The following is a 101,401-nucleotide window of genomic DNA, read 5'->3' on the forward strand; positions in this document are numbered from 1 at the left end:
CATCAAACCCCCGGCACTCGCATCACCAGCTAATCACATCACCATCCAGAAGCATCTTCACCCGGTCGCGTCGTCGGCCGGACCTGACGCCGCCCGGCACCCGAGGTATCGACGGGAAATAGAAGGCCCCGTTTTTCTCAGAAACGGCGGACCGCCCACGATTTCTGAGAAAACCCGGTCCTTCGCTTGCTCGGAGATACCTCGCGTGCCGGGCGGCGGCAGGTCCGGCCGACGATGCGGCTGGCTGATGATGTGTTTGGCTGATGATGTGTTTGGCTGATGATGCGATCGACGGCGATGTGATTGGACGACGATCGAAGCGGGGATCGCCGCGCGGTCCATGGCGAGCGTCACAATGAAGGAGCAACCAAACGGGAGCTCGACAGGGCTGAGAGGAAGCTACGGCTTCGACCGTGAACTTGATGCGGGTAATGCCGCCGAAAGGAAGCGGGTTGCGGACGGCTTATCGTCATGGACCGTCCGATCTCTTGAACTTCAAGGTTCCGTAGTCGCAACCAATAATCGAACATTGCACTACACCAAGGGTCAATGAAGGGGCGCACCACCTTACAGGGTACGGTTCCTTCGGCGACCCTTTTCCGTATTCCATCGGGCGCCCGTGCGGGCGTCCGGCACATGAGGGAGGGGACATCATGATCGTCAACGGCGAGAGCGAATCGCTCGCGGAGCCCATGACCGTGGCCGCGTTCGTCGCCGCGCGCGGGCTGAATCCGGGGCGCGTGGCCGTGGAGGTCAACGGGCGCATCGTGCCGCGCGACGCCCGCGAATCCGTGACGCTCGCCGATACCGACACCGTGGAGATTGTGTCGTTCGTGCAGGGCGGCTGAGCGCCGCGCGTCACATCGCGCTGCGACACGTGTCACGCGCCGCGCCACAGCCTCAGGCAGCCAGCATCATTCGTCAGTCAGCATCATCAGCACCGAAGGAGATCACGATGAGCACTGAATCCACCGCAACGTCATTCGCCGAAGCCGCCGAGCCCACGCTCGACGAACTGGTCGGCACCGCCGTCAACACCGCCATCCTGCCCGAGCCGGACGCATCCGCCTACGACGACATCGCCACCGGTGACGCCGATCCGCTCATCCTCGGCGGCCACACGTTCCACTCGCGCTTCATTCTGGGATCGGGCCGCTACGATCTCAACCTCATCAAGGCGACCATCGAGAACGCCGGCACCGAAATCGTCACCATGGCGCTGCGTCGCTGCCGCACCACCGAAAACAACCTGCTCGACTACATTCCCCAGGGCATCACCATGCTGCCCAACACGTCCGGCGCGCGCAACGCCGAGGAAGCCGTGCGCATCGCCCGGCTCGCGCGCGAAGTCTGCGGCACCGACTTCGTCAAGATCGAAATCGAACACGAGACGAAGTACCTGCTGCCGGACAACGCCGAGACGATCAAGGCCACCGAGATCCTCGCCAACGAAGGATTCGTGGCCATGCCGTACATGTTCCCCGATCCGATCGCCGCGCGCCAGCTCGAAGAGGCCGGCGCGGCCTGCGTGATGCCGCTCGGCTCGCTCATCGGCTCCAACAAGGGCCTGCGCATGCGCGACTTCATCGAAGTGATCATCGCCAACGCGCACGTGCCGGTGATCATCGACGCCGGCATCGGACGGCCCAGCCAAGCCGCCGAAGCCATGGAAATGGGCGCCGACGCGGTGATGGCGTACACGGCCATCGCATCCGCCGGCAACATTCCGCTCATGGCGCGCGCGTTCAAGCACGCCATCGAAGCCGGACGCCTCGCCTACCTGTCCGGTCTGGGCACGGTGACCGAAGGGCACGCCGTGCCGTCCAGCCCGCAGATCGTCGAAGATCAGGTGCACTGAGCGTGGCGGGGGAATCCAAGCCTGAGGAGGCTGCGTCTGCGGCGGCTGCATCGGCACCGACCATCGCGCTCGCCGGCAGGCGCGTGCCGCGCATCGGCACTGGCACCATGGCGCTGGCCATCGAAGGCAGGCCGACTCTTGGAGGCGCCGCCGTGCCCGACCGGGCTGTCGCCATCGCCGCGCTGCACGCCGCGCTCGACGCCGGCGTGCGCTACCTCGACACCGCATGGTCGTACTACCTGCCCACGCGGGCCCCGTTCGGTGCGCCTGAGGACTTCGGCTACGGCGAGCGGCTCACCGCCGAGGCGCTTGCCACCTGGGACGGGCCGCGCGACGAGGTGCTCGTGGCCACCAAGACCGGATTCCTGCGCACGCTCGACGTGAGCGGCACGGTGACACTGTCGGCGTACGGCGACGGGCCCGCGGCCGCGGAGACGCTGCGCCGCCCGGTGTATCAGGCCCCCGGCAGCCGCTACGGATGGGCTCCGGACGGCCGTCCCGCCACCATCGCCCGTGACGCCCGCGAGTCGGCGACGCGGCTCGGGCTCGGCGACGAGCCGATCGACCTGCTGTATTCGCACGGCCCTGATCCGGCCGTGCCGTACGAGGATCAGATGGGCGCGTTCCGTGCGCTCGTCGATCAGGGCATCGTGCGCTCTGTGGGCGTCTCTCGAGTGAACGTGGCCCAGATCGATGTGGCGCGCAGCATTCTGGGCGATGCGCTGGTGGCGGTGCAGAACCAGTTCTCGCCGTCGCATCCGGACACGGACGGTACGCTGGATCGGTGCCGCGAGCTGGGGCTGGCGTTCGTAGCGTTCAGCCCGCTCGGCGGATTCCTCGACCCCGTGGACGCCAAGGCCTATGACCGGTTCCGCGCGATCGGCGCGCAGCTCGGCTGCTCGTACCAGCGCGCGGTGCTGACGTGGGAGCTGGCGCAGTACGATCGGCTGATCGCCATCCCGAGCGCCCGCAACCCGTACGAGGCTCGCGATTCGTTCGCCGCTACGACGCTCATGCTGCCGGACACCGCCGTCCGCTGAAGGCCGGTACATTGTGCTGCGGCGGCCGGCCGGTGCATCCGGCTCGGCTCGTCGGATTCGCCATGGCGGCGAAACAGGTGGCGAAGAGGTGGCGAGAGGCAGCGAAGAGGCGGCAGGGGAGGATATCTGCGGAGTCAGGGGTACTTTTCGCGTTCCGCCGGCAGATATCTGCATAGTGAGGGTGCCTCGACGCGATACGAAGCGCTTCGGCGACACCGGAAACCGCGGAATTCCGCCAACGTCATCACGGGCGCGGGCGGGTACGGGCGGGTATTGCGCCCTGCACCCACCCTGACTCTGCAGATATCTGCCCGCAACCGGCGAAAAGTACCCCTGACTCCGCAGATACCCTCGCATATCGCGCCGTGCCGGTGCCGACGGCGTGACCGGCAGGAGCGGTCAGTGTAGGAACAGCGTGCCGGGGAAGCCGGCGGACGCGCGGGCGGTGCGGTCGGCGCCGAGCAGCGCGCAGTCATAGGGGAAAGCCGCACGCAGCGCCGCCGGATCCGCCACGAACAGCGCGGTGGCCAAGCCGTCCGCCACGGCGGTGGGGAAGCGGCGCACGGGATCCGCGGCGTCCGACGACTCCGCAGCGGCCGCATCCGCGTTCGGATGAGGATGCGACGCGTCGGTCCCGGCCGGCCCGCCCGCGGCTTCATTCGCCGGGAATGCAGCCTCATGTCGCACGAACGCCCATGAGGCCGCCACGTCGTCCACCGGCCGCCCGTCCAGCGCGTTGATGAGGTGATGCGCGCCAGCCCAATGCCGCCGGCTCGGCGACGAGGCGCACAGCGACCCGGCACCCACCTCGGCCACGCCCACCGCGCGCGCGGCGTCGGCCGGATCCTCCAGCCCGATGCGCAGTGGCGCGTCCCGCAGTCCCTCGACGCGCAGATCGCCGCCGGCGTCGATGACCAGCGGACCACGCAATCCCGCCGAGCGCATCATGCCGGCCAGCAGATCGACCAGATACCCCTTGCCGCACGCGCCGAAGTCCAGCAATACCGGCCTGCGCGCGGTCAGCGTGACGGCCGTCGCACGGTCCTCGCCGCCGCAGTCCCCGGCGCTCCTGAAGGACCACCGCACGTCCCGGTCCCACTGCGGCCGTGCGGCGGACTCGGCGTCCAGCTCGTCCCACGATCGCGGACCCGGAAACGTGCCGGCTCCGTCGATCGTCTCGGTCTCGCCGGCATTCTCGCCGGTATTCCCGCCGCGGAAGGTTCGCCCCAGCTCGACGCCGTAGCCGAGCCAGACCAGCGTCTCGCCCACGCAGGGGTCGATGGCCCCGCCCGTGGCCCGGACCAACCGGTCGGTCAACGCGAACAGGCCCGCGGTCCATCGCGGGAACGCGGCCGTGACGCCGGCGTCCGCTTCGGCCGCGCCGGTTGCATCGGCCGCGCCGTCTGCGCCTGCGCCGTCCGATCCTCGTCCGCCCGCCGCCAGCCGCGCGACCGTCGAATCGCCGCGGAATCGCGACAGCGTCCGTTCGTACTCGCGGACGAACGTCTCAAGCCGCCCGCGCAGTCCGTCGTCGATCCGCTCCGCAGACCGCACGATGATTCCGCAGCCCAGCGCGTGCGGGAACGCGGCGACGAACGGCAGCAGACGGGCGAGATCGGTCATGTGGCCCATTGTAGGGAGGCGGTCCGTGCGGTTAGACTCGTCCATAGGTCGATGTCGCGCACAAGGAGGTCGTGATGGTCGCTCGCACAGGGCAAACCGCCGGAGCCGGCGCCGGAGCCGGAACCGCAGCCACAGCAACAGCCGCCGCAGTCAAGGATCTGCCCGCCGCCAAGGTGTGGGCCTTCGCCGTGGGCCAGTTCGGCTGGGCGCTGCTGTCCGGCATCATCTCCAACTGGCTCGTGTACTTCTACCAGCCGGACGCCGAGACGATCGCGCAGGGCCAGACCGTCTTCGTGCCGCAGGGGCTCGTGATCCTGGGCATCGTGACCGTGGTGGGCGGCATCACCGCGTTCGCGCGCTTCTTCGACGCCTTCGTGGACCCGGCCGTGGCGAGCCTCTCCGACCGCAGCACGTCCCCGCGCGGCCGCCGCATCCCGTTCCTCAAGTTCGCGGCGCTGCCGCTCGCCGCCGTGACGGTGCTGGTGTTCTGGAGCCCGGTGAACGGCACGAGCTGGGTCAACGCCGCGTTCCTGTTCGTCACGGTGATCGGCTACTACATCGCGCTCACGTTCTACTGCACGCCGTACAACGCGCTGATCGCCGAACTGGGGCACGATTCGCGCCAGCAGCTCAACATCTCCACCGCCATCTCGTTCACGTGGGTGGTGGGCACGGCCGTGGCGTACGTGGCGCCGGTGGTCTGGGGCGCGTTCGTGCCGGCGCTCGGACGCGTGAACGCCATCCGTCTCACCTTCACGATCATGGCGGTGGCGGCGTTCGCGTGCATGCTCGTGCCGGTGCTGGCCATCGACGAGCGCGAGTACGTAGAGTCGAAGCCCACCAGCGAGTCCACGGCCGAGTCGCTCAGGCAGACGTTCCGCGACGGCGAATTCCGCAAGTTCGTGTGCTCCGACGTGGTCTACTGGGTGGCGGTGACCACGTTCCAGACGGGTCTGCCGTTCTTCGTGACGAGCCTGCTCAAGCTGCCGGAGGCCACCACCACCGTGTACTTCGTGCTCATGACCGGCATCTCGGTGCTGTTCTACGTGCCGGTGAACGTGCTGGCGGTGCGCGTGGGCAAGAAGCGGCTGCTGCTGTCGGCGTTCGTGATCTTCACGTGCGCGTTCGCGTACGCGGCGGCGCTGGGGTCCGGCGTGCTCGGCGCCGTGCCCGCGATGGCGCAGGGCGTGGTGCTGTCCGTGGCCGCCGCGGTGCCGATGGCCGCGTTCGGCATCCTGCCGCAGGCGATCGTGGCGAACATCGCCGACGCGAGCTCCAAGGTGACCGGACAGGACCGGCAGGGCATGTTCTATGCGGCGCGCACGTTCGCGATGAAGATGGGGCAGTCGGTGGCGATGCTGCTGTTCACCGGCGTCTCGACGATCGGCGCGGCGTCCGGCTCCGGCGCGGGCTACCGCGTGGCGGCCGTGTGCGCGGCGGTGCTGTGCGGCATCGGCGGCGTGGTGTTCGCGTTCTACGACGAGCGCAAGGTCACCGCCGTGCTGGAGCGCTGAGGCAAGGCCGCGTTTCCGATCGTTCCGCGGCGTGGTCTGCCTTCTTGGTCATCCTGAGCGGAGGCCGTAGGCCGGAGTCGAAGGATCTTTGGCTGTGCCGTGGTGTCAGGGATCCTTCGACTCCGCTGCGCTTCGCTCAGGATGACGGAAAAGGGACTGCTTCGCTCAGGATGACGGGAAGGGACTGCTTCGCTCGGGGCGACGGTGCGCGGGCGGGGGGGTGTTTTTCCGGTTATCCGAGTCGGTGTCTGGCTTCCTGGTCATCCTGCAACGGTGTTTGCTTTTCTGGTCATCCTGAGTGGAGGCCGTAGGCCGGAGTCGAAGGATCTTTGGTTGTGCCGTGGTGTCAAGGATCCTTCGACTCCGCTGCGCTTCGCTCAGGATGACGGAAAAGGGACTGCTTCGCTTGGGCTGACAGAAGAAGGAACTGCTCCGCTCGGGAGGACGGAGAGTCCTGCCCGGAAGGCGCGGGCATTATACGCCGGAAAAAAATAAAAACAAGACTGTTCTTCCCTCCCCTTTTCTTTTATGTTTGGTCGGTGGCAGCGCTGGATCATCCGCCGCTCGCCATGGACGAGGAGAGGAAGCGCTGGTATGTCGTCGTGTGTCATCAAGCCGATCGTTCGGTCCGGGCGTCGTCCGAGCCTGCCGAAAGGCGTGGCGTCCGTGCTGGCCGCTCTGGCCGCCGTGCTCACGATGGTCGCGTCGATGGCCCTCCCGCTGGCCTCCGCGCAGGCCGACGACGCCTCCGAATTCGCCACGTGGTCGGACATCGCGACGAAGATCAACCAGCAGCTCGAACAGGGCGTCAAGGACTACGCCGCCGGCGACCAGGCCACCGCCCGCTCCGACTTCAACTCCGCGTACAGCGCCACCTATGTGTCCACCTACTTCGTGACCGTGGTGCGCGACACCATCGGCGCCGACAAGCAGCAGAGCCAGGCGAACCAGTTCCAGACGCTCATGCAGCTCGCCTTCCAGCAGGGCAAGCAGGCCGACGTCGAATCCGGCGTCAAGGCGCTCTCCGAGGACATCACCGCGTCCGCCGCCACGCTGGACGCCAAGGCGGACCTCGCCAAGCCCGCCGACTACGCCAAGGCGTACGAGGCCAAGCGCGCGCAGGAGCGCGAGCAGCTCGACGCCGCCAAGGTGCACAAGAACGCCGGCAAGGGCGACCGCACGTGGACCGACGTGGCCAACGAGATGATCCCGATCCTCGACCAGGCGCTCGCCGACTCCAAGACCGACGGCAAGAAGGGCTCCGACGGCGTCAACAACGCCTACTACCAGTACTACGAGAAGCTTGGCTTCGAGAAGAACGTGATGAACGCGATCGGCGGCGACCGCGTCTCCAAGGTGGAGTCCACGTTCAAGGAGGCGCGCAAGGCGATGGTGGCCGGCGAGGACGCCACGCAGTACGTCACCGAGCTCAAGGCCATGCTTGCCGAGGACGCCACCAAGCTGGACGGCGGCGCCGGCGCCAACGTGAACGGCTTCACGAAGTTCATCACCAGCTCGGTCGGCCAGTCGTTCATCATCCTGATCCGCGAGGGTCTCGAGGCGCTGCTCGTGGTGGCCGCGATCATCGCGTACCTCGTGAAGTCCGGCAACCGCAGGCTCGTCAAGTGGATCTATCTGGGCGTGCTGGCCGGCCTGGCCGGCGCCGGCGTGGTGGCCGTGATCTTCGTGCTCGCGTTCGGCGGCTCCGGCCCGCTGCAGGAGAACATGGAGGGCGTGTGCGCGCTCGTGGCCATGCTCATGCTGCTGTGGACCAGCAACTGGATGCTCAACAAGCGTTCGGTGGCCTCGTGGAACGCGTACATCCGCAGGAAGACCGAGGCTGCCGTGGGCAAGGCCGGCGACGCGCTGTCCGCGGGTGAGCAGGTGACGTTCGGCATGGCCGTCTCGCTGGCGATGCTGAGCTTCCTCGCGGTGTTCCGCGAGGGCGCCGAGACCGTGATCTTCTATCAGTCGATCTACACGATGAGCCAGGATTCGCGCGGCATGTGGATCGGCGGCATCGCGGCGGCCGTGGTGCTGGTGGTCATCTTCCTGATCATCCGCTTCACGTCCGTGAAGATCCCGATCGGCCCGTTCTTCCTGGTCACGTCGATCCTCATGGCGGTGCTCGTGGTCGTCTTCGCCGGCGGCGGCGTGCACGCGCTGATCGAGGGCGATCTGGTGCCCGGCGTCTATCTGGCGGGCATGCCCACGAACGACTGGCTCGGCTTCTACCCGTATGTGGAGACGATCGTGGCACAGGCCGTCGCCGCCGTGGCGGTGATCGCGCTGTTCGTGGTCGGGTTCGTGCGCGACCGTCGTCGCCGCGCCGAACTGGCCTCCTCCGGCACCGAGGCCGCGACCGCAGCCGCAGCCGCGGCCAAGTGACCCGTCGGCCGGCGACGGCCGGCCCCATGCAGGATTTGTTTCTGTAGACAACCAACAGAAAGCAGAGAAAGAAAATGAAGAACAAGAAGATGAGCAGCCTGCTGGCCCTGATCGCGGCCGGCGCCATGGCCTTCTCGCTGTCCGCCTGCGGCAATTCCAACACCGCGTCCAACGGCAACAGCTCCTCCGACGCCGCCCCGGCCGCCTCCGCCTCCACCACGACCGCCGAGGCCGCGGACGGCGGCACCGGCTTCGAGGAGATCCCGATCGGCACCGATCAGGAGATCTTCCCGCTGAACATCGCCGCCGTGTACTTCCAGCCCGTGGACATGGAGCCCGCCGGCGTGGGCCTGTCCGCCGCCGAGGCCAACCTGCACCTCGAGGCCGACATCCACGCCCTCAAGGACAACAAGCTCGGCTACGGCGAGGGCGACTTCATCCCGAAGCTGACCGTCAAGTACAAGATCCAGGACAAGTCCGACGCCTCCAACGTCCAGGAGGGCACGTTCATGGAGATGAACGCGGACGACGGCCCGCATTACGGCGCCAACCTGAAGCTGGACAAGGACGGCGAGTACGCGCTGACCTTCACCATCTACAGCCCGGAGACCAACGGCTGGACCCTGCACGTGGACAAGGAGACCGGCGTCGAGGGCCGCTTCTGGACCGAGCCGATCACCGCCACCTTCGACTGGGACTACACCGTTCACCAGTGGTGACGCCCGCGGTGACCGTCGCGTCACCGACGATGCTGCCGAGGTCCGGCATGGCCGGGCGGTAGCATGACGACCATGGGAGAGGCCGGATCGCCGCGCCTCTCCCTTTCATGCGTTTGGGGACGTGCGTGCGCGCGCGGCCGGGGATGCGGGGGCGGCGACGTGCCGGCCCCGACGAAGGAGGACCGATGCTGGGCCAATACGTGCAGGCGCTGCCGGGCATGCTTGCCCCGTGCCTGCTGGTGATGTCGATGAGCGTGCTGCTCACCGTGGGCGAGGGGCGCGACAAGCCCGTCAGCGTGCGCTGGCGGCTGTACGGGCTGCTGGTCGGACTGGCCGGCGCCTGCGTGTTCGCGGGACTCAGGGGCACGGCCGTCATCACGCGCCGATCCAACGTGAACCTGCCGGCGCTCATCGGCTGCGTGGCGTTCGACGTGGCGATGATCGCCGTGGTGCTCCTCGCGCGGCGCGCCACACGCGACTGGCACGCGCGTCCGGCGCGGCTGCACGTCGCCAACGCCCTGTCCGCGCTGGGCATCGCGTTCACCGTGTTCTACGCCACCCCGGACGTGATCCTGCAGCTGACGAACTTCGTGGAGACCGGCGACTCGCCGTTCACGTCGGCCATGCTGCTGCGCGCGCTCGGCTTCGCGCTGGGCATCGGCACCGCGGTGGTGGTGGCCGCGATCTTCCGCACGCTGCGCACCACGGCGGTGCGCTGGGCGTTCACGCTGTCCGCGCTGCTCGTGGTGGCGATCGGGCTGGTGCGCCATCTGGCGGACCTGTTCTCGCTCATGATGTCCATGCGCATCCTGGTGCTGCACGGCACCGCGTTCCGCATGATGATCCGCGTGCACAACGCCGACCGCTGGCTGGCGATCGCGCAGATGCTGGTCTTCCTCATCCCCGTGGTCGCCTCGCTGGTGGCGGGCTTCCGCACGAAGACCAAGGGGGCCCCCGAGCTCAACGACGCCACGCTGCGCCTGCGCAAGGCGTTCCGCCGTCGCGCCGTGGCCGCCTCGGTGTGGAGCCTGGTGGCGATGATCGGCGTGACCACGATGCTCACGTGGGGCGTGGCCGAGGTGAACAAGAAGCCGGTGCTCTCCCCGCCCGAGCCGTATTCGCTGGTGGACGGCACCGCCACCATCACGTTCGCGCAGGTGGAGGACGGGCATCTGCACCGCTTCGAGTACACGGCCGCGGACGGCACGGTGATGCGCTTCATCATCATCAAGAAGAACGGCGGCGCGTACGGCATCGGCCTGGACGCGTGCGAGACGTGCGGCGACGCCGGCTACTACGAGAAGGACGGCAAGATCATCTGCAAGCGCTGCGACGTGGCCATCAACCTGGCGACGATCGGCTTCAAGGGCGGCTGCAACCCGGTGCCGTTCAATTACAAGGTCGCCAACGGGCAGATCACCATCCAGACCGCGGATCTGGACGCGCTGTCCGCGCACTTCAAGAAGTAAGGAGGCGGTCCGATGTTCTTTCTGCGTATGATCGCCCGGTCGTTCACCCGGCAGCTCAAGCGCCGCCTGATGATCGCCCTGACGGTGTGCCTGTCCGCCACGGTGAGCGTGGCGATGCTGGGCATCGTGTTCGACGTGGGCGACAAGCTCAACGCCGAGCTGTCCACCTACGGCTCCAACATCACCGTGCAGCCCAAGGCCGACGCGGTGATCTCCGAGCTCTACGCCACCGATTCGACGCTCGGCTCCGGCTCGCAGAACGCCGCCGATCCGACCGCGTTCCTCAGGGAGTCGGACGCGGCCAAGATCAAGACGATCTTCTGGGCGTTCAACATCACCAACTTCGCGCCGCAGCTCAACGTGCACGCGCAGGCCAGCGCCGGCACGTCCCCCTCCGCCGACGCCGTCACCGTGCCGCTGGTGGGCACGTGGTTCCACAAGACGCTGCATCTGGACACCGGCGAATCCACCGTGGCGGGCGTGCAGGGCATGCGCTCGTGGTGGAAGGTCGAGGGCGCGTGGGCCGGCGACGACGCCGACGAGGCCATGGTGGGCCGCACGCTCGCCACGAGGCTCGGGCTCAGGGTGGGCGATTCGCTCACCCTCGCCAAGACCGCCGCGTCCGGCGCCGCGAACACGCGCACGCTGAAGGTGACGGGCATCTACGATTCCGGCGACGACGAGAACGGCTCGGTCTACCTGCCGTCCTCCGTGGCGCAGGATCTGGCCGGTCTGCCCGACTCGGTGGACAAGATCGAGGTCAAGGCCCTGACCACCCCGGAGAACGATCTGGCGCGCAAGGCCGCCAAGAACCCGGCCGCGCTGAGCCAGGAGGAGTGGGAGACGTGGTACTGCACCGCGTACCCCAGCTCCATCGCCTACCAGATCGAGGAGGTCATCCCCGGCGCGGTGGCCAAGCAGGTGCGGCAGGTGGCCGCGCTGCAGGGCGACGTGCTGCGCAAGACGCAGGCCGTGATGATCCTCATGACCGCGCTGAGCCTCATCGCCGCCGCCATCGCCGTGGCGAACCTCATGGCCGCGTCCATCGGTGAGCGGTCGGCCGAGCTGGCGCTGCTCAAGGCCATCGGCGCCACGGACGGCGCGGTGAGCCGCCTCATGCTGGCGGAGACCGCCGCGATCTCGCTCGTGGGCGCGCTCGTGGGCGCGGGCCTCGGCTCCGCGGTGGCGCAGCTCGTGGGACACGTGGTGTTCGGCTCCGGCATCACCATGCGCCCGATGGTGTTCGTGCTGGTGTTCGTGCTGCTGGCGCTGACGATCCTGATGGCCTCGTTCTCGTCCATTCGCTCGATTCTGAGCCTCAAGCCAGCGGAGGTGCTTCATGGCCGGTGATTCGCTGAGCCGTGCGCGCGACGCGCGCGGCATGACCAACCGCAGGATGTTCGTCGCGATGCTGTTCGGCGCGGTGTTCCGCCGCCGGGGGCGCGCGATCATGGCCGTGGTGGCCTCGATGGTGGGCGCCGCCACGCTGTTCTGCCTCGCCGCGGTGTGCCTGGTGGTGCCGCAGCAGATGAACGACGAGATGCGCGCGTACGGCGCGAACCTCATCGTCACGCCGCTCGACTCCTCGGCCGGCTCGCAGGGGCTGACCGACGACGAGGTCGCCGCGGTCAGCGCGGACGTGGACCGCTCCGGGCAGGCCAAGTCCGCCGCCTACCGCTACGAGAACGTGCGCATCAACTCGGCGCCGTACGTGATCGGCGGCATCGATCCGGCGCAGGTGGCCGAGCTCAACCAGCATTGGGTGGTGGACGGCGACTGGCCGTCCGTCGGCAACGTGATGATCGGCCGCGACGTGGCCGACGCGATGGGACTGGAGATCGGCTCCACCATCACCATCGCCTACCGTGCCTCGGACAACGGCGCCGCCTCGTCCGACGCCTCGGCTTCGGCTTCCGCATCGTCGTCCGCGTCCTCGTCGTCGACCGCCGCGCCCACCGCCAACCCCACGCAGGCCGCGGCGTCCGCCGCCAACGGCCAGCAGGTGCGCGACGGGCGCGTCTCCACGGACATCATGGAGGGCGGCGGCACCGAGTTCCGCGTGGCCGGCTTGGTGGACACCGGCGGCAGCGAGGACGAGATCGTCTACGCGCTCGCCTCGGACGTCGCCGCGCTCGCGGGCAACCGCGGCTGGGACGTGGTGGAGTACTCGTCGCCGGCCGAGGGCGACGGCCTGACCGCGCTCACCGACGAGCTCAACCGCGCCGGCAAGGTCAAGGCGCAGCAGGTCACCAAGATCACCGCCTCGAACCAGCGCATCGTCGCCATGCTGCAGACCCTGTTCTGGATCGTCTCGCTCGTGGTGCTGCTGCTCACGCTCGTGGGCGTGTCCACCACCATCAGCTCCATCGTCTCGCAGCGGCGCAACGAGATCGGCCTGAGGAAGGCGCTCGGCGCCTCGTCGCGCGGCATCGGCGCGGAGTTCTACGCGGAGTCCGCCATCTACGGTCTCGTGGGCGGGCTCATCGGCACCGCCATCGGCTACGGGTTCGCCGCCGCGCTCACCGTCACCGTCTTCAGCCGCTCGCTCGGCTTCAACTGGTGGCTGGGCCTCGGCTCGGTCGCCCTGTCCGTGCTCGTCGCCGTCGTCGCATCCGTGCCGCCGGTGCACCGCGCCACCCGCATCGACCCGGCCGTCGTGCTGCGCGAGGAATAAGGAATAGGAGTCTTCCATGACCATGCTGCTTGAACTCGACCACATCTCCAAGATCTACGGCGACCTGAAGGCCGTGGACGACCTGTCCCTGACGGTGCCCGCCGGTGAATGGCTGGCGATCGTCGGCTCGTCCGGCTCCGGCAAGACCACGCTGATGAACATGATCGGATGCATGGACTCGCCGTCCAAGGGCTCGGTGAAGCTCGAGGGCCGCCGCCTCGAGGACCTCAACGCCACGCAGCTGGCGGACGTGCGCAAGAACATGATCGGCCTCGTGTTCCAGAAGTTCTACCTCGTGCCGCATCTGACGGCCGTGGAGAACGTGATGGTGGCGCAGTACTACCACTCCGTGGTGGACGAGAAGGAGGCGCTGGAGGCGCTCGACCGCGTGGGGCTGAAGGACCGCGCGCACCACCTGCCCGGCCAGCTCTCCGGCGGCGAGCAGCAGCGCGTGTGCATCGCCCGCGCGCTGATCAACTGTCCGAAGATCATCCTCGCCGACGAGCCCACCGGCAACCTCGACGAGAAGAACGAGAAGATCGTGCTCGACCTGTTCCGCCAGCTGCATGAGCAGGGCACCACGATCATCGTCGTCACGCACGACGCGCTCGTGGCCAGCTGCGCCCAGCGCGAGATCATGCTCAACCACGGCGTGCTCGTGGGGGAGAAGTGGAACGACGACGCCGCGCGCGCCGCGTACGAGGCCGACGGCGGACGTCCCGCGTCCACCGGGTCCGACGCCGAGGACGCGCAGCGCGGCGAGACCGCCATCGGCTTCGCGGACCCGACCAAGGCCGCCAAAACCGGCGGTGAGGACTGACCGGCGGCGAAGACCGGGCGACTCGGAACCGGGCGACTCGGAACCGGGCAGCTCGGGAACCGCGATCCGCATCCGCGGCGATAATGAATGCTATGCAAAGGACGACCATGACGAACGAGACGAACGACGAACGGAAGACCCCGGCGGCGAGGGGAACCGCGATGAAGGCCGTGGCGCTCACCGCTGCCGGACTGGCGCTGCTCTCCGCCTGCGGCGAGCCCAAGGCCATCCCGATGAACGACGAGTACGCCGGCGACTCGGGCGAATCCAGCGCCGACGCGGGCACGGACACGTCCAACGCCACGAACCCCACCGCGCAGTCCACGCACAGCCAGCCCACGTCCGACAAGCAGGACACCGGCAACTATGCGGACGGCGACTACAAGGTGCAGGGCGTGTACGGCCCGATCGGCGAGGACACCATCGACGTGACCATCACCGTCAAGGACGGCAACGTGGAGCACGTGGACGTCGTGGGTCATCCGTTCACCACCATCTCCAAGGGCCACCAGACCGACTTCGCCAACGCGATCAACGGCGTGGTGGACGGCAAGCCGCTCAAGGACCTCAAGATCGACACGGTCGCCGGCGCCAGCTGGACGTCCGACGCTTTCAATGAGGCGCTCAAGGTGGCGCGCGAGGAGGCTTCGATCCAGTAGCCGGATGATGGCGAGCCGGCAGTTGCTCTGGCCGCGATCTGACGGCGTCTCGGCGGGTCGGCGTCGGTTCCCGGACTGGATCCGCTCATTCTGCGAGGTACCTTGACCAGATTGAGCAGGATGCGTCCCGTGGGGTGTGTTTCGGCCTTGCCCGGGACTGGATCTGCTCATTCCGTGTGGGGATGGGACTGGATCCGCTCATTTTGCGTGGTGCCATGGGCAGATTGAATAGGATGCGTCCCGTGGGATGTATTTCGGCCTTGCCCGGGACTGGATCTGCTCATTCCGTGTGGGGATGGGACTGGATCCGCTCATTCTGCGAGGTACCTTGACCAGATTGAGCAGGATGCGTCCCGTGGGGCGTGTTTCGGCCTTGCCCGGGACTGGATCTGCTCATTCCGTGTGGGGATGGGACTGGATCCGCTCATTTTGCGTGGTGCCATGGGCAGATTGAGCAGGATGCGTCCCGTGGGGCGTGTTTCGGCCTTGCCCGGGACTGGATCTGCTCATTCCGTGTGGACTTGGGACTGGATCCGCTCATTTTGCGTGGTGCCGTGGGCGGATTGAGCGGATCGCGTTCGCGCGGCGAATGCACGGCGGCGTACGGCGGAAGCGCGGCGCGTCGAGGCTTCGCGCGAAACTGATGCCCATGAGAAGGGGCCGCAATGGGCCCGAATCCCCCACAGATCCGCGAAGAAGAAGTAAAGTCATGCCGCGTTCAGTGTCCTCGTCGTCCCCATCCCCGTCGTCCTCGCGCAGGAGCTCCCCGAAAACGGGCGCGCCGAACGCCCGCGTCCGTCATGCGGCGCACGGCATCCACGCGGGCTCGGGATCCTCGTCGCGCAGCACGCGCGGCGGCGCTCGCAAGGGACGCGGGAACGCGCGCGGCAACGGCGGATTCGGCCGCGTGCGGATGCTCAAGGGCGAGACGTACACGCGCCGCCGCATCCTCGTGGCGTGCCTGGGCGTGCTGCTGCTGGTGGAGCTGTTCCAGCTGTTCTGGCCGTCCGACAAGTTCTTCCCCATGGCCACGCTCGACGGCCACGCGGTGGGCGGACAGTCCGCCGCGCAGGTGGCCGAGACGCTGAACGCCGAATCGCTCGCGCGCAACGTGACGCTCACGGACCAGTCCACCGGGCGGCGCATCACCCTCGCGGCCAAGGACGCCGGCATCACCGTCGACTACGCCGGGCGAGCGCAGGCCGCGGCACACCATTCGTTCGCCTCGCGCATCATCCCGTTCTCCTGGCTGTTCGTGCACAACACCACCGCGGACACCCTGCCCGACGCCTTCGGCACCTCCGCCGACCCGGTGAAGTCCGACGTGCGCAACGCGGGGCTCGAGGTCAGGGACGGCGCGCTCGCCACGGTCGCCGCGCAGGACGGCTACTCGTTCAATCCCGCGGACGTGCGCACGGCCGCCGGCAAGGCCTTCGCCGCCACGACCGACGGCGATCTGGCCGCGGCCACGCTGAACCTCAACATCGTGGAACCCACGGTGGCCACCGCCACGGCCGACCAGCTGCGCGCCACGCTCACCACCGCGCTGGGCGGCGGCGTCACGTTCACGTACGGCAGCGGCGCGGACGCCGGCACGTACCAGCTGTCCGCGGTCGACGTGGCCGGCACCATCGCGGTGGCGCAGGACGCGCAGGACCAGTCGAAGCTCGTCGCTTCCGTGGACTCCTCCAGACTCAGCAGCCTGTTCAAGGACAAGGGCGTGGCGATCGACGTGGCCAAGCGCGCCGTGGCCGCCGGCGCCGTGCCCGAGACGTTCGCCACCGACGCTCGCGCCTCGCGCGCCGTGGACGTGGCCAAGACCGCCGACGCGCTGGCGGACATGCTCAACGGCGGCGCGAGCCGACCGGTCGAGATCACGTCGCGCACCATCACCAACGCCGCGCTGTACGAGAACCTGCCCGCCGAGGGCACCATCCAGGACAAGCTCAAGACGCTGTTCGGCAACGCCACGTACTCGGTGGCCGTGTACGACCTGAAGACCGGCGAGGAGAAGCTCACCGTGGACGCCGACCGCGTCACCACGTCCGCCAGCACGTACAAGCTGTTCATCGCGCATTCGATGATCGAAGCCGTGGAATCAGGCAAGCTCACGTGGAACAGCCCGCTCAACGGCATGACGCTCAACGCGTGCCTGACGACGATGATCGTCAACTCGGACAACGCCTGCCCGGAGGCGTGGCTGCGCCAGTACGGCTTCGACACCGTCACGAAGCAGGCGCACGAGATCGGCGCGAACAACACGAACTTCGCGCGCGGCAACATGCGCACCACGGCCAACGACCTGGCCACCATCCTCAAGGGCTACTACAGCAACACCATCGCCACCAAGGCGTCCACGGACCGTCTGTTCCCGCTCATGCAGACGCAGGTGTACCGCGAGGGCATCCCCACGGGCATCGGCTCGGACGGCGTGGTGCAGGACAAGGTCGGCTTCCTCAACGCGCTGCTGCACGACGCGGCGATCGTGCGCTGCGACAAGGGCGACTACGCGATGGTGATCATGACCGAGCATTCCAGCTGGTCGAAGATCGCACAGGCGAGCCTGCTCATCTACGACGAGCTGTGATCGGGCTTCCCATCCTCATGGGCGGCGTGCTTCTCCGTCATCCTGAGCGGAGGCCGTAGGCCGGAGTCGAAGGATCTGTGTCTTGCCTTGTCGGGTTTTTCCGTGAGGTCAAGGGTCCTTCGACTCGCTTCGCTCGCTCAGGATGACCGGGGGAAGGCGGACCGGGCGGCGGGCGGCCCGCTCAGGCGGCGATCGCGGGCCAGATCAGCGCCGCCATGCGCGTCGGCCACGCGTCGTCCACGCCGCCGTCCAGCGCCTCGCACGCCACCATCGACCCGATCGCCGTATCGAACAGGAAACGCGCGTCCACGCCCTCGCGGAACGCGCCGGCGCGCACGCCCTCGCGCATGAACGCCTCGCAGCGCTCCTGCTCCGGGCGGATCGCCTCGTCCACCACGTGCCGGAAGAACTCGTCGTCGGAGGCGAGCACCATCCCCACGGCCTTGACGCCGATGCCGGTGCGGAAGCGTTCCACGATCGCGCGCAGCAGCGCTTCCAGATTCTCGCGCGTGGGGTCCGAGGCTTCGAAGGAGAGCGCCGCGGCGTCGGGCAGGCCCAGCGCGCGCAGTCCGCGCAGCAGGTCGCCGGCGTTGCTGTAGCGGCGGTAGATGGTCGTCTTGGCCACGCCGGACCGGCGCGCCACCTCCTCGATCGTCACCGCGGCGATGCCCCGCTGCAGGGCGATCTCCATCGTGGCGCGCAGGATCTTGCGGTCCGTCGCCTCGCGCGTGCGCATGCCGCGCGAGGGGGAGTGGGCCGCGGGCTGCGCCGTGCGGGCCGTCGTCATCGTGTCCGTCACGTCCGTCGCCTCCCTACAGCAGCTTGGTCGACTCGACCTTGGCCACGTACCACGTGTTGAACCGGATCAGCGGCTTGCGCAGCACCAGTCCGAGCAGCAGCAGCGGCGGGATGAACAGCAGCATCGCGCCGAGCGAACGCCACAGGTCGCCTTCGAAGATGCCGGCCACGGAGGCGCGGAACGCGCTGATCGCGTGCGTGGCGGGCAGGAACGGGCTCACGTAGCGGAACAGGGCGGGCAGCACCTGCAGCGGGTAGGCGCCGTTCGCGCCGGAGACCTGCACGATGAGCACGATCACGCCGATCGCCTTGCCCACGTTGCCGAACGATGCGAGCATCGTGTACACGAAGAACGTGAACACCAGCGACGCCACCCACCCGGAGAGCATGTACGCCCACGGATGCACCGACTGCACGTGCATGAACAGCAGGCTGCCGCCGTTGAGGAACGTGCTCTGCATGAGGCCTATCAGTCCGAAGATGCCGTAGTGCCCCAGGTACATCTGTCCCGCCGTGGGGTTGCCCAGTTCGCGCCGGACGCGGCGGGAGACCGTGGGCTTGAGCGTGACGCAGATGAGCAGCGCGCCCACCCACAGCGAGATCACCGAGTAGAACGGCGCCATGGACGAGCCGAAGTTGGCCACGGGGAACACGGCGTTGCGCTGCAGCGCCACGGGGGTGGCGAGCGTGGCGGCGAGCTCCTCGGGGCTGGAGGCGCTGGCGAGCAGATCCTTGACCTGCGCCATGTCGCCGCCGGCCAGCGCGCCGCCGAGCTTGTCCGAGAAGTCGTGCAGCGCGCCGGATGCCTCGGAGAGCTTGGTCTTCACGTCCGTGAGCGTGGTGCGGATGTCCGTGAGCGTGGCGGAGGCCGATCCGGCCGCGTCCGTCAGGTCGCCGATGGCCTGGTCGAGGTTGCCGGACGTGCCCTGCAGCGCGGTCGCGGCGTCGTTCACCGTGGAGGCGAGCTGGTCGAGCCGCGGCTTGAGCGAGTCCTCGTAGCTCGACTTCAGGTCGGCGACGCTCTGCGAGGCCTGCGTGGCCAGATCCCTGACGTCCTGCCTGCCCTGTTCGGCGGTGGCCTTGCCTTCGGCCACGGCGTCGGCGGCGGCGTTCAGACCGTCGCGCAGGGCCTCCAGGCGTCCGATGGTCAGGTCGATCTTGGCCAGCAGCGGCTGCGCGAGCGGTTGCACGTCCGCGGGGAGCCTGCCGATCGCCGTGTTCAGCGCGTCGCGCAGCGCGCGGTATTCGCCCACCTGCGCGTCCACGTTGCCTGCCTGGTTGCGGATCGCCGCGGCCGTGTCGTCGGCCTGCTTGCCGGCGCTGGCGTACAGCTGGTCGATGCTCGTGCCCACCGCGGCGAAGCTCGACGAGCTGGCGTTCAGCGCGTCCGTGAGCGTGCCGGCGGCGGCCGTGAGCGCGGACGTGATGTCCGACGCGGACGACTTGGCCGTGTCCACGCCGTCCGTCACGCTCGTGGCGGCGTCCGACGCCTGTCCGAGCAGCGTCACGGAGCTGTCCATCAGCGTGCCGGCGGCGGTGAGTAGGCCGTCGTAGGCGTCGATCGTGGCGCCGAGCGAGTCGAGGTCGTCGGCCAGCGAGGCGACGTTGTCGTTGAACGTGGTGAGCCGCTGCTGCGCTTCGGGCTGGCTCATCTGGTTGACGAGCCCCTCCGCCAGGCTCAGCGCCACGTTGCCGATGGTCTGCGCGAACACCTGGTTGACCTGCGCGGACACCTGGTCGGCGCCCTGCCCGGTCACCTTGGGGGCGAGCGCGTTCTTCTTGTCGTTGAAGTAGTAGGAGATCGTGGCGTGTTCGGCGTTGTCGGTGAAGAACGTCATCATGTTGCGGCTGAAGTCCTTCGGGATCACCACGGCCGCGTAGTATTCGCCGGACTTGGTGCCTTCGATGGCCTGGTCGGCGGTGGTGAAGGTCCAGTCGAGCTGGCTGTTGGCGCGCAGCGTGCTCAGCACGGTGTCGCCCACGGTGATCTTCACGGGCATGAGGTCGCTGGAGTAGCCCTCGTCCTCGCTGGCCACGGCGAACTTGAGGTTGCCGGTGTAGGAGAACGGATCCCAGCTGGCCGCCACGTTGAACCACGTGAACACGGCCGGGATGGCGGTCAGGCCGATGACCACGATGACCGAGACGATGTTGGAGAACATGCGGCGCACGTCGCCCACGAACAGGTTGATGATCTTGCTCATGCCGCATGCCTTCCTCGGTTGGCGGGATCGGCGCCCGCTGCCGTGTTTGCCGTTGTAGGTGCCGCGTCCGTCGTCGCCACCGTCGTCGCGTGATCCGACGCCGGCGCGTGATCACGCGCCTCGTCGAACACGGAACGCGTCGCGTCGTCGCCGGGGCGCGCCCGCCAGCCGCGTCCGAAGCGCGACCGGCCGCGGGACCGCGCCTTCCTGGCCGCGTGCCGCTCGTACTGATGCTCGTAGATGAGGTTGCGGATCGCCTCGTCGCTCAGGTTGCCCAGCTGCATCTGACGCTCCAGACGGTCGCGCGTCGTCTCGATCACCAGCAGGAATCCGATGATGAGCAGCAGCCAGATGATCCAGCTGGCCAGCGCCGCCAGCTTGAGGTTCGTGTTGATGCCGAACACCACGCAGAACACCGCGGGCACCAGGATGCCGGCCACCAGCGCGCCCCGCTTGAGCTTGGGGTAGAGCGCCGCGAACCGCGCCACGCGCAGCTCGATCGAACGCCGGTACTCCTCGTGGTCGGAGAGCACCAGGATGGCCTGCGAGAGCTTGGGACCGCGGCTCGGCGTGTGGAACTCCTCGCCGTTGATCATGTCGCTTTCGGCGATCTGGCGCGCGAACATGCTGTTGAGGTTCGCCAGATACGGCCGCACCGCGATGCCCAGCACGAACGAGAGCGCCACGAACACCATCAGGCACGCCGCGTTGCGCAGCCACAGCCCGTCGTAGAAGCCGCCCACGGTCTCGCGCATCGCGTCGATCGAATACGTGAACGGGAACAGCGGGTAGACGCGGCGGAAGAACGCCGGCATCATCTCGATGGGGTACAGGCCGGACGCGCCCGGGATCTGCACGATCACCAGCAGCACGCACAGGCCCTTGCCCACGTGCTGGAACGAGGTGGCCAGCGCGTAGATGATGCTCAGATACGTGAGCGAGGAGAGGATCGCGGTGAGCACGAACATCGGCGCGTTCACCGTCTGCACGCCGAGGACCAGATCGCCCACGGTCACCAGGATCGCCTGCGCCACGGCCAGCGGCGCGAGCAGCAGCCAGCGGCCCATGTAGCGCTGCGTGGCCGTCAGACGCAGGTCCTCGAGCCCCTCGTCGTCCACCTCGAGCTTGACGATCACCACCAGCGCGAACGCGCCCACCCACATCGCCAGATCGGTGAACAGCGGCGCCATGCCGCTGCCGTACGAGTTGAGCGGGAACAGCGTCTGCGTGCTGAGCACCGTGGGCGACATCATGAAGTCCGCGATCCTGGCCACGTCCAGCGAACCGTCCTTGCCGAACAGCTGCTCGAGCATCGCCGAGGCGGACAGCGCGCTCACGTCGGTGGACACGGTCTCCAGCCGCGTCTGCAGCGTGGCGAGGTTCGCGTCGGTCTTCCGCAGCGCGTCGCCGGTGGTGGCGAGCGTGGAGTCGAGCTGGTCGAGCACGGCGTTGGTCTGCGCGATGAGGCTGCGCTGCGCGGCGATCGTGGACGACAGCGATGTGCCGGCGCCGGCCAGCTGCACGATGCCGTTGTTGAGCTGCGGCAGCGTGGTGCCGTTGATCGCGTCGGCCGCGCCGCCCATCGTGGCGAGCGTGTTCTGCGTGGCGGCGTTCAGCGCGTCCGCCGCGTTGCCCACGGCCGTGGTGGTGGCCGTGGCGTCGTCGTTGAGCGTGCCGAGGTCGTTCAGGGTGCCCGCGGTGCGCTCGTTCTGCGCCTTGAGGCGGGCGATCACGTCCGCGAGCTCCGGGCGGTTCAGCGCCTCGAGGGAGGCGATCGCCTCGGCGTTGGCCTGGTTGACGGCCTGCCCCACCTCGATCGCGAACCCGATGTGGTGCCTCGCCTCCACCATGCCCCCGGTCACCGCGGAGATGCCCAGATTCGCGCCACTCGACGCCTGCGAGAGCAGCAGCGCGCCCTGGTCCAGCGTGCCGGACATCGCCGCCGTGAACGTGCCCGCGTCGCGCTGCGCGTTGAGGATCAGGTCGGATCCCTGCCCGAGCGCGCTCGCCGCGTCGCCGGCCACGCGGTCGGCCGTGGCGATGGCGTCGCGCGCCGACTGGATCTTGGCGGGCGTCTGGTCGAGCTCGGTGAGCAGCGTGGCGATCTTGCCGCGCATGTCGTCCACCTTGGCGCGCGCCTCGTCCGTGTCCTGCGCGATCTCCTGCTTGCTCTGGTCCGCGGCGCCGCCCGCCGACTGGATCGCGGTGTTCGCCATCGAGGAGATCACCTGGCTCACGGTGGAGACGAACGTGGAGTTGATGGTCTGGTCCAGCGTGCTGGCGCCCACGTCGGTGATCTTCGGGGCCACGGCGCTGGCCTTCTCGTTGACGTAGTAGTCGATCTGCGGGCGCGTGCCGCCGCCGGTCACCAGTCCGCTCATCGACGAGCTGAAGTCCTTGGGGATCACGATCGCCGCGTACGCCTGCGCGGACTCCACGGCGTGCATCGCCTCGGCCTCGCTCATGAACTGCCAGCCGAGCTGCGTGTTCTGCCGCAGCTGGTCCTCCACCTGGTCGCCCAGATGCATCTCGCCCATGACCGCGTTCGTGGCGCCCTCGTCCTCGTTGGCCACCGCCACGGTGATCGCGCGCGTGTTGTTGTACGGGTTCCAGAAGCCGTAGATGTTCACCCACGCGTACAGCGCCGGGATGCCCACCAGACCGAAGACGATCACCCACGCGGTGGGCACCCGCAGCACGCGCCGCACGTCCCGCCTGACGATCCGCCATACGTTGCGCATGTCACCTCTTCTTCCCGTCGTCCGTCGTTGCTGCTGCCTGCCTTGGCCCTGATTTGGTCCTGTCCGGCCTTGTCTTGTCGGCATTGTCCTGCTTGACCTTGGTTCAGTCCTTGCGGTCTCGGTCGTCGCCTTGGTCGTCTCCCCGGTCTTCGCCTTGGCGCGACTCCGGCGGACCGACGGCGCCGATCGGGCGCTACGTCGCACGTAGCGCTACGCCACGTGTAGCGTAGCATGGGCGCGATCGCCGCATAACCGACAGTCGCGTCGCCGGTGTCCGTTTCCCGTCGCCTCGCGTCGCCGTCCTCGTTCGCCATTCCCGTGTCGTCGTTCCCGCGTCGCCGTTCCCGCGTCGCAATGTTGCGACGAAGGACCATGATGCGTGGCTTGGCATGGTCTCTCGATGGTCCTTTCTCACAACGTTGCGATGATCGGCCATCGGAGGGGCGCGGCGCGGGTGCCAAAGTGGCCGGTTCTTGCAATGTTGCGATGATTGGTCATCGGGGGAGCGTGGTGAGGGTGCCAAAGTGGCCGGTTCTTGCAATGTTGCGACGGAGGGCCATGATGCGTGGCCTGACGTGGTCTCTCGATGGTCCTTTCTCACAATGTTGCGATGATCGGCCATCGGGGGAGCGTGGTGAGGGTGCCAAAGTGGCTGGTTCTCGCAATGTTGCGACAATCGGCCATCGGGGGGCGTGGTGAGGGTGCCAAAGTGGCCGGTTCTTGCAACGTTGCGATGATTGGCCATCGGAGGGGCGCGGTGAGGGTGCCAAAGTGGCTGATTCTCGCAACGTTGCGACGATCGGCCATCGGGGGAGGGCAATCCGATTGCCAAAGTGGTCCTTTCTCACAATGTTGCGACGATCGACCATCGGAGGGACGCGGCGCGGATGCCAGAACGGCCGATCCCCGCAACGCTGCGAAGATCGGCCGTCGGCAATTCGCGGATCGTCGGACCCTACAGCCCGTACACCTCGTGCGCGAACTTCTCGAGCACCGGGATGGAGCGCTTCACCTTCTCGGTGTCGATGCAGTACGCCATGCGGAAGTATCCGGGCACGCCGAAGCTGTCGGACGGCACGAGGATCAGGTCATGCTCCTTGGCCTTGAGGCAGAACGCCACGGCGTCGTCCTCCAGCGCCTTCGGGAAGATGTAGAACGTGCCGCCGGGACGCACCACGTCGAAGCCGATCGACGTGAGCGCGTCGTACAGCAGGTTCATGTTCGTCTCGTAGACGCCCAGATCGGCAGTCTGGCCCAGCACCTTCGACACGCCCAGCTGGATGGAGCTCGGCGGGCAGTTGTGGCCGGTGCCGCGCGAGATCTGGCCCATCATCGGCACCAGCAGGTCGGCGTCGGTGGCTTCGGGGTTCACCGCCACGTAGCCGATGCGCTCGCCCGGCAGGCTCAGCGACTTCGACCACGAGTAGCAGCTCAGCGTGTTCGCGTAGAACTTCGACGGGTACGGCTGCTCGGCGCCGTCGAACACGATCTCGCGGTACGGCTCGTCGCTGATGAGGAAGATGTCGTGCCCGTACTCCGCCTGCCTGGCGGTCAGGATGCCGGCGAGGCGCGTGAGCGTTTCGGCGGAGTAGACCGCGCCGGACGGGTTGTTGGGCGTGTTGATGAGCACGGCCTGCACGTTCGGGTTGAGCGCCTGCTCGAACGCCTCGAAGTTGATCTGGAAGTTCGCGGTGTCGGCGGGGATCACCGTGAGCTTCGCGCCCGTGCCGCTGACGTACGGCTGGTATTCGGGGAAGTACGGCGCGAACGTGATGATCTCGTCGCCGGGCTTGGTGACCGCGCGCATGGCGTGGGCGAGGGCTCCGGCGGCGCCCGTGGTGGGGAAGATGTGGTTGCCGGCGTAGTTCATGCCGAAGCGCTCGTTGAGGTGCGCGGCGATGGCGTCCTTGACCTGCGGGATGCCCAGCGACGGGGAGTAGCCGTGGATGGCCACCGGATCGCCGTGCTCGTACAGGTCCACCATGGCATCGGCGAACGCCTTGGGGGCGGGCACCGACGGATTGCCGAGGCTGTAGTCGAACACGTTGTCGTAGCCGATCTGCGCGCCGCGGGCCGTGGCGTACTCGCTCAGTTCGCGGATGACGGACTTGCCGCCCAGCATCGCCTTGTATTCCTCGTTGATCATGGCTGCTCCTCAGATCTGTGCCGTGTACGTGCCGTCGCCGCCGTCGTGGCGTTGCGACGTCCGTCTTTTACTACTACCACCAGCCGTGGGCGGCGCGCGGCGGCGACGCGGCATGCGGGCCTCACGGGTCGGATTCCTATGGAACGTTCAGGGAAGTCGGACGTTGCTTTACGGTTGGTGCGGTTATATGAAGTCACGGCCGCAAAGGCCCGCATAATTGAATCCCTTCTTCTCCTTTTCCTTCTCCTCAAAGCCCGGTTCTCCGCCGGGCTTTTCCTTTGCCTTTGTGGGCCGCGACGCTGCGCCGCATCACGTCTCGCGATCTTGCGCGTCGCGCCGATCCGGCGGTATCATGAAGTCAACTTCACATGAAGCAAGCTTCATGTTTCCGTCGGTCGAAAGGCGGGTGATGCGGGTCGATGAGGACCAGGATTCGCGAATATCGCAGGGCGGCGGGGCTCACCCAGCAGGAGCTGGCGGACGCGGTGTACGTGTCGTCGCGCACCATCATCTCCATCGAGAAAGGGCAGTACAGCCCCTCGCTCATGCTCGCCTACCGCATGGCGCGGGTGTTCGGCACCACCGTCGAGGACCTGTGCCTGCTCGAGGAGAACAGACGCATCGACGACGAGGAGAACGGCTATGCGTAACCACAACGTCAACAATGATGGCGGCGACTTCGCCGGCCGCGGCAATGGCGCCGCGCACGGCAGCGCGCACGGCAACGCGAGGCCGCTGCGCGATATCGCCAACCCCCACGGCCTGCGCGCGCCCGTCTCGCCGCGCGGCCGGGTGCGCGGCATCCCGTGCGTGACCGGATTCGCGCTGCTCATGGCGGCCGTGCTGATCGGCTGCATCCTCGCGGACCGTCCCTCGGTCTTCCCGTGGGGCGTCGGGCCGACGGTCGCGGCCTGTGCCGTGCTGGCCGTGGCCGGCGTCGCGCTGATCGCCGCCGCGTTCGTCCGGCCGCATCCGCCGACCGACGACGAGCGCCGTGCGATCGCCCGCGCCGCGAGGCGTCCCGCGGAGTCCGTGGCGAAGGAGACGCGCAGGGGACGTCTGCGGTTCCTTGCGGCCGCTGCGCTGATGCTCGTGTGGGGCGTGGCGTGGATCGTGACGGGCGGCGTCCGGTTCGGCTGGGGCGCGCCTGCGTTCCGCGACTGGGCGGCCACCGGCCTGTGGGCCGTCGCAGCGGGCGTGATCCTGATCGTGGCCGGACTGCTGCTGGGCCGCGGCGGGTACGGCGTGCCCGTGCCGCGCGGCGACGAGCGCGACCGGCTGGTCAGGCTCAGGGCCGAGGCGGCGACCGGTCGCATCATGGCCCTCGCGTGCATCCTGCTGGAGGTCGCGCTCATGACGGCCTCGCTGGCCTTCGACTCCGCGCCGCTCATGTACGTGGGGCTCGGACTCCTGATCGCGTTCGTCCTCCATTCCGTGGTCTCCGCGATCGCCGCGGCGTACTACGAGCGCCGGATGTGACGGTTCGCGGCGGCCGTGTTGTCCGCATGTTGTCTCGGAGCGTCGAACCGGCGCGCAGGCGCGCTCATTGCACACGATGGCACACAACATGAGATCCGACGGGTATGGGAAAAGACCTCGGAGCGGCGTCAATCATGGGCGCGGCCTATGCGCGATGATGCCATGCGTTGCTATCAAATGTGCGGAATAAATGCGGAATGACGTCCTATTTATCTCGTTTCCGCGAAAAGGAAAAGGGCTTCGGAACCAAGCAATTGCAACGGTTCTGAAGCCCTTCGTGGTGCCCCCCGTGGGATTCGAACCCACAACCCACGACTTAAAAGGACGCTGCTCTAACCGTTGAGCTAGAGGGGCAACGTTTCTAAGATACACGCGGCCGGCGGACAACGCGCGCGGCGGCGTCGCACAGACGGGTCGGTCCTGTGCGGCGGTCCCTGTGCGGGCAGCGCGGACAAGAGAAAAGCCCGGCGGAGAGGCCGGGCTTTGAGAGAGAAGAGAGAAGAAGGGATTCAGTTATGCGGCCTTGCGGTCGTGATTCACATATAACCGCATGAACCACAGGGGAACGTCGGTGTTGGCTGGGAATTCCATGAGAATCGACGGTTCCGGCGTTCCGCGACCCGATTCCGGGCGGCCGCCGGCGGCGTGATCGCGTCGCACCTAGGGCAATCAACGATGTGCCGGGCGGCGTCGGTCAGACGTCAGTCGTCGCCGGCCGTATCGTCGTGCGATGCCTCGCCGTCCGGCTCCGCCTCGCCGCGTCCTTCGTCCGTCTCCTCGGGAACCCGCGCCTCGTCGCGCCGCGCGTCGGATCCGGCGTCGACGTCGACGTCGTCGGAGTCGGTGTCGACGCCCGCCTTCGCCGCCTCGCGCTCCTCGCGCGCGGCCCGCTTCGCCTCCTCGCGTCGCGCCTTCTCGCTCTCGAAGCGCAGCTCCGGCTTGGGGGACAGGCGGGACAGCCCGTGCCACGCCAGATCCACGATGTACGCGGCGAGCTGCTCCTTGCTCACCTTGCGCCGATCCGCCCAATACTGTCCGGTGAACACGGTCATGCCCACCAGCATCTGCGCGTAGTACGGCACGCCGCGCACGGGCAGCTTCTGGCGCTTGAACGCCGCGGTGAGCAGGTCCTCCACGCGGATGCTCACGTCGCCCAGCAGCGAGGAGAACGATCCGGCCGGGTCGGTGCTCGGGGAGTCGCGCACGAGCACCTGGAAGCCCTCGGTGTGCTCCTCGATGTAGGTGAGCAGCGCCAGCGCGGCGCGTTCCACGATCCGGCGCGGGTGCGCGTCCTGATCCGAGAGCGCGGCGGCGAGCGTGTCCGTGAGGGCGCGCATCTCGCGGTCCACGATGACGGCGTACAGGCCCTCCTTGCCGCCGAAGTGCTCGTAGACGATCGGCTTGGACACCTTGGCGTTGGCGGCGATCTCCTCGACGCTCGCCGCCTCGAACCCCTTGGAAGCGAACAGCGCCCTGCCTACGGCGATGAGCTGCTCGCGGCGCTGGAACGATGTCATCCTCGAAGAATTTGCCATGCGTCCCATTGTTCCACGGTTCCGGGGCGCCGCGGCGCGGGTCTCGCGACGGGTGTTTCCGATGGCGGCTTCGGCGTCGATTCGACGGTCGAACCGGTTCGAAACCGAGGCGTGGACGCAAATGTGAGAAAACGGGTCCGATCGCGACATGAACCGCGGCGGTTGTGATGGGGTGTTGGCACAATATCCGTATGCTCGTGGCGATTCTCATTTGGTTGGCGGTTCTCATCGGTGCCATCCTGTTCGTACTCAGGTTGGCGCGCGGCGAATCGCATGACGGAACGTTCAGCGAGCGCCTGTACGAACGCAGCAATCCGCGTCAGGAGCCGCCGCGCGTGCGCCGCGTGGGCGGCACGATGCCGTCGTTCACGCCCCAGTCCACGGAGGGCCGTCCCAAGCGCCCGCATCACGCCGACGGCGACATCCCCGAGGTGGAGCAGACCATGGAGAATCCGGTGTACGTGATCAACGGCACCGTGGTGGAGGTGCGTTCGCTGCGCACGCCGCAGTCGGGTGCGCCGCAGCAGCGCGCGGGGGAGACCCGGCGTCCCGACGGCGCCGCCGCGTCCGGCACTCCCGCACCCGGCGCCGCCGCGTCCGCCAGCTCGCCCTCCGGCGATCGCCGCTAATCCCCGGTCGCCCCGCTTCTCTTCTGACCCGATCCTGAGTATCTTCCGGCTCCGGTCCGTTCCCGGTCCGTGCGCTGATTGCCCCGGCTGTGTCCCTTGCGGTTTTTAGGCTTGGGGACATGGAACCCAATAGCATTCTGGCGGTCGTAGCCGTCGTCATCGTCGTCGCCGCGCTGATCGTGGGCGGCTATCTCATGGACCGCTCGCGCAAGCGCCGCATCGCGCGCGCCGAGGAGCGCATCAAGGCCGATGCCGCATCGGTCCCGCCCGCCGCGACTCCCGAGCCGACGCCGGCGGAATCCGCGACCGCATCCGAGTCCGAGCCGAAGTCCGAGTCGAAGCATGAACCGGGCGAAGACGCCGGGAGCGCCCCGGCTCCGGCAGCCGAGTCCGCCGCTCCGGCGCCGGCCGAGCCCGCGCCCGCCCCGGCTCCCGCGCCGGCCAAGGCCGAGACCCCGGAATCGGTCGGCTCGCGCCTCACGCGCCTCAAGGCCAAGCTCGCCAAGTCCGCCAACCCGTTCGGCAAGGCGCTGTTCGCCATCCTCACCAAGGACCACCTCACCGAGGCCGATTGGGAGGACGTGGAGGATACGCTGCTGCTGGCGGACGTGGGCGCCGAGGCCGCCGAACAGCTGGTGGACGAGCTGCGCTCCGACGCGCGCGTGACCGGCGAGAAGGATCCCGCCGCCGTGCGCGAGATGCTGCGCGGCAAGCTGCTCGATCTGGTGGGCCGCGACACGGACCGTCGCCTCAACGTGAACAAGCCGGGCGCGGCCAAACCGTCCGTCATCATGATGGTGGGCGTCAACGGCACCGGCAAGACCACCACGGCCGGCAAGCTCGCGCGCCTGTTCGTGGCCGACGGCAAGTCCGTGGTGCTGGGCGCGGCCGACACGTTCCGCGCCGCCGCCGCCGACCAGCTCGAGACGTGGGGCGCGCGCGTGGACGTGCCCGTCGTCCGCTCGGACAAGGACGGCGCCGACCCGGCGTCCGTGGCGTTCGACGCGGCCGCCCGCGCCAAGGAGGCGGACGCCGACGTGCTCATCATCGACACCGCCGGCCGTCTGCAGAACAAGGCCAACCTCATGGACGAGCTCGGCAAGATCCGCCGCGTCACCGAGAAGAACCTGCCGGTGGACGAGGTGCTGCTCGTGCTGGACGCCACCACCGGTCAGAACGGCATGGCGCAGGCCAAGGTGTTCGCCGAGGCGATCGGCATCACCGGCATCGTGCTGTCCAAGCTGGACGGCTCCGCGCGCGGCGGCATCGTGATTTCGGTGCAGAAGGAACTGGGCGTGCCGGTCAAGCTCGTGGGACTGGGCGAAGGCCCCGACGATCTCGCGCCGTTCGACCCGGAGGGCTTCGTGGACGGCATCCTCGCCTGACGGTGGCCGCCGCTGCGCGCGATCAGGCATTGCGCGGACGATGATGGGCAGTTTTCACATGGAAGCTGCCCATCATTGATATTCGGAGGCGGGTTGCGCGGCCGGCCGTCGAGGCATTTTCGATTCGTGTGGTGGAATTCGGCCGTCCGGTCGGGTACCGCCGGCGTCATATCGCCGATATCGCAACGGGGATATCCGGCGGAGCCGGCGGCGACCGCCACACGAATCGAAAATACGTGCGACGCGTGGACTACGTAGCTGTGCCCGCACCCGGCGTTTCCGCATCCGCGCCATCGTGAAACCCCAAGCGCCCCAAGGCCTTTAACCTCCCCGTAACAGGGCGTAACAATCCCGGAAACCAGCCGGTCGTTTCATAACGGTGTTGGCTCCGTGGGGAGCCGCGAGAAGTGAACCGCCGGAATCCTCCGGCACAATACAGAAGAGAGGGAGGTAGCCATGATCCCCGAAGTAGCAGCGACGACCGGCAATGCCGCGTGGATGCTTACGTCCGCTTCCTTGGTTTTCCTCATGACGCCCGGTGTGGCGTTTTTCTATGGCGGCATGGTCCGCGCCAAGGCCATTCTGAACATGCTCATGCTGTCCGCCGCGGCGCTGTCCGTCACCGCCGTCGTGTGGACGCTGTGGGGCTGGTCGATCGCCTACGCCGGTAACAGCATCGGCGGCATCTTCGGCGATCCCGCCACCGGCTTCCTGCTCAAGGACTCCATGGTCGCCACCGACGGCGTGTTCGGCTCCGTGAGCGACCCGTCCACCTACACCGCCGCGGCCGACGACATGCCCTCCTACCCCGGCTCCATCGACGTCGCCTTCCAGGTCACCTTCGCCATGATCACCGTGGCCCTGATCTCCGGCGCCCTGGCCGAGCGCATCAAGTACAGCACCTGGATGATCTTCGTGGCCCTGTGGATCACGTTCGACTACGCCCCGATGGCCCACATGGTGTGGAACCACGGCCTGCTGAGCGGTGACGGCGCGATCTCCACCGCCATCGGCGCCGCCGCCCACGACTTCGCAGGCGGCACCGTCGTGCACATCAACGCCGCAATGGCCGCGCTCGTGATCGTCCTGATCATCGGCAAGCGCAAGGGCTTCGGCGTCTCCCCGATCCGTCCGCACAACGTCCCGTTCGTGATGCTCGGCGCCTTCCTGCTGTGGTTCGGCTGGTTCGGCTTCAACGCCGGCTCCGCCTTCGGCGCCAACGGCACCGCCGGCTACGCCTGGATGTCCACCACCGCCGCCACCGCGGCCGCCATGCTGGCCTGGGGCTTCACCGAGAAGATCCGCACCGGCCACTACACCGCGATGGGTGCCGCGTCCGGCATCGTCGCCGGTCTGGTCGCCATCACCCCGGCCGCCGACGTGGTCTCCCCGCTGTGGGCCATGGTCCTCGGCGCCATCGCCGGCGTGCTCTGCTGCTTCGCCTGCGGCCTCAAGTTCAAGCTCGGCTACGATGACTCGCTCGACGTCGTCGGTGTCCACGGCGTGGGCGGCCTGACCGGCACCGTGCTCATCGGCTTCTTCGGCGAGGGCACCGGCCTGTTCGCGGGCGGCGACTTCAAGCAGCTGCTCGTGCAGATCGTCATCGCCCTGTGCGCCATCCTCTACTCCGGCGTCATCACCGCGATCATCGCCTTCGCGCTGGAGAAGACCATCGGCTGGCGCGTCACCGAGGCCCAGGAGGTCGGCGGCATCGATCTTGCCGACCAGGGCGAGCGTGCCTACGATTTCGCTGGTACTGCCAGCTCCGTTCTCAAGGAGGTGAAGTGAGATGAAGCTCATCACTGCTATCATCCAGCCCCATAAGCTCGACGACGTCAAGGAGGCCCTCGCGGCCGCCGGCGTGCACGGCCTGACGGTTTCCGAAGCGAACGGCTACGGCCGTCAGCGCGGACACACCGAGGTCTACCGCGGCGCCGAATACACCGTCGACCTGATCCCGAAGATCCGCGTGGAGGTGCTGTCCGACGACGCCGACGCGGAGACGCTCGTGGGCGTGATCGCCAAGGCGGCCGGCACCGGCACCATCGGCGACGGCAAGATCTGGGTCGCGCCTCTCGATTCCGTGACCCGCGTGCGCACCGGCGAGACCGGTTCCGCGGCGATCTGATGAAGGACGCCCGCGCCGGCCGGCCGTGAGCCCCGGAACGGGTAATGAGACAGGAATCCCCGCGTGCGTGCTCCGTACGCGGGGATTTCGTCATACATGCATCAATCCATACGCATCACAATCCATACGCAAACATCCATGCGCACATGCGCGTCGCGGAAGGAAACAGACAACGGTGGCCAGCGCAGTCGACGGTCTCAAGCAACGATTCATGGCGATGAGCCAGCCGGACGCGGACGGCATCTACCGCGATGGCGCGGCCAAGCGCAGGGCGCGCACCGAGCTGGCCATGGCATGCCTCACGAAGCTGTGGGGCGAGGCGTGCGAGGCCGTGCCGTTCGACGTGCCGGCGCAGGGCATCGGGTTCGCGGCGGTCGGCTCGCTCGCGCGCGGACAGGTGGGACCCAGCTCCGACCTCGACCTCGTCATCATCTACGACAACCACGCGCTGGGCGACGAGCAGCTCAACCAGCTCGCCAACAAGCTGTGGTACCCGCTGTGGGACTCCGGCCTGGACCTCGACCATTCCGTCCGCACGCGCGCCCAGTGCGAGGCGGTCACCGACTCCGACCTGCCCGCCGCGATGGGCTGGCTGGACGTGAGGCCCATCGCCGGGGACACGGCGCTCATCACGCGCACGTCCACGTCCATCCTCGAACGCTGGCGCAAGGCGGCGCGCAAGCGCCTGCCGGAGCTGCTCGCCTCCGCCAAGTCGCGTCTCGACGAGTTCGGACGGCTCGCGTACATCAACCAGCCGGACGTCAAGGAGGCGCGCGGCGGCCTGCGCGATGCGGTGCTCGTCTCCGCGCTCGCCGCGTCCTGGCTGGCCGATCGCCCCCACGGCCGCTACGACGAGGACGTGGAGCGTCTGCTCGACGTGCGCGACTGCATCCATCTGGTGGCCAACAAGGACACGAACCTGCTGCTCGCGCCCTACCAGCCCAGGGTGGCGGCGATGCTGGGCCTCGCGGATCCCACGTGGCCTCAGGCCGAGCGCGACGCGCGCGCCATCGACGATCTGCAGACGCGTCTGGCCGGGCTCGGCCGCCAGATCTCCTTCGCGCTGGACTCCACGGCGTCGCGCGCCGAGCATTCGCTGGTGCACGAGAAGCCGCGGTTCGCGTTCTTCCAGATCCTGCAGCCGCGCGGCGGCGGCAGGCGCGAGGCGCCGACGTTCGACGTGGTGGCTCCCGGCGTGGCGCGGCATGAGGGCGAGATCGTGCTCGCCCCGAACACCGAGCCGGAGGCCGACGCGAACCTGGCGCTGCGCGTGGGCGCGGCGGCCGGCGAGTACGGGCTGGAGATCAATCCGTCCACGCTGCTCAACCTCCGGCGCTGCCCGATCCGCGACTCGGTGTGGGACGACGAGGCGCGCGCGCTGTTCGTGCGGCTGCTCGCCTGCGGGCCGGCGCTGCTGGACGTGTGGGAGGAGCTCGACTACGTGAACCTCCCCGGCCGCTGGATCCCGGAGTGGTTGGGCATCCGCAACCGTCCGTCCGCCTCGGCCGCGCACCGGTACACCATCGACCGCCACATGGTGGAGGTCACGTCGCGGCTGGGGCGCGAGACGCCGTCCGGCGGCCGCTACGACGACGCGCACTACGCGGCGCTGCTGCTGGCGGGCATCCTGCACGATCTGGGCAAGCGCCCGGGCGTGACCGACCATGCGGCCGAGGGTGCACGCCACGTGCCGTACATCCTGCGGCGCATGGGGTTCGACGCCGAGACCGTGGACCGGGTGACGCTGCTGGTGCGCGAGCATCTGACGCTCTCCGAGTTCGCCAGCGGCAGGGACCCGTCCGATCCGGCCGTGACCGGCGAGCTGGCCGACCGCGTCCGGCACGATCCGCTGCTGCTGGACATGCTGTTCGACCTGACGCGCGCCGACGGCTCGTCGCTGGGCGCCACGGCGGGGGAGTCCATCACCAAGCAGTACGGGTGGAGCAAGTGGCGCGCGGCTGTCGTCGGGCAGATGTACGCCGCGGTGCGCGCGGCGCTGTAGCCCGCGCGTGCGTGCCTACGCGCGCATCCAGCGGTCGCCCCGGGCGCGCAGCCCGTTCGCCACGCCTCGCCCGCCCATGAGCACCACGTTGAACACGGTCCACAGCGCGGCCGTGCGCGCCGCGTCGCCGGGCAGCAGCGGCGCCGCGGCGTCGGCCACGGCGAGCACGAGCGCGATGTAGAGCGCGGCGGTCAGCGTGCAGGTGACGGCCAGATAGCGGTAGTCGCGCGCGCCGATCAGGATGCCGTCGAGCGCCATCATCCACCCCTGCAGCGGGAAGAACAGGCCCATCGTCACCATGCCCACGGCCGTGAGCAGCTGGATGGCCGGGCTGGGGGAGAACACGTGTCCGGCGAACAGGCCCACGCCCGCGAATCCCAGTCCGATCACGGCCCCGGCGGCGAGCCCCGCGCGTCCGGTGGCGCGGGTCAGGGCGCGCGCCCGCGCGATCTCGCCCGCGCCCAGCGCCGTCGCCACGAGCGTCTGCCCCGCGATGCCCACCGAGTCGAGCATGTTCATCGCGAAGTTCCACGAGGAGTTCACCGCCTGGAACCCGGCCAGCACGTCGGTGCCCATGCGCGCCGCGCAGGCCACGGTCGTCACCATCGCCGCGCGGATGGCCAGCGTGCGCACGAACAGCGGCATCCCGTCGCCGCCCGCCGAGGCGATGCCCGCGAGCCTGGGCCGCAGCGTCGCGCCGTCCGCCCGCGCCCACAGCACCGCCGGCACCGCGAGGAACAGGCCCATGTACCACTGCGCGATCAGCGTGGCCGCGCCCGAGCCGGCGATGCCCCAGCGGAACACGATGACGAACAGCACCTCGAGCACGGTGTTGAGCGCCGCGCCGCTCACGGCCGCGACGAGCGTGATGCGCATCTTCTGCAGGCCGCGGAAGATGCCGTTGGCGGCGTAGACGAGCAGCATGCCGGGCGCGCCCGGCACGATCGCGCGCGTGTACGCCACGGCCTGCGGCAGCACGTCGCCGCGGGCGCCCAACGCGAGGCACAGCGGCTCCGCGGCGGCGAACAGCCCGAGCCCGAGCGCCGCGCCGATGCCGAGCGCCAGCCACAGTCCGTCGATGCCCGCCTGCATGCCCTCGCGCCGGCGTCCCGCGCCGAGCAGATGCGCCACCTGCGCGGTGGTGGAGTAGGCGAGGAAGATGCACAGGCCCACGGCGGTGAGGATGATGGTCGATCCGATGGACAGGCCGGCCAGCGCGGCGTCGCCGATGTGCCCGACGATGGCGGTGTCGATAAGGATGAACGTGGGCTCGGCGATGAGCTGTCCGAACGTGGGCAGGGCGATGGCCCAGATGCGGCGGCCGACGGGTTCGATGGGCGGTTCCGGTGCGCCGGACGACGCGGGAGTGCCGGGCGTTGCGGGGGCGGCGCCGCGGATCCCGTTGCGGCCGTCGCCGCGTCCGTCACTGTGTCCGTCACTGTGTCCGTCACTGTGGCTGCCGCCGCCGATGTGCTGATGTCGATCGTCCCGTGCGCTCATGGTTGCCCAACCTAGCCGGACGAACTGACGGCCTGCGGCTCAGGGCCCACCGCCGACCCCGCGCAGGTACGCGGAATCGCGTAGAAAACCCGCGGACGACGTTCCCATAGCACGGTGTTTACCTGACGGCAAATCGCCGTTCCGGATCGAACGCGTTATCCCCAAGTTTTACACAGCATTATCCCCATAAGGTGCATAACTCATGGCGATATCCACCGAGATATCCCCGTATTGTGGATAACTCACTTTTCTATCCACAATCGCGCTCGTGCGTGTCGCCGCACGGCATCGCACACATGGAATGTTCGTTTCCGTGCGCCGCGGTGCGCATCACGGTCGTGCCCCGGCCGCGTCGGACCTGCGCTGCACCCGCGCCGCGGGACGGTTCGCCGCGACTCCTATACTGGGGAACCATGGCTGAAGGAATGGTTGGGGCGACCGCCCCCTCGCGCGACGGGCGCGACGTGATCTTCGACCGCATCCCCCCGCATGACGACGACGCGGAGATGGCGGTCCTGGGCGGCATGCTCATGAGCAAGGACGCGATCGGCGAGGTCTCGCAGATGATCGACGTCACGGACTTCTATCAGCCCAAGCACCAGACCATCTACGAGGCGATCATCAGCCTGTTCTCCCAGAGCCAGCCCGTGGACGCCGTGCTCGTGGCGAACCAGCTGCTCAAGGACGGCGACCTGGAGAAGGTGGGCGGCGCCGACTACCTGCACAGCCTCATCAACGCCGTGCCCACCGCCGCCAACGCCACGTACTACGCGGAGATCGTGCACCAGCGCGCGATCCTGCGCAACGTGATCGCCGCCGGCACCAAGATCGCGCAGCTCGGCTACTCCGCGGAGGGCTCGCAGGCCGAGGACGTGGTCAACCTCGCGCAGTCCGAGGTGTACGAGATGTCCGTGGGCAAGGTGCGTCAGGACTACACCGCCATCGGCCCCGTGGTGCACGACGCGCTCGACCAGCTCGACAAACTGCAGAACGGCGAGGTGGAGCGCGGCGTGCCCACCGGATTCCGCGACATCGACGACCTGACGCAGGGCCTGCAGCCCGGCCAGATGATCGTCGTGGCCGGACGCCCCGCCATGGGCAAGTCCACGCTCGGCATCGACTTCGCGCGCGCCGCCGCCCTGCACCACCACATGACGTCGATCGTGTTCAGCCTGGAGATGAGCAAGGTGGAGCTCGCCCAGCGCATCATCTCCGCCGAAACGAACATCCCGCTCGTCGCGCTGCGCCGCGCCGACGACATCACCCCCGAACGCTGGAACACGCTCAACCAGTTCTGGGGCAAGCTGGAGGACGCGCCGCTGTTCATCGACGACAGCCCGAACATGAGCCTCATGGAGATCCGCGCCAAGTGCCGACGCCTCAAGCAGACCAACGACCTCAAGCTCGTGGTCATCGACTACCTGCAGCTCATGAGCTCCGGCAAGCAGGTCGAATCGCGCCAGCAGGAGGTCTCCGAGTTCTCGCGTGCGCTCAAACTCCTCGCCAAGGAGCTCGAGGTGCCGGTGGTGGCCCTCTCCCAGCTCAACCGAGGCCCGGAGATGCGCAACGACAAGAAGCCGCAGCTCTCCGACCTGCGCGAATCCGGCTCGATCGAGCAGGACGCCGACGTGGTGTTCCTGGTCCACCGACCCGACTTCTACGACAAGGAGGACCGTCCGGGCGAGGCCGACATCATCATGGCCAAGCACCGCAACGGCCCCACCGAGACGTTCCATCTGGCGTTCCTGGGCGCCACGTCCAAGTTCAAGGACATGCCGCAGGACTACAACGCGAATCAGGGGGTGTGAGATGTTCGCAGCCGTGGCCATCGGACGACTCGTCCGCTTCGCCTCGCGCCTGACCCGCCACGGCGGCTCGGCGCTGCCCGGCAAGGTCGTGGAGAGGATCGATCCGGGGTTCCTGGCACGCACGCTCGGCCGGCTGCCGTACGGCGTGGTGCTCGTCTCCGGAACCAACGGCAAGACCACCACCACGCGCATGGTGGCCTCGATGCTCACCGATCTGGGGCTGAAGGTGTTCACCAACCCCACCGGGTCGAACTTCACGCGCGGCGTGGTCTCCGCGCTCCTCACGCAGGTCTCGCTCGGCGGCAGGCTCGACGCGGACATCGCCGTGCTGGAGCTCGACGAGGCGTACGCCGTGCACTTCGTGCGGCAGGTCAGGCCACGCTACGCGCTGCTGCTCAACGTGATGCGCGACCAGCTGGACCGCTTCGGCGAGATCGACAACACCGCGCGCCTGCTGGGCCACGTGGCCGAGGCGACGACCGGCACCGTGGTGCTCAACCGCGAGGACCCGCGCATCGCCGCGCTGGCGAAGCTGGCGCCCGAGGGCACCGAGGTGCGCTACTTCGGGCTCGCCGATGATTTGAAACGCTTCTTCCCCTCCGACGACGACATGGCCACCACCGTGGCGACCGAGGAGCGCGCGGAGGCGCAGGATGCCGGTGCTGCGGCGGGTGCTCCCCTCAGTCCGTCTGTCGACGGACAGCTCCCCTCGGGGAGGGGAGCCGAGACGGCGGGCTTGTCTGTCGACGGACAGCTCCCCTCGGGGAAGGGCGCCGAGGTTGGTGCTGTGGGCTCCCCTCTGGGAGGGGAGCTGTCGGTGCAGCCGACTGAGGGGAGCGCTGAAGGGAGCGGTCGCGACGACTCCGACGCGCCCGTCCTGCCCGCCGACGTGACGCTCGCCGCCGTGGGCGACCACGAGGCCACGTTCCTCATGGACGGCGCGGAGCATCGCGCCAAGGTCCGGCTCGAAGGCGTCTACAACCTGTACAACGCCGCCGCCGCGCTCGCCGTGACGCGCGCCGTCAGACCCGACGCCACGCCCGACGAGCTGGTGCGCGCCGCCGGCAACGTGACGCCCGCGTTCGGCCGCGGCGAGATCATCGACGTCAACGGCTCGCCCGTGGAACTGCTGCTCGTCAAGAACCCGATGGGCTTCCGCCTCGCGCTGGCCAGCTTCGACGCCTCCCAGGCCACCACGATGATCGCCATCAACGACGAGTACGCCGACGGCCGCGACATGAGCTGGCTGTGGGACGTGGACTTCACGTCGCTGCGCGAGGGCGGCGTGGCCATGGTCTCCGGCGTGCGCGCGTGGGACATGGCGCTGCGCCTCGAATACGACCAGGTGCCGGTGGGCGCCGTCGAGACCGACCTGGACAAGGCCGTGGAACGCTTCGTGACCGAACCGGGGCCGCTGGGACGCCCCCGGCACATCTACTGCACCTACACCGCGATGCTCAGGGCGCGCGCGGCGCTGGGGCGCATCACCGACGTAAGCGACGCGGGAGTGGGACGATGAGAACGATCGACGTGGTATCGCTGTACCCCAAGGACATGAACATCTACGGCGACTCGGGCAACGTGCTCACCGTGCGCCGCCGGCTCGAGCTGTACGGCTACGCGCCGCGCGTGCACATGGTGGATCAGGACGACCCGTGGCCGGAGCACGTGGACGTGATCCTCGGCGGCGGCGGACAGGACGCCGGCCAGCGCAAGGTGATCGACGACCTGCACGAGCGCGCCGACGACCTGAGGGCCATGGCCGCGGACGGCGTGCCGATGCTCATGATCTGCGGCATGTACCAGCTGTTCGGCGAATACTTCAAAACCATCGACGGCGACCGCATGGAAGGCATCGGCGTGCTCGGCGCGTACACGATCGGCAAGCCGCAGCGCCTCATCGGCAACCTCGTGGAGCACAGCGACGAGTTCGGCGACATCATCGGCTACGAGAACCACTCCGGGCAGACGTTCCTGCGCGAGGACGCCGAGCCGCTCGGCTACGTCAAGTCGCTCGACGGCGCCGGCAACAACGGCTCCGACGACACCGAAGGCGCCCGCGCGCACAACGTGATCGGCACGTACATGCACGGCTCGCTGCTGCCCAAGAACCCCGCCGTGGCCGACTTCCTCATCCGCAGGGCCGTCGAACGCCGCTACGGCGCGTTCGACACGGATGAGCAGACGCCCGAGCAGCGCCAGACGCTCGAACACCTCGATCGCGTCATCCGCTCGGCGCGGCACGTGGCCGCGTCGCGCCCAAGGTAGGGGAGGATTCCATCGCATGGCCACCGCACGCGCATCGCACCCGCGCCGTCGCCGCATCGACGGACTCGACGGCATCAAGGGACTCGCCATCATCGCCGTGGTGGCCTACCACTGCATGCCGGACCGCCTGACCGGCGGATTCGTGGGCGTGGACGTCTTCTTCGCCGTCTCCGGGTTCCTGGCCGCATGGGGCATCCTCGGCAGGCTCGACGACGGACGCTTCGACCTGGGCGACTACTGGCTCGGACGTCTGCGGCGCCTGTGGCCGGCGATGCTGCTGCTCGTCCCCGTGAGCGTGAGCGCGGCGTGGTACGTGCTGCACGACGCGCTGGTGGGCATCCGCGACCAGGTGGTCGCCACGCTGCTCAGCTGCTACAACTGGTACGCCGTGGCCACCGGCAGCAGCTACTTCGCCGCCAACAACCCGCAGCTGTTCCGCCACCTGTGGTACGTGGGCGTGCTCGCGCAGAGTTATCTGGTGATCCCGTTCCTGCTCGTGGGGCTGTGGACGCTGTGCGGCGAACGAGGGCGCGGTCGCCGGAACGGCAGCGTGCGCGGCGCGGCGGGCGGCGGGATCGTGCGCGGACGCGCGTGGATCGGCTTCGCGGCGCTCGTGGCGCTGGCCGCGGCGAGCGCGCTCGCGATGGGCGCGCTGTACCGCCCCGGCCAGGACCCCACGCGCGTGTACTTCGGCACGGACACCCACGTCTCCGGACTGCTGCTCGGCATGGCGCTGGGGTGGGCGCTCGTGCACGTCGACCGCGCCCGCGCGGCGCGTGCGGACGGCGGCGATGCGTGGGCCGCGGCGCGTGCGGTGCTGCGCCACGCCCTGCCGTGGATCGGCGCGCTGGCGCTCGCGGCGCTGGTCGCGCTCGCGGTGACGATGCGTCAGGACGACGCGGCCTTCCGCGGCGGCATCGCACTGGCCGGCGTGCTGGCCGTGCTGCTCGTGGCCGGCGTGGCGGTGCGCGGATCGTGGCTCGGCCGCGCGCTCGACTGGGGGCCGCTGGGCCTGCTGGGCCGCTACTCGTACGGCATCTACCTGTGGCACTGGCCCATCTGGATCATGGCCAAGCACGCCATGCCGGGATTCCTCACCGGGCAGCTGCCGAACCTCATGCCGCAGGCCGTCGCCGTCTCGCCCGTGCCGCCGCTCGTCGTGACGCTCGTGCTGACCGCCGCGGCCACCGCGCTGTCGTGGACGCTGGTGGAGCGTCCCGCCGCGGCCGGCGGGCTGCTTCGCGTCTTCGTGCCCGCCGCTCCGCGCACCGTGGGCCGATGGGTCGCCGCCGCGCTCGCGATCGTCGTGTTCGCCGTGAGCGGCTACGGATTCGTAGGCGCGCTGCTGCACGCGCCCGCCAAGACGGGCGTGCAGGCGCATCTCGAGCGCGTGGCCGCGCAGGCCGCCGCCCAGCGCGCGGCCGATCTCGCCAGCGGCGACTGGCGCCGCGAACGCATCCCCGACCTGCGCGCGCCGCGCAACCAGATGCCGGACGGATCGCAGATCACCGCCGTGGGCGACTCGGTGATGCAGTCGTCCACCTACGGCTTCAACAAGGTGTTCCCGGGCGTGGAGCTCGACGCGGTCATCAACCGCACCGTGGACAAGGGCATCGAGGCGCTGGAGCAGCACCGGTCCAACGGCACGCTGCGGCGGTGGGTGGTGATCGGGCTCGGCACCAACGCGCCGATGAGCGAGGACCAGCTCGACCGCATCCTCGACATCATCGGCCCCGACCGCATCCTCGTGCTCGTGGGCACCCACTCGCCGGACGAGCCGTGGGCGGTGCAGAGCAACCAGGAGATCCTCGCGTTCGCTCCGCAGCACCAGAACCGCGTGGTGCTGGTGGACTGGGACCGCGTCATCACCGCCGACCCCTCCGAGCTCGACGCCGACGGCATCCACCCCAAGGAGAACAGCACCATCTACGCGCGCGCCGTGCGCGACGCCATCGACCGGTGGATCCGGCAGGGCCACTGACGCTTCAGAGCCGCTGAAGTGCCATGGTCGCTGATGCGCCTATGGCAGCTGATGTCCTAGGGCTGCTGACGTTCTAGTGCCACTGACGTTTTATGGCTGCTGATTTCTAGGGCCACTGACGCGCCGCCGCCAGCGCCGCTGACGGGGACCGCCGTCGTACCGCTGACGACACGCCGCCGTGCCACCCTACGCACCGCCTGCGCCTACGGCCGGTCCGCGTCGCCGTCCTCCTTGACCGTGCGCGCGACTCCAGACCTTCGTCGCAACGTTGCGATGATCGACCACTATGGGGCAGTCGGAGCGGTCTTTCGATGGTCGTCCATAACAACGTTGCGATGATCGACCACCATGGGGCAGTCGGTATGGCTCCTCGGTGGTCTCCTGCGGCAATGTTGTGATGATCGGCCGGTTCGCGGACGTCTGCCGGGTCTTTCGATGGTCGTTCGTCGCAACGTTGTGATGATCGACCACTATGGAACGGTCGATGCGGCTCTTCGATGGTCGTTCGTGACAATGTTGCTGTGATCGACCGGTTTGCGGATGCCTGCCGGGTCTTTCGATGGTCATTCGTGACAATGTTGCTGTGATCGACCATCGCGGAATGGTCGCGGTGGCCCTGCGATGGTTTCTGACGGCAACGTTGCTGTGATTGGCCACTATGGGACGGTCGGAGCGGTCTTCCGATGGTCGTCCATAGCAACGTTGTGACGAGCGGCCACCATGCGGTGGCCAGAGCGGTCCGTCGATGGTCTCCTGCGGCAATGTTGTGATGATCGGCCGGTTTGTGGATGCCTGCCGGGTCTCTCGATGGTCGTTCGTCGCAACGTTGCGACGAACGACGCATGGTCATGTTTGGTGCTTCCGAGAATGGACTTCCGCATGTCCGCGATGCATCGCTGCGACAACGGTCCTTTCGCAAGGCTGCGCATGGCCCCGCGCGCGAACGCATCGACGCCGTCACGGCGCGTGCGGGCCACGCTTTCGGTCTGCCGCCCTGGGGACCCCGGCCATGTCGAGCTTTCGCCGCACCAGCTCCGGTTGACGGACGAGCTGATCGAACGTCCAACGCACGAACACCACCGATCCGTCGAGCGCGAGATTGCTCTCCCGATCCTTCTCCTCGAATACGATGCTTTCGATGTCGCGTCCCGCCGTCATCGCGGGATCCACGTATTTGCCTCGGCCATCCAGCTCACCGATGATGATCTTCCCGTCGTCTCGACGCCACAGGAAGTCGACTCGTCGCCTTGCCCCGGTGATCGGATCGACGCACGGTACCTGCTGCTCCGGCACGGCGTACCCCCAGAGCACGAGATACCCCAGCGTGATGGACTCGCCCCCGTTTTCGCTCAGGCCATTGGCGCAGACGCACGCCTGTCTGGCCTTCTCCACGCCCTTGTACCCTCGTCTTGTCTCGAGAAACGCCTGGAACTGCGCCTTGTCGGTCTTGCCGGAGCGCATCGCGGTCTCCAGAACGGCCAACGCGTCAGGCAGCTGCAGGGAACGCGCGCAGTCGAACAGGGTCTGGTGCAGATCCGTGACGCGCATGCCTTCCACGACGGTGACCGGTCTGATCGGCAGTGCGTGAAACACATAGTGGTTGCGGTCCGTCGAAGCATGCGTCAGGTCGGTCGCCCAGTGCACGTTGCGGTTGAGAAACACGCTGTCCGTGAGCCGCCAGACCGTCGCGGCGCTGACGTGGCCGAGCACCCAGCGCGGATGCGACGCACATTCCGCACGCAGCACATGCATGATGCGCTCATGGTTGCTCAGGGTGCTCCAATATGATGGGCGCGCGTAGAGCCCGGTCATGATGTGCAGCACGTCGTCCGTCTCGCGTCGTTGGGTCAGGGCGCGACGCAGCCCGCGGTCGCCGGGGCGCAGACATTGGCGACGACGTTCGGCTTCACGGAATGCCTGTTCCAGTCGTGCGTTGCTTCTCATATGCGGAACGATATGCGGAGAGAGGCGGCGTTCGGAGGGTTTTCGGGCAATGTGGTCGGATGTGGCTTCTTCGGACGTTCTGGCGGCGTGTCGCAGGTGACATTCGACCACATGATTCTGCGATCCGCGCGATAACGCCGTCCTACCGTCGCAACGTTGCTGTGATCGACCACCATGCGGTGGCCAGAGCGGTCTTTCGGTGGTCTCCTGCGGCAATGTTGTGATGATCGGCCGGTTTGCGGATGCCTGCCGGGTCTTTCGATGGTCATTCGTGACAATGCTGCTGTGATCGACCACTATGGGACGGTCGATGCGGCTCTTCGATGGCCTCTGACAGCAATGTTGTGATGATCGGCTGGTTTGTGGACGTCTGCCGGGTCTTTCGATGGTCGTTCGTCGCAACGTTGCTGTGATCGACCATCGTGGAATGGTCGCGGTGGCCCTGCGATGGTTTCTGGCGGCAATGTTGTGATGATCGGCCACTATGGGACGGTCGATGCGCCCTCCCGATGGTCGTTCGCCGCAACGTTGTGATGATCGACCATCGAGGAGGAGCCGGGGTGGTTCCCCGATGGTCATTCGTAGCAATGTTGCGATGACGGCCGTGCCGCGCCACCGGTCCACGGCAGGAGGCGCCGCGGTGTCGATGCGGCCGGGCGTGTGCGGCGCCGGTGGGGTAGGCTGGAAGCGTCCGAGCAACCCAAGGAGGCGTATCATGGCTGGTTTCGATCTGGGAGAGGGCCTGCGCAAGGTGTTTCTGGCGGGCGTCGGCGCCCTGGCCACCACGTACGAGAAGGGCAGCGAGATCGTGGACGACCTCGTGAAGAAGGGCGAGCTGACCGTCGAGCAGGGCAAGACCCTCAACGAGGAGCTCAGGCGCACGGTCAGGGAGGCCACGAGCAAGCCGGCCTCCGAACCGACCGTCGATGCCACCGCGGCCGACGAGCCCGGCAAGGACGATGCCGCCGAGGCCGAGCCGAAGGCGTGAGCGCCCCCGAGAATCCGCGTCATCACGGCGATTCCGCCGCGGCCCCGCAGCGTGCGGACGGTCGCGGCGAGGATCCGTCGCGCCCCGACGGGACGGCGGACGACGTGAATCGCATTGACGGTGTCGCGCCAGTCGACGCCGCTTCCGCCGACGGCGCCGGGCCGGCCGACGGCCCCGACGGCCCCGCCGCTCCCGCCGCTCCCGCCGACGCGCACACGGACGCCGGGAATCACGGGAACGACGACGAGGACCACGCCGAACGCCTGAGGAACCAGTTCGGCCCCACCATGCCCATGCCCGACGCCGTCGCGGACGCGCTGCAGGGCGCCACGCCCGACGCGGTCCCCGGCGCCATGCTCGGCGAACTGCCCGACGACCTCGCCTACGTGCCCCCGGCCGAACGCGACCAGACGCTCGCCCTGTTCGGCGGCCGCCGCAACGACTTCTCCTCGCGCTACCATCTCACGCGCCGCGGCAAGGTGAAGCGCATCAGCCAGATCTGGCGGATCTGCTCGCAGTTCGACGTGTTCCACGGCCTGACGCCGGTCAAGATGCGCCTGATGTTCGAGGCGCTCGGCCCCACGTTCGTCAAGGTGGGGCAGATCCTGTCCATGCGATCGGAGATGCTGCCGCAGTCGTTCTGCGACGAGCTCGCCAAGCTGCGTGCCGACGCTGACCCGATGCCGTACGACACCGTGCTCACCACGCTGGAGAGCGAATACGGCAGGCCCGTCAGGGAGATCTTCAGCCACATCGACCCCACGCCGCTCGGCTCCGCGTCGCTCGCGCAGGTGCACCGCGCCACGCTCGTCACCGGCGAGGACGTGGCCGTCAAGGTGCAGCGCCCCGGCGTGCGCGAGGTGATGGCGCAGGACGTGGACATCATGCGCTCGGCCGCCAAGTACGCGTCGCGCTTCGTGCACGCCGCCCAGGTGGTGGATCTGCGCGGCGTGGTGGAAGAGCTGTGGGAGACGTTCGAGGCGGAGACCGACTTCCTCGTGGAGGCGCGCAACCTGCGTGACTTCAAGGAGTTCTGCAGACCGTACAAGTACATGGACTGCCCCACGCCGTACATGCGCCTGTGCACGCAGCACGTGGTGGTGATGGAGTACGTGGACGGCATCTCCGTCTCGCACCCGGACCGGCTCGTCGCCGCCGGCTACGACCTCAAGGACATCGGTACCAAGCTCGTGGACAACTACGCCACGCAGATCCTCGACGACGGCTTCTTCCACGCCGACCCGCATCCCGGCAACATCATGGTGCGCGGCGGGCAGATCATGCTCATCGATCTGGGCATGACCGGTCGGCTCAACGCCAAGACGCGCTCGGTGCTGCAGGAGATGATCTTCGCGGTGGCCAAGCAGGATTCGCCGGCGCTGGCGGACGGCCTGCTGCGCTTCGCGGGCGGCGAGGCCGATCCCGAGGACTATCCGTCGCTGCTGGCCGACCTCGACGTGATCGTCAAGGAATTCGGCACGATCGACCTCAAGGACCTCGACATCGCGTCGTTCCTCAACTCGCTCACCCAGCTCGCCGCGCGGCACCATATCGAGGTGCCCAGCTCGGTGACCACGGTCGGCCGCGCGCTCGTCACGCTCGAGGGCCTGCTCGACGAGTTCATCCCGGACGTCAACATGATCGAGATCATCTCGAACCACATCGCCTCCTCGCGCTCCAGGCGCGACGTCGCGCGTGACGAGGCCCGTTCGCTCGCCGTGGAGGGCACGAAGGCGCTGCACGGGCTGCTCGCCACGATGGGCGAGGCCAAGGTGGCCACGCGCATGCTCACGCGCGGGCAGCTGCGCGTCAACGCCGAGCTCGTGGGGGCGGACGAGCCGATGCGCATGCTCAGCGACATGGTCAACCGCATCGCCATGGCGCTGATCGTGGTGGGCCTGTTCGTGGGGTCGTCCATCGTGTACTACGCGGGCATCAAGCCGGTGGTGTTCGGCATCCCGATCGTGGGGTTCATGGGCTACGTGGTGGCGTTCGTGCTGTCCGTGTGGATCGTGTTCGACATCTACTTCAAGGGCCGGCGGAGCAAACGGCGTTGAGCGCGCGGCGTCGCGCCGATCATGCGGCGTCGCGCCCTTCTTGCGCACGCTATAAGAAACGCCGATAGCATCCGATGGCGAAAAACCGCCGTTCGGAACAATTCACGCGATTCGGTTCGCTAGGGTGGGGAACAAGTCAAGGAAGAGAGGAAAACCCATGACCACACGTACCCTGCGCGCCAACGCGCTCGTCAAGAAGGTCGCGGCGCTCGTCGTCGCCTCCGGCCTGTTCTTCACCGCCGCCTGCGGCGAGGCCCCCAAGGCCGCCGAATCCGCGTCCGGCGACGCGTCCGCAGCCGCCAGCACCGACCTCAAGGTCTCCGACTACGACGCGATCATCAACGCCGGAGCCGTGGCGGACGACGCCACCATCGAGGCCAACGCCTGGGCCAAGTCCGTCAAGGAGGCCGGCGTGCTCAAGGTGGGCGGCACCAAGACCTCCCAGCTGTTCTCGCTGCAGTCCACCACCGACAACAAGGTGCGCGGCTTCGACGCCGGCCTGAGCCAGCTGCTCGCCCGCTACATCCTGGGCGACGCCAAGACCGAGCTGACCGTGGTCGACTCGTCCACCCGCGAGTCCGTGCTGCAGAACGGCACCGTGAACTCCGTGTTCGCCACCTACTCCATCACCGACAAGCGCAAGGAGAAGATCTCCTTCGCGGGTCCGTACTACGTCTCCCAGCAGGCCATCCTGGTGAAGAAGGACAACACGTCCATCACCGGCACCGACTCGCTCAACGGCAAGAAGGTGGCCGTGCAGGGCGGCTCCACCGGTCCGCAGATCGTCGCGCAGGTGGCGCCGCAGGCCACCGTGCAGGAGTTCCAGACCGACGCCGAGGCCACGCAGGCGCTGCGTCAGGGCCGCGTCGACGCGTACGTCGTGGACCAGACGCTGCAGCTCGGCACGCTCGTCAAGTCGCCCAACGACTTCAAGATCGCCGGCGAGCCGTTCGGCAACAAGGATCCGTACGGCATCGGCCTGCCCAAGGACTCCGACGCCGCCGCGTTCGTGAACGCGTGGCTCAAGAAGATCGAGGACGACGGCACCTGGGCCAAGCTGTGGCAGGTCACCATCGGCGACCGCACCGGCGTGACCACCGTCCCCACCCCGCCCGAGATCGAGCAGTGAGCCCGGTCCGATAGCGTCTTCTGGCTCCCCTCGGCCGCGTTCGGTCGCGAGGGGAGCCGCTGTCGTATGTGCCGTCGTTCGCGGACGGAACGTCCGCGACAATCGTGAAAGGAGGTGCGCCCCGTGATCCACGACTTCGCCTATCTGGTGACCAACTACGGCCAGGCGTTCGTCCAGGCCTACCTGGTCTCGCTGCGCATCGCGGTCCTCGGATTCGTGGGCGGGTTCCTCGTGGCCATCGTGCTCACCGTGGCTCGCGTGAGCCCCATCCCGCCCCTGCGCAGCGCCGTCACCGCGTACGTGGAGATATTCCGCAACATGCCGGTGCTGTGCCTGCTCGTGTTCATCGTGTACGCGCTGCCCGATCTGGGGCTCGTGGTGGACTACGAGCCCGCCGCGATCCTCACGCTGGTGCTCGTCTCGTCGTCGTTCGCGTGCGAGAACCTGCGCACCGGCATCAACACCATCGACGCCGGGCAGATTCAGGCCGCGCGTTCGCTGGGCCTCGGCTTTTCGCAGATCGTCGGTTCGATCGTGCTGCCGCAGGCCCTGCGCGCCGTGGTGCAGCCGATGGTCACGCTCGCCCTCTCCGTGATGATCAGCTCGTCGGTCGGCTCGCTCGTGCCGATCGCGCACAAGGAGCTCACCGGACTCGTGGCCGAGATCAACAACACCGAGGCGCTCGGCGTCACCACGTTCCTCGTGGCCGCGCTCATGTACGTGTTCACCGGTCTGCTCATCGCGTTCGTCGGCCGCCGCATCGAAAGGAGGTTCGCGCTATGGCGATGACACCCACCGAGGCCGCCCTGTTCGAGGCCGGCGGTCCGCGCGCCCGCCGTCGCATCCTCATCGGCACCGTCCTGTCCGCGCTCGCGCTCGCCGCGCTCGTGGCGTGGATCGTGTACCGCTTCTACGTCAAGGGGCAGCTCGCCTCGCAGTACTGGTACTTCTTCGCCCAGCTCAACGTGTGGGAGTTCATCGGCATGGGTCTGGTGGGCACGCTGCGCGCCGCCCTGGGCGCCGGCGCGATCGCCCTGGTGGTGGGCCTCGTGCTCATGCTCGGGCGCACGTCGCGCTGGGCGCCGGTGCGCTGGATCGCCACCGCCGTGATCGAGTTCTTCCGCGGCACCCCCACGCTGCTGTTCATCTACGCGATGTTCCTGGTGCCCGCGCAGATGGGCCTCAAGGTGAGCACGTACTGGATGGTGGTGATCCCGGTCTCTGCATACGCGTCCGCGGTGCTGGCCGAGGTCTACCGCGCCGGCGTGAATGCCGTGCCCGACGGGCAGAAGGAGGCCGGCATCTCGCTGGGCCTGAGCCCCGCGCAGAACTTCGTGCACGTGATCATGCCGCAGATGTTCCGCATCGTCACGCCGACGCTGGTCACGCAGCTCGTGGTGGTGGTCAAGGACACGTCGTTCGGCTACGTGGTCACGTACCCGGAGCTCATGGTGAACGCCAAGGTGCTCATCGCCAACTTCTCCAGCCTCGTACCGGTGTATCTGGTGGTGGCGCTGATCTACGTGCTGGTGAATCTGGCGATCTCGCGCTTCGCCAACTGGCTGTCGCGCCGGCAGGACGCGGAGATCCTCAAGGTGGACACCGTCATGCCGCACGCCGTGGAGGTGTGAGCGGGTCGTGTGAGCGCGGTGATGGCGCAGCAAGGGCGCGGCGATGGCGCGGGTGAGCGTCGTTCGGTCCGATCGGGCCGATTCCGTGTTGCCGCTCTGCTGGTCTGCTGCTCTGCCAAACTGTCATTCTGCCGATCCTTGGCATGCGAATCGCAAGGATCGGCAGATCTACGTCGTAGCAGGCTCGATAAGGTCCGTATGAACGCATTTCTGCCGATCCCTGCAAATGTCATGCCAAGGATCGGCAGAATGACATCGGAAACCGACGGCCACGGACGATTTGCGCATTCGAGGCGACGCGGGTGCTAGGTTGTGTGATGAGATGGGGATCGCCCCCGCCCGAAGGAGGTCCAACATGGGCAAGGGATTCGGCAAGACGTTGGTGGCCGCGGGCGTGCTGGCGGCCGGAGCAGGAGCGCTGGCCATCGCGCCGCGTCTGAACATCGACAAGCGGCGCTACCGCGTGCCCGGCATCCCCGAGGTGCCGTACGCGCATCGCGGCCTGCACGACGCCGGCTCCGGACTGACCGACGAGTACGCCGGCGCGGAAAGCGAGGCGTATGTGGCGCTCGCCCGCGAGATGGCCGTGAAGGCCGGCTACGCCAGCGCCGACTTCGAGGGAAGCATCGCCCCCGAGAACTCGCTGGCCGCGTTCGCCGCCGCCTGCGAGGCCGGATACGGCATCGAACTGGATCTGCAGCTCACCGCCGACGGTCAGGTGGTGGTGGTGCATGACTCCGATCTGGAACGCGTGGCCGGCGATCCGCGCCGCATCGCGGACCTCACCTACGCCGAGCTCGTGGACATCCCGCTGTTCCCCGCCCCCGCCAAGCCGGGCGACGCCGAGGCCAAGCCGCTGGACGCCGCCGGCGCGGGCGCCACGGCGGGCTACAGCCAGCACGTGCCGCTGTTCGCGGACGTGCTGCGCGTGGTGGCCGGACGCGTGCCGATCATCGTCGAGTACAAGTTCGACGACTACGAGTGGACCGATCGCGACGACGAGCTCATGGAGAAGGGCGACGCGCTGCTGCGCGCCTACGACGGCCCGTACGTCATCGAATCGTTCCACCCGGGCGCGGTGAACTGGTACAAGGAGAACCGTCCCGAGGTCAACCGCGGCCAGCTCGCCGAGGCAGCCCCGTTCGGCACCGGCGGCAAGGCCGTCACCGAATGGTTTGCCGGGCTGCTTGCCTTCGACTGGCTGGGACGCCCGGACTTCATTGCCTACGACTGGCACGGCGGCGCGACCCCGCAGGTGCGCCTCGCCCGCACAATGGGCGCCACCACCGTCTCCTGGACCGTGCGTAGCGCCGCCGAACTCGCCGAGTCGGCCCCGCACTTCGACCGCTTCATCTTCGAGTCGTTCGTCCCCGCGGAGGGGTGAGCGGGCGGCCGCAACATTGCGAAAAGCGGCATCCGCAGGCCGGATTCAGGCTTGTGGATGCCGCTTTTTTGGTCGTTCGTCGCAGCGTTGCGATCCGGGGACGGACGCGGCGCGACACGGTTGCGCAGTCGCGCCGCCGCTCAGCTGCTCAGTCGATCGGTCTGCGATCGGTCCGTGCTCAGTCGATCACGGCTCAGTCGATCACGCCGTACAGGCGGTCGCCGGCGTCGCCGAGGCCCGGCACGATGTAGCACTTGTCGTTGAGCTTCTCGTCGACCGCGCACACCACGACCTTGAAGTCGATGGACGGGTCGATGTGCTCCTCGACGTACTTGATGCCTTCGGGGGCGGCGATGATGTTGATGGCCGTGACGTCCTTGGCGCCGCGCTCGGCCAGGTAGTGCGTGGCGGCGACCAGCGTGCCGCCCGTGGCGAGCATCGGGTCGATGAGGAAGCACTGGCGGCCGGTGAGGTCGTCGGGAAGACGGTTGGCGTACGTGATCTGCTGGGTGGGGTGGTCCTCGTCGCGCTTCATGCCGAGGAAGCCGACCTCGGCGGTGGGCAGCAGGCGGGTCATGCCGTCGAGCATGCCGAGGCCCGCGCGCAGCACGGGCACGATGATCGGGCGCGGCTCGGCGAGCTTCTTGCCGGTCATCGGGGCCACCGGGGTCTCGATCGGCGTGGCCACGACGGACAGGTCGCGCGTGGCCTCGTAGGCCTCCAGCATCACGAGCTCGGAGACGAGCTCGCGGAAGGTGGAGGAGGGGGTGTTCTTGTCGCGCAGCACGGTGAGCTTGTGCTCCACCAGCGGATGATTCAGTACGTGAAGTTCCATGGCTCCTAGGGTAAGCCACGCCGGGCGAAGAGTGGTAATCGCGCCGTGTGCGTGGCGGGGGGGCGGACTTCCGCCGATCTGTTGGCAGATCTGCAGATCTGCCAATCCTGGGCATCAATATTGCAAATGTAGGCAGATCCGCGCTCTGAGGGGTTCCGAGAAGACCGAACGGATGTCGATCTGCCGATTCCTGCGATTTGCGTGCCAAGGATTGGCAGATCCGCACGGAACGCGCATGACGCTCGGACGGACCGCGGAGATCAGGCGGTCGGCCGATGCAAAGGGGCTGCGAAAGGATGCAGGAGAGCAAAGGGGGCTGCGAAGGGATGCAAAGGCACTGCGGAGGCGACGCAAAGGGGAACGCGCGAAAAGAATAGAAAAAGAATAGAAAAAGAATAGATGCGCCGAACCGTGAAAGCGCCTGTCGGCGCAAGGGCCGCTCGCGGCGGCAAAAAATGGAGCCCGGGGCTTAAGCACGGCCCGACGCGCCATCTACTGTACGGCATGCCCCGTCGCGACACGACGAACCGCGCGCGGTCTCGCCTCGCGCGGGGACGGAGCAGGGGCGGATCAGAGGACGGAGCAGAGAGCGAGGCGGAACCCGACGATGCTCGGCATGGGTACCGCCTTACGCCTCACGCCGTACGCCGCGGAGCGGATCGGTCGCCGGCCCCCGTTGCCGTTACTCCAGCTTCCCGCGCCTCCACAGGGCGGCGCCGTGACGGAAGTCCTCGGCGGTGTGGCGCAGCGAGGCGGCGTTGTGCAGCATGCGCGCGGCCGCGGCGCGATGGGCGTGCTCGTCGGCGGAGGTGACCGCGGCGGCGGCCAGATGCGCGGAACGATGGTGCGCCTCGGCGCGCAGCCCGGCCACGATCACGTCGCAGAACGCGCTGGCGCGCTCCAGCGCCACCGCGAAGTCGCCCACGAACGCGCCGGAGAGGATCGAATCGGCGAGGCGCGCGATGTCGTCCTCATCAGGCGCCTGATCCACGCCCGCGATCGCCGACGCCGTGGTGGCCACCGGCTCGCCCACGCGCCACAGCCGCGAGATCGCGTCCCGGTCGCGCCGCATCCACGTGCGCAGCATGTACAGTCGCCACAGAATCCCCGGCAGCGAGTCCGGTTCGGCGTGGCTCCACAGTTCGGCCACCAGATCCACGCCCTCCACGTCCACGAGCGTGAGCACGCGCGCCACCACCTGCGGGTCCTGCGTGTGGTGCACGCGGTCGAGCAGCGACGCGGCGGTGGCGTGGCTCAGCTCGCTCAGCTGCTCCGGGTCCACGCCGCCGGCGATCTGGTTGACGAGCGCGGGATCGAGCTGCGAGGGGCGGGCGGGACGCGACGCGCCGAGACGCGCCGGGGCGAACGCGGAGCCCGCCGCGTGGACGGAGCCGGAGGAGCTAATAGACAATCGGTCTCACCTTCTGGATGTCGATGATCTTGGGGCCATCTGGCGTCCTGACGACGCTGAGCATCATCGCCGTGCCGGTGGTCATGTACGGCGTCTTGGCGACGAGGCGCTTGGCCAGTGTCTTCGTAGCACACAGTGTACGCAGGTGGGCGAAGATGCCGCCGATCACGGGCCGGTGCATGGAGATCGCGGTGGGGCGGCGGGTGTCCAGCGCGTCGTCGATGTTCCCCAGGAAGCACCGCCATGCGGCGTCCGGGTCGGCGGCGTACGCGTCCTCGGTGAGCGGTTCGGCGGATTCGATCGGCATGCCGCACTGCCAGGAGAGCGGCTGCAGCGTCTGGCGGCAGCGGCGCCACGGCGAGGAGACCAGACGGGACGGGGCGTAGCAGGCGAGTTCGCGGCTCAGCGCGTACGCCGCGGCGGCGCCTCGCGGGGTGATGGGACGGTCGGCGTCGGTGCCGGTCCACGTCTTGCGCGCCTCGGCCTTGGCGTGGCGCACCAGCAGCACGGTGACGGCCGCGGTGGCGCCTTCCTCCACGCGGTCCACGAACTGGTCGAGGATGTGGCGGTCGAGCGGATGCGTGAGCACGTGGCGCGCACGGAACACGGGCAGCCACACCACGTTGTCGATCTCGGCGCGGTCCGCCAGATGCACCGGGCCGAACGCGTCGTACAGGCGCTCGCCCGCGGCGTCGTCGAGGGGCGTGGCCATCCAGTAGAAGCAGTGCTTGGTGTCGACGCCCTTGAGCTTGGCGGATTTGGGCGCCTTGCCGTCGTTCCGGCCGTCGTCTTTGTCGTCGTCGTTCCCGTTGCGCTCGTGCTGCCCCTCCAGCGCCAGGGGGTATTCGATGTCGCCGATGTATGCGCCCAGCCGCACGTGCAGGCCGGTCTCCTCGCCGATCTCACGCACGGCGGCGTGGCGGCGCGTCTCGTTGACGTCGAGCTTGCCCTTGGGCCAGGTCCAGTCGTCGTAGCGGGGACGATGCACCACGCACACCTCGAGCTCGTCGAGCACCGCGTGCGCCGCGGTGCCTTCGGGCGGCGTGCCGTGGTCCGAGAACTTCATCCATCCCGGGAAATCGTTGCGCCATCGGTACAGGATCCCTCCGGCCGCTTCCACGACCAACGCCATCTTCATGCCCCCTCATGTGCTGCGGTATGCGTGCCGGCATGGGCGGGCGCGGCGTCGGCCGTACGGCGTCCGACCGCTACGTGGTGAGAACGATGGACGCCGTTGTTCGACCCGTCGTCCCCAGGCTACGCAAAAGGCCGATGCCCCGGCGAAGGGGAATCGGCCTAACGCTCATGCCTCGTTAACGATAACACGCCCGTGGCGCGTCCGCTGCGGCGACTCGCTCAGTGGCGCGCGCGTCCGCGCATGTGCTTGCGGATGAGGTAGTCCTGGCAGTCGACCAGCGGCTTGCCCTCCTCGTCGAACGCGTGGCGCACGTACGTGCCGTCCGGCTGCATGTGCCAGGAGCTCGTGGTGTCCGCCATCTGCAGATCCACGTACTTGATCAGCTCGTCCACCTGCTCCGGGGCGCTCACGCGCACCAGCGCCTCCACGCGACGGTCGAGGTTGCGGTGCATGAGGTCCGCGGAGCCGATCCACACCTCGGGGCCGGAGATCGGGCCTTCGCCGATCTGCGGGCCGTCGGAGTTGCAGAACGCGTAGATGCGGGCGTGCTCCAGGAAGCGGCCGAGGATGGAACGCACGCGGATGTTCTCCGAAAGTCCCGGAACGCCGGGCTTCAGGGCGCAGATGCCGCGCTCCACGATGTCGATCTTCACGCCGGCCTGCGAGGCGCGGTACAGCGCGTCGATCGTCTTCTCGTCCACGATCGAGTTGACCTTGATCTTGATCCACGCCTCCTTGCCGGCTTTGGCGGCGTCCTCCTCGCGGCGGATGCGGGCGATGAGGCCGGAACGGATGGTGCGCGGGGCCACCAGCAGACGGTGGAAGCTCGACTTGGGAGCGTAGCCGGAGAGCTGGTTGAACAGGCGGGTGAGATCCTGGCCCACCACCGGGTCGCAGGTCAGCAGGCCCAGATCGGTGTACAGGCGTGCGGTCTTGGGGTTGTAGTTGCCGGTGCCCACGTGGCAGTAGCGACGCAGGCCGTCGGCCTCCTGGCGCACCACTTCGATGAGCTTGCAGTGGGTCTTGAGACCCACGATGCCGTACACCACGTGCACGCCGGCTCGTTCGAGCTTGCGCGCCCACGCGATGTTGGCGTCCTCGTCGAAGCGGGCCTTGATCTCCACCAGCGCCAGCACCTGCTTGCCGGCGTGGGCGGCGTCGATCAGCGCGTCCACGATCGGGGAGTTGGAGCTGGTGCGGTACAGCGTCTGCTTGATGGCCAGCACGTTCGGATCGGCCGCGGCCTGCGCCAGGAACGCCTGCACGGACGTGGAGAACGAGTCGTAGGGGTGGTGCAGCAGGATGTCGCGCTCGCGGATGGCGGCGAAGATGTCCTGCGCGCGGCTCGACTCGACCTCGGCGATCTGGCGGTTCGTGGTCGGGATGAACGGGCGGTTCTTGAGGTCCGGGCGGTCGATGGCGCCCAGCTCGAAGAGCACGGTGAAGTCCAGCGGCGCGGGCAGGCGGTACACCTCGTCGGCGGTGACGCCGAGCTGGTCGGCGAGCAGCTGGGAGAGGAACGGGCTCGTGCTGTCGGAGATCTCCAGACGGATCGGCGGTCCGAAGCGGCGGCGCAGCAGCTCCTTCTCCATGGCGTTGAGCAGGTTCTCGGCGTCGTCCTCCTCCACGTCGATGTCCTCGTTGCGGGTGACGCGGAAGGAGCGGGCCTCCTTGATGATCATGCCCGGGAACAGCGATTCGAGATGCGCGATGATGAGGTTCTCCATCGTGATGAACCCGTAGCGCTCCTCGCGGCTCTCCTCGTCGGTCAGATCGTCCACCGGCACCAGACGGTTGAGGTTGCCGGGGATCTTGACGCGGGCGAAGTGCGACTTGCCGGACGCGGGGTTCTCCACGATCACGGCGAGGTTCAGCGAGTTGCCGGAGATGTAGGGGAATGGGTGGGCCGGGTCCACGGCGAGCGGCGTGAGCACGGGGAAGACCTGCTGGCGGTAGTAGCGCGAGAGGCGCTCCTGCTCCGGGCCGGTGAGCTTGTCCCAGCTGAGCAGCACCACGCGCTCCTTGGCGAGGTCCGGCAGGATGTGGTCGATCACGTAGTGCGCGTGCTCGTTCTGCAGGCGGTGGGCCTGCTCGCTGATGGCGCGCAGCTCCTGGCGCGGGCTCAGACCCGCGGCGGAGGGGACGGCGATGCCGGTGTCGATGCGGCGCTTGAGGCCCGCCACGCGGACCATGAAGAACTCATCGAGGTTGGACGCGAAGATCGCGGCGAAGTTGGCGCGCTCCAGCGTGGGCAGGGTCTCGTCCTCGGCGAGCTCGAGCACGCGCTTGTTGAACAGCAGCCAGCTCAGCTCGCGGTCGAAGAAGCGGTTGTCGGGCAGGGGCTGCTCGCCCGGAGCCGACTCGCGCTTGTCGTTTTTGTCGGTTTCGGCGATGTGCTCCGCGATCTGGGATCGCAGGATCGCCTTGGAGGGTGCATCGAATATTTGGGCCATGCCTACCATGCTATGCGCCGGAAGGCGGCGCGCGCCGGCTCGGTCCGCATAATTCAACAGCAATTCACGTAAGCGGGGTTGCGGGGGACGGATGGGGCGATGCGCGACGGCGTCAATGCCGGGCGAACGCGGCCATGTATTCGCCCGGAGTGACGATCACGGGGCTGGGCAGCGCCACGTCGGCGAAGTCCTTGTCGCCGGTCACGAACACGTCGGCCGCGCCGATGATCGCCGAATAGAGCACGGGATAGTCGAGCGGGTCGCGGATCTCGAAGAGTCCGGGCTGCGGGGTCGACGGAGTCGCGACGGTTTCGAAATTCAGCGCGCGCAGATACCGCTCGAGCGCGTCGACGCGTGACGGCCATTTGCGCGCCACCACCTCGCGTGCCTCGTCGATCGCGTAGGTGGACAGCAGCAGCACGTTGTCCCGCCGCCCGCGTCGCCGATCACGCCGACGGCGTTGGATGATGCGAAGATCACGGCGGACAGCAGCACGTTGGTGTCGATCATCACGCGCATGGGGACTCACCGTTTCGCGGCGCGCTCCTGGCGCATCGACCTGATGAGAGAGACCAGATCGTCCTCATCGCGGATCCCCGCCTCCTCGGCGGCTCCCCGGAAGTCCGCCTGCGCCTGACGGATGGCTTCGAGGTTCGCATTGCGCAGCGAGACGGTGCCGTCGTCCATGCGCACGAACACGACCTTGTCGCCTTCGCGGACGCCGATCACGCTGCGCACGTCGGCCGGGATGGTGATCTGTCCTTTGGCCGTCACCTTCGCCACGTCCATCACGGCGCTCATGATTGTCTCCTTCGGTAATGCAATCCTTACTTTTCTTCCATTGTAGGCGAACGTTCCGAACCGTGAGACGCATGTGGGGCGCCGGGGCGCGGAAAGTCTGTTGGCTTTGAGGTCCAAGACGATGCTTCGAGAAGACGGTCGCGGCATCGCGCTCGCCTACCTCGTGCTTCGTAGTGCCGGACATACGAAGAAGGCTCCCGGTTGGGGGAGCCTTCTTGGTGCAAGTCCAACTGACAGGCAGAATCTCTGCACAACATCCTCGTTGTAACGGTAAGTCTATCCAATACCCGCTCAACGGAACAGTCCTCGTGACCATAACCTTTGTGGGTCTGCGCTGTTTTGTTGTCCTTGTGCTTTGCACTTTAGTCAGGGTTCCCCGATGGTGCAAGCCGGTGCGAGAGGTTGCGCGCTCCGGTCGGCGGCGGTGTGCGAACGCGCGGAATCTGGGCTGTTGGCGTACGGTGATGTTCGTTTGCAACGCTGTATCGAACCCGATTCGTGCGCTTCCGTGTGTTTGCGTATGCGGGGACGTTGGGCTCCGGCGTGTCGTACGGGGGCTGTGTGCGGTCGCTCAGCCGGGAGTCGGCGGGGTGGTCGCCGCGGCGGTTCGCGGCACGGCGTCCGAAACCGCGTTCCGCCATGCGGAACGATCGGGCACGTTCGACCACATCGCCCCGCGGTGGTCGAACATGCCCCGCGACACGCCGCGGAGCCGCCGTTCCGGCCCCACGTTCGACCACATGTCCCGTCCGGGATTGCGCCGCGGAGACGGAACGTCGTTCCATCGGACCATGCGAGAGATTTCATTGCGGCCGGGGAGCCGTTCGACCATCCCCAAGCCGCCGCCGAGGTACTTCAGCGGCGAGGGCGGCACGCTGACCGGCGTGCGGCAGGCCGACGCGCGCCGCCGCGTCGCGGTCCGCACGCCCATGCGCCGCGCGGACGAGGAGCCGCGCGGGCTGCCGCAGCTGGCCACCGCCGTGGACGACTGCGCCAACGTGGTGGTCTGCGTGGCGGCGAGCGGCGGCGTGGGGCTGAGCGTCACCGCGGCGCTGCTGGCGCTGACGTTCGCGGGACGGGACCTGTCCTGCGCGCTGGTGGACGCCGACTGCGGCTACGGCGGTCTGGACGTGCTGCTGGGGCTGGAGCGCGATCAGGGCATGCGCATGAGCGGCGTCGAGGCGCCGCTGGGACGTCTCGAAGGCGATGCGCTGGCGCAGGAGCTGCCGAGCTGGGGCGGCGTGCGCGTGCTCGGTGCGGATCCGTGGAACGGGGAGTCCGACCGCTGGTGGGAGGTGCAGGCGGCCGTCGTCGCGCTGGCGCAGGTGCATGACGTGGTGGTCGTGGACGCGGGACGCGGCGAACAGATGGGGCAGATACCGGCGCTCGCCGGCGCCCCCGCGGTGCTGGTGACGGAGATGACGGTGCTGGGACTGGCGCGTGCGCGCGTGCTGGCACGGCGGCTGCGGTCGTCCGGCGGCGAGGCGAGACGGGAATGCCGGGTGCTCGGCATGCAGCCGCGAGGGGCGCCGCGCCAATGCTGCCGCATCACCGCGGCGCAGGCGCAGGACTATGTGGGCGTGCCGGTGGCAGGCGTGCTGGAACCGCGGCGCGCGTTGTACGGCGAGGTGCTGGACGGTCTGGGCGTGGCGGCGGTGCCCCGCGGATACCGCAAGGTGCTCGGCGAACTCGCCGACCTGATCCGTGAAGCGGATGGCCGCGGCCATGGAACGGCGTGATCCTACGGTGCGTTTCGGGCCGCTGGAGGCGCTGGCCAGCGATCCTTCGGTCACGGACGTGGCGGTGACCTGCGACGGCACGGTGTGGGTGGACCGCGGATCCGGCATGCGCGAGGCGAGGACGGGACTGCCGCTGCGCGGCGAACGGAGTCTGCGCGACTACGCGGTGCAGCTGTGCTCGCAGCTGGGCAGACGTCTGGACGACGCCTCGCCGATCGCGGACGCCTCCACGCCGGACGGCATCCGCGTCCATGCCGTGATCGCCCCGCTGGTGCCCCGCGGCGCCGCGCTGTCCATCCGGTTTCCCGACCGCGTGGGCGCGAGCCTCGAACGGCTGCGCATGGAGAGGATGATGCCTCCGCTGTGGGAGCGCGCGATGCGGTGTCTGGTGCTGGGACGCGCCAGCATGCTCATCACCGGGGGAACGGGCACCGGCAAGACCACGCTGCTCAAGGCGCTGCTGGCGGCCTGCCCGGCCGCGGACCGCATCGTCACGGTCGAGGAGGTGCGCGAGCTGGGCGGGCTGAATCATCGCAATCACGTGTCGCTGGTGACGCGCGAGGCCAACGTGGAGGGCGCCGGCGCGGTGGGGCTGCCGCAGCTCGTCAAGGTCACGCTGCGCATGAGGCCGGACCGCGTGGTGCTGGGCGAATGCCGAGGCGAGGAGATCGCGGATCTGCTGCGCGCGTTCAATTCCGGGCATCATGGCGGCATGGCCACCCTGCACGCCGACGGCGTGGAGCGGGTGCCGTCGCGTCTGGCCGCGCTGGGGCTGCTTGCCGGGCTCTCCCCGGAGGCGCTGGCGATGTTCGCCGAGGGGGCGTTCGACGCGGTGCTGCATCTGGATCGCGTGGGCGGTCGGAGGCTGGTGACGCAGATCGGGCGTCTCGCGGTGGGACAGGACGGTCGACTGGTCGGCAGGACGCTCGGCATGTGGGACGGCGCACACCTGCGCGTCACGCCGCAGTGGCGCGCGTTCGCCGTGCGGTGGGGCATCGAGCCGGGCGAGCCGGGCATGGGGCGCCGGCCATGAGCGCCGTGGCCGCCGCGGTGCTGACCGGTCTTGCCGTGGGCGTCTGGCCGTCGGGGCGCGACATGGTCCGACGGCGTCTCGCCGCGCTCGACGCGCACGATCGGCGGCAGGTGGCGTCGATCGGCATCGCGGCCACGATCGCCGCGATGAGCGCGTCGGTGCGTCACGGGGCGACGGTCGTCGAGGCGTTCGAGGAACAGGCGGGCCGTCGATTCGCCACCGCGCGCGTCACCGCGCCGCGTGCCACGGAGGCCCTGCTGCGCCGGACGACGCCGGACGAGACCGAGTTCGTGGACCGCATCGCGCGGCGTCTGCAGGCGGCGTGCGCGCTCGGTGACGAACTGGGCGGCGGAACCGCGCGATGCCTGGATGCCGTGGGCGCCGCATGGCGCAGGGAGCGGCTCGTGGAGGACCGCCGTCGCGTCGCGGTCGCGGGGCCCCGCTCTTCGGCCCGCCTGATGACGGGGCTGCCCGTGGCGACGCTGCTGCTCGGCGAGACGATGGGGGCGCGGCCGCTGCGGTGGCTGCTGGGATCCACGCCGGGCATGGTCGCGCTGGCGGCGGGGATCGGATGCTACGCATGCGGCGTGCTGTGGATGCGGCGGTTGCTGGCCACGCTGCACGGGACGGGGGATGCGCGATGAACGGCATGGCGCTGCTCGCGGGAGGTCTGGCGGCCGCGGCGGCACTGCTGTGGAGTCCGCCGCCGCGCGCTCTGCCGCATGCGGCGACCGGTCCGGGCGGCGATGCGGAGACCGACGCGCTGCCGCCCGGCCTCGCCCTGGAGATGCTGGCGGCGGCGGTGAGCCAGGGCGCCTCGATCCCGCGCGCGCTCGAGGCCATGGGGCGTGCCTGGTCCGGGGAGACGGGCGAGGTGCTCTGCGGCGTGGCGACGTCGCTGCATCGCGGCGCCGACTGGCACAACGCGTGGGCGCTCGCCTGCGCGCACCCGCGTTGCGGCGGGGTCATGGGCATGCTGTCGGACACGCTGGAACCCGCGCATCGGCATGGCACGTCGCCGCTGCCGCGCATCGAGGCGGCCGTGGACCAGATCGACAAGACCGAGCGGCGGCTCATCGAGGAACGCGCCGCGAAACTGGGCGTGCGCATGCTCGTGCCCACGGGCGCGTGCTTCCTGCCCGCCTTCGTGCTCATCGGCGTGCTGCCGGTCATCGCCTCGTTCGGCGCGGGTGCGTTCGGCTCCGGGGCGCTCGGCTGACGCGCGCCGTTCGTCACCCATGGCCGCCATCGGCCGCGCGGGCCGTCGCACCCTCCGTTCCATCGTTTACCCTCCGGAGTGCCCCGTGTCGCCCGGCGCGACACGCCGAAGCACCGCTCGGGCCCCACATTCGACCACATGCGCCCGAAACCCATTAATTCAGCGGTCGAACCAGCCATGATGGCCGCAATCCGGCACGACGGCCGGCAACCATCACACGAAAGGAACCATCATGACCCTCTCCACCCTCGCCACCGCACCGGCGTCCGCGGCGGTCACCGGGCCGTCGGGAGCGCTGCAGCGGCTCAGAGGCAACATCCATCGCAACGTCTGTCTGCTCGACGCGCGGCTGCGGACCATGGCGGCGGAACCGGAACGCGGCGCGGCCACCGTGGAATACGCGCTGGTGATCGTGGCCGCGGCGGCATTCGCCGGCGTGCTGCTGGTCGTGATCAAGTCGGGCTTCGCCAAGACGCTGCTCACCGACCTCATCAAGAACGCCCTCGGCGGCAAGTGACGATGCGCGGGCGCGGATACGGGAGACGGCCGGCCTTCGCGGCATGGCGCGGCGGCGACCGCGGAACGGTGACGGCCGAATTCGCGGTCATCCTGCCGGTCGTCATGACGCTGGTGCTTCTGCTGCTCGGCCTGACGCAGGCGATCGGCGTGAGTCTGGCCTGCCAGGACGCGGCACGCGCCGCGGCATACGAGGTCGTGGTGGCCGGGGCGGACGCGGATCCGGTCGCGGCCGCCCGGGCCGCCGCCGGCACGGTCGACGTGGCGGTGAGCGTCGACCACGGCGACGACGGCACCCGCATCCGCACCACGTGTCCGGTCATGCCCGGTCCGCTGGACGTCCTGCCGGTGACCGTGGGCGGCACCGCGATGGCGCTGGGAGACGGATCATGACGTGGCGACGCGGAGTGCGCGCGTGCGCGCACCGGCTGCCGCGCCGTATTGGTCGCGGTCTGCGGCGCGCCGACCGCGGCTCGGGCACCGTGCTCGGCGCCGCGCTCATCATGGTGGCCGCGGTGCTGCTGTGCATCGTGGCCGCCGTGGGGCAGGTCATGGCGTGCCGCCTCCGGGCGCAGGGCGCCGCGGACGTCGCCGCGCTCGCCGTCGCATCGGCGCGGTACGAGGGCCGTGACGGGCCGTGCGCCGAGGCGGAGCGGATCGTAGCCGCCCACGGGTTCCGCCTCGACGGCTGTCTGCTCGACGGCGCCGACGCGCAGGTGACGGTCTCCGCGGACACCGGCGTGCCGCTGGCCGGCGCGGTGACGGCGCGTGCGCGGGCCGGGCCGACGCCGTGCGTGCCGTCCGAGCGGGATGGCGGCGCATGAGGAGACCGGCGCATGAGAAGCGCGGCATGTGATGATGCCCACTCGTGACGCACTGGCGCGGCCGGGCGCGGCTGGGTTATCGTGAAACGCATGACTCAACAGCGCAGGACGGTGGCGATGATCGGCAACCCGGTCTCCGACAAGGGGCGCGGAGCCAAGGTGGGGGAGCGGGTGCGGGGCCTGCTCGAGGCCGCCGGCGCCGAATACGGGTTCGACGTGCTGGACCTGACCGGCGCGAGCTTCGACGACTCGCTGGCGCGGGCGCGCGCCCATGCCGCCGAGTACGACCATCTGGTCGTGGTGGGCGGCGACGGCATGATCGCGCTCGGCGCCAACGCCGTGGGCACGAGCGGCATCCCGCTCGGCATCGTGGCCATCGGCTCCGGCAACGACTTCGCGCGAGGGCTCAAGCTGCCGATCGACCGCGTGGACGTGGCCGTGGAGGGCATCGTGGGTGCCATCGTGCGCGGATCGCATCTCGACGTGGACATGGGACACGTCACGTCGCTGCCGGGCGGCCGCGCGGTGGATCCCAGCACCGGCGCGGAGATCGGTCCGTCGGACGGGTCCGACGGGTCCGACGGGTCCGGGGACGCGGACGGCGATGCGCCCGCTCCCGTGCCCATCGACCGCTACTACGCCGGCATGCTCTCGTGCGGACTCGACTCCAGCATCAACGACCGGGCCAACCATTCGCGCCTGCCCAACGGCAAGCTGCGCTATCTGGCCGCGGCGCTGGTGGAGCTGACGCGCATGAAGCGCTATGGCTACCGCATCCGCGTCACGATGGCGGACGGCACGGTGGATGAGCGCGAGGTCGTCACCCCGCTGCTCACCGTGGCCAACTCGCGCCACATCGGCGGCGGCATCGAGCTCGCGCCGTATTCGCGCTTCGCCGACGGTCTGCTGGACCTGGTGTGGGCGCGGCACGTGCCGAACGCGCTCGAATGCGTGGAGGCGGTCTCCAAGGCGTACGGCGACCGGCTGCTCGGCTGCCGGTGCCTGGACTGGCGGCGCATCCGCGAGATCGAGATCGACCGGGCGTCCGAGGGCGACGAGCCGCCGGTGCTCATGGCGGACGGCGAGTACGTGGGGTACCTGCCCGTGCGCGTGAGCGTGCGTCCGCGTGCGCTGCGCGTGCTCGTGCCGCCGGCCGTGGCCGCGGAGGAGTCCCGGCGCACGGAGATCGCGCTGGACGACATGCTGGCGCGCGACGGACGCGATCCGGAGACCGGCGCGTTCGCCGACGGCCGCTGAGGGCGAGATAGCCGGGTGACGGTAGGTTAGAACGGGACCGGTGCGCGGGACCCGCACACGCGGGTCCGCATCGGCATGACGGAATCAGGCAAGGTAGGTAACGGTTATGGCTCTCGCGTTGTATCGCCGGTATCGGCCGGACACCTTCGAAGGGGTGGTCGGACAGGATCAGGTGACGGTGCCCCTGATGCGCGCCCTCGACGAGGGCAAGCTCACCCACGCCTACCTGTTCTCCGGCCCGCGCGGCTGCGGCAAGACCAGCTCCGCGCGCATCCTGGCCCGCTGCGTCAACTGCGCCAAGGGCCCCACCTCGCATCCGTGCGGCGAGTGCGAAAGCTGCCGCGACCTCGCCACCGGTGGACCGGGATCGATCGACGTGGTGGAGATCGACGCCGCCAGCCACAACGGCGTGGACGACGCCCGCGAGCTGCGCGACCGCGTGGCCGCCATGCCGGCGCGCGACCGCTACAAGATCTTCATCCTCGACGAGGCGCACATGGTCACGCCGCAGGGCTTCAACGCGCTGCTCAAGACGGTCGAGGAACCGCCGGACCACGTGATGTTCATCTTCGCCACCACCGAGCCGGACAAGGTGATCGGCACCATCCGCTCGCGCACCCACCACTATCCGTTCCGCCTCGTGCCCGCCGAGGTCATGGGCCCGTATCTGGAGACGATCTGCGGCAAGGAGGGTATCAGGCCCGAGCCGGGCGTGCTGAGGCTCGCCATGCGCGCCGGCGGCGGTTCGGTGCGCGATACGCTCTCCGTGCTCGACCAGCTCATGGTGGGTGCCGTGGACGGCGTGATCACGCAGCAGAGCGCCGTGGCGCTGCTCGGCTTCACGCCGGACGCGCTGATCGGCGAGGCCGTGGACGCGGTCATCGACCGTGACGGCGAGGCGCTGTACGGCGTGGTGCAGAAGGTCGTGGTGGGCGGCTACGACCCGCGCAGGTTCGTGGAGGACCTGCTGGCGCGCGTGCGCGATCTGCTGGTGCTCACGCTGGGCGGCGCCCGCGCCGAATCGGTGCTGGGCGACGACGCGGCGGCCGGCGACATGGACGATCTCAAGCGTCAGTCCGCGGCCCTAGGACTGACCCGGCTGACCGGCATGGCCGACGTCATCAACGATGCGCTGGGCTCCATGAGCGGCGCCACCTCGCCGCGCATGCGTCTCGAGCTGCTGGCGGCGCGCCTGCTGGCCGGGCCGCTGCCGCAGGCGGCCGCGGACGGTTCCGTTGCGCCCTCCGCCGCGCAGGCCGGTCCGGCCGCCGCCGGGAGCTCCGCCTCCACCGGCGCGGGCACGCCCGGCGGGCACGTGGGCTTCGCGGGTTCCTCCCGCGCCAAGGCCTCCGGCGGATTCGCCGGGTCGTCGCGGCATGCGCAGGATCGGCCGGCCGACGGGGGAACGGAGCCGGCGCAGGCCATGCAGTCCGCGCAGACCGCTCAAGCCGAGGCGGGCGCGCCCGGGTCCCCGACGGCTGCCTCGGCGCCCGGGACTCCTTCCACCGCTCCGGCTGATGCCGAGCCTGCGGGGTGGGGCGCTCCCGCCTCCGCCGCCGTCTCCGCCACTGCGCCCGTCGCCACGTCCGTCGCCACGTCCGTCGTCGCAGAGCCGGCGGTCTCAGGCCCCGCGGAACCGGGCGCGGCCCAGTCGGGCGACGATCACCATGAACCCGACCGCCGTACGCCGGACGAACGCTGGGACGCGCTGGTCGCCGCGCTGCCCGACGACGTGGCCAGGTACGTCCGCCGCGACAAGGTGCCGCGCATCCATCTGACGCTCAACGAGCAGACCGGCGCCGGCAAGCTGTGGATCAAGTTCGACGTGCCGCTGAGCAAGTACGCGTTCGCCATCGCCATGGCGGACGAGACCGTGGACGGCACCAACAGGGTGGTGGACATCCTGCGCGCCGAGACGCGCAAGGCGTTCGGCGAGCACGTGCAGCTGGCCCCCACCGAGAAGATGGCGGACGGTCAGGTGGCGCCGCCGATGAGCAAGCTGCCGCCGGACGAGCAGCGACGCATCAAGTCGCAGATCGCCATGGCCAACGCCGGGCTCGCCGCTGCGGGGCTCGCCGCGTCCATCGGCATGGCGTCGGCGGCCGGACCCGCCGGTTCGGCCGCCGACGGCGCCGCGAAGGCCGACGCCGGCTCCGGCGCGTCCGACGGCGACGACGTTCACCGAGGCATGCCCCATCCGGGCGACGACGTCGACCCATGGGCGCAGCCTCCCGTTGTTCCCGTCGCTCCCGCCACTCCGGTAGCGTCCGCCGCCGCGTCGGCCGGACGCGAGGGAAACCCGCAGGAGCACGACCACGCCAGGCACGTGGCCGTGCCCGACCTGAGCGACGACGTCGACCCGTGGGCGCAGCCGCCGGTCGGCGCCGCGCGGCCGGCGGCGGAACCCGTCCGGCCCGCGTCGGCGCCGTCCCCCGCCCCCGCGTCGTCGTCTCCCGTCCCTGCGTCGCACGCCTTCGCGGACGAGGAGGATCCGTGGGCGCAGCCGCGAACCCCGCAGCCGCAACAGGCGCCCCGGCCCGCGCCGCAGCCGGAACCGCGGAACGCCGGCGGCCCGCAGCCGCAGCATGACGGCGGCCCGCAGCCCGGAGGCTGGCAGCCGCCGGACGACCCGTTCACCCCGCCCACGATGGGCCAGCCCCCGCGGCCGCAGGTGGACGCCGAGGACGACGAATACTCGCTGAGCGACGCCTCGCTCGGCCAGGCCGCGGCCATGAGCCTCGACGACATCAAGCGGATGTTCGAGGTCAAGAAGGTGGAGGAATTCGCCGCCGACGACCCGAACAACCCCGCCAACGCGCAGCACAAGGCCCGCGAGACCGAGTAGCGCGCAGGACCGGGCGACACCCCGGCAACCCCACAACCCGCAAGCCGAACGGCCCGCATGACGCGGGCGGAAAGGACGTTCCATGGCGCTCGCATACGACGGCGCGATCCAGAACCTCATCGACGCGTTCTCGCGCCTGCCGGGCATCGGACCGAAGGGCGCGCAGCGCATCGCCTTCTACCTGCTCGGCGCCCCGGACGCCGAGGCGCAGGGACTCGCCGACGCGATCAGCGAGGTCAAGTCCAAGGTGCGCTTCTGCGAGATCTGCGGCAACGTGTGCGAGACCAGCCCGTGCCCGGTGTGCCAGGATCCGCGACGCGACCGCGGCGTGATCTGCGTGGTGGAGGAGCCCAAGGACGTGATGAGCATCGAGCGCACGCGCGAGTTCCGCGGTCTCTACCACGTGCTCGGCGGCGCCATCAACCCCATGGCCAACGTGGGGCCCGCGGACCTCAGGATCCCGCAGCTGCTCGAGCGTCTCGGCGACGGCTCCGTCACCGAGGTGATCCTGGCGCTCGACCCGAACATCGAGGGCGAGGCCACCACGCGCTACCTCGCGCAGCTGCTCGGGCCGCTCGGCGTCAAGGTCACCAGACTCGCCAGCGGCCTGCCCGTGGGCAGCGACCTCGAATACGCCGACGAGATCACCCTCGGGCGCGCGCTCTCCGGTCGCCAGGCCGCGTAGCGAAGCCCGCGGCGGAGCCCGGCGCGGGTCCGCATCCTGAATGCGCCGGGCAACAGACGGCACCCGGCCCCTATAATCGTCGCGATTGCGTAAGCTGGGTAACCACTACCGAGCGGCAGAGAGAATAGGACTTCCAGTGGCTCTGATTGTGCAGAAGTACGGCGGCTCGTCCGTCGCCGACACGGATTCGATCAAGCGCGTGGCCAGGCGCATCATCGAGACGAAGAAGAAGGGCAACAAGGTGGCCGTGGTCGTCTCCGCCATGGGCGACACCACCGACGACCTCATCGACCAGGCCAAGAGCATCGACTCCAACCCGCCCGAGCGCGAGATGGACATGCTCATGACCGCCGGCGAGCGCATCTCCATGAGCCTGCTCGCCATGGCCATCCACGCCGCGGGCGACCGCGCCCACTCGTTCACCGGCCAGCAGGCCGGCTTCTTCACCGACGCCCGCTACGGCGCCGCGCACATCAAGGCCGTCAAGCCGGACCGCGTCAAGAACGTGCTGTCCGAGGGCGAGGTGGCGATCGTGGCCGGCTTCCAGGGCATCAACGACGAGGGCGACGCCACCACGCTGGGCCGCGGCGGCTCCGACACCTCCGCCGTGGCGCTCGCCGTGGCGCTCGGCGCCGACGTGTGCGAGATCTACACCGACGTGGACGGCGTGTTCACCGCCGACCCGCGCATCGTGCCCACCGCGCGCCGCATCCCGTACATCGACTACGACTCGATCCTGGAGATGGCGTCCTGCGGCTCCAAGGTGCTGGCGCTGCGCTGCGTGGAGTACGCCCAGCGGTTCAACATGCCGCTGCACGTGCGCTCCTCCTTCTCGCACCGTCCCGGCACGCTGATCGTCCCCGAGGGCGTCGATCCGCGCTCCCTGCCCAACATCGACTGACGTCGACCGACGTCGACCGACCCGCGCGCCAAGCGCAAGCGACTTCCAAGCATTCTTCCGAAAGGCAACACAATGAGCGACAACACCAAGTCCATGGGCGACCTGTTCCCCGACCTCGGCCCCGAAGCCCCCGTCATCTCCGGCGTGGCGCACGACCGTTCCGAGGCGCTGGTCACCGTGCGCGGCGTGCCGAACGAGCCCGGCATGGCCGCCAAGGTGTTCACCGAGCTGGCCACCGCCGGCATCAACGTGGACATGATCGTGCAGGCCGGCGCGTCCGTGGGCACCGCGGACATCTCCTTCACCGTCCCGGAGACGGCGCGCAAGAAGGCCGAGGAGGTGCTGCAGACCGAGCACGACGAGCTGGGCTACCGCGACTTCGACGTCAACACCGCCGTGGGCAAGGTGGCCGTGGTGGGCGTGGGCATGAAGACCCACTCCGGTCTGGCCGCCAAGTTCTTCACCGCGCTGAGCGAGAAGGGCATCAACGTGCTCATGATCTCCACCTCGGAGATCCGCATCGCCGCCCTGGTGCCGCTCGACCAGCTCGACGACGCCGTGCGCGCGCTGCACACCGCCTACGGTCTGGACGCCAACCAGATCGAGGCCGTGGTCTACGGCGGCACCGGCCGCTGATCGCCGACCCGCGTCGCGCGTAGGCGCGCGTAGGCGCATAAGACGATGCGCGCGTAGGACGACGCGTGAATACGACGAGTGGGGCGTCCCGATGATCCGATTCATCGGGACGCCCCACTCGTCGTATCTGCACGTTTTGTGTTTTGCGCTGTATGCCTTGTCGTCATCCTGAGCGGAGTCCGCAGGACGGAGCCGAAGGATCCTTGACCATCGCGTGATCCTTGACCATCGCGTGATCCTTGACCATCGCGCGCGAAGTCAACGATCCTTCGACTCGCTTCGCTCGCTCAGGATGATTTCCGGTTGTGTGCGGCCCGGCCGCACACAACCGGAAATCACTTGGCGGCGATGTAGCCGAGCGCCTTGAGCATCTCGGCGCATTCGAGCGCGCCGCCGGCGGCGCCGCGCAGCGTGTTGTGCGCAAGCCCCACGAACTTCCAGTCGAAGATCGAGTCCTCGCGCAGACGGCCGATCGACACGCCCATGCCGCCCTCGTAGTCCACGTCCAGCTTGACCTGCGGACGGTCGTCCTCGGTGAGGTACTGGATGAAGTGCTTCGGCGCGTGCGGCAGACCCAGACGGGCCGCCTCGGACGTGTAGCTGACCAGACGGTCGATCAGCTCGTCCTTGGTGGGGTTCTTGCCGAAGTTGATGAACACGGTGGCGGTGTGACCGTTGAGCACGGGCACGCGGATGCACTGCGACGTGATCTTCAGCGGGCCGTCGAACGGCACGATCTCGCCCTTGGCGTCGTCCACGTGGCCGAACACCTTGAGCGGCTCCTTCTCGCTCTTGGCTTCCTCGCCGGAGATGAACGGGATGATGTTGCCCACCATCTCGGGCCAGTCGCGGAACGTCTTGCCGGCGCCGGAGATCGCCTGATAGGTGCTCACCACCACCTCGTGCGGCTCGAACTCCTTCCACGCGGCCAGCGCGGGCGTGTAGGCCTGGATCGAGCAGTTGGGCTTGACGGCGATGAAGCCGCGCGTGGTGCCGAGGCGCCTGCGCTGGTGCTCGATGACGGCGAAGTGCTCCGGGTTGATCTCCGGCACGACCATCGGCACGTCCGGCGTCCAGCGGTGCGCGCTGTTGTTGGAGACGACCGGGGTCTCGGTCTTCGCGTAGCGCTCCTCGATGGCGCGGATCTGGTCCTTCGGCATGTTCACGGCGGAGAACATGAAGTCGACGCCCTCAGCCACCTTCTCGGCGTCGTCGCCGTCGACCACGGTCATGTGGCGCGCGTACTCGGGCATCGGCGTCTCGATCTTCCAGCGGTCGCCGACGGCCTCCTCGTACGTCTTGCCGGCGCTGTGCGCGGACGCGGCGAGGGTGGTCACCTCGAACCACGGATGGTTCTCGAGCAGGGTCACGAAGCGCTGGCCCACCATGCCGGTGGCGCCCAGGATGCCGACCTTCAGTTTCTCGGACATAACAACCTTCTGAGTCTGGTGGTGTGGGATATCGTTCCCATCGTACGGGCGGCGCGGCGGCGGCGCGGCGGACGTCCCATATGGTGACTGGAGCGCGGCGGCGCGTCCGGATCCACATCCGTCGCCGATGTCGGACGTGGATCCGGACGGATTCGGGCCCGGACTCGTCCCGATCCACATCCGAAACCACTGATGGATGTGGCGGCGGACGGATTCGGCCCCGTACGTGTCCGGAACGCCATCCATGGCCGGTGGCGGATGTGACTTCGGACGCGTCGGGCACGCGGAACGTCCGAAACCACATCCGGATCCCGCGTCGGGCGAAGTGCCCCGCGCCTGTCCTACACTGGAGACATGTCGAAGGCATCCGTGGAAGCGCAGCATCAGCTGGACCGCATCGTGGCGCTGGGGTATCCCGACGTGGCGGACATGAGCGCCGCCGCGTTCCGCGCGCTCGCCCGTCCGCTCATCGAGGCGCTCGAACACACCGATCTGGACGAGCGCATCCTGCTGGTGCCCACGCGCGAGCTGGTCTCGCCGGAATCGCTGATCTCGCGCACGTCCATCAACCGCATGGCCGGGTTCACCACCATGCCCCCGCGCGACATCGCGAGCTTCCTGCCGCAGGACGGCTTCGAGCCGCCCGAAGGCCCGTTCTACATCGTCGTGGAGCCGCACACCGGCACCAAGTACACCAACCGCGAGCCGGACGTGGCGCGCAAGCTCATCGACTCCGACGAGCGCATCCCGCTCACGCTGGAGGAGGGGCTGGCCATCGCCACGCAGCACCCGGACTGGCTGCGGGAGAAGAACGGCTTCAACCTGCTGGGCTCGCGCAGCGCGGACGGCCGTGTGCCGAGCATCTGGATGAGCCAGAACGCGCCGCGTCTGGGCGCCGTGTGGCCCAACTCCCGCCACACGTGGCTGGGCAACGCGTTCTGCATGGCGCGTCGCGGCGTCTCGCTGTTCCGCTGACCGACCGGTCCGTTCCGCCGTCGCAACGTTGTGACGATCGGCCATGCTGCGGGGCAGCCGGGTGGTCTCCGATGGTCGTTCGCGGCAACGTTGTGGTGATCGGCCGGATCGGGCAGTGGCCTGTGTGGTTGGGTGGTTTCCGATCGCAACGTTGCGGTGATCGGCCATGCTGTGGGGTGTCAGGGTGGTCTTCAATGGTCGTTCGTAGCAATGTTGTGGTGATCGACCATCTTGCGGGGTAGTCGGGAGAGCTTCGGTGGTCGTTCGTCGCAACGTTGCGATGAGCGGCCATGCTGCGGGGCGATCGGGGGCCTCCGGTGGTCGTTTGCGGCAACGTTGCGGCGAACGTCCGGCGCGCCGCGGCTGACGGTCTGTTTCCGCGAGGTTTCCTGCGGGGCGCGCCGTTAACACGGTAGACATCAGACGTCTGATGATAGTACGATAAGAAATGTTCGAGGCACGAGCATTTCAAGGAGGAAACCAGATGCCATCATTCGTCGTCGGCGCGTACGCGTCACTGCCGCAGGGGCGCGAAGCCCAGGAATCCTACTACGACCTGCTGGGGGAGCAGCCGTGGATCGACGGCACCGAACTGCCGTTCCCCGGCGACCTCAGGGAATCGGCCGACCGCATCTGGCTGGCCGCCCACCTGCCCAGGCACTGGCGCAGCAACACCGTCACCGTCATCCCCGGCACCATGCAGCACGTGTGGAAGGACCCGAACTTCGGTCTCGCCAGCCCGGACGAGGACGGCCGCAGGGCCGCGCTCGCGTTCATGAAGCAGCTGCGCGAGGCGCTCGCCGACTTCGCCCAGTGGCGCGACGGCCAGGACGTGAAGTACGTCGAGATCCACTCCGCGCCCACGAGGATCGCCAGCCGCGACGCCATGGCCGCCTCCCTCGAGGCGCTGGCGCAGCTCGACTGGTCCGGTGCCAGGCTCGTCATCGAGCACTGCGACAAGTACGTGGAGGGCCAGAAGCCGGAGAAGGGCTTCCTGCCCATCGAGGACGAGATCGCGCTGTGCCGCGAGGCGGGCATCGGCCTGACCGTGAACTGGGGCCGTTCGGTCGTCGAGGGCCGCACCGCCGAGACCGCCGTGGAGCACGTCGCCGAGGCCGCGAAGGCCGGGGTGCTCTCCGGACTCATGTTCTCCGGCGCCGGCCCCGAGGAGACGCAGTACGGCTACGGCTGGATCGACGGCCACCTGCCCATGAACCCGGACGAGCCCACGTCGCTCATGGACGCCGACGCCATCCGCGCCACCGTCGCCGCCTCGCTGACGCAGGACCATCCGCTCGACTACGTGGGCGCCAAGGTGTGCGTGCCCAAGGACGCCACGATCGAGGAGCGTCTCGGGTTCCTGTCGCGCATCCACGAGGCGGTCGCGGCATGAGCATCGCCGGGCCCACCTATCTCGCGTTCGACATCGGCGGCACCAAGATCGCATCCGGCTTCGTGACGCTGCCCGCCGGCGGTGCCGCGGACGATGTGGCGGACGCCCGTCCCGCGACGTCCCACGAGCGCGCCATCCCCACCGAGGCGTCGCGCGGCGGCGACAGCATCCGCGAGCGCCTGACGGCCCTGTGCGCCGAGCAGTTGGCGTGGGCGGCGGACAACGGCGTGGAGGTGTCCGGCATCGGCATCGCCGCGGCCGGCGTGCCGGACAGCGCCACCGGCGAGATCGTCTCCGCCACCGACATCCTGCCCGGATGGAAGGGCCAGAACCTGTACCGCGCGTTCGCGGCCGTGACCGACCTGCCGGTGCACATGGTGGGCGACGTGGGCGCGCACGGTCTGGGCGAGGCCGGCTACGGCGCGGGCCGCGGCCGGGGCATCGTGCTCTCGATCGGCGTGGGCACCGGCATCGGCGGCGCGATCGTGATCGACGGCCGGCTGTTCCAGGGCGCGCACGGCGTGGCCGGGCACGCGGGGCACGTCCCCGCGGCGCTGGGCGAGGGCTTCCTGTGCTCGTGCGGCACCACGCGCGGACACATCGAGCCGGTCGCCTCCGGCACCGGACTGCGCGACCTGTACAACCGCAGGCTGGAGGAGCGTTCCGGCGGCGCGGACAGCGGCGGGACCGTCCCCGCCCCAGCGGCGGACGGCGCCGACGTGGCGCGTCGCGCGGCGGACGGCGAGGCGCTCGCCCGCGGCGTGATCGAGGACAGCGCCCGCGCGCTGGGCGAGTGCATCGGCGGCATGGGCAACCTCATCGACCCGGACGTGATCGTGGTCTCCGGCTCGGTCGTCAAGGCCGGACCGCTGTGGTGGGACGCGCTGCGGGAGGGCTTCGCCGATTCGGCGCTGCCGCTCGTGCGCCCCACGCCGCTCGTCGAGGGACTGCTCGGCGGCGACGCCCCGCTCGTGGGCGCGGCCGTGGCCGTGCACCGGAGCATCGCGTAGCGCCGCGGGGCCGTCGGAGCCGTCCGAACATAGCGACATAGAGACACATAGGTACAGCAGGAAAGGAACACAGGACATGCATCAGGCAATCGAGAAGATCAAGGGCGGCCTCGTGGTGAGCTGCCAGGCGTACCCGGGCGAGCCGCTGCGTCACCCGGAGACCATGGCGCAGATGGCCATGGCGGCCGTAGAGGGCGGCGCCGTGGGCATCCGCTGCCAGGGGCTTTCCGACATCGCGGCCATCAAGGGCCAGGTGAGCGTGCCGGTGATCGGCATCTGGAAGGACGGCGAGGAGGGCGTGTACATCACGCCGACGCTGCGCCACGCGCGCTGCTGCGCGGCCGCCGGCGCCGACATCATCGCCATCGACGCCACCGGTCGCCCGCGCCCGGACGGCCTGACCTACGCCGAGACCGTGCACGCGCTGCACGACGAGGGCGTGGTCGTGATGGCCGACTGCGGCAGCTTCGCCGACGCCGAGCGCGCCGTGGAGGCCGGCACGGACATCATCTCCACCACGCTGTCCGGCTACACCGGCGAGCGCCCCAAGACCGACGGCCCGGACTTCGAGTTGCTCGGCCAGATGATCGAGGCGTTCCCGGACGTGCCGGTGCTGTGCGAGGGCCGCATCCACACGCCCGACCAGCTGCATCAGGTGATGCAGGCCGGCGCGTGGGCCGCGGTGGTGGGCACCGCGATCACGCATCCGACGAGCATCACGCGCTGGTTCGCCGCCAAGCTGTGACGCCGCGTCCGTCGCGGCGCATGACGCGCACGCTGCAGTCCATGCGCGGGTAGAACGATTGACGATCGCCGTCCGAGGGAGCGCAACGCCGCCTCCCCGGGCGGCGATTCGCGTAGGACACGCCGAACCGAACAGACATCAGACGTCTTATTTCGTGGATGTGAACAACCATTATCACTTCGGTAACGAGCTCGGAACCTTGAAATATGGCCGATATCTTCGGCTGGTGGACTGTAGGACAGGTCGATGGAGGGGTCCTGGAGAGTGAACACCCCAACACACCGACTTGAAATCAGACATCAGACGTCTTACCATTAAGGAGGTTCGACAACGACGTTAGCGGTTCAGCACAGTGGACCTCCGGCATCGTCACCCGACCGGCCACGCGGCCGGTCACGCGACGGGGCTCGGCAAGAAACCGCGCAACCAGTAACGACACAGGAAAGGATCACGTCGCGGGTCGAACGGTGGTCCAAGTTCACTCAACGATGAGGAGATCACATGATCAGGAGAAATGGAAAGTTCAAGGCCGCGGTGGCAGCTGCGGTCGCCGGTCTTATGATGCTCGCCGGCTGCGGCGGCGGCAACGCCCAGACGCAGACCGCGAAGGTGGGCACGTCCGTGGCCGACACCATCACCGCGCAGGTCGCCTACGCCAGCCGCGACTTCAGCCCGACCACCTCGGGCGCGCTCCCGCTGGCCGCCAACTGGCACGTCACCGAGCCGCTGTACGCGCTCGACTACACCACCTACGAGCCGTACGCCGCACTCGCCAAGGGCGACCCGCAGAAGGTCTCCGACACCGAGTACACCGTCACCCTGCGCGACGGCGCCAAGTTCTCCGACGGCACCGCCGTCACCGCCAAGGACGTCGTGAGCTCCTACGAGCGCTCCACCGCCTCCGGCTCCCTGTACATCTCGATGCTCGACTTCATCGACTCCGTCGAGGCCAAGTCCGACACCGAGGTCACCTTCAAGCTCAAGAAGGCGTTCCCGCTGTTCCAGCAGCGTCTGGCCCTCATCCCGATCGTCCCGACCGCCAAGAGCAACGACGAGCTCAAGAGCATGCCCACCGGCTCCGGCCCGTGGAAGTACACCGAGATCACGGATCAGCAGGTCAAGTTCGAGAAGAACGACCAGTACAACGGCCAGTACCCGGCCCAGACCAAGTACATGGTGTGGAACGTGACCGTTGACGACACCGCACGCGTCACCGCCATGCAAGGCGGCAAGACGGACATCATGGAGATGGTCCCGGCCCAGGCCTTCCAGACCCTCCAGTCCTCCGGCTCCGAGCTGCAGACCGCCCAGGGCTTCAACCTGCCGTTCCTGATGTTCAACACCAAGAAGGCCCCGTTCAACGACAAGCGCGTGCGCCAGGCCGTGTTCTACGCGATCGACGTGGACAAGCTCATCTCCAACCAGATGAGCGGCCAGGCCGAGGCCGCCACGAGCTTCCTGCCCAAGGAGTCCGCGTACTACCACCAGGCCAAGAACGTGTACACCAAGGACACCGCCAAGGCCAAGGAGCTGCTCTCCGAGGCCGGCGTGACCACCCCGATCAGCTTCACGCTGTACACCACCGACCACTCCTGGATCACCCAGCTGGCCCCGCAGATCAAGAACGACCTCGCCGAGATCGGCATGAACGTGGACATCCAGTCCATGAAGTCCTCCGCCCTGTACCCGTCCATCACGGACAAGGACGACGCCGACTACTCCATGGTCCTCGCCCCCGGCGACCCGTCCGTGTTCGGCAACGACCCCGACCTGCTCATGAACTGGTGGTACGGCGACAACGCCTGGACCAAGCAGCGCACCTTCTGGAAGGACTCCGAGGGCTACACCCAGCTGCACGAGCTCATGGACAAGGCCCTCTCCGCCTCCTCCGACTCGGAGCGCCAGGAGGACTGGAACCAGTGCTTCGACCTGCTGAGCGAAGAGGTCCCGCTGTACCCGCTGTTCCACCGCAAGACAACGACGGCCGTCAAGAAGGGCGTGTTCTCGTCCTGGGGCGCCATCGGTTCCACCGGCATCAACCTGGTCAAGGCCAAGCTGAACAGCTGACGTCAATCCATCCATAGCATCGTCCACGCCCCCAAGGGGCACGGACCATAGGGAAACGGGGGAGTCCCTTCGGGGAAACCCGGGGGCTCCCCCTCACTATGCCCGCGCACGGGCGCGACGGCGCGAATCAAGGAGCATCGAAGCAAAGTGAGCAATCTGTTACGACTGTTGGGCAGGCGACTGGTCGCCCTGCCGTTCATGGCATTCGGAGTCACCTTCCTGGTGTTCTTCCTCATGTCCTTCTCCCAGTACGACCCCGCGGTGGCCGCCCTCGGCGAGAACTCCACCCCGGAGGCCCTGGCCGCGTTCCGCCACGAGATGGGCTACGACCTGCCGTGGTGGCAGCAGTTCTTCAACTACATCGGCGGTCTGTTCCACGGCGACATGGGCGTCTACGGCGTCAACAAGGACTCCGTCGCGGCCCGCGTCGGCCAGGCCTTCCCGATCACCCTGCAGCTGACGTTCATCGGCCTGCTCATCGCGATCGTCTTCGCGATCGTCTTCGGCGTGCTCGCGGCTCTCTACCGCGACACCTGGGTCGACCAGCTCATCCGCGTCGTCTCCATCATCGCCATCGCCACCCCGTCCTTCTGGCTGGGCGTGCTGCTCATCTACGTGCTGCAGATCAAGATGGCCCTCCTGCCCGGCTCCGGCGACCTGGTGCCCTTCACCCAGGATCCCGGCGCCTACCTGGCCCGCATGGCCATGCCGTCCTTCGCTCTGGGCCTGCCCGTGGCCGGCCAGCTGACCCGCATCATCCGCACCTCGATGGTCGAGGAGCTCGACAAGGACTACGTGCGCACCGCCATCGGCGCCGGCGTGCCCAAGCGCGTCGTCGTGGCCCGCAACGTGTTCCGCAACGCCCTGATCACCCCGGTGACCACCCTCGGCATGAAGATCGGCTACCTCATGGGCGGCGCGATCGTCATCGAGGTCATCTTCGCCCTGCCCGGCATGGGCACCGCGATGTTCGACGGCATCAACGGCAACCAGCCGATGCTCGTCCAGGGCGTGGTGCTCGTGGTGGCCCTCGCGTTCATCATCATCAACATCATCGTTGATCTGCTCTACGTGCTGATCAACCCGCGAATCAGGACGGTGTGACGATGCTCTTCGGCAAGAACAAAGCAGCCGCGGCCGCAAGCAAGCCCGGCGTCAAATTCAATCGCTTCAGCAAGATGACCCTGGGCAGCAAGATCTCCTTCGTGGTGATCGCCCTGCTCGTCATCTGCGCCGTCTTCGCCCCCGTGCTGGCCCCGCACGACCCGCTCGAGATCACGATGAGCTACCAGGCGCCCACCGGCGAGCACTGGTTCGGCACCGACAACCTCGGCCGCGACGTGCTCTCCCGCGTCCTGTACGGCGCCCGCTACTCGCTGGTCATCGGCCTGAGCTCCATCGCGTTCGCCCTCGTCGTCGGCTCCCTGATCGGCGCCCTCGCCGCCGTGACCCGCACTTGGATCTCCGAGCTCATCATGCGCGTCATCGACGTGTTCATGTCCGTCCCGGGCATCGCCCTGGCGGCCGTGTTCGTGTCCATCCTCGGCCAGTCGATGATCGGCATCATCATCTCCATCGGCGTGCTCTACGTGCCGCAGATCGCCCGCATCGTGCGCGCCAACATCATCAGCGAGTACGGCAAGGACTACGTGCGCGCGGTCATCGTCTCCGGCGCCCGCGCCCCGTGGATCCTCTACAAGCACGTGATGCGCAACATCGCCGCCCCGGTCATGGTGTTCACCACCCTGTCCGTCGCCGACGCCATCGTGTTCGAGGCCTCGCTGTCCTTCATCAACGCAGGCATCCCCGAGCCCACCCCCACCTGGGGCAACATCCTGTCCTCCGCCAAGGCTGGCGTGATCTTCGGCTACTGGTGGCAGGCCATGTTCCCGGGCCTCGCGATCATGATCACCGTGCTGTGCCTCAACATCCTGTCCGAGGGCATCACCGACGCCATGGTGGCCGCCCCGACCGCCCCGATCGAGAAGACCGCCGCGGACGCCGCCGCCGAGCGCAAGGAGGACCGTCTCCTGACCGACCCGGTCGCCGCCTACAAGGAGCAGGCCGCGTCCCTGGCCGAGTCCCTTGCCGCCCTCAAGGCCGCCGAGCTCAAGCGCACCGACCGCTTCGAGCCCAAGAGCACCGCGGCCCCGGTCATCGAGGTCAAGGACCTGTGCATCCAGTTCCCGCGCCACGGCAACGTGAACGTCGTGGACCACGTGAGCTTCTCCGTGCGCCCCGGCGAGACCATGGGCCTCGTGGGCGAGTCCGGCTGCGGCAAGTCCATCACGTCCCTGTCCATCATGGGCCTGCTGGACCCGAAGGCCAAGATCAGCGGCGAGATCCTGTTCGACGGCAAGAACCTCGTGGGCATGGATCCCAAGGAGCACAACGCCCTGCGCGGCCACGAGATCGCCATGGTCTACCAGGACGCCCTCTCCTCGCTCAACCCGTCCATGCTCATCAAGGCGCAGATGAAGCAGCTCACCTCCCGCGGCGGCACCCGCACCGCCGAGGAGCTGCTCGAGCTCGTGGGCCTCGACCCGAAGCGCACGCTCGAGTCCTACCCGCACGAGCTGTCCGGCGGCCAGCGCCAGCGCGTCCTCATCGCCATGGCCCTGACCCGCGACCCGAAGCTCATCATCGCCGACGAGCCCACCACCGCCCTCGACGTGACCGTGCAGAAGCAGGTCATCGACCTGCTCAACGAGCTGCGCGAGAAGCTCGGCTTCGCGATGATCTTCGTCTCGCACGACCTCGCCCTCGTGGCCAAGGTGGCGCACTCGATCACCGTCATGTACGCCGGCCAGGTGGTGGAGCAGGGCTCCACCAAGGAGATCCTCACCGATCCCCGCCACGAGTACACCCGCGGCCTGCTCGGCTCCGTCACCTCCATCGAGGCCGGCGCCGGAAGGCTCCACCAGGTGCCCGGCACCGTGCCGTCCCCGGCCGACTTCCCGAAGGGCGACCGCTTCGCGCCGCGCTCCAGCCACCCGGACGTGGGCCTCAACACCCGCCCGATCATGAAGCAGGTGCCCGGTACGTTCCACTTCTACGCGGCACTGCCCGAGAACGCCGACGTGGCGGACGCCCCCGCGCCCGTCGCGGCCACCGCCCAGGAAGGAGGCAAGCGATGAGCCACGCGATCGAAACCCCGAAGACCGACCCGAACGTGCCGATCATCGAGCTCAAGGACGTCGAGGTGGTGTTCACCACCCGCGCCGGATCCGGCCTGTTCCACAAGAACAGGATCACCGCGGTCAACAAGGTGAACCTCAAGCTCATGCCCGGCCAGACCATCGGCATCGTCGGCGAGTCCGGCTGCGGCAAGTCCACCACCGCGAACGTGATGTGCGGCCTGCAGCAGGTCACCGGCGGCAAGGTGTTCTTCAAGGGCCAGGACGTCACGCACCGCACCGCCAAGGAGCGCATGCAGATCGGCCGCGTGGTCTCCGTGGTCTTCCAGGACCCGGCCACCGCCCTCAACGCCCGCATGAGCGTGATCGACCAGCTCATCGACCCGCTGGTGGTGCACCAGCTCGGATCCAAGGCCGACCGCGACAGGCGCGCGCACGAGCTGATCCGCATGGTGGGCCTGCCCACCTCGGTGCTCGGCGCCCTGCCCGGCCAGCTCTCCGGCGGCCAGCGCCAGCGCGTCGCCATCGCCCGCGCCCTGTCCCTGAAGCCCGACGCGATCATCGCCGACGAGCCCACGTCCGCCCTGGACGTCTCGGTGCGCGCGCAGATCCTGAACCTGCTCTCGGACCTCAAGAAGACGCTCGGCCTGTCGATGGTGTTCATCAGCCACGACATCCAGACCGTGCGCTATATCTCCGACGAGGTCATGGTCATGAACCACGGCACCGTCGTGGAGCGCGGCAAGACCATGGACGTGATGCGCAACCCGCAGGACGAGTACACCAAGATCCTCATGGGCGCCGCGCCCTCCCTGCTGCACCCGACCGCAGCCGAGTGCGCCCCGCGCGCCTGACGCGACGCACGGCACGCCGACAGCCAAACCGGCCGGGGCCTCCGCGGGCCCCGGCCACCAGAACCCAACAACCCATCCAAGAAGGGACACAACAACTATGGCAACCCAGTTCCGTGGCGTCATCCCGCCGGTCGTCACCCCGCTCACCGCCGACGGCGAGGTCGACAAGGTCAGCTTCGCCCGCTCGCTCAACCGCATGATCGACGCCGGCGTCGACGGTCTGTTCACCCTCGGCTCCTCCGGCGAGGTGGCGTTCAGCACCGATGCCCGCCGCCGCGAGATCATCCAGACCGTCATGGAGATCGTGGACGGCCGCGTCCCGGTGTTCGTCGGCTGCATCGACACCGAGACCAACCGCGTCATCGAGCACGCCAAGGAGGCCAAGGAGCTCGGCGCGTCCGCGATCGTGGCCACCTGCCCGTTCTACGCCCTCGGCGGCGTGCCGGAGATCGAGCGCCACTTCCGCCTCATCCACGAGGCCGTGCCGGACCTGCCGCTGTTCGCCTACGACATCCCGGTGTGCGTGCACACCAAGCTGCCGAACGACCTGCTCATCAAGCTCGGCAAGGAGGGCGTGCTCTCCGGCGTCAAGGACTCCTCCAACGACGACGTGGCGTTCCGCTTCCTCGTGGACGACAACAAGAAGGCCGGCCACCCGCTGACGCTGCTCACCGGCCAGGAGGTCGTGGTGGACGGCGCGTACATGGCCGGCGCCGACGGCTCCGTGCCGGGCCTGGCCAACGTGGAGGCCACCGGCTACGTGCGCATGTGGAAGGCCGCCGAAGCCGGCGACTGGGCCACCGTGCGCAAGGAGCAGGACTGGCTGGCCGCGCTGATGCGCATCGTCACCGTGCCGCAGGGCGTCGCCGGCTTCGGCTCCGGCGTGGGCGCCTTCAAGACCGCCATGGCGCTGCTCGGCGTGTTCGACACCAACCAGATGCCCAACCCGGTGCTGCCGCTCAAGGGCGACAACGTCAAGCGCGTCGCCGCCGTTCTCGAGGAGGTCGGCATGGAGCTCAAGCGCACCCCCGAGGAGGTCTCCGCCTCCACCGAGGCCTGACGGCCCCGCGGCCCCGGTCCCGGCACTCCGGTCCGGGGCCGCTCGGTTCCCGGGCGTCCGCGCTCCCACCCGCCGGACGCCCGCCATCACGTCACACGCATCACGCATACCACGAAAGGATCCAAGCATGGCAGAAGTCATCATCGTCAAGAACCAGGAGGAGGCGGGCGAGCTGTACGGCCGCTGCGTCGCCGATCTCATCAAGGCCAAGCCGAACGCGGTGCTGGGCCTGGCCACGGGCTCGAGCCCGCTGGCCGCCTACCAGGCGCTGGCCAAGATCGTCAAGGCCGAGGGCATCGACGTCTCCGGCGTGCAGGGCTTCGCGCTGGACGAGTACATCGGCCTGCCGCTGACCCACCCCGAGTCGTACCACGCCACCATCCACCGCACCGTGGTGGAGCCGCTGGGCCTCGACCCGGCCAAGGTGCACGTGCCCGGCGACGTGCTCAACGGCACCCCGCTGGAGGACGGCGAGAAGGTCGCCGGCGCCGGCGCCGCCTACGATGCGGCGATCGAGGCCGCGGGCGGCATCGACGTGCAGATCCTCGGCATCGGCACCGACGGCCACGTGGGCTTCAACGAGCCGGGCTCCTCGCTCGCCTCCGGCACGCGCGTCAAGACGCTCACCGAGCAGACCCGCATCGACAACGCGCGCTTCTTCGACAACGACATCAACCAGGTGCCCACGCACTGCATCACGCAGGGCATCGGCACGATCATGAAGGCGCGCCACCTCGTGCTGCTCGCCTTCGGCGCCGGCAAGGCCGAGGCCGTGGCGGAGACCGTGGAGGGCGGCATCAGTTCCTACTGCCCCGCCTCCGCGCTGCAGCTGCACCCGCACGCCACGATCATCGTGGACGAGGAGGCCGCCTCCAAGCTGCGCAACAAGGACTACTACCGCTACTCCTTCGAGCACAAGCCGGCCTGGCAGGCCATCTGATCGAGAGGCTGAAGACACATCATGGTTGATCCGATTCATCAGGCGCAGGCCAGGGCCATCGAGGACGCGTTCGCCGCGCCCGCCGGCACCTTCGTGATCCGCAACGCGGTGAAGGCCGACGCGCAGGGCGTGGATCTGGGCGCCTGGGTGAGCGTGGTGGACGGGACGATCGACGCCGTGGGCACCGGCGATGCGGACTGCGAGGCCCGCATCGCCCACCTCGGCGGCCCCGACCGCGTGACGACGGTGGACGCCGGCGGCATGCTCGTCACCCCCGGCTACGTGGACATCCACGTCCACGGCGCATGGGAGTGCTCGTTTGACGACGGTGCGGACGCCATCTCGGTGGCGCGCGCGCACCACATGCTGCACGGCACCACCCGTCAGGTGCTCTCCCTGATCACCAATCCGCTGGACGTGATGGAACGCAACCTCGCCACCGTGCGCGACGTGATGGCCAGGCGCCCGGACGTGCTCGGCTCGCACCTGGAGGGCCCGTTCCTGGCGCTCTCCCGCAAGGGCGCGCACGACCCGAACTGCCTCGTGGACCCCACGCCCGAGCGCGTGGAGCGTCTGCTCGAGGCCGCCGACGGCACGCTGCGCCAGATCACGCTCGCCCCCGAGCGCGAGCACGGCATGGAGGCGATCCGCCGCTTCGCCGAGGCCGGCGTGGTGCCCGCCGTGGGCCACTGCGACGCCGACTACGCCACGGCGCGCCGCGCGTTCGACGCCGGCGCGAGGCTGATGACGCACATGTTCAACGCGATGAACGGGCTGCACCACCGCGAGCCGGGCCCGATCCCGGCCGCCGTGGAGGATCCGCGCGTCACGATCGAGCTCATCAACGACGGCTTCCACGTGCAGAACCCGATGGTCCGCCTGGGCCTGGGCTTCGCGCCCCACCGCATCGCGTTCGTCACCGACGCGATGGCCGCCACCGGCTGCGCGGACGGCGCCTACAAGCTGGGCGCGCTCGACGTGAACGTGGTGGACGGGCACGCCAGGCTCGTCTCCAACGGCGCGATCGCCGGATCCACGCTCATCCTCGAGGTGGCCGTGCGGCGCGCGGTGCACGAGCTCGGCATGGGCCTGACCGACGCGATCGAGGCCGCGAGCCTCACCCCGGCGAAGGCGTTCGGCTTCGACCGCCCGAACAAGGTCACCGGCGCGCCGCTGGGCCTCGTGGCCCCCGGCTACGCCGCCGACCTGCTGCTCACCGATCCCGGCACGCTGGCCGTGCAGCACGTCTGGTGCGCCGGCCGCCGCGTGAAGTAGCGCGGCCCGACCGAGGTCCCGACCGGCTGCCGCCCATACGCCGGCATACCGCCCCGCACATGGGAAGACCCCTTGGAATCCTGCGATTCCAAGGGGCCTTCCCGTTCCTGGCCGCTCACTGCTCCTGGATGCGGTGCTTGAGGATCGACTCGATCGGCTCGTAGTGGTCGCTCACGGCCTCGCGGTAACCGTCCACGTCGCCGGCCAGCGCCGCGTCGAGCATGCGCCGGTGCGCGTCCGCCGTGCGGTCCAGCTCGCTGGAGACCGGCAGACCGAGCTGGGGGAGCACGGCCATGTGCACCAGCCACAGCGAGCGCACCATCTGCTTGACGATGGTGTTGTCGAGCGCGTCGAGCACGCCCATGTGGAAGTCGATGTCCAGCGAAAGGAAGGTCTTGCCCTCCTTGGCGGTGGAGGACATGGCGTCGGCGAGCTCCATGAGGTGCGGCTGCTCGCTGCCGGCCAGCGAGGCGACCACCTCGTCGGCGCAGCCCAGATCGAGGAAGCGGCGCATCTCCACCACGTCCTGCAGGTCGGTGAAGTTCTTGCCCACGGAGATCATCGAGCGGAACGCGAGCGTCTCCACCATCGGGTCGAGCGAGAGCGACCCCACGAAGGTGCCCTTGCCGTGCTCCACCCTGACGATGTTGAGCGCCTCGAGCTTGCGCACGGCCTCGCGCACGGAGGAGCGGGACGCGCCGATGTCGTCGCACAGCTGCGTCTCGGTGGGCAGCACGTCGCCGGGCTGCAGGCGTTCGCGCAGGATGTACGACTTGATCGCGTCCATCGTCTCGTCGCACCGGCTGCGCGACGCCACCGGCGTGGCCGACTGCCCCATGGACAGACGGACGAGCGTGGCGAGTTCCATCTCGCCGTATCGGTTCACGTGGTCGGCATCCCCATGGTCTGCCTGGACTGCTGGGCTGGTCATGATGACTCCTTGCCTTGGTGGTGCTTGCGTTCTGCGACCCTGGCGCCCTCGCCGTGGCCGCCTGACAACCATGCGAAGGGGATATACGTAATGTAGACCCCCGACGTTTCTATCTCCCAGAGCATCCCGAGCGTCGAATCGTCGCACGCGGCCATGCACTGGTAGACGTGATGATGGGGATGCACGCACAGGCTGCGGCTCCATGTGCGCGCACCGTCGACGCTGAGCCGCACCACGCCGCGCCCGCGATAGGGCAGCATCTGGCTGGCGTTGGCGAACAGCACCGCGTCGTCGCCGAGTCCGGGCGCGGCGATCGCGTTCGGCTGGCTGAAGATCTCCGGCAGCGCGGGGTCGAACTCGAGCCCGTCCCACGTCTCGCCGCCGTCGTGGCTGACGGCCTTGCCCACGCGGCCGCTCGCATTCTGGTTGCGGAAGAACGCCACCACGTCGCCGTCGGCGCGCTGCACGAACACGGTCTCGCTGCCGGTGGCGTCGTCGTCGCGCATCGTGACCGGATCCACCGTGCGGCCGTTGATCGTGCGCCCCTCGTTGACCATGCGGCCCCGGCGCCACGTCTCGCCGCCGTCGTCGCTGATCAGCGCGCCGTTCGAATAGTGCACGCGGCTGTCGCCGCTGCAGTAGAACGGCACGAGCAGACGCCCGGCATGGGCTCCGCGCGTCAGCTGGATGCCCGCGCCGGGGCACACGCCCATGAAGCGCATCCACGGCTCCTTGACCATGTGGTCGATGAGCCGCGGCTCGCTCCACGTGGCGCCGTCGTCGTCCGAATGGATCTCGGCGACGTAGCAGGTGCGCGCCGCATGCCAGCGCTGGCCGGCCGGGGCGCGGCGGGGCGATCGCCACACGTCGCCGGCGTCCGGCACGCGGCTCAGCGTGGTCTCGTTGCCGTCGGCGTCCCACAACTTCAGGTCGCCGTGCGCGTCCACGCCGAGACCGCGCTCGCAGTTGGTCAGGCCTATGCCGCCGGGGTTGAGGTCGATGAGCACCGTCACGCGGCCGGTGCGCGCGTCCGCCACGGGGCAGGAGTCGATGGCGCTGGCGCCTTCGAGCCCGTCCTCGCGCCCGGGCATGGCGATGACCGTCTGCATCGGCAGCCAGGTGCGTCCGCCGTCCGTGGAGCGGCGGATCACGAAGTCGATGTGGTTGGGCGCGTCGTTGCTGATCGCGGTGCGCCGGTCCGCGCCGGCGATCAGCGTGCCGCGCGGCGTGCGCACGAGCGAGGGGATGCGGTAGCTGGCCGAGCCGGCGTATCCCGCGTCGAACAGGGCCGTGGTGACGAGCGGGGCGGCGTGGGCGAGGCGCGCGATCTGCCCGTCGGTGGGCGCCTGGAACAGGACGCCGCCTTGGCGCACCTCGCCCATGAGGCGCACGCCCCTCAGGTCGCAGCCGACGGTCAGGCGGTCGATCGGGGCGGGGGAGGAATCGGGGACCGTTGCCGTTGCCGCGGCGCCGCGCGCCAGATCGGCAAACCACATCTGCCCGCTCTGGTGCAGCACGCTCACGCCGTCCATGAACAGCTCCACGGCCCCGCGGCAGGCGCGGACGGCCAGATGATGCCAGTCGCCGTCGTCCCAGTCGCCGGGCGCGCGGTAGGTCGTCGGGCCGTCGTCGTCGCGCATGGTCAGCGCGATGCCGTCCGGCTCGATGCGCACGGTCATGCGCTGGTCGTCGCCGATGCCGGCGGCGAGGATCACGCCGTTCTGCCCGCGCCCGCGCACGCGGAACTGCGCCGCGATCGCCCCCTCGCGCAGGTGCGCGATGCGCCGCACGTCGCGCGGGGCGAGCGCGGGGCCGGCGAAGACGACGTCCGGCTCCACGGCCGGGGCGGTGCGGGCGATCTCCTCGGCGCGGAGCGGTTCGGGACGCGTGGCGAGCGTGGCCTCCTCGGCGAGGATGAAGCGCCCGGAGGGGCCGAGGCGCGTGGGCGCCAGATCGCCGGCGGAGGCGAAGCACTGGTAGCCGTCCAGATGGACGCGCGTGCCGAAGCGTCCGAAGGTGAGCGTCAGCTCGTGCGCGGTGCCGGGGGAGAGGTTGAACGCGTCCTCCATGTCCAGCACGGCGTCGCGCGGGGCGTTCGGGTCGTGGGGATCCGGCGCCATGCCGCGGGCCTCGACCAGCGCGTGGCCGTCGCGGATGCCGATCGAGAGGAATGCGTTGGTGCCGGCGGTGTCGGTGGTGTTGACGGAGCCGGTGGAATCGGCGGGGGCGGGAGAGGCATCGGGCACCGCGCGGCAGAGCTCGCCGTCGCCCCGCGCGATGAAGGCGACGCGGAGCGTGCCCTCGCCGTCGGGGAAATCCGTGGTCTGCCAACGCATGAGAACCTCTGTTCCTCCGGTGCGTCGGGGCGCGACGCCGCCGGATCGTGTGATCGTGTCGGATGGGATGCCGTGTGACGATGCGCTCAGCAGTGAGACATCAGACATCAGATAACATACATCTTATCACACCGACGGTCGCGACCGGCCCGGGCGATGGCGTTCCGTTCGCGCCGGCGTTTCCTCCCATGTGCCGATCCCCGCGCCGTCCGTACATCGCAACGTTGTGATGGGAAGCCATTTTTGGGGGTCTGTGAGCAGCGCTTCGTCGGTCGATGGCCGCAACGTTGCGACGAACGGCCATTGTAGGGGCCGGCGGACAGTGTCTCGATGGTCGATCGTCGCAACGTTGCGATGGGGAGTCGTTGTGACGGGGTGCATGCGTTGCCGTGTTGGCCAGTGATCGCAACGTTGTGACGATTGGCCGTCTTGGGAATCTACGGATGGTACTTCGGTGGCTGATCGTCGCAATGTTGCGATGAATGGCCATTTCAGGGATCGGCGGATAACCCTTGGATGGTCACTTGTCGCAACGTTGTGATGGATGGCCATTTTGGGGGATGCTAGGCGGTGCCTCGACGGTCGGTCGTCGCAACGTTGCGATGAACGGCCATGTTAGGAGGTGGCGACGTCTGCGGCGGCACGTTTCGGGCGACTCTCGTGCGGCGATACGTGCGGAGACTACGATGGACGGCGAGAGATGACGCCCGAGGAAAGGGATCCGATGTTCTGTACGCAATGCGGTACCAAGAACGAGCCCGGCACGCGGTTCTGCATGAACTGCGGCCATCCGTTCGACGTGGAGGAGCCGGCCGCGACCGCCGGTCCCGCCGCGCCTGTCGCGCCTGCGGCTCCTGCGCCGGTGCCGACGCCCGAGGCCGCGCCGCAACCCGCGCAGCCTGCGCAGCCGCCGCAGCCTGTTCCTGCCCCGGCTCAGCCCGCGCCCGTGCAGCCCGCTCCCGCCCCGGCTCAGCCTCAGCCGGCGGCTCCTGCGCCCGCCCAGCCGGCTCCGGTCCATCCCCAGCCCGCACCGTCCGCGCCGCAGCCGGTGCAGCCCGCGGCGTCGCCCGAGCAGGCCGCGCCCGCAGAGCCTGCCAAGCCCGCCAAGCCGCGCAAGCGCCACGGCAAGCTGATCGCCGCCATCCTCGCCGTCGTGCTGGTGATCGCCGCGGGCGGCGCCGGCGCGTACCTCACGTGGCGGCAGGGCCTGTGGGGCGGCGTGGTGCTGCCGCAGGCGTCGGACGTCAAGGTGGAGGCCGGCCAGCAGCTCACCGCGGACATCGTCGTCGACCAGCTCAAGGCCAAGGGCGTGACCGCGCAGAAGAAGACCATGTTCTCCGGACAGCCCAAGGGCGCGTTCGTCGGCTACGACGGCCTGAAGCCCGGCGACCGCGTAAGCAAGGGCCAGACCGTCACCGTGCAGGAGTCCGCCGGCCCCGGCGTGCCCGACGACGTGATCGGCAAGCAGGCCGCGGACGTGAAGTCCACCATCGACGGCATGAACGTGCCGGTGAAGTACAAGCAGATCATCGTCAACGACACCTCGAAGACCCCCGAGGGCTCCGTGGTCGTCACGTACCCGGCCGCCGGACAGCCCGTGTCCGACAAGGATAAGGACAAGGGCATCGCCGTGGGCGTGGCCGTGAAGGGCGACGGCGTCGGCTGGGACATCATCGGCCAGGACAAGGACTCGGCCAAGTCCGATCTGGAATCCAAGGGCTACGACGTGACCGTCGTGCCGCGTCTGGCGTCCAAGGACAGCATCGGCAAGGTGACCGGTTCCAAGCCGGAACCCGGTTCCACGATCGACGGCATGTCCGTCACCCTGTACTACGGCGTGGACGCGAAGGGCGTGCAGGACGCCTACTCGTACGATTCCCCCGAGGTCGGACACAAGATGCTCATCGGCAACTCGGACCTCGCCGCCGGCACGTGGTGCACGAACGCCGGCGACTGCATCACCCTAGACGGCGACGGCGAGACCTACGACGGCCTCGGCTACATGGGCGGCATCACCTACGATCAGGGACGCGACGGCACGAAGTACAGCTACGGCACGATGACCTCGTGCCCGGCCGGCATGTCCGACCCCTACTGCGAGAACGACGCCTTCCTGCTCAAGCAGAACGTGGGCGCCTTCGAGCTGATGCCGTCCGAGAGCGTGTACAACTTCTCCTGCAACGGCACCATGCAGGACTCCGGCACCTGCTCCGGCACCGCCGAATACCGCATGCAGGACTTCTTCCTCGTGGTGCCCACCGGCACGGACATCGGCGCGCTGGAGTCGAAGGGCTACTTCGACCAGTCCGCGCTGGACGCGGCCAAGGGCCAGAAGGCCGTGGACTCGGACCGCCCGTACCTGCTGTACCGCGATCCGAAGCTCTACGACACCACCACGGCGCCGTACACCGACGCCTCGTCGCCGAACCCGTTCATCCCGGCGAACATGACCACGAACACCGCCAACACGATGGTGGGCATGAAGCCCGCCCCGTCGGACGAGACCGCCTACTACCTCGTGGGCGCCGAGCCCGACTGGGACAAGCTGCCCGACGCGACCGTGGGCGGCGCCTCCGCCTCGCCGAGCGCCTCCGCGTCCGGTTCGACGTCGGCTTCGCCGAGCGCGTCCGCCTCGCCCTCGACCAGCAAGGCCATGAGCTTCTCCGACGTGAGCTCCGCCGCCAAGTCCGGCGACTTCTCCGGCATCGCCGGCAAGTACTGCATGAAGGACGGCTCGGTGTGCATCACCATCGACAAGTCCGGCAACGCCACGTCCTCCGGCAGCCAGGGCTACGCCTACATGAGCCCGGACAACCCCACGTCCGTGAAGCTGCACGTGCCCGGCAACCAGAGCGGCGACTCGTGGTTCCCGCCGGACTCCGACACGGGCCTCGAGCTCGCCGGCCCGCTCACCGACTACCGCTGCGGCGGCAACAAGGGCGTCGACGCCTGCTACAACGGCAGCACGTTCTACTCCGAGGCGGAGATCAACAAGCCGTTCCACGCCATCTACGTGCGCGCCGGGGCGGACATGGACAAGGTGGGGGAGATCGGCGGATCGTCGTTCAGTGATCCCTCGGCGTCCGGCCAGAGCAAGCCGGACACCTCCAAGCCGTTCCTCAAGATCGTCGACTACCACATGAACGTGCCTCCGCTGGACAGCAACGTGCTCTACCTGCAGCAGTAGAGCCACGGACCTACTCCGCGACGCGGTCCGGGAATCCCCCGTCACGCACTCCCTGTTTTCTTTGGAACCAAGCTGATTTCAAGGGAGGCGCGACAAGGGACGCCCGGACCGCGTCGCATTGGGGGCGTAGATGCCGTCGCCGGCGGCGTCAGCGTCGGCGACGGAACGCCCGTGCGAAGGCCCCGGCGGCACGCGCGAACGCCGCGGCGAGCGCCGTGCCCGTCAGCGCCGTCGCGACGAACACGCGCGGCCGGCGCAGCTGCGTGCGCAGCCCCGGCAGGTCGGTGGCCAGATGGTCGCCCATGAACACGCGCAGCTCGTTGCCGGAGAACCGCCCCACCAGCGCGCCGTAGGTGAGCATGCGCGTCACGTAGGCGGACGGGTCGGACTCGTGGAACTCGAACAGGCGCACGCCGCGCATGCGCGAGGCCGGCCCGTACGACGCGAACCCGCACGTGGGCGCGTACCCCAGATCGATCCCGTCCACGCGCCCCACGAACGCGTTCTTGTGGTCGTGCCCGCAGAACAGCGCGAAGTAGCCGCCGGCCTCGCGCAGCGTCTCCACCTCGCCGCAGTTGACGTCCGGGCAGCCGATCGACTCGCCCAGCACCGAGCCCGGGCGACACGCCTCGCGGTCCAGCACGTAGCAGCGTCCGGCGAACGCGCGCACGCCCTCCACCGCGTTGGGCGTGTACGCCGGCACCTCCTTCAGGCACCGGTAGAACTCCTGCGGCGGGATGTGCTGGAAGACGATCGACGGCACCGGGCGGCCGTCGCCGTTGCGCGCGCCGAGCGTGCGCTGCACGTCCGCCAGCCACGCCAGCGCTTCGGGCGACGGGGTGCCGTAGCCGTCGGAGTCGGCCAGGTCGAGCGCGCGGGAGTGCCGTGAATACAGGGCGCGGGAGTGCGCGAGCGCGGAGACCGCGTCCGTTCCCGATGTCCCGGCCGTTTCCGCGGCCCCCGCGGCGTCCGGATCGTCGGCGTAGTCGCCGGAGTTCACCATCATCACGCTCATCGCCACGCGCCCCGATCCGTCCGAGGCCTCGATCGGCAGCGCGAAGGTGCCGGGCTCGACCGCGTCCGCGCCGCCGGACGCGGGGTTGAGGCATCCGGGGAACTCGCGGTACATGGCGTCCTGCTCGCCGGCCAGGACGCCGCACTGGAAGTCGTGGTTGCCGTAGGTGGCGGCGAAGGGCACCCCGGCGCGCGTCACCGGCCCCAGGAATCCCGCCATGCACGAGCGCACCTTGGCGCGCGCGTCGTCCAGCGGAGCGGCGTCGGCGTCCGCGTCGGCCTCCTCACCGCCGTCGTCCGCGCCGCCGAACCGTCCGCGCCACCACGCCTCGAACCGCGTCACCACGCGCACCCGGTCGCCCCGCCGCTCGCCCCGGCGGCGCAGGAACGTGCGCATCCACGCCGGGTCGTAGCCGCGGATCTGGTCGCCGGTGAACACCACCAGATCCGGGTCCGCCTCGCGGATCGCCGCCTCGAGGAGACGGACCGTGTCCGGGTCCACCTCGGGACCGTCCTGCACGTCCGCCATCTGCAGCACGCGGAACGTGCCGTCGTGTCTGAAACGCAAAGTCGTCGCCATGGCTCCACTGTATCCGACGCGGATTCCCGCGGATATCGCTATGTGGCACGGGCGCGGCGTTGGGATGCGCCCTCGGTACGATGGAAGACTGTTACGAGAATGTAACGCATGCATATGCCGATACCAAGCAAAGGAGGAAGATATGGGTCAGGATCAATCGTCCGTGTTTGATCTTGCGGCCGTCGCCGCAGCGTCCAATGGAGGGAACAACGACCCGCTGCTGCCGCCGGCGCGATTCATCGGCTCCCCGCAGAAGCCCAGCCGCATGCCGTACAACAAGTACGCGTCCTACAGCGAGCAGATCCCCTTCGACTACCCCGAGCGCACGTGGCCGGGCAAGCGGCTGCAGCGCGCGCCGCGCTGGTGCTCCGTCGATCTGCGCGACGGCAACCAGGCGCTCGTCAACCCCATGGACTCCGAGCGCAAGCTGCGCTTCTGGAACCTGCTCGTCTCCATGGGCTTCAAGGAGATCGAGGTGGGATTCCCGTCCGCCTCGGAGACCGACTTCGACTTCATCCGCATGCTCATCGAGCGTGAGCTCATCCCCGACGACGTGACCATCGTGGTGCTCACCCAGTGCCGCGAGCACCTCATCCACCGCACGTACGAGGCGCTGCGCGGCGCCAAGCGCGCGATCGTGCACTTCTACAACTCCGTGTCCGTGCTGCAGCGCGAGGTGGTGTTCCGCAAGAGCAAGGACGAGATCAAGCAGCTCGCCACCGACGCCGCCAAGCTGTGCAAGCGTCTCGAATCCGACGCCAAGGGCATCGACCTGTACTACGAGTACTCGCCGGAGTCGTTCACCGGCACCGAGCCGGAGTACGCCGTGGAGGTGTGCAACGCGGTGATCGACGTGATCAAGCCCACGCCCGAGCGCCCGATGATCATCAACCTGCCCGCCACGGTGGAGATGACCACGCCGAACGTGTTCGCCGACGAGGTGGAGTACGTCTCCACGCATCTGCAGGACCGCGACTCCGTGGTGCTCTCGCTCCACCCGCACAACGACGAGGGCATGGGCGTGGCCGCCACCGAGCTGGGCATCCTGGCCGGCGCCGACCGCATCGAGGGCTGCCTGCTCGGCAACGGCGAGCGTACCGGCAACGTGGACCTCGTCACGCTGGGCCTGAACATGCTCACGCAGGGCATCGACCCGCAGATCGACTACTCCAACGTGCCGGAGATCCGCAGGACCGTGGAGTACTGCAACCAGATCAAGATCTCCGAGCGCCACCCGTACGCCGGCAACTTCGTGTTCACCGCGTTCTCCGGCTCGCATCAGGACGCCATCAAGAAGGGCCTCGAGGCCCGTCAGGTGGCCGCCGACCGCGCCGGCGCCGATCTGGACAACTTCGTGTGGCTGGTGCCGTACCTGCCGATCGATCCGAAGGACATCGGCCGCACCTACGAGGCGATCATCCGCGTCAACTCGCAGTCCGGCAAGGGCGGCATGGCGTACCTGCTCAAGACCAACCACAACCTCGACCTGCCCAAGCGCCTGCAGATCGAGTTCGACAAGATCGTGCAGAAGTACGCGGACGAGACCAAGAAGGAAGTCAAGGACGAGGACATCTGGCGCCTCTTCAAGGACGAGTACCTGCCCGTGGAGGAGTCCGGCGTCACCGCCGCCGGCGCCGTGGTGGGCGACGTGCGCGACGAGAGCCTGGAGCAGTGGGGCCGCCTCAAGCTGCTCAAGGTGTCCGTGAGCTCCGGCGAGGACGGCTCCGACACCGTCATCAAGGTGCGGATGCTCGACCGCGGCGCCGACCCGGCCCGCGCCGGCGAGCCGCAGGTGCGCGAGCTGTCCGGCATCGGCAACGGCCCGATCGCCGCGTTCCTCAACGCGGTCTCCAACCTGGGCATCAACGCCTCGGTGATGGACTACGTGGAGCACACCATGTCCGTGGGCACGGACGCCATGGCCGCCTCCTACGTGGAGTGCCAGATCGGCGACGACCCGGAGACGCAGATCATCTGGGGCGTGGGCATCGACTCCTCGATCATCACGAGCTCGCTCAAGGCGATCATCTCCGCCATCAACCGGTCCGAGCGCTGAGCGTGAGGCGCCGGGCGGTGAGGCGCCGAGCGTAGCTAGTCCGGTGCGCATATGACTGAGGCTCCCCTTCGGGGGAGCCTCAGTGCGTTTCGGGGCGTTCGTCGCCCTGCGATGACCGCCGCGCGGCAGCCGCGGTACTACTGCGCGGTGCTACTGCGCTACTGCGCGTCCGCCGCTGGCGCGGTCGCGTTGTCCCCGGTTGGCGCGTCGTTCGGCTTCGTCTCGGATCCCGAGCCCGAGCCGCTGCCGCCGGAGCCGCCGCCGTCGTTCGGCTTGGACGTCGACTCGCCGCCGCCAGTGCCGCCGCTGCCGGAACCGGAGCCCGACCCGGACCCCGAACCCGCTCCGGAGCCGCCGCCCGAGCCGGACGTGTGCCCGCCGTTCGCCGTGGGGGAGGCGGTGGGCGCCGGCGCGGACGTGGAGGCGTTCGCCGAAGGCTCGCCCGCGCCGTCCGTCGCCGTGCCGTCGCTCGCGCCGTCGGTGGGCGCGGGGGAGGCGGACGCGGAGGAGGACGCCTTTTTGCCGGTGCCCCACGTGCCGTCGGAGCCGCCCACGGTGCCGTTGTCCTTGGCGTCCGGGAACTTCTCGTCGGCCGCGCCCTTGAGCGCCTGGCTCATGTACTTCTTGACCAGCGTGACCGGGTATCCCATGCCGTACGCGTAGCCGTTGATGCGCGGCAGCGTCTGCGCGGAGCCGTCGCTGCCCGGATTCCACAGCGCCACGGTGGTCACCATGGACGGCGTGAACGCGATGAAGCTCACGGCCTTGTTGTCGTTGGCCGTGCCGGACTTGCCGGCCATGGTCTTGCCGATCGAGCTCAGCGTCTTGCCGGTGCCGGACTCCACCACGCCGGTGAGCGCCTTGTCCAGCAGCGCCACGTCGTTCGCGTCGAACACCTGCTGCGTGGAGGTGGGCGCCTTGTACAGGTCCGCGCCGTCGGTGTCGATCACCTGCGCCACCATGTGCAGCGTCGGCTTCGCGCCGCCGTTCGCGAACGTGGCGTACGCCTGCGTCATGTCCTTCACGCTCAGGCCGTCGTTGCCGAGCACGGTGTACGCCGCGCCCGAGCCGTCGGTGGTGATGGTGCCGCTCACGCCCGCCGTCTTGGCCGTGGCCGCGATCTCCGAGGCACCGAAGTTCTGCCCCAGATGCGACGCCAGATCCATGTACACGGTGTTCACCGAGTTGGCCGTGGCCTGGTACAGGTCGATGTAGCCGTAGCTCACGTTGCCGGAGTTGCTCATCGAGGCGCCCAGGCCGGTGAACTCGCGCGGCGAGTTGCCGTTGAACACCGTGTCCAGGCTCGTGCCCTGCTGGATGGCGGTGAGCAGCGCGAACGGCTTCATCGTGGAGCCCACCTCGTACGTGGCCTGCGTGGCGTTGTTGAGCTGGTGCGTCAGGTAGTCCTCGCCCGCGTAGATCGCGATGATCGAGCCGTCCTTCGGGTTCGCGCTCATCGCGCCGGCCTGCACGCCGTCGGGCATCGAGTTGGCCGTGGGGCTGGCGGACTGGTACAGCAGATCCTGCTTGTCCTTCTGGATGGTGGTGACGATCCTGTACCCGCCGGTGTCCAGATCGTCCTCGGTGAACGCGCCGGAGGACGTGAGCTCGTCGCGCACCATGCGCAGCAGGTAGCCGTTCGTGCCGGCGTACACGTTCTCCTGGTTGTATTCGACGGTCGTGGGCATGGCGGCGGACGCCTTCTGGTCGGCGGTGATGTAGCCGTCCTCGCTCATGATCTCGATGACGCGCTCGAAGCGCTGCGTGGCGCGGTCGGGGTTCTTGGCGGGGTCCCACGTGCTGGGGGCGGGGATGATGCCGGCGAGCATGGCCGCCTCGGACAGCGTCAGGTCCTTGGCGTCCTTGTTGAAGTACGCCTTGGCCGCCGCCTGGATGCCGTACGCGCCGCGGCCCAGGTAGATCGTGTTCATGTAGTTGCACAGCACGGTGTCCTTGCTTTCCGTCTGCGCGATCTTCGTGGCCATGATCGCCTCGCGCAGCTTGCCGAGGTACGTGGTGGTCTCGCCCATGTAATAGCGCTCGGCGTACTGCTGCGTGATGGTCGATCCGCCCTGGCGTGTGCCCTTGGTCACGTTGTTCACCAGCGCGCGCGCGATGCCCTTGAGGTCGATGCCGCGGTCGGTGTAGAACGTGCGGTTCTCGGAGGCGACGATGGCCTTGCCCACATAGTCGGGCAGCACCGCGCAGTCGATGATCTCGCGGTTCTGCGAGGCGTACGATCCGATCTCGGTGGTGCCGTCCGCGTAGTAGACGCGCGTCTTCTGCGCCATGGCGAACTTCTCCGGCTCGGGGATCTCGGTGCTCACGTACAGGTAGGCGAACGCGCCGATGCCGGCGACGAGCACCGCTGCCATGAAGCCGAGCACGCACTTGAGCACCGTGTGGCGCCTGCGTCCGGCGCCCTTGCGGGGCGGCCTGCGATGCGCCGCGGCGCCGTGCCGCCCGCCGCGGTTGCGCGTGCCGGAGGTCCTGCGGCGCGTCGCGGCATTGGAGGAACGGGAGGTGTAGCTCTTCGTGGTCATGTGCATCCACGGTAGCGACGGGGGCTGAACAAAGCGGGCGCGTCGGGGCAAACGTCCATAGGTTCCGTACGATTCGCGCGGCCGCGGTGCGGCGTCCGGGCACGGAACGGATAATTGGACACCCTGTTGACCGATGTCGCAATCGGCCCCGTTTTCTCGGCATTTGCACGGGCGGCGCTCGCCCATCCGCAGGGAAAGACGGTAGACTGAGCCATCGGATTCACCGTTATATATGTCCGCGGGCGCGTGCCGGCGGGCGTATACCTACCAAGGAGTGTCTGTATGAGCATCCGCGTTGCCATTGCCGGTGTGGGAAACTGTGCCTCGTCCCTCGTGCAGGGCGTCGAATACTACAAGGACGTCGACGATGACGCCAAGATCCCCGGCATCATGCACACCAACTTCGGCGGCTACCGCATCCGCGACATCGAGTTCGTCACCGCGTTCGACGTCGACGCCGCCAAGGTGGGCACCGATCTGTCCGAGGCCATCTTCGCCTCCCAGAACAACACCTACAAGTTCTGCGACGTGCCGAACCTGGGCGTCGAGGTGCTGCGCGGCCCCACCGGCGACGGTCTGGGCAAGTACTACCGCGAGATGATCACCGAGTCCGACGCCGAGCCCGTGGACGTGGCCGCCGTGCTGAAGGAGAAGAAGGTCGACATCCTCATCTCCTACCTGCCGGTCGGCTCCGAGCAGGCTGACAAGGCGTACGCGCAGGCCGCGCTCGACGCCGGCTGCGGCTTCGTCAACTGCCTGCCCGTGTTCATCGCCTCCGACCCGGAGTGGGCGCAGAAGTTCCGCGACGCGAAGCTGCCGATCGTCGGCGACGACATCAAGAGCCAGGTGGGCGCCACCATCACCCACCGCGTCATGGCCCGCCTGTTCGAGGACCGCGGCGTGCGTCTGGACCGCACCTACCAGCTCAACGTGGGCGGCGACATGGACTTCATGAACATGCTCGAGCGCTCCCGCCTCGAATCCAAGAAGATCTCCAAGACCCGCGCCGTCACCTCCGTGGTGCCGCACGACATGGACCCGAAGAACGTGCACATCGGCCCGTCCGACTACGTGGCATGGCTCAACGACCGCAAGTTCGCGTTCGTGCGCCTCGAGGGCACCACGTTCGGCGACGTGCCGCTGAACCTCGAGTACAAGCTCGAGGTGTGGGACTCCCCGAACTCCGCCGGCGTGGTGATCGACGCCCTGCGCGCCTGCAAGATCGCCAAGGACCGCGGCCTGGGCGGTCCGGTGCTCTCCGCCTCCGCCTACTTCATGAAGTCCCCGGCCGTGCAGCACGAGGACAACGAGGCCAAGGAGCTCGTGGAGAAGTTCATCACCGGCGAGTCCGAGGGCACCGAGGCGCAGCTCGACGCCGACGTGGCCGCCGCCAAGGCCGCCGGCAAGGACGTCTGGCACGCCTGATCCGCATCCCATGGCGTGACGAAACCGCCGCACGAATCGGAATCATGATTCGTGCGGCGGTTTCGTTTGCCGTATGGTTTGGCCGCGGTTCGGGCCTGCCCGGTCTGCGCGCGTCGGCGTGTGCGGATTGAGCGGATCGAGTGCGCAGATGACGTAGATGGTGCGGATTGAGTTCGGGAGAAGGTGTTTTTGGTCTCCTGAAAACTGGATCCGCTCAATCCATGTGATTCCGGGACTGAATCTGCTCAATTGGCACGGCCGGGACCGGATCCGCTCAGTTTGCGTGTTCGGGACTGGATCCGCTCAATCCGTGCGGACCGGGGCCTGATCGGTGCGGCGCGTATCTGGCTCCGCCGTCGTATCTTCGATTCGTGTGGTGGTTTCCAGCGGGGAAGCCGGATGGCAATGGCGGAATTTCGGCGATATGACGCGGATCGTATGGGCCATGGCATAGCAAAACCGCCACACGAATCGAGAACACGATTCGCGTGGCGGTCTGTTTCGAGCGGTTCGGCCGCCGTAAGACGCGGTGTCGCGCCTCACGGCCGTCATGCCGCCGGCGGCACGGTTGCCGTATGGTGTTCGGCCGCACGGCAGTCGATGGTCAGCGCTGCGTCACCTGGCCAGCAGCGGGGCCACCTGCTCCTCGTAGGCGGTCAGCGCCGTGTCGATGACGTTGTGCATGTCGTAGTACTTGTACGTGCCCAGACGCCCGCCGAACACGACCTTCGGCTCGGCGGCGGCCTTCTCCTCGTACTTGGCGTACAGCGCCTTGTCCTCGGCGGTGTTGACCGGGTAGTACGGCTCGTCGCCGCGCTGGGCGAAGCGGGAGTACTCCTCCCACACCACGGTCCTGTCCGGGTTCTGCCGGTCGCGGCGCTCGGGGTTGAAGTTCTTGAACTCGATGGCGCGGGTGTACGGCACGTCGGAATCCGAGAAGTTCATGACCGGGCATCCGAAGTGGTCGCCCTCGTCGTAGCGGACCTCCTTGAAGTCCACGGTGCGCCACTTGAGGTCGCCCAGCTCGTAGTCGAAGTAGCGGTCCACCGGGCCGGTGTACACCACCGGCACCTTGCCCACGAGCGCCTTCTTGTTGAGCGGCTGGGACTCGTCGAAGAAGTCCACGCCGAGCGTCACGTGGATGCGCGGATCGTCGATCATGCGCTCCATCCACGTGGTGTAGCCGTCCTTGGGCAGGCCCTCCCACGTGTCCTTGAAGTAGCGGTTGTCGTAGTTGAGGCGCACCGGCAGGCGGTTGATGATGCCGGCGGGCAGCTCGGCCGGGTCGGTCTGCCACTGCTTGGCGGTGTAGTTCTTGATGAACGCCTCGTACAGCGGGCGGCCGATGAGGCTGATGCCCTTGTCGTTGAGGTTGGCCGGATCCGTGCCGGCGAGCTCGCCCGCCTGCTCGGCGATGAGCTTCGCGGCCTCGGCCGGCGTGTAGTGCGCGTGGAAGAACTGGTTGATGGTGCCGAGGTTGATGGGCAGCGGGTACACCTCGCCGTCGTGCGTGGCGTAGACGCGGTGCACGTAGTCGGTGAACTCGGTGAAGCGGTTGACGTAGTCCCACACGCGCCTGTTGGAGGTGTGGAACAGATGCGCGCCGTACTGGTGGATCTCGGCGCCGGTCTCCTCGTCCACGTAGCTGTAGGCGTTGCCGCCGATGTGCTGGCGCACGTCGATGATCTCCACCTTCGCGCCGGTGTGCTCGACCGCCTGCTGGGCGATGGTCAGGCCGAACAGGCCCGCGCCCACGATGACCAGGTCCGCATCCATATGGGGTTCCTTTCCTAAGAAGACAATGATCGGGTTCGAGTGCGCCTTCCATGGTACGCACCGGTCGGCCGCGTCCCGGAGCCGCCCGGCGTGGCGCCGCCGTCCGGGGATGGTGTACACTGGTCCCCAGCCTCCACGTGGCGTTACGTCACCCAACTCCCCCAGGGCAGGAATGCAGCAAGGGTAAGTGGCCTCTTGCGGGTACGTGGAGGTTTTTCCATACCCGCGCACGGGTGCCGGCGGCGTTGCCGGCTGGGGTTACTCTCGTACGTATGACCGATTCCCTTTCCGCAACGCCTTCGCAGCCTTCGGCTCCCGCGCCCATGCCCGCGCCCATGCCCGCGCCAGCGCCCGTGCCCGCGCCCGGCGCCTCCGACGCCGCTGCCGCCGATCCGCTTGTCTCCCGTCCCCGCATCTCCTCGATCGTGCTGTGCGCCCTGTTCGGCGCGCTGTTCCTCGCGCTCGCTGCCGGGACATGGTGGCTCGCCGTGCGCACGATGATGGGCCAGCAGTTCGACGATCTGGCGCTGAGCTCCTTCGCCTCCGTGATGCCCGCGTGGCTGAGCGCGCCCACGGTGCTGGGCCTGCCGCTCGGATCCTCGTGGCTGATGATCTCCGTGGCCGTGGCGATGGCGGTGGCCGGTCTCGCGACGGCGCTGGCGCGTCGCCGCTGGTGGCTCGCCGGGCAGATCGCGGCCTATGCCGTCGTGGCGTACGCCGCGGCCAAGATCCTCAAGGAGGTGCTGCCGCGCGAGGTGCTGGTGCGCACGGCCGTCACCGAGTCGGGGGTGCCGCTGGGCAACACGTCGCCGTCCGGGCACGCCGCGCTGACGGTCGTGGCGGGGCTGGCGCTCACCTGCGCGGTGCCGCGTGCCGCTCGCGCGGTCACGGGGCTGCTCGCGGGGGCATGGTCGGTGCTGGTGTCCGCGCTGCTCGTGGCGCAGGGGTGGCACCGTCCCTCGGACATCGTCGTCGCCTATCTGCTGGCGGCGGGTCTGGCGCTGGTCGCGCTGGCGTTCACGCGCGCCTCGGGCATGGACCGTCCCGGCGCGCGCGCCGCGTCCCCGGGCGTGCAGGTGACGTGCAGCGTGCTCGTCACCGCCGCCGTGATGGGGCTGCTGTACTCCGTCTACGTGATCTGGCAGCTGGTGCCGGGTCTCGAGGTGGGTGCCGAATGGGCGCAGACCTCGGTGTGCGCGGTGTCGATGGTGGCGATCGCCTCCGTGGCGGCGCTCGCCTTCGGCGCGACGGTCGCCATGCGCCAGCTCACCGCGAGCCCGCTGAGC

General features: G+C 68.6%; 76 protein-coding genes, 1 tRNA gene and 1 other RNA gene. 57 read left to right on the plus strand and 21 right to left on the minus strand.

What is annotated here, in order from left to right:
• Nucleotides 1-653 precede the first annotated feature (653 nt).
• From thiS to G1C96_RS05625, 3 genes are all read left to right on the plus strand, one after another.
• Nucleotides 654-848, plus strand: a complete 195-nt coding sequence (thiS, locus tag G1C96_RS05615) for a sulfur carrier protein ThiS (protein ID WP_169275678.1) — start codon at nucleotides 654-656, stop codon at nucleotides 846-848.
• A 107-nt stretch (nucleotides 849-955) separates the two neighbouring features.
• A complete protein-coding gene (locus G1C96_RS05620; RefSeq protein WP_169275679.1) occupies nucleotides 956-1,858 on the plus strand; it encodes a thiazole synthase in 903 nt (300 codons plus the stop codon).
• 2 nt (nucleotides 1,859-1,860) lie between these two features.
• Nucleotides 1,861-2,898, plus strand: coding sequence for an aldo/keto reductase (locus tag G1C96_RS05625; protein WP_417852174.1), 1,038 nt, complete (start codon nucleotides 1,861-1,863; stop codon nucleotides 2,896-2,898).
• Nucleotides 2,899-3,297: 399 nt separating this feature from the next.
• Here the strand turns inward: G1C96_RS05625 and G1C96_RS05630 are convergent, their stop codons facing one another.
• Complete coding sequence (locus G1C96_RS05630; protein ID WP_169275680.1) at nucleotides 3,298-4,521, minus strand: FAD:protein FMN transferase; 1,224 nt, start codon at nucleotides 4,519-4,521, stop codon at nucleotides 3,298-3,300.
• Between the two features lie 173 nt (nucleotides 4,522-4,694).
• On the opposite strand from G1C96_RS05630, the gene G1C96_RS05635 reads away from it, so the two are divergent.
• The 9 genes from G1C96_RS05635 to G1C96_RS05675 all read left to right on the plus strand — a co-directional run bounded on the left by G1C96_RS05635 (nucleotide 4,695) and on the right by G1C96_RS05675 (nucleotide 17,351).
• On the plus strand, nucleotides 4,695-6,035 hold the full coding sequence (locus tag G1C96_RS05635; RefSeq protein WP_335341931.1) for an MFS transporter: 1,341 nt from the start codon (nucleotides 4,695-4,697) through the stop codon (nucleotides 6,033-6,035).
• 696 nt (nucleotides 6,036-6,731) lie between these two features.
• Nucleotides 6,732-8,423 (plus strand): FTR1 family iron permease, encoded by a 1,692-nt coding sequence (locus G1C96_RS05640; protein ID WP_240945130.1) that lies wholly within the window; start codon nucleotides 6,732-6,734, stop codon nucleotides 8,421-8,423.
• A 74-nt stretch (nucleotides 8,424-8,497) separates the two neighbouring features.
• A complete protein-coding gene (locus G1C96_RS05645) occupies nucleotides 8,498-9,142 on the plus strand; it encodes an iron transporter (RefSeq protein ID WP_169275683.1) in 645 nt (214 codons plus the stop codon).
• Nucleotides 9,143-9,327: 185 nt separating this feature from the next.
• Nucleotides 9,328-10,611, plus strand: a complete 1,284-nt coding sequence (locus tag G1C96_RS05650; RefSeq protein ID WP_169275684.1) for a Fe-S-containing protein — start codon at nucleotides 9,328-9,330, stop codon at nucleotides 10,609-10,611.
• Nucleotides 10,612-10,623: 12 nt separating this feature from the next.
• Nucleotides 10,624-11,961: an ABC transporter permease gene (locus G1C96_RS05655; protein WP_169275685.1), complete on the plus strand. Its 1,338-nt coding sequence runs from the start codon at nucleotides 10,624-10,626 to the stop codon at nucleotides 11,959-11,961.
• Nucleotides 11,962-11,992: 31 nt separating this feature from the next.
• A complete protein-coding gene (locus G1C96_RS05660; RefSeq protein WP_169275738.1) occupies nucleotides 11,993-13,285 on the plus strand; it encodes an ABC transporter permease in 1,293 nt (430 codons plus the stop codon).
• 22 nt (nucleotides 13,286-13,307) lie between these two features.
• Complete coding sequence (locus G1C96_RS05665) at nucleotides 13,308-14,105, plus strand: ABC transporter ATP-binding protein (RefSeq protein WP_169275739.1); 798 nt, start codon at nucleotides 13,308-13,310, stop codon at nucleotides 14,103-14,105.
• Nucleotides 14,106-14,266: 161 nt separating this feature from the next.
• Nucleotides 14,267-14,764, plus strand: coding sequence for an FMN-binding protein (locus G1C96_RS05670; protein WP_417852175.1), 498 nt, complete (start codon nucleotides 14,267-14,269; stop codon nucleotides 14,762-14,764).
• A 709-nt stretch (nucleotides 14,765-15,473) separates the two neighbouring features.
• Nucleotides 15,474-17,351 carry a serine hydrolase gene (locus tag G1C96_RS05675; protein WP_240945127.1) on the plus strand — a complete coding sequence of 626 codons (1,878 nt, stop codon included), beginning with the start codon at nucleotides 15,474-15,476 and terminating at the stop codon, nucleotides 17,349-17,351.
• A gap of 181 nt (nucleotides 17,352-17,532) precedes the next feature.
• On the opposite strand, the gene G1C96_RS05680 is transcribed toward G1C96_RS05675, so the two are convergent.
• The 4 genes from G1C96_RS05680 to G1C96_RS05695 form a co-directional block, all read right to left on the minus strand.
• A complete protein-coding gene (locus G1C96_RS05680) occupies nucleotides 17,533-18,138 on the minus strand; it encodes a TetR/AcrR family transcriptional regulator (protein ID WP_169275741.1) in 606 nt (201 codons plus the stop codon).
• 25 nt (nucleotides 18,139-18,163) lie between these two features.
• Nucleotides 18,164-20,353: a YhgE/Pip domain-containing protein gene (locus tag G1C96_RS05685; RefSeq protein WP_169275687.1), complete on the minus strand. Its 2,190-nt coding sequence runs from the start codon at nucleotides 20,351-20,353 to the stop codon at nucleotides 18,164-18,166.
• A complete protein-coding gene (locus G1C96_RS05690) occupies nucleotides 20,350-23,094 on the minus strand; it encodes a YhgE/Pip domain-containing protein (protein ID WP_169275688.1) in 2,745 nt (914 codons plus the stop codon). The genes G1C96_RS05685 and G1C96_RS05690 overlap by 4 nt, the downstream gene beginning before the upstream one ends.
• A 955-nt stretch (nucleotides 23,095-24,049) precedes the next feature.
• Nucleotides 24,050-25,240, minus strand: a complete 1,191-nt coding sequence (locus G1C96_RS05695) for a pyridoxal phosphate-dependent aminotransferase (RefSeq protein WP_169275689.1) — start codon at nucleotides 25,238-25,240, stop codon at nucleotides 24,050-24,052.
• A 419-nt stretch (nucleotides 25,241-25,659) separates the two neighbouring features.
• Between G1C96_RS05695 and G1C96_RS05700 the strand changes: the two genes are divergently transcribed.
• Nucleotides 25,660-25,890, plus strand: coding sequence for a helix-turn-helix transcriptional regulator (locus G1C96_RS05700; RefSeq protein WP_169275690.1), 231 nt, complete (start codon nucleotides 25,660-25,662; stop codon nucleotides 25,888-25,890).
• The gene (locus G1C96_RS05705) at nucleotides 25,883-26,719 is read left to right on the plus strand and encodes a hypothetical protein (RefSeq protein ID WP_169275691.1); all 837 of its coding nucleotides are present in this window, start codon (nucleotides 25,883-25,885) and stop codon (nucleotides 26,717-26,719) included. The genes G1C96_RS05700 and G1C96_RS05705 overlap by 8 nt, the downstream gene beginning before the upstream one ends.
• Before the next feature lie 278 nt (nucleotides 26,720-26,997).
• Here the strand turns inward: G1C96_RS05705 and G1C96_RS05710 are convergent.
• Together G1C96_RS05710 and G1C96_RS05715 are read right to left on the minus strand one after the other, a co-directional pair.
• A tRNA-Lys gene (locus tag G1C96_RS05710) sits at nucleotides 26,998-27,073 on the minus strand.
• A 347-nt stretch (nucleotides 27,074-27,420) separates the two neighbouring features.
• Nucleotides 27,421-28,236 (minus strand): TetR/AcrR family transcriptional regulator, encoded by an 816-nt coding sequence (locus tag G1C96_RS05715; RefSeq protein ID WP_169275742.1) that lies wholly within the window; start codon nucleotides 28,234-28,236, stop codon nucleotides 27,421-27,423.
• 215 nt (nucleotides 28,237-28,451) lie between these two features.
• On the opposite strand from G1C96_RS05715, the gene G1C96_RS05720 reads away from it, so the two are divergent.
• The 5 genes from G1C96_RS05720 to G1C96_RS05740 all read left to right on the plus strand — a co-directional run bounded on the left by G1C96_RS05720 (nucleotide 28,452) and on the right by G1C96_RS05740 (nucleotide 34,398).
• Entirely contained in the window at nucleotides 28,452-28,883 is a 432-nt protein-coding gene (locus G1C96_RS05720) for a hypothetical protein (protein WP_169275692.1), read from the plus strand.
• Between the two features lie 119 nt (nucleotides 28,884-29,002).
• Complete coding sequence (gene ftsY / locus G1C96_RS05725; protein ID WP_169275693.1) at nucleotides 29,003-30,268, plus strand: signal recognition particle-docking protein FtsY; 1,266 nt, start codon at nucleotides 29,003-29,005, stop codon at nucleotides 30,266-30,268.
• A 456-nt stretch (nucleotides 30,269-30,724) separates the two neighbouring features.
• Nucleotides 30,725-32,056, plus strand: a complete 1,332-nt coding sequence (locus G1C96_RS05730; protein WP_169275694.1) for an ammonium transporter — start codon at nucleotides 30,725-30,727, stop codon at nucleotides 32,054-32,056.
• A gap of 1 nt (nucleotide 32,057) precedes the next feature.
• Nucleotides 32,058-32,396: a P-II family nitrogen regulator gene (locus tag G1C96_RS05735; RefSeq protein WP_150354424.1), complete on the plus strand. Its 339-nt coding sequence runs from the start codon at nucleotides 32,058-32,060 to the stop codon at nucleotides 32,394-32,396.
• 175 nt (nucleotides 32,397-32,571) lie between these two features.
• Nucleotides 32,572-34,398, plus strand: a complete 1,827-nt coding sequence (locus tag G1C96_RS05740) for a [protein-PII] uridylyltransferase family protein (RefSeq protein WP_169275695.1) — start codon at nucleotides 32,572-32,574, stop codon at nucleotides 34,396-34,398.
• Nucleotides 34,399-34,413: 15 nt separating this feature from the next.
• Here G1C96_RS05740 and G1C96_RS05745 read toward each other — a convergent pair whose 3' ends face one another.
• On the minus strand, nucleotides 34,414-35,898 hold the full coding sequence (locus G1C96_RS05745; RefSeq protein ID WP_169275696.1) for an MATE family efflux transporter: 1,485 nt from the start codon (nucleotides 35,896-35,898) through the stop codon (nucleotides 34,414-34,416).
• Nucleotides 35,899-36,311: 413 nt separating this feature from the next.
• On the opposite strand from G1C96_RS05745, the gene dnaB reads away from it, so the two are divergent.
• Genes dnaB through G1C96_RS05765 form a run of 4 tightly spaced genes read left to right on the plus strand, consistent with a single transcriptional unit; the run spans nucleotide 36,312 to nucleotide 41,955 of the window.
• Nucleotides 36,312-37,706, plus strand: a complete 1,395-nt coding sequence (gene dnaB, locus G1C96_RS05750) for a replicative DNA helicase (RefSeq protein WP_240945128.1) — start codon at nucleotides 36,312-36,314, stop codon at nucleotides 37,704-37,706.
• 1 nt (nucleotide 37,707) lies between these two features.
• Entirely contained in the window at nucleotides 37,708-39,225 is a 1,518-nt protein-coding gene (locus tag G1C96_RS05755; RefSeq protein ID WP_169275697.1) for a Mur ligase family protein, read from the plus strand.
• Entirely contained in the window at nucleotides 39,222-39,974 is a 753-nt protein-coding gene (locus G1C96_RS05760; protein ID WP_169275698.1) for a type 1 glutamine amidotransferase, read from the plus strand. Before G1C96_RS05755 ends, G1C96_RS05760 begins: the two co-directional genes overlap by 4 nt.
• Nucleotides 39,975-39,990: 16 nt before the next feature.
• Nucleotides 39,991-41,955: an acyltransferase family protein gene (locus G1C96_RS05765; RefSeq protein WP_169275699.1), complete on the plus strand. Its 1,965-nt coding sequence runs from the start codon at nucleotides 39,991-39,993 to the stop codon at nucleotides 41,953-41,955.
• A 957-nt stretch (nucleotides 41,956-42,912) separates the two neighbouring features.
• Here the strand turns inward: G1C96_RS05765 and G1C96_RS05770 are convergent.
• Entirely contained in the window at nucleotides 42,913-43,899 is a 987-nt protein-coding gene (locus tag G1C96_RS05770) for a hypothetical protein (protein WP_169275700.1), read from the minus strand.
• A gap of 715 nt (nucleotides 43,900-44,614) precedes the next feature.
• Between G1C96_RS05770 and G1C96_RS05775 the strand changes: the two genes are divergently transcribed.
• The 6 genes from G1C96_RS05775 (at nucleotide 44,615) to G1C96_RS05800 (ending at nucleotide 51,088) form a co-directional block, all read left to right on the plus strand.
• Nucleotides 44,615-44,887, plus strand: coding sequence for a phasin family protein (locus G1C96_RS05775; protein ID WP_169275701.1), 273 nt, complete (start codon nucleotides 44,615-44,617; stop codon nucleotides 44,885-44,887).
• A gap of 353 nt (nucleotides 44,888-45,240) precedes the next feature.
• Nucleotides 45,241-46,944: an ABC1 kinase family protein gene (locus tag G1C96_RS05780; protein ID WP_240945131.1), complete on the plus strand. Its 1,704-nt coding sequence runs from the start codon at nucleotides 45,241-45,243 to the stop codon at nucleotides 46,942-46,944.
• A gap of 157 nt (nucleotides 46,945-47,101) precedes the next feature.
• Nucleotides 47,102-48,073: a glutamate ABC transporter substrate-binding protein gene (locus G1C96_RS05785; RefSeq protein WP_169275702.1), complete on the plus strand. Its 972-nt coding sequence runs from the start codon at nucleotides 47,102-47,104 to the stop codon at nucleotides 48,071-48,073.
• Between the two features lie 123 nt (nucleotides 48,074-48,196).
• Entirely contained in the window at nucleotides 48,197-48,862 is a 666-nt protein-coding gene (locus G1C96_RS05790) for an amino acid ABC transporter permease (protein ID WP_205832067.1), read from the plus strand.
• The gene (locus tag G1C96_RS05795; RefSeq protein WP_240945129.1) at nucleotides 48,853-49,704 is read left to right on the plus strand and encodes an amino acid ABC transporter permease; all 852 of its coding nucleotides are present in this window, start codon (nucleotides 48,853-48,855) and stop codon (nucleotides 49,702-49,704) included. Before G1C96_RS05790 ends, G1C96_RS05795 begins: the two co-directional genes overlap by 10 nt.
• Nucleotides 49,705-50,059: 355 nt before the next feature.
• The gene (locus G1C96_RS05800; protein WP_169275703.1) at nucleotides 50,060-51,088 is read left to right on the plus strand and encodes a glycerophosphodiester phosphodiesterase family protein; all 1,029 of its coding nucleotides are present in this window, start codon (nucleotides 50,060-50,062) and stop codon (nucleotides 51,086-51,088) included.
• A 193-nt stretch (nucleotides 51,089-51,281) separates the two neighbouring features.
• Here G1C96_RS05800 and upp read toward each other — a convergent pair whose 3' ends face one another.
• From upp to G1C96_RS05830, 6 genes are all read right to left on the minus strand, one after another.
• Complete coding sequence (gene upp / locus G1C96_RS05805; RefSeq protein ID WP_034529067.1) at nucleotides 51,282-51,923, minus strand: uracil phosphoribosyltransferase; 642 nt, start codon at nucleotides 51,921-51,923, stop codon at nucleotides 51,282-51,284.
• A 682-nt stretch (nucleotides 51,924-52,605) separates the two neighbouring features.
• Entirely contained in the window at nucleotides 52,606-53,328 is a 723-nt protein-coding gene (locus G1C96_RS05810) for a hypothetical protein (RefSeq protein WP_169275748.1), read from the minus strand.
• On the minus strand, nucleotides 53,324-54,466 hold the full coding sequence (locus G1C96_RS05815) for an NUDIX hydrolase (protein ID WP_169275747.1): 1,143 nt from the start codon (nucleotides 54,464-54,466) through the stop codon (nucleotides 53,324-53,326). The genes G1C96_RS05810 and G1C96_RS05815 overlap by 5 nt, the downstream gene beginning before the upstream one ends.
• Nucleotides 54,467-54,690: 224 nt before the next feature.
• Nucleotides 54,691-56,925 carry an RNA degradosome polyphosphate kinase gene (locus G1C96_RS05820; RefSeq protein WP_169275704.1) on the minus strand — a complete coding sequence of 745 codons (2,235 nt, stop codon included), beginning with the start codon at nucleotides 56,923-56,925 and terminating at the stop codon, nucleotides 54,691-54,693.
• Between the two features lie 112 nt (nucleotides 56,926-57,037).
• Nucleotides 57,038-57,346, minus strand: a complete 309-nt coding sequence (locus G1C96_RS05825) for a PIN domain nuclease (protein WP_169275705.1) — start codon at nucleotides 57,344-57,346, stop codon at nucleotides 57,038-57,040.
• 104 nt (nucleotides 57,347-57,450) lie between these two features.
• Entirely contained in the window at nucleotides 57,451-57,726 is a 276-nt protein-coding gene (locus G1C96_RS05830; protein WP_205832069.1) for an AbrB/MazE/SpoVT family DNA-binding domain-containing protein, read from the minus strand.
• Nucleotides 57,727-58,517: 791 nt separating this feature from the next.
• On the opposite strand from G1C96_RS05830, the gene G1C96_RS05835 reads away from it, so the two are divergent.
• The 12 genes from G1C96_RS05835 to G1C96_RS05890 all read left to right on the plus strand — a co-directional run bounded on the left by G1C96_RS05835 (nucleotide 58,518) and on the right by G1C96_RS05890 (nucleotide 69,381).
• Nucleotides 58,518-59,465, plus strand: coding sequence for a CpaE-like family protein (locus G1C96_RS05835; protein ID WP_169275706.1), 948 nt, complete (start codon nucleotides 58,518-58,520; stop codon nucleotides 59,463-59,465).
• Complete coding sequence (locus G1C96_RS05840; protein ID WP_169275707.1) at nucleotides 59,452-60,498, plus strand: TadA family conjugal transfer-associated ATPase; 1,047 nt, start codon at nucleotides 59,452-59,454, stop codon at nucleotides 60,496-60,498. The genes G1C96_RS05835 and G1C96_RS05840 overlap by 14 nt, the downstream gene beginning before the upstream one ends.
• Nucleotides 60,495-61,142 carry a type II secretion system F family protein gene (locus tag G1C96_RS05845; RefSeq protein ID WP_169275708.1) on the plus strand — a complete coding sequence of 216 codons (648 nt, stop codon included), beginning with the start codon at nucleotides 60,495-60,497 and terminating at the stop codon, nucleotides 61,140-61,142. The genes G1C96_RS05840 and G1C96_RS05845 overlap by 4 nt, the downstream gene beginning before the upstream one ends.
• Nucleotides 61,139-61,717: a type II secretion system F family protein gene (locus G1C96_RS05850; RefSeq protein WP_169275709.1), complete on the plus strand. Its 579-nt coding sequence runs from the start codon at nucleotides 61,139-61,141 to the stop codon at nucleotides 61,715-61,717. The genes G1C96_RS05845 and G1C96_RS05850 overlap by 4 nt, the downstream gene beginning before the upstream one ends.
• 232 nt (nucleotides 61,718-61,949) lie before the next feature.
• Nucleotides 61,950-62,234, plus strand: a complete 285-nt coding sequence (locus G1C96_RS05855; protein ID WP_169275710.1) for a DUF4244 domain-containing protein — start codon at nucleotides 61,950-61,952, stop codon at nucleotides 62,232-62,234.
• Nucleotides 62,235-62,302: 68 nt separating this feature from the next.
• A complete protein-coding gene (locus G1C96_RS05860; protein ID WP_335341928.1) occupies nucleotides 62,303-62,626 on the plus strand; it encodes a TadE/TadG family type IV pilus assembly protein in 324 nt (107 codons plus the stop codon).
• Nucleotides 62,623-63,057: an Rv3654c family TadE-like protein gene (locus G1C96_RS05865; protein ID WP_169275712.1), complete on the plus strand. Its 435-nt coding sequence runs from the start codon at nucleotides 62,623-62,625 to the stop codon at nucleotides 63,055-63,057. The genes G1C96_RS05860 and G1C96_RS05865 overlap by 4 nt, the downstream gene beginning before the upstream one ends.
• Nucleotides 63,058-63,147: 90 nt before the next feature.
• Nucleotides 63,148-64,314 carry a diacylglycerol/lipid kinase family protein gene (locus G1C96_RS05870; protein WP_169275713.1) on the plus strand — a complete coding sequence of 389 codons (1,167 nt, stop codon included), beginning with the start codon at nucleotides 63,148-63,150 and terminating at the stop codon, nucleotides 64,312-64,314.
• Nucleotides 64,315-64,420: 106 nt separating this feature from the next.
• Entirely contained in the window at nucleotides 64,421-67,159 is a 2,739-nt protein-coding gene (dnaX, locus tag G1C96_RS05875; protein WP_169275714.1) for a DNA polymerase III subunit gamma/tau, read from the plus strand.
• A gap of 82 nt (nucleotides 67,160-67,241) precedes the next feature.
• Entirely contained in the window at nucleotides 67,242-67,844 is a 603-nt protein-coding gene (recR, locus tag G1C96_RS05880; RefSeq protein ID WP_169275715.1) for a recombination mediator RecR, read from the plus strand.
• A 136-nt stretch (nucleotides 67,845-67,980) separates the two neighbouring features.
• Nucleotides 67,981-68,745, plus strand: coding sequence for an aspartate kinase (locus tag G1C96_RS05885; RefSeq protein WP_169275716.1), 765 nt, complete (start codon nucleotides 67,981-67,983; stop codon nucleotides 68,743-68,745).
• 72 nt (nucleotides 68,746-68,817) lie between these two features.
• Nucleotides 68,818-69,381 carry an ACT domain-containing protein gene (locus G1C96_RS05890; protein WP_169275717.1) on the plus strand — a complete coding sequence of 188 codons (564 nt, stop codon included), beginning with the start codon at nucleotides 68,818-68,820 and terminating at the stop codon, nucleotides 69,379-69,381.
• Nucleotides 69,382-69,716: 335 nt separating this feature from the next.
• On the opposite strand, the gene asd is transcribed toward G1C96_RS05890, so the two are convergent.
• The gene (asd, locus tag G1C96_RS05895; protein WP_169275718.1) at nucleotides 69,717-70,811 is read right to left on the minus strand and encodes an aspartate-semialdehyde dehydrogenase; all 1,095 of its coding nucleotides are present in this window, start codon (nucleotides 70,809-70,811) and stop codon (nucleotides 69,717-69,719) included.
• A gap of 354 nt (nucleotides 70,812-71,165) precedes the next feature.
• Between asd and G1C96_RS05900 the strand changes: the two genes are divergently transcribed.
• The 11 genes from G1C96_RS05900 (at nucleotide 71,166) to nagA (ending at nucleotide 84,267) form a co-directional block, all read left to right on the plus strand.
• Nucleotides 71,166-71,786: a DUF5701 family protein gene (locus G1C96_RS05900; protein WP_169275719.1), complete on the plus strand. Its 621-nt coding sequence runs from the start codon at nucleotides 71,166-71,168 to the stop codon at nucleotides 71,784-71,786.
• 484 nt (nucleotides 71,787-72,270) lie between these two features.
• Entirely contained in the window at nucleotides 72,271-73,179 is a 909-nt protein-coding gene (locus tag G1C96_RS05905; protein WP_169275720.1) for a DUF4862 family protein, read from the plus strand.
• Nucleotides 73,176-74,189, plus strand: coding sequence for an ROK family protein (locus G1C96_RS05910; protein ID WP_169275721.1), 1,014 nt, complete (start codon nucleotides 73,176-73,178; stop codon nucleotides 74,187-74,189). Before G1C96_RS05905 ends, G1C96_RS05910 begins: the two co-directional genes overlap by 4 nt.
• 76 nt (nucleotides 74,190-74,265) lie before the next feature.
• A complete protein-coding gene (locus G1C96_RS05915) occupies nucleotides 74,266-74,934 on the plus strand; it encodes an N-acetylmannosamine-6-phosphate 2-epimerase (protein WP_169275722.1) in 669 nt (222 codons plus the stop codon).
• A gap of 501 nt (nucleotides 74,935-75,435) precedes the next feature.
• Entirely contained in the window at nucleotides 75,436-77,001 is a 1,566-nt protein-coding gene (locus tag G1C96_RS05920; RefSeq protein ID WP_169275723.1) for an ABC transporter substrate-binding protein, read from the plus strand.
• Nucleotides 77,002-77,148: 147 nt separating this feature from the next.
• The gene (locus G1C96_RS05925) at nucleotides 77,149-78,105 is read left to right on the plus strand and encodes an ABC transporter permease (protein WP_335341929.1); all 957 of its coding nucleotides are present in this window, start codon (nucleotides 77,149-77,151) and stop codon (nucleotides 78,103-78,105) included.
• Nucleotides 78,106-78,107: 2 nt separating this feature from the next.
• Nucleotides 78,108-80,138 carry a dipeptide/oligopeptide/nickel ABC transporter permease/ATP-binding protein gene (locus G1C96_RS05930; protein ID WP_169275751.1) on the plus strand — a complete coding sequence of 677 codons (2,031 nt, stop codon included), beginning with the start codon at nucleotides 78,108-78,110 and terminating at the stop codon, nucleotides 80,136-80,138.
• On the plus strand, nucleotides 80,135-80,992 hold the full coding sequence (locus tag G1C96_RS05935; protein WP_169275724.1) for an ABC transporter ATP-binding protein: 858 nt from the start codon (nucleotides 80,135-80,137) through the stop codon (nucleotides 80,990-80,992). The genes G1C96_RS05930 and G1C96_RS05935 overlap by 4 nt, the downstream gene beginning before the upstream one ends.
• A 97-nt stretch (nucleotides 80,993-81,089) precedes the next feature.
• Entirely contained in the window at nucleotides 81,090-82,052 is a 963-nt protein-coding gene (locus tag G1C96_RS05940) for a dihydrodipicolinate synthase family protein (RefSeq protein ID WP_169275725.1), read from the plus strand.
• Nucleotides 82,053-82,179: 127 nt separating this feature from the next.
• Entirely contained in the window at nucleotides 82,180-82,992 is an 813-nt protein-coding gene (nagB, locus tag G1C96_RS05945; RefSeq protein ID WP_169275726.1) for a glucosamine-6-phosphate deaminase, read from the plus strand.
• Between the two features lie 21 nt (nucleotides 82,993-83,013).
• Entirely contained in the window at nucleotides 83,014-84,267 is a 1,254-nt protein-coding gene (gene nagA / locus G1C96_RS05950) for an N-acetylglucosamine-6-phosphate deacetylase (protein WP_169275727.1), read from the plus strand.
• Between the two features lie 115 nt (nucleotides 84,268-84,382).
• On the opposite strand, the gene G1C96_RS05955 is transcribed toward nagA, so the two are convergent.
• Nucleotides 84,383-85,135 (minus strand): FadR/GntR family transcriptional regulator, encoded by a 753-nt coding sequence (locus G1C96_RS05955; RefSeq protein ID WP_417852176.1) that lies wholly within the window; start codon nucleotides 85,133-85,135, stop codon nucleotides 84,383-84,385.
• Between the two features lie 59 nt (nucleotides 85,136-85,194).
• Nucleotides 85,195-87,534, minus strand: coding sequence for a sialidase family protein (locus G1C96_RS05960; protein ID WP_169275729.1), 2,340 nt, complete (start codon nucleotides 87,532-87,534; stop codon nucleotides 85,195-85,197).
• A gap of 724 nt (nucleotides 87,535-88,258) precedes the next feature.
• Between G1C96_RS05960 and G1C96_RS05965 the strand changes: the two genes are divergently transcribed.
• Nucleotides 88,259-90,721, plus strand: coding sequence for a PASTA domain-containing protein (locus G1C96_RS05965; RefSeq protein ID WP_169275730.1), 2,463 nt, complete (start codon nucleotides 88,259-88,261; stop codon nucleotides 90,719-90,721).
• 148 nt (nucleotides 90,722-90,869) lie between these two features.
• Here G1C96_RS05965 and G1C96_RS05970 read toward each other — a convergent pair whose 3' ends face one another.
• Nucleotides 90,870-92,315, minus strand: coding sequence for a metallophosphoesterase family protein (locus G1C96_RS05970; RefSeq protein WP_169275731.1), 1,446 nt, complete (start codon nucleotides 92,313-92,315; stop codon nucleotides 90,870-90,872).
• Nucleotides 92,316-92,457: 142 nt separating this feature from the next.
• Here G1C96_RS05970 and leuA point away from each other — a divergent pair, with 142 nt between their 5' ends.
• On the plus strand, nucleotides 92,458-94,371 hold the full coding sequence (gene leuA / locus G1C96_RS05975) for a 2-isopropylmalate synthase (protein ID WP_169275732.1): 1,914 nt from the start codon (nucleotides 92,458-92,460) through the stop codon (nucleotides 94,369-94,371).
• Nucleotides 94,372-94,529: 158 nt separating this feature from the next.
• Here leuA and G1C96_RS05980 read toward each other — a convergent pair whose 3' ends face one another.
• Nucleotides 94,530-96,920 (minus strand): transglycosylase domain-containing protein, encoded by a 2,391-nt coding sequence (locus tag G1C96_RS05980; protein WP_169275733.1) that lies wholly within the window; start codon nucleotides 96,918-96,920, stop codon nucleotides 94,530-94,532.
• 276 nt (nucleotides 96,921-97,196) lie between these two features.
• Here G1C96_RS05980 and G1C96_RS05985 point away from each other — a divergent pair, with 276 nt between their 5' ends.
• Nucleotides 97,197-98,339 (plus strand): inositol-3-phosphate synthase, encoded by a 1,143-nt coding sequence (locus G1C96_RS05985; protein ID WP_169275734.1) that lies wholly within the window; start codon nucleotides 97,197-97,199, stop codon nucleotides 98,337-98,339.
• Nucleotides 98,340-98,954: 615 nt separating this feature from the next.
• Here the strand turns inward: G1C96_RS05985 and glf are convergent.
• A complete protein-coding gene (glf, locus tag G1C96_RS05990; protein ID WP_169275735.1) occupies nucleotides 98,955-100,115 on the minus strand; it encodes a UDP-galactopyranose mutase in 1,161 nt (386 codons plus the stop codon).
• A gap of 125 nt (nucleotides 100,116-100,240) precedes the next feature.
• Here glf and ffs point away from each other — a divergent pair.
• An RNA gene (gene ffs / locus G1C96_RS05995) (signal recognition particle sRNA small type) lies at nucleotides 100,241-100,335 on the plus strand.
• A 115-nt stretch (nucleotides 100,336-100,450) separates the two neighbouring features.
• A partial coding sequence (locus G1C96_RS06000) for a phosphatase PAP2 family protein (protein ID WP_169275736.1) occupies nucleotides 100,451-101,401 on the plus strand: 951 nt, incomplete at its 3' end.

This window comes from Bifidobacterium moraviense, assembly GCF_012932365.1.
GTDB lineage: Bacteria > Actinomycetota > Actinomycetes > Actinomycetales > Bifidobacteriaceae > Bifidobacterium > Bifidobacterium moraviense.

What these genes read in the sequence shown, in the direction of transcription:
- G1C96_RS05780 (WP_240945131.1), top strand. Translation starts at nt 45,241, where the DNA reads ATGCTCGGCGAACTGCCCGACGACCTCGCCTACGTGCCCCCGGCCGAA.
- G1C96_RS05920 (WP_169275723.1), top strand. Translation starts at nt 75,436, where the DNA reads ATGATCAGGAGAAATGGAAAGTTCAAGGCCGCGGTGGCAGCTGCGGTC.
- G1C96_RS05960 (WP_169275729.1), bottom strand. Translation starts at nt 87,534, where the DNA reads ATGCGTTGGCAGACCACGGATTTCCCCGACGGCGAGGGCACGCTCCGC.
- G1C96_RS05845 (WP_169275708.1), top strand. Translation starts at nt 60,495, where the DNA reads ATGAGCGCCGTGGCCGCCGCGGTGCTGACCGGTCTTGCCGTGGGCGTC.
- G1C96_RS05695 (WP_169275689.1), bottom strand. Translation starts at nt 25,240, where the DNA reads ATGATCAACGAGGAATACAAGGCGATGCTGGGCGGCAAGTCCGTCATC.
- dnaB (WP_240945128.1), top strand. Translation starts at nt 36,312, where the DNA reads ATGGCTGAAGGAATGGTTGGGGCGACCGCCCCCTCGCGCGACGGGCGC.
- G1C96_RS05870 (WP_169275713.1), top strand. Translation starts at nt 63,148, where the DNA reads ATGACTCAACAGCGCAGGACGGTGGCGATGATCGGCAACCCGGTCTCC.
- G1C96_RS05660 (WP_169275738.1), top strand. Translation starts at nt 11,993, where the DNA reads ATGACCAACCGCAGGATGTTCGTCGCGATGCTGTTCGGCGCGGTGTTC.
- G1C96_RS05645 (WP_169275683.1), top strand. Translation starts at nt 8,498, where the DNA reads ATGAAGAACAAGAAGATGAGCAGCCTGCTGGCCCTGATCGCGGCCGGC.
- G1C96_RS05900 (WP_169275719.1), top strand. Translation starts at nt 71,166, where the DNA reads ATGTCGAAGGCATCCGTGGAAGCGCAGCATCAGCTGGACCGCATCGTG.
- G1C96_RS05915 (WP_169275722.1), top strand. Translation starts at nt 74,266, where the DNA reads ATGCATCAGGCAATCGAGAAGATCAAGGGCGGCCTCGTGGTGAGCTGC.
- G1C96_RS05775 (WP_169275701.1), top strand. Translation starts at nt 44,615, where the DNA reads ATGGCTGGTTTCGATCTGGGAGAGGGCCTGCGCAAGGTGTTTCTGGCG.
- G1C96_RS05640 (WP_240945130.1), top strand. Translation starts at nt 6,732, where the DNA reads ATGGTCGCGTCGATGGCCCTCCCGCTGGCCTCCGCGCAGGCCGACGAC.
- G1C96_RS05850 (WP_169275709.1), top strand. Translation starts at nt 61,139, where the DNA reads ATGAACGGCATGGCGCTGCTCGCGGGAGGTCTGGCGGCCGCGGCGGCA.
- recR (WP_169275715.1), top strand. Translation starts at nt 67,242, where the DNA reads ATGGCGCTCGCATACGACGGCGCGATCCAGAACCTCATCGACGCGTTC.
- G1C96_RS05655 (WP_169275685.1), top strand. Translation starts at nt 10,624, where the DNA reads ATGTTCTTTCTGCGTATGATCGCCCGGTCGTTCACCCGGCAGCTCAAG.
- G1C96_RS05705 (WP_169275691.1), top strand. Translation starts at nt 25,883, where the DNA reads ATGCGTAACCACAACGTCAACAATGATGGCGGCGACTTCGCCGGCCGC.
- G1C96_RS05785 (WP_169275702.1), top strand. Translation starts at nt 47,102, where the DNA reads ATGACCACACGTACCCTGCGCGCCAACGCGCTCGTCAAGAAGGTCGCG.
- G1C96_RS05630 (WP_169275680.1), bottom strand. Translation starts at nt 4,521, where the DNA reads ATGACCGATCTCGCCCGTCTGCTGCCGTTCGTCGCCGCGTTCCCGCAC.
- G1C96_RS05830 (WP_205832069.1), bottom strand. Translation starts at nt 57,726, where the DNA reads ATGAGCGCCGTGATGGACGTGGCGAAGGTGACGGCCAAAGGACAGATC.
- G1C96_RS05910 (WP_169275721.1), top strand. Translation starts at nt 73,176, where the DNA reads ATGAGCATCGCCGGGCCCACCTATCTCGCGTTCGACATCGGCGGCACC.
- G1C96_RS05715 (WP_169275742.1), bottom strand. Translation starts at nt 28,236, where the DNA reads ATGACATCGTTCCAGCGCCGCGAGCAGCTCATCGCCGTAGGCAGGGCG.
- G1C96_RS05650 (WP_169275684.1), top strand. Translation starts at nt 9,328, where the DNA reads ATGCTGGGCCAATACGTGCAGGCGCTGCCGGGCATGCTTGCCCCGTGC.
- G1C96_RS05800 (WP_169275703.1), top strand. Translation starts at nt 50,060, where the DNA reads ATGGGCAAGGGATTCGGCAAGACGTTGGTGGCCGCGGGCGTGCTGGCG.
- G1C96_RS05835 (WP_169275706.1), top strand. Translation starts at nt 58,518, where the DNA reads ATGCGAGAGATTTCATTGCGGCCGGGGAGCCGTTCGACCATCCCCAAG.
- G1C96_RS05675 (WP_240945127.1), top strand. Translation starts at nt 15,474, where the DNA reads ATGCCGCGTTCAGTGTCCTCGTCGTCCCCATCCCCGTCGTCCTCGCGC.
- G1C96_RS05795 (WP_240945129.1), top strand. Translation starts at nt 48,853, where the DNA reads ATGGCGATGACACCCACCGAGGCCGCCCTGTTCGAGGCCGGCGGTCCG.
- upp (WP_034529067.1), bottom strand. Translation starts at nt 51,923, where the DNA reads ATGGAACTTCACGTACTGAATCATCCGCTGGTGGAGCACAAGCTCACC.
- G1C96_RS05840 (WP_169275707.1), top strand. Translation starts at nt 59,452, where the DNA reads ATGGAACGGCGTGATCCTACGGTGCGTTTCGGGCCGCTGGAGGCGCTG.
- G1C96_RS05955 (WP_417852176.1), bottom strand. Translation starts at nt 85,135, where the DNA reads ATGGAACTCGCCACGCTCGTCCGTCTGTCCATGGGGCAGTCGGCCACG.
- G1C96_RS05700 (WP_169275690.1), top strand. Translation starts at nt 25,660, where the DNA reads ATGAGGACCAGGATTCGCGAATATCGCAGGGCGGCGGGGCTCACCCAG.
- G1C96_RS05890 (WP_169275717.1), top strand. Translation starts at nt 68,818, where the DNA reads ATGAGCGACAACACCAAGTCCATGGGCGACCTGTTCCCCGACCTCGGC.
- G1C96_RS05730 (WP_169275694.1), top strand. Translation starts at nt 30,725, where the DNA reads ATGATCCCCGAAGTAGCAGCGACGACCGGCAATGCCGCGTGGATGCTT.
- G1C96_RS05820 (WP_169275704.1), bottom strand. Translation starts at nt 56,925, where the DNA reads ATGGCCCAAATATTCGATGCACCCTCCAAGGCGATCCTGCGATCCCAG.
- G1C96_RS05680 (WP_169275741.1), bottom strand. Translation starts at nt 18,138, where the DNA reads ATGACGACGGCCCGCACGGCGCAGCCCGCGGCCCACTCCCCCTCGCGC.
- G1C96_RS05745 (WP_169275696.1), bottom strand. Translation starts at nt 35,898, where the DNA reads ATGAGCGCACGGGACGATCGACATCAGCACATCGGCGGCGGCAGCCAC.
- G1C96_RS05930 (WP_169275751.1), top strand. Translation starts at nt 78,108, where the DNA reads ATGCTCTTCGGCAAGAACAAAGCAGCCGCGGCCGCAAGCAAGCCCGGC.
- G1C96_RS05670 (WP_417852175.1), top strand. Translation starts at nt 14,267, where the DNA reads ATGAAGGCCGTGGCGCTCACCGCTGCCGGACTGGCGCTGCTCTCCGCC.
- G1C96_RS05690 (WP_169275688.1), bottom strand. Translation starts at nt 23,094, where the DNA reads ATGCGCAACGTATGGCGGATCGTCAGGCGGGACGTGCGGCGCGTGCTG.
- G1C96_RS05765 (WP_169275699.1), top strand. Translation starts at nt 39,991, where the DNA reads ATGGCCACCGCACGCGCATCGCACCCGCGCCGTCGCCGCATCGACGGA.
- asd (WP_169275718.1), bottom strand. Translation starts at nt 70,811, where the DNA reads ATGTCCGAGAAACTGAAGGTCGGCATCCTGGGCGCCACCGGCATGGTG.
- G1C96_RS05815 (WP_169275747.1), bottom strand. Translation starts at nt 54,466, where the DNA reads ATGGCGTTGGTCGTGGAAGCGGCCGGAGGGATCCTGTACCGATGGCGC.
- glf (WP_169275735.1), bottom strand. Translation starts at nt 100,115, where the DNA reads ATGGATGCGGACCTGGTCATCGTGGGCGCGGGCCTGTTCGGCCTGACC.
- nagA (WP_169275727.1), top strand. Translation starts at nt 83,014, where the DNA reads ATGGTTGATCCGATTCATCAGGCGCAGGCCAGGGCCATCGAGGACGCG.
- G1C96_RS05965 (WP_169275730.1), top strand. Translation starts at nt 88,259, where the DNA reads ATGTTCTGTACGCAATGCGGTACCAAGAACGAGCCCGGCACGCGGTTC.
- nagB (WP_169275726.1), top strand. Translation starts at nt 82,180, where the DNA reads ATGGCAGAAGTCATCATCGTCAAGAACCAGGAGGAGGCGGGCGAGCTG.
- G1C96_RS05970 (WP_169275731.1), bottom strand. Translation starts at nt 92,315, where the DNA reads ATGGCGACGACTTTGCGTTTCAGACACGACGGCACGTTCCGCGTGCTG.
- dnaX (WP_169275714.1), top strand. Translation starts at nt 64,421, where the DNA reads ATGGCTCTCGCGTTGTATCGCCGGTATCGGCCGGACACCTTCGAAGGG.
- G1C96_RS05985 (WP_169275734.1), top strand. Translation starts at nt 97,197, where the DNA reads ATGAGCATCCGCGTTGCCATTGCCGGTGTGGGAAACTGTGCCTCGTCC.
- G1C96_RS05760 (WP_169275698.1), top strand. Translation starts at nt 39,222, where the DNA reads ATGAGAACGATCGACGTGGTATCGCTGTACCCCAAGGACATGAACATC.
- G1C96_RS05940 (WP_169275725.1), top strand. Translation starts at nt 81,090, where the DNA reads ATGGCAACCCAGTTCCGTGGCGTCATCCCGCCGGTCGTCACCCCGCTC.
- G1C96_RS05855 (WP_169275710.1), top strand. Translation starts at nt 61,950, where the DNA reads ATGACCCTCTCCACCCTCGCCACCGCACCGGCGTCCGCGGCGGTCACC.
- G1C96_RS05935 (WP_169275724.1), top strand. Translation starts at nt 80,135, where the DNA reads ATGAGCCACGCGATCGAAACCCCGAAGACCGACCCGAACGTGCCGATC.
- G1C96_RS05980 (WP_169275733.1), bottom strand. Translation starts at nt 96,920, where the DNA reads ATGCACATGACCACGAAGAGCTACACCTCCCGTTCCTCCAATGCCGCG.
- G1C96_RS05905 (WP_169275720.1), top strand. Translation starts at nt 72,271, where the DNA reads ATGCCATCATTCGTCGTCGGCGCGTACGCGTCACTGCCGCAGGGGCGC.
- thiS (WP_169275678.1), top strand. Translation starts at nt 654, where the DNA reads ATGATCGTCAACGGCGAGAGCGAATCGCTCGCGGAGCCCATGACCGTG.
- G1C96_RS05735 (WP_150354424.1), top strand. Translation starts at nt 32,058, where the DNA reads ATGAAGCTCATCACTGCTATCATCCAGCCCCATAAGCTCGACGACGTC.
- leuA (WP_169275732.1), top strand. Translation starts at nt 92,458, where the DNA reads ATGGGTCAGGATCAATCGTCCGTGTTTGATCTTGCGGCCGTCGCCGCA.
- G1C96_RS05620 (WP_169275679.1), top strand. Translation starts at nt 956, where the DNA reads ATGAGCACTGAATCCACCGCAACGTCATTCGCCGAAGCCGCCGAGCCC.
- ftsY (WP_169275693.1), top strand. Translation starts at nt 29,003, where the DNA reads ATGGAACCCAATAGCATTCTGGCGGTCGTAGCCGTCGTCATCGTCGTC.
- G1C96_RS05865 (WP_169275712.1), top strand. Translation starts at nt 62,623, where the DNA reads ATGACGTGGCGACGCGGAGTGCGCGCGTGCGCGCACCGGCTGCCGCGC.
- G1C96_RS05770 (WP_169275700.1), bottom strand. Translation starts at nt 43,899, where the DNA reads ATGAGAAGCAACGCACGACTGGAACAGGCATTCCGTGAAGCCGAACGT.
- G1C96_RS05685 (WP_169275687.1), bottom strand. Translation starts at nt 20,353, where the DNA reads ATGAGCAAGATCATCAACCTGTTCGTGGGCGACGTGCGCCGCATGTTC.
- G1C96_RS05665 (WP_169275739.1), top strand. Translation starts at nt 13,308, where the DNA reads ATGCTGCTTGAACTCGACCACATCTCCAAGATCTACGGCGACCTGAAG.
- G1C96_RS05755 (WP_169275697.1), top strand. Translation starts at nt 37,708, where the DNA reads ATGTTCGCAGCCGTGGCCATCGGACGACTCGTCCGCTTCGCCTCGCGC.